Annotated in this window: 111 protein-coding genes and 1 tRNA gene (1 of these 112 running past the window's edge); 50 read left to right on the top strand and 62 right to left on the bottom strand. The window is 68.1% G+C overall.

The window, feature by feature from the left end:
- Window positions 1–114 precede the first annotated feature (114 nt).
- Window positions 115–963 carry a substrate-binding domain-containing protein gene (locus BM144_RS11150; RefSeq protein ID WP_092952169.1) on the bottom strand — a complete coding sequence of 283 codons (849 nt, stop codon included), beginning with the start codon at window positions 961–963 and terminating at the stop codon, window positions 115–117.
- A 46-nt stretch (window positions 964–1,009) separates the two neighbouring features.
- On the bottom strand, window positions 1,010–1,984 hold the full coding sequence (locus tag BM144_RS11145) for a Bug family tripartite tricarboxylate transporter substrate binding protein (RefSeq protein ID WP_092952167.1): 975 nt from the start codon (window positions 1,982–1,984) through the stop codon (window positions 1,010–1,012).
- 103 nt (window positions 1,985–2,087) lie between these two features.
- On the opposite strand from BM144_RS11145, the gene BM144_RS11140 reads away from it, so the two are divergent.
- On the top strand, window positions 2,088–2,996 hold the full coding sequence (locus BM144_RS11140; RefSeq protein ID WP_092952165.1) for a LysR family transcriptional regulator: 909 nt from the start codon (window positions 2,088–2,090) through the stop codon (window positions 2,994–2,996).
- Window positions 2,997–3,032: 36 nt separating this feature from the next.
- Here the strand turns inward: BM144_RS11140 and BM144_RS11135 are convergent, their stop codons facing one another.
- The 9 genes from BM144_RS11135 to BM144_RS11095 all read right to left on the bottom strand — a co-directional run bounded on the left by BM144_RS11135 (window position 3,033) and on the right by BM144_RS11095 (window position 17,194).
- Window positions 3,033–5,510, bottom strand: a complete 2,478-nt coding sequence (locus BM144_RS11135) for an adenosylcobalamin-dependent ribonucleoside-diphosphate reductase (protein ID WP_092952163.1) — start codon at window positions 5,508–5,510, stop codon at window positions 3,033–3,035.
- Window positions 5,511–5,571: 61 nt separating this feature from the next.
- Window positions 5,572–6,285, bottom strand: a complete 714-nt coding sequence (locus BM144_RS11130; RefSeq protein ID WP_092952161.1) for a carbonic anhydrase — start codon at window positions 6,283–6,285, stop codon at window positions 5,572–5,574.
- Between the two features lie 27 nt (window positions 6,286–6,312).
- Window positions 6,313–7,209, bottom strand: coding sequence for a peptidylprolyl isomerase (locus BM144_RS11125; RefSeq protein ID WP_092952159.1), 897 nt, complete (start codon window positions 7,207–7,209; stop codon window positions 6,313–6,315).
- 23 nt (window positions 7,210–7,232) lie between these two features.
- Window positions 7,233–8,015, bottom strand: coding sequence for a respiratory nitrate reductase subunit gamma (gene narI, locus BM144_RS11120; protein WP_092952157.1), 783 nt, complete (start codon window positions 8,013–8,015; stop codon window positions 7,233–7,235).
- Window positions 8,012–8,803: a nitrate reductase molybdenum cofactor assembly chaperone gene (narJ, locus tag BM144_RS11115; protein WP_092952155.1), complete on the bottom strand. Its 792-nt coding sequence runs from the start codon at window positions 8,801–8,803 to the stop codon at window positions 8,012–8,014. Before narJ ends, narI begins: the two co-directional genes overlap by 4 nt.
- A gap of 1 nt (window position 8,804) precedes the next feature.
- Window positions 8,805–10,328 carry a nitrate reductase subunit beta gene (gene narH / locus BM144_RS11110; protein WP_092952153.1) on the bottom strand — a complete coding sequence of 508 codons (1,524 nt, stop codon included), beginning with the start codon at window positions 10,326–10,328 and terminating at the stop codon, window positions 8,805–8,807.
- A gap of 61 nt (window positions 10,329–10,389) precedes the next feature.
- Window positions 10,390–14,217, bottom strand: a complete 3,828-nt coding sequence (locus BM144_RS11105) for a nitrate reductase subunit alpha (protein WP_092952151.1) — start codon at window positions 14,215–14,217, stop codon at window positions 10,390–10,392.
- A 188-nt stretch (window positions 14,218–14,405) separates the two neighbouring features.
- Window positions 14,406–15,848, bottom strand: a complete 1,443-nt coding sequence (locus BM144_RS11100; protein WP_092952149.1) for a NarK family nitrate/nitrite MFS transporter — start codon at window positions 15,846–15,848, stop codon at window positions 14,406–14,408.
- A 26-nt stretch (window positions 15,849–15,874) separates the two neighbouring features.
- Window positions 15,875–17,194: an MFS transporter gene (locus tag BM144_RS11095; protein WP_245783628.1), complete on the bottom strand. Its 1,320-nt coding sequence runs from the start codon at window positions 17,192–17,194 to the stop codon at window positions 15,875–15,877.
- 357 nt (window positions 17,195–17,551) lie between these two features.
- Between BM144_RS11095 and BM144_RS11090 the strand changes: the two genes are divergently transcribed.
- The 3 genes from BM144_RS11090 (at window position 17,552) to BM144_RS11080 (ending at window position 19,926) form a co-directional block, all read left to right on the top strand.
- Window positions 17,552–18,379, top strand: coding sequence for an ABC transporter substrate-binding protein (locus BM144_RS11090; protein ID WP_092952147.1), 828 nt, complete (start codon window positions 17,552–17,554; stop codon window positions 18,377–18,379).
- 99 nt (window positions 18,380–18,478) lie between these two features.
- A complete protein-coding gene (locus tag BM144_RS11085) occupies window positions 18,479–19,237 on the top strand; it encodes an amino acid ABC transporter permease (protein ID WP_092952145.1) in 759 nt (252 codons plus the stop codon).
- The gene (locus tag BM144_RS11080) at window positions 19,237–19,926 is read left to right on the top strand and encodes an amino acid ABC transporter permease (RefSeq protein WP_092952143.1); all 690 of its coding nucleotides are present in this window, start codon (window positions 19,237–19,239) and stop codon (window positions 19,924–19,926) included. Before BM144_RS11085 ends, BM144_RS11080 begins: the two co-directional genes overlap by 1 nt.
- A gap of 31 nt (window positions 19,927–19,957) precedes the next feature.
- On the opposite strand, the gene BM144_RS11075 is transcribed toward BM144_RS11080, so the two are convergent.
- Both BM144_RS11075 and BM144_RS11070 read right to left on the bottom strand, forming a co-directional pair.
- Window positions 19,958–20,725, bottom strand: coding sequence for a LuxR C-terminal-related transcriptional regulator (locus BM144_RS11075; protein ID WP_092952508.1), 768 nt, complete (start codon window positions 20,723–20,725; stop codon window positions 19,958–19,960).
- A 10-nt stretch (window positions 20,726–20,735) separates the two neighbouring features.
- Window positions 20,736–22,655 carry a HAMP domain-containing protein gene (locus BM144_RS11070; RefSeq protein WP_092952506.1) on the bottom strand — a complete coding sequence of 640 codons (1,920 nt, stop codon included), beginning with the start codon at window positions 22,653–22,655 and terminating at the stop codon, window positions 20,736–20,738.
- A 169-nt stretch (window positions 22,656–22,824) separates the two neighbouring features.
- On the opposite strand from BM144_RS11070, the gene BM144_RS11065 reads away from it, so the two are divergent.
- Window positions 22,825–23,661: a ChaN family lipoprotein gene (locus tag BM144_RS11065; RefSeq protein WP_092952141.1), complete on the top strand. Its 837-nt coding sequence runs from the start codon at window positions 22,825–22,827 to the stop codon at window positions 23,659–23,661.
- Window positions 23,662–23,738: 77 nt separating this feature from the next.
- Here BM144_RS11065 and BM144_RS11060 read toward each other — a convergent pair whose 3' ends face one another.
- Window positions 23,739–25,703 (bottom strand): putative bifunctional diguanylate cyclase/phosphodiesterase, encoded by a 1,965-nt coding sequence (locus tag BM144_RS11060; RefSeq protein ID WP_092952139.1) that lies wholly within the window; start codon window positions 25,701–25,703, stop codon window positions 23,739–23,741.
- Window positions 25,704–25,755: 52 nt separating this feature from the next.
- On the opposite strand from BM144_RS11060, the gene purU reads away from it, so the two are divergent.
- From purU to BM144_RS11030, 6 genes are all read left to right on the top strand, one after another.
- Entirely contained in the window at window positions 25,756–26,604 is an 849-nt protein-coding gene (purU, locus tag BM144_RS11055; RefSeq protein WP_092952137.1) for a formyltetrahydrofolate deformylase, read from the top strand.
- A gap of 24 nt (window positions 26,605–26,628) precedes the next feature.
- Entirely contained in the window at window positions 26,629–27,531 is a 903-nt protein-coding gene (locus BM144_RS11050) for a LysR substrate-binding domain-containing protein (protein ID WP_092952135.1), read from the top strand.
- A 189-nt stretch (window positions 27,532–27,720) separates the two neighbouring features.
- Window positions 27,721–28,215, top strand: coding sequence for a GAF domain-containing protein (locus tag BM144_RS11045; protein WP_092952133.1), 495 nt, complete (start codon window positions 27,721–27,723; stop codon window positions 28,213–28,215).
- On the top strand, window positions 28,212–28,664 hold the full coding sequence (locus BM144_RS11040) for a response regulator (protein WP_092952131.1): 453 nt from the start codon (window positions 28,212–28,214) through the stop codon (window positions 28,662–28,664). Before BM144_RS11045 ends, BM144_RS11040 begins: the two co-directional genes overlap by 4 nt.
- Window positions 28,661–30,655, top strand: a complete 1,995-nt coding sequence (locus tag BM144_RS11035) for a UvrD-helicase domain-containing protein (protein ID WP_092952504.1) — start codon at window positions 28,661–28,663, stop codon at window positions 30,653–30,655. Before BM144_RS11040 ends, BM144_RS11035 begins: the two co-directional genes overlap by 4 nt.
- Before the next feature lie 101 nt (window positions 30,656–30,756).
- Entirely contained in the window at window positions 30,757–32,277 is a 1,521-nt protein-coding gene (locus BM144_RS11030) for an FAD-linked oxidase C-terminal domain-containing protein (protein WP_245783627.1), read from the top strand.
- 63 nt (window positions 32,278–32,340) lie between these two features.
- Here the strand turns inward: BM144_RS11030 and BM144_RS11025 are convergent, their stop codons facing one another.
- On the bottom strand, window positions 32,341–33,480 hold the full coding sequence (locus tag BM144_RS11025; protein WP_092952129.1) for a hypothetical protein: 1,140 nt from the start codon (window positions 33,478–33,480) through the stop codon (window positions 32,341–32,343).
- Between the two features lie 306 nt (window positions 33,481–33,786).
- Here BM144_RS11025 and BM144_RS11020 point away from each other — a divergent pair, with 306 nt between their 5' ends.
- Both BM144_RS11020 and BM144_RS11015 read left to right on the top strand, forming a co-directional pair.
- Window positions 33,787–34,212, top strand: a complete 426-nt coding sequence (locus BM144_RS11020; RefSeq protein ID WP_092952127.1) for a DNA-binding protein — start codon at window positions 33,787–33,789, stop codon at window positions 34,210–34,212.
- A 104-nt stretch (window positions 34,213–34,316) separates the two neighbouring features.
- Window positions 34,317–34,742, top strand: coding sequence for a DNA-binding protein (locus tag BM144_RS11015; RefSeq protein ID WP_092952500.1), 426 nt, complete (start codon window positions 34,317–34,319; stop codon window positions 34,740–34,742).
- Window positions 34,743–34,810: 68 nt separating this feature from the next.
- Here the strand turns inward: BM144_RS11015 and BM144_RS11010 are convergent, their stop codons facing one another.
- Complete coding sequence (locus BM144_RS11010; RefSeq protein ID WP_092952125.1) at window positions 34,811–36,235, bottom strand: DUF445 domain-containing protein; 1,425 nt, start codon at window positions 36,233–36,235, stop codon at window positions 34,811–34,813.
- Between the two features lie 120 nt (window positions 36,236–36,355).
- Window positions 36,356–37,495: an aminotransferase class V-fold PLP-dependent enzyme gene (locus tag BM144_RS11005; protein ID WP_092952123.1), complete on the bottom strand. Its 1,140-nt coding sequence runs from the start codon at window positions 37,493–37,495 to the stop codon at window positions 36,356–36,358.
- Between the two features lie 297 nt (window positions 37,496–37,792).
- Between BM144_RS11005 and ltaE the strand changes: the two genes are divergently transcribed.
- Window positions 37,793–38,857, top strand: coding sequence for a low-specificity L-threonine aldolase (gene ltaE, locus BM144_RS11000; RefSeq protein WP_092952121.1), 1,065 nt, complete (start codon window positions 37,793–37,795; stop codon window positions 38,855–38,857).
- Here ltaE and BM144_RS10995 read toward each other — a convergent pair.
- A complete protein-coding gene (locus BM144_RS10995) occupies window positions 38,847–39,605 on the bottom strand; it encodes a YggS family pyridoxal phosphate-dependent enzyme (protein ID WP_092952119.1) in 759 nt (252 codons plus the stop codon). The two genes, ltaE and BM144_RS10995, sit on opposite strands and share 11 nt — an antisense overlap.
- Before the next feature lie 40 nt (window positions 39,606–39,645).
- Between BM144_RS10995 and BM144_RS10990 the strand changes: the two genes are divergently transcribed.
- From BM144_RS10990 to BM144_RS10975, 4 genes are all read left to right on the top strand, one after another.
- Complete coding sequence (locus tag BM144_RS10990; RefSeq protein WP_092952117.1) at window positions 39,646–40,689, top strand: type IV pilus twitching motility protein PilT; 1,044 nt, start codon at window positions 39,646–39,648, stop codon at window positions 40,687–40,689.
- Between the two features lie 86 nt (window positions 40,690–40,775).
- Entirely contained in the window at window positions 40,776–41,414 is a 639-nt protein-coding gene (locus BM144_RS10985) for a cyclic nucleotide-binding domain-containing protein (RefSeq protein ID WP_092952115.1), read from the top strand.
- A gap of 30 nt (window positions 41,415–41,444) precedes the next feature.
- A complete protein-coding gene (locus tag BM144_RS10980; RefSeq protein ID WP_092952113.1) occupies window positions 41,445–42,581 on the top strand; it encodes a PilT/PilU family type 4a pilus ATPase in 1,137 nt (378 codons plus the stop codon).
- A 78-nt stretch (window positions 42,582–42,659) separates the two neighbouring features.
- The gene (locus BM144_RS10975; RefSeq protein WP_092952111.1) at window positions 42,660–43,595 is read left to right on the top strand and encodes an NAD(P)-dependent oxidoreductase; all 936 of its coding nucleotides are present in this window, start codon (window positions 42,660–42,662) and stop codon (window positions 43,593–43,595) included.
- 64 nt (window positions 43,596–43,659) lie between these two features.
- Here BM144_RS10975 and BM144_RS10970 read toward each other — a convergent pair whose 3' ends face one another.
- The 3 genes from BM144_RS10970 to BM144_RS10960 all read right to left on the bottom strand — a co-directional run bounded on the left by BM144_RS10970 (window position 43,660) and on the right by BM144_RS10960 (window position 45,476).
- Window positions 43,660–44,331, bottom strand: coding sequence for a BON domain-containing protein (locus BM144_RS10970; protein WP_092952109.1), 672 nt, complete (start codon window positions 44,329–44,331; stop codon window positions 43,660–43,662).
- On the bottom strand, window positions 44,328–44,930 hold the full coding sequence (locus tag BM144_RS10965) for an SIS domain-containing protein (RefSeq protein ID WP_092952107.1): 603 nt from the start codon (window positions 44,928–44,930) through the stop codon (window positions 44,328–44,330). The genes BM144_RS10970 and BM144_RS10965 overlap by 4 nt, the downstream gene beginning before the upstream one ends.
- Before the next feature lie 141 nt (window positions 44,931–45,071).
- On the bottom strand, window positions 45,072–45,476 hold the full coding sequence (locus BM144_RS10960; protein ID WP_092952105.1) for a YraN family protein: 405 nt from the start codon (window positions 45,474–45,476) through the stop codon (window positions 45,072–45,074).
- On the opposite strand from BM144_RS10960, the gene rsmI reads away from it, so the two are divergent.
- Window positions 45,476–46,432: a 16S rRNA (cytidine(1402)-2'-O)-methyltransferase gene (rsmI, locus tag BM144_RS10955; protein WP_092952103.1), complete on the top strand. Its 957-nt coding sequence runs from the start codon at window positions 45,476–45,478 to the stop codon at window positions 46,430–46,432. The genes BM144_RS10960 and rsmI overlap by 1 nt on opposite strands.
- A gap of 79 nt (window positions 46,433–46,511) precedes the next feature.
- Here the strand turns inward: rsmI and BM144_RS10950 are convergent, their stop codons facing one another.
- The 26 genes from BM144_RS10950 to BM144_RS10825 all read right to left on the bottom strand — a co-directional run bounded on the left by BM144_RS10950 (window position 46,512) and on the right by BM144_RS10825 (window position 64,906).
- The gene (locus BM144_RS10950; protein WP_092952101.1) at window positions 46,512–47,762 is read right to left on the bottom strand and encodes an Hsp70 family protein; all 1,251 of its coding nucleotides are present in this window, start codon (window positions 47,760–47,762) and stop codon (window positions 46,512–46,514) included.
- Between the two features lie 134 nt (window positions 47,763–47,896).
- Window positions 47,897–47,973 (bottom strand) — tRNA-Met (locus BM144_RS10945).
- An 18-nt stretch (window positions 47,974–47,991) separates the two neighbouring features.
- Window positions 47,992–48,396 (bottom strand): 50S ribosomal protein L17, encoded by a 405-nt coding sequence (gene rplQ, locus BM144_RS10940; protein WP_092952099.1) that lies wholly within the window; start codon window positions 48,394–48,396, stop codon window positions 47,992–47,994.
- 105 nt (window positions 48,397–48,501) lie between these two features.
- On the bottom strand, window positions 48,502–49,494 hold the full coding sequence (locus tag BM144_RS10935; protein WP_092952097.1) for a DNA-directed RNA polymerase subunit alpha: 993 nt from the start codon (window positions 49,492–49,494) through the stop codon (window positions 48,502–48,504).
- Window positions 49,495–49,605: 111 nt separating this feature from the next.
- Window positions 49,606–50,229 (bottom strand): 30S ribosomal protein S4, encoded by a 624-nt coding sequence (gene rpsD / locus BM144_RS10930; RefSeq protein WP_092952095.1) that lies wholly within the window; start codon window positions 50,227–50,229, stop codon window positions 49,606–49,608.
- Window positions 50,230–50,329: 100 nt separating this feature from the next.
- Window positions 50,330–50,734 carry a 30S ribosomal protein S11 gene (rpsK, locus tag BM144_RS10925; RefSeq protein WP_092952093.1) on the bottom strand — a complete coding sequence of 135 codons (405 nt, stop codon included), beginning with the start codon at window positions 50,732–50,734 and terminating at the stop codon, window positions 50,330–50,332.
- Window positions 50,735–50,752: 18 nt separating this feature from the next.
- Window positions 50,753–51,118, bottom strand: a complete 366-nt coding sequence (gene rpsM, locus BM144_RS10920; RefSeq protein WP_092952091.1) for a 30S ribosomal protein S13 — start codon at window positions 51,116–51,118, stop codon at window positions 50,753–50,755.
- 21 nt (window positions 51,119–51,139) lie between these two features.
- Complete coding sequence (gene rpmJ / locus BM144_RS10915; protein WP_011793797.1) at window positions 51,140–51,253, bottom strand: 50S ribosomal protein L36; 114 nt, start codon at window positions 51,251–51,253, stop codon at window positions 51,140–51,142.
- 142 nt (window positions 51,254–51,395) lie between these two features.
- A complete protein-coding gene (gene secY / locus BM144_RS10910; protein WP_092952089.1) occupies window positions 51,396–52,715 on the bottom strand; it encodes a preprotein translocase subunit SecY in 1,320 nt (439 codons plus the stop codon).
- Window positions 52,716–52,741: 26 nt separating this feature from the next.
- The gene (rplO, locus tag BM144_RS10905) at window positions 52,742–53,173 is read right to left on the bottom strand and encodes a 50S ribosomal protein L15 (RefSeq protein ID WP_092952498.1); all 432 of its coding nucleotides are present in this window, start codon (window positions 53,171–53,173) and stop codon (window positions 52,742–52,744) included.
- A gap of 10 nt (window positions 53,174–53,183) precedes the next feature.
- Window positions 53,184–53,366, bottom strand: coding sequence for a 50S ribosomal protein L30 (rpmD, locus tag BM144_RS10900; protein WP_092952087.1), 183 nt, complete (start codon window positions 53,364–53,366; stop codon window positions 53,184–53,186).
- Between the two features lie 13 nt (window positions 53,367–53,379).
- A complete protein-coding gene (gene rpsE / locus BM144_RS10895; RefSeq protein ID WP_092952085.1) occupies window positions 53,380–53,901 on the bottom strand; it encodes a 30S ribosomal protein S5 in 522 nt (173 codons plus the stop codon).
- Between the two features lie 17 nt (window positions 53,902–53,918).
- The gene (gene rplR, locus BM144_RS10890; protein ID WP_092952083.1) at window positions 53,919–54,284 is read right to left on the bottom strand and encodes a 50S ribosomal protein L18; all 366 of its coding nucleotides are present in this window, start codon (window positions 54,282–54,284) and stop codon (window positions 53,919–53,921) included.
- A gap of 11 nt (window positions 54,285–54,295) precedes the next feature.
- The gene (gene rplF, locus BM144_RS10885; protein WP_092952081.1) at window positions 54,296–54,829 is read right to left on the bottom strand and encodes a 50S ribosomal protein L6; all 534 of its coding nucleotides are present in this window, start codon (window positions 54,827–54,829) and stop codon (window positions 54,296–54,298) included.
- 23 nt (window positions 54,830–54,852) lie between these two features.
- A complete protein-coding gene (gene rpsH, locus BM144_RS10880; RefSeq protein ID WP_092952079.1) occupies window positions 54,853–55,248 on the bottom strand; it encodes a 30S ribosomal protein S8 in 396 nt (131 codons plus the stop codon).
- 20 nt (window positions 55,249–55,268) lie between these two features.
- Window positions 55,269–55,574: a 30S ribosomal protein S14 gene (rpsN, locus tag BM144_RS10875; RefSeq protein WP_013593072.1), complete on the bottom strand. Its 306-nt coding sequence runs from the start codon at window positions 55,572–55,574 to the stop codon at window positions 55,269–55,271.
- An 8-nt stretch (window positions 55,575–55,582) separates the two neighbouring features.
- Complete coding sequence (rplE, locus tag BM144_RS10870; RefSeq protein WP_092952077.1) at window positions 55,583–56,122, bottom strand: 50S ribosomal protein L5; 540 nt, start codon at window positions 56,120–56,122, stop codon at window positions 55,583–55,585.
- Window positions 56,123–56,131: 9 nt separating this feature from the next.
- Window positions 56,132–56,452 (bottom strand): 50S ribosomal protein L24, encoded by a 321-nt coding sequence (gene rplX, locus BM144_RS10865; protein WP_092952075.1) that lies wholly within the window; start codon window positions 56,450–56,452, stop codon window positions 56,132–56,134.
- Window positions 56,453–56,461: 9 nt separating this feature from the next.
- Window positions 56,462–56,830: a 50S ribosomal protein L14 gene (rplN, locus tag BM144_RS10860; protein WP_092952073.1), complete on the bottom strand. Its 369-nt coding sequence runs from the start codon at window positions 56,828–56,830 to the stop codon at window positions 56,462–56,464.
- A 189-nt stretch (window positions 56,831–57,019) separates the two neighbouring features.
- Complete coding sequence (locus BM144_RS10855; RefSeq protein WP_092952071.1) at window positions 57,020–58,615, bottom strand: glycerol-3-phosphate dehydrogenase/oxidase; 1,596 nt, start codon at window positions 58,613–58,615, stop codon at window positions 57,020–57,022.
- Between the two features lie 146 nt (window positions 58,616–58,761).
- Window positions 58,762–60,495: an ABC transporter substrate-binding protein gene (locus BM144_RS10850; RefSeq protein WP_092952069.1), complete on the bottom strand. Its 1,734-nt coding sequence runs from the start codon at window positions 60,493–60,495 to the stop codon at window positions 58,762–58,764.
- Window positions 60,496–60,597: 102 nt separating this feature from the next.
- Window positions 60,598–60,906, bottom strand: coding sequence for a DUF2160 domain-containing protein (locus BM144_RS10845; protein WP_092952067.1), 309 nt, complete (start codon window positions 60,904–60,906; stop codon window positions 60,598–60,600).
- A gap of 144 nt (window positions 60,907–61,050) precedes the next feature.
- Window positions 61,051–61,863, bottom strand: a complete 813-nt coding sequence (locus tag BM144_RS10840) for a carbohydrate ABC transporter permease (RefSeq protein WP_092952065.1) — start codon at window positions 61,861–61,863, stop codon at window positions 61,051–61,053.
- Window positions 61,856–62,752, bottom strand: coding sequence for a carbohydrate ABC transporter permease (locus tag BM144_RS10835; protein ID WP_092952063.1), 897 nt, complete (start codon window positions 62,750–62,752; stop codon window positions 61,856–61,858). Before BM144_RS10835 ends, BM144_RS10840 begins: the two co-directional genes overlap by 8 nt.
- Complete coding sequence (locus BM144_RS10830) at window positions 62,749–63,825, bottom strand: ABC transporter ATP-binding protein (RefSeq protein WP_092952061.1); 1,077 nt, start codon at window positions 63,823–63,825, stop codon at window positions 62,749–62,751. The genes BM144_RS10835 and BM144_RS10830 overlap by 4 nt, the downstream gene beginning before the upstream one ends.
- 1 nt (window position 63,826) lies before the next feature.
- Window positions 63,827–64,906 carry an ABC transporter ATP-binding protein gene (locus BM144_RS10825; RefSeq protein ID WP_092952059.1) on the bottom strand — a complete coding sequence of 360 codons (1,080 nt, stop codon included), beginning with the start codon at window positions 64,904–64,906 and terminating at the stop codon, window positions 63,827–63,829.
- 201 nt (window positions 64,907–65,107) lie between these two features.
- Between BM144_RS10825 and BM144_RS10820 the strand changes: the two genes are divergently transcribed.
- The 5 genes from BM144_RS10820 (at window position 65,108) to BM144_RS10800 (ending at window position 72,443) form a co-directional block, all read left to right on the top strand.
- A complete protein-coding gene (locus BM144_RS10820) occupies window positions 65,108–65,872 on the top strand; it encodes a DeoR/GlpR family DNA-binding transcription regulator (protein WP_092952057.1) in 765 nt (254 codons plus the stop codon).
- A gap of 96 nt (window positions 65,873–65,968) precedes the next feature.
- A complete protein-coding gene (glpK, locus tag BM144_RS10815; protein ID WP_092952055.1) occupies window positions 65,969–67,492 on the top strand; it encodes a glycerol kinase GlpK in 1,524 nt (507 codons plus the stop codon).
- Between the two features lie 301 nt (window positions 67,493–67,793).
- The gene (locus tag BM144_RS10810) at window positions 67,794–70,592 is read left to right on the top strand and encodes a hypothetical protein (protein ID WP_092952053.1); all 2,799 of its coding nucleotides are present in this window, start codon (window positions 67,794–67,796) and stop codon (window positions 70,590–70,592) included.
- A 130-nt stretch (window positions 70,593–70,722) separates the two neighbouring features.
- Complete coding sequence (gene proC, locus BM144_RS10805) at window positions 70,723–71,586, top strand: pyrroline-5-carboxylate reductase (RefSeq protein ID WP_092952051.1); 864 nt, start codon at window positions 70,723–70,725, stop codon at window positions 71,584–71,586.
- A 218-nt stretch (window positions 71,587–71,804) separates the two neighbouring features.
- Window positions 71,805–72,443 (top strand): LysE family translocator, encoded by a 639-nt coding sequence (locus BM144_RS10800; RefSeq protein WP_092952049.1) that lies wholly within the window; start codon window positions 71,805–71,807, stop codon window positions 72,441–72,443.
- A 98-nt stretch (window positions 72,444–72,541) separates the two neighbouring features.
- Here the strand turns inward: BM144_RS10800 and ubiA are convergent, their stop codons facing one another.
- The 5 genes from ubiA to recG all read right to left on the bottom strand — a co-directional run bounded on the left by ubiA (window position 72,542) and on the right by recG (window position 79,360).
- The gene (gene ubiA, locus BM144_RS10795; RefSeq protein WP_092952047.1) at window positions 72,542–73,429 is read right to left on the bottom strand and encodes a 4-hydroxybenzoate octaprenyltransferase; all 888 of its coding nucleotides are present in this window, start codon (window positions 73,427–73,429) and stop codon (window positions 72,542–72,544) included.
- A gap of 99 nt (window positions 73,430–73,528) precedes the next feature.
- Window positions 73,529–74,068: a Dps family protein gene (locus BM144_RS10790; RefSeq protein WP_092952045.1), complete on the bottom strand. Its 540-nt coding sequence runs from the start codon at window positions 74,066–74,068 to the stop codon at window positions 73,529–73,531.
- A gap of 133 nt (window positions 74,069–74,201) precedes the next feature.
- Window positions 74,202–75,953 (bottom strand): dipeptidase, encoded by a 1,752-nt coding sequence (locus tag BM144_RS10785; RefSeq protein ID WP_092952043.1) that lies wholly within the window; start codon window positions 75,951–75,953, stop codon window positions 74,202–74,204.
- Between the two features lie 199 nt (window positions 75,954–76,152).
- The gene (locus BM144_RS10780) at window positions 76,153–77,118 is read right to left on the bottom strand and encodes a LysR substrate-binding domain-containing protein (protein WP_092952041.1); all 966 of its coding nucleotides are present in this window, start codon (window positions 77,116–77,118) and stop codon (window positions 76,153–76,155) included.
- A gap of 139 nt (window positions 77,119–77,257) precedes the next feature.
- Window positions 77,258–79,360 (bottom strand): ATP-dependent DNA helicase RecG, encoded by a 2,103-nt coding sequence (gene recG / locus BM144_RS10775; protein ID WP_092952039.1) that lies wholly within the window; start codon window positions 79,358–79,360, stop codon window positions 77,258–77,260.
- 193 nt (window positions 79,361–79,553) lie between these two features.
- Here recG and BM144_RS10770 point away from each other — a divergent pair, with 193 nt between their 5' ends.
- The 8 genes from BM144_RS10770 (at window position 79,554) to BM144_RS10735 (ending at window position 86,717) form a co-directional block, all read left to right on the top strand.
- A complete protein-coding gene (locus tag BM144_RS10770; protein ID WP_092952037.1) occupies window positions 79,554–80,840 on the top strand; it encodes a cyclic di-GMP phosphodiesterase in 1,287 nt (428 codons plus the stop codon).
- Window positions 80,837–81,823 (top strand): AraC family transcriptional regulator, encoded by a 987-nt coding sequence (locus BM144_RS10765; RefSeq protein ID WP_245783626.1) that lies wholly within the window; start codon window positions 80,837–80,839, stop codon window positions 81,821–81,823. Before BM144_RS10770 ends, BM144_RS10765 begins: the two co-directional genes overlap by 4 nt.
- A 97-nt stretch (window positions 81,824–81,920) precedes the next feature.
- On the top strand, window positions 81,921–82,706 hold the full coding sequence (locus BM144_RS10760) for a fumarylacetoacetate hydrolase family protein (RefSeq protein WP_092952035.1): 786 nt from the start codon (window positions 81,921–81,923) through the stop codon (window positions 82,704–82,706).
- A 198-nt stretch (window positions 82,707–82,904) separates the two neighbouring features.
- Complete coding sequence (locus tag BM144_RS10755) at window positions 82,905–83,801, top strand: DUF6402 family protein (RefSeq protein ID WP_092952033.1); 897 nt, start codon at window positions 82,905–82,907, stop codon at window positions 83,799–83,801.
- 11 nt (window positions 83,802–83,812) lie between these two features.
- On the top strand, window positions 83,813–84,163 hold the full coding sequence (locus BM144_RS10750; protein ID WP_092952031.1) for a hypothetical protein: 351 nt from the start codon (window positions 83,813–83,815) through the stop codon (window positions 84,161–84,163).
- A gap of 5 nt (window positions 84,164–84,168) precedes the next feature.
- On the top strand, window positions 84,169–84,492 hold the full coding sequence (locus BM144_RS23120; RefSeq protein WP_175525994.1) for a hypothetical protein: 324 nt from the start codon (window positions 84,169–84,171) through the stop codon (window positions 84,490–84,492).
- 166 nt (window positions 84,493–84,658) lie between these two features.
- A complete protein-coding gene (gene queA, locus BM144_RS10740; RefSeq protein ID WP_092952027.1) occupies window positions 84,659–85,774 on the top strand; it encodes a tRNA preQ1(34) S-adenosylmethionine ribosyltransferase-isomerase QueA in 1,116 nt (371 codons plus the stop codon).
- 10 nt (window positions 85,775–85,784) lie between these two features.
- A complete protein-coding gene (locus BM144_RS10735) occupies window positions 85,785–86,717 on the top strand; it encodes a DMT family transporter (RefSeq protein ID WP_092952025.1) in 933 nt (310 codons plus the stop codon).
- Between the two features lie 73 nt (window positions 86,718–86,790).
- Here the strand turns inward: BM144_RS10735 and BM144_RS10730 are convergent, their stop codons facing one another.
- The 8 genes from BM144_RS10730 to BM144_RS10700 all read right to left on the bottom strand — a co-directional run bounded on the left by BM144_RS10730 (window position 86,791) and on the right by BM144_RS10700 (window position 94,964).
- Window positions 86,791–88,407, bottom strand: a complete 1,617-nt coding sequence (locus BM144_RS10730; protein ID WP_092952023.1) for a gamma-glutamyltransferase family protein — start codon at window positions 88,405–88,407, stop codon at window positions 86,791–86,793.
- A 91-nt stretch (window positions 88,408–88,498) separates the two neighbouring features.
- Window positions 88,499–90,670 (bottom strand): T3SS effector XopP-like protein, encoded by a 2,172-nt coding sequence (locus BM144_RS10725; protein ID WP_092952021.1) that lies wholly within the window; start codon window positions 90,668–90,670, stop codon window positions 88,499–88,501.
- A gap of 182 nt (window positions 90,671–90,852) precedes the next feature.
- Complete coding sequence (locus BM144_RS10720) at window positions 90,853–91,581, bottom strand: uracil-DNA glycosylase (protein ID WP_092952019.1); 729 nt, start codon at window positions 91,579–91,581, stop codon at window positions 90,853–90,855.
- Window positions 91,582–91,649: 68 nt separating this feature from the next.
- Window positions 91,650–92,450 (bottom strand): indole-3-glycerol phosphate synthase TrpC, encoded by an 801-nt coding sequence (gene trpC, locus BM144_RS10715; protein ID WP_092952017.1) that lies wholly within the window; start codon window positions 92,448–92,450, stop codon window positions 91,650–91,652.
- Window positions 92,443–92,592: a hypothetical protein gene (locus tag BM144_RS23115; RefSeq protein WP_175525993.1), complete on the bottom strand. Its 150-nt coding sequence runs from the start codon at window positions 92,590–92,592 to the stop codon at window positions 92,443–92,445. The genes trpC and BM144_RS23115 overlap by 8 nt, the downstream gene beginning before the upstream one ends.
- A gap of 11 nt (window positions 92,593–92,603) precedes the next feature.
- A complete protein-coding gene (gene trpD, locus BM144_RS10710; protein ID WP_092952015.1) occupies window positions 92,604–93,653 on the bottom strand; it encodes an anthranilate phosphoribosyltransferase in 1,050 nt (349 codons plus the stop codon).
- 27 nt (window positions 93,654–93,680) lie between these two features.
- Window positions 93,681–94,352: a LysE family translocator gene (locus BM144_RS10705; protein WP_092952013.1), complete on the bottom strand. Its 672-nt coding sequence runs from the start codon at window positions 94,350–94,352 to the stop codon at window positions 93,681–93,683.
- 42 nt (window positions 94,353–94,394) lie between these two features.
- The gene (locus BM144_RS10700; RefSeq protein ID WP_092952011.1) at window positions 94,395–94,964 is read right to left on the bottom strand and encodes an anthranilate synthase component II; all 570 of its coding nucleotides are present in this window, start codon (window positions 94,962–94,964) and stop codon (window positions 94,395–94,397) included.
- A gap of 488 nt (window positions 94,965–95,452) precedes the next feature.
- On the opposite strand from BM144_RS10700, the gene BM144_RS10695 reads away from it, so the two are divergent.
- From BM144_RS10695 to BM144_RS10680, 4 genes are all read left to right on the top strand, one after another.
- A complete protein-coding gene (locus BM144_RS10695; protein ID WP_092952009.1) occupies window positions 95,453–97,201 on the top strand; it encodes a hypothetical protein in 1,749 nt (582 codons plus the stop codon).
- An 85-nt stretch (window positions 97,202–97,286) separates the two neighbouring features.
- Complete coding sequence (locus BM144_RS10690; protein ID WP_092952007.1) at window positions 97,287–97,673, top strand: HrpB1 family type III secretion system apparatus protein; 387 nt, start codon at window positions 97,287–97,289, stop codon at window positions 97,671–97,673.
- A gap of 31 nt (window positions 97,674–97,704) precedes the next feature.
- A complete protein-coding gene (locus BM144_RS10685; protein WP_092952005.1) occupies window positions 97,705–98,193 on the top strand; it encodes an N-acetyltransferase in 489 nt (162 codons plus the stop codon).
- Window positions 98,175–98,990 carry a hypothetical protein gene (locus BM144_RS10680; RefSeq protein ID WP_139225692.1) on the top strand — a complete coding sequence of 272 codons (816 nt, stop codon included), beginning with the start codon at window positions 98,175–98,177 and terminating at the stop codon, window positions 98,988–98,990. Before BM144_RS10685 ends, BM144_RS10680 begins: the two co-directional genes overlap by 19 nt.
- Window positions 98,991–99,162: 172 nt before the next feature.
- Here BM144_RS10680 and BM144_RS10675 read toward each other — a convergent pair whose 3' ends face one another.
- Entirely contained in the window at window positions 99,163–99,936 is a 774-nt protein-coding gene (locus BM144_RS10675; RefSeq protein ID WP_092952001.1) for a lytic transglycosylase domain-containing protein, read from the bottom strand.
- Window positions 99,936–101,435: a class I SAM-dependent methyltransferase gene (locus BM144_RS10670; RefSeq protein WP_092951999.1), complete on the bottom strand. Its 1,500-nt coding sequence runs from the start codon at window positions 101,433–101,435 to the stop codon at window positions 99,936–99,938. Before BM144_RS10670 ends, BM144_RS10675 begins: the two co-directional genes overlap by 1 nt.
- A gap of 292 nt (window positions 101,436–101,727) precedes the next feature.
- Here BM144_RS10670 and sctC point away from each other — a divergent pair, with 292 nt between their 5' ends.
- The 14 genes from sctC to sctN form a co-directional block, all read left to right on the top strand.
- The gene (gene sctC / locus BM144_RS10665) at window positions 101,728–103,773 is read left to right on the top strand and encodes a type III secretion system outer membrane ring subunit SctC (RefSeq protein WP_092951997.1); all 2,046 of its coding nucleotides are present in this window, start codon (window positions 101,728–101,730) and stop codon (window positions 103,771–103,773) included.
- Window positions 103,770–104,768 (top strand): HrpD5 family protein, encoded by a 999-nt coding sequence (gene hrpD5 / locus BM144_RS10660; RefSeq protein WP_092951995.1) that lies wholly within the window; start codon window positions 103,770–103,772, stop codon window positions 104,766–104,768. The genes sctC and hrpD5 overlap by 4 nt, the downstream gene beginning before the upstream one ends.
- A 21-nt stretch (window positions 104,769–104,789) precedes the next feature.
- Window positions 104,790–105,053 (top strand): hypothetical protein, encoded by a 264-nt coding sequence (locus BM144_RS10655; protein WP_092951993.1) that lies wholly within the window; start codon window positions 104,790–104,792, stop codon window positions 105,051–105,053.
- A 16-nt stretch (window positions 105,054–105,069) separates the two neighbouring features.
- A complete protein-coding gene (locus BM144_RS10650) occupies window positions 105,070–105,507 on the top strand; it encodes a hypothetical protein (protein WP_092951991.1) in 438 nt (145 codons plus the stop codon).
- A gap of 114 nt (window positions 105,508–105,621) precedes the next feature.
- Complete coding sequence (locus BM144_RS10645) at window positions 105,622–105,828, top strand: hypothetical protein (protein WP_092951989.1); 207 nt, start codon at window positions 105,622–105,624, stop codon at window positions 105,826–105,828.
- A 92-nt stretch (window positions 105,829–105,920) separates the two neighbouring features.
- Window positions 105,921–106,127, top strand: a complete 207-nt coding sequence (locus BM144_RS10640; RefSeq protein ID WP_092951987.1) for a hypothetical protein — start codon at window positions 105,921–105,923, stop codon at window positions 106,125–106,127.
- A 92-nt stretch (window positions 106,128–106,219) separates the two neighbouring features.
- Window positions 106,220–106,426 carry a hypothetical protein gene (locus BM144_RS10635; RefSeq protein WP_092951985.1) on the top strand — a complete coding sequence of 69 codons (207 nt, stop codon included), beginning with the start codon at window positions 106,220–106,222 and terminating at the stop codon, window positions 106,424–106,426.
- A gap of 47 nt (window positions 106,427–106,473) precedes the next feature.
- Entirely contained in the window at window positions 106,474–106,653 is a 180-nt protein-coding gene (locus BM144_RS10630) for a hypothetical protein (protein ID WP_092951983.1), read from the top strand.
- Window positions 106,650–107,168 (top strand): HrpB1 family type III secretion system apparatus protein, encoded by a 519-nt coding sequence (locus tag BM144_RS10625; protein ID WP_092951981.1) that lies wholly within the window; start codon window positions 106,650–106,652, stop codon window positions 107,166–107,168. Before BM144_RS10630 ends, BM144_RS10625 begins: the two co-directional genes overlap by 4 nt.
- A gap of 41 nt (window positions 107,169–107,209) precedes the next feature.
- Window positions 107,210–107,599: a type III secretion protein gene (locus BM144_RS10620; RefSeq protein ID WP_092951979.1), complete on the top strand. Its 390-nt coding sequence runs from the start codon at window positions 107,210–107,212 to the stop codon at window positions 107,597–107,599.
- A 10-nt stretch (window positions 107,600–107,609) separates the two neighbouring features.
- Window positions 107,610–108,449: a type III secretion system inner membrane ring lipoprotein SctJ gene (gene sctJ, locus BM144_RS10615; protein WP_092951977.1), complete on the top strand. Its 840-nt coding sequence runs from the start codon at window positions 107,610–107,612 to the stop codon at window positions 108,447–108,449.
- Window positions 108,446–109,096, top strand: coding sequence for a type III secretion protein HrpB4 (locus BM144_RS10610; RefSeq protein ID WP_092951975.1), 651 nt, complete (start codon window positions 108,446–108,448; stop codon window positions 109,094–109,096). The genes sctJ and BM144_RS10610 overlap by 4 nt, the downstream gene beginning before the upstream one ends.
- Window positions 109,090–109,995, top strand: a complete 906-nt coding sequence (gene sctL / locus BM144_RS10605) for a type III secretion system stator protein SctL (RefSeq protein ID WP_092951973.1) — start codon at window positions 109,090–109,092, stop codon at window positions 109,993–109,995. Before BM144_RS10610 ends, sctL begins: the two co-directional genes overlap by 7 nt.
- Window positions 109,988–110,774: the 5' portion of a type III secretion system ATPase SctN gene (gene sctN / locus BM144_RS10600; protein ID WP_092951971.1), read on the top strand. Its footprint extends 533 nt past the window's final position; only the first 787 of its 1,320 coding nucleotides appear in the window; its start codon is at window positions 109,988–109,990; the stop codon falls past the right edge of the window. The genes sctL and sctN overlap by 8 nt, the downstream gene beginning before the upstream one ends.

The following is a 110,774-nucleotide window of genomic DNA, read 5'->3' as shown; positions in this document are numbered from 1 at the left end:
GTTCGCGCGCCATGCGAAGCAACTGCTGCCGCCTCCATGGAGCGCATCCCAAGGTGACGGCGCGGCCCCGGGCTGCGCAACTCCGCAGCGCAAGCCCCCCCGGCCGCAGCCGCCTCAGCGCGCGGCGGCAGGCTCCATGCCGGTGCTGCGCACGATGGACGCCGCCGCCGGCGCCGCCAGGAAGCGGATCAGGTGGCGCGCCGCCTCGGGCTCCTGCGCGCCCACGGCCACGCCGGCCGAGAAGAACACGCGCTGCTGCACTTCGTCGGGCAACGGGCCCACGAACACCAGTTCCTTGAAGGGCAGCAGTTCGCTGACCTGCTGGAAGCCGATCTCGGCATCGCCACGCAGCACCACGGCACCCACGCGCTCGCTGAGGATCCTGGTGGCCTTGCCCTTCATCTGCTCCGCCACACCCAGCCGCTGGAACAGCTCGCCCGAGAGGTAGGTGCCGCTGGCACTGGCGGAATAGGCGATGGACTTCGCGTTCAGCAGCGTCTGCCGCAGGGCGTCCACGCTGCTGATGTCGGGCACGGGCGTGCCCTTGCGCACGCTCATGCCGATCATCGACCGGGCCAGGTCCACGCGGCTGCCCGCCTCGACCTTGCCCTGGGCGGTCAGCGCATCGAGGCCCGTGTCGGCCAGGATGACCACGTCGAAACGCTCGCCCCGGGCCATGCGGCTGGGGATGGAGTCGGATGCATTGCCCATCGACGCGCCGCGCGCGGTGACCACCTTGTGCCCCGTGGCCTGCTCGTACAGCGGCACCAGCTGGTCGTAGGCGGCGGAGAACCCTCCGGAGGTGATGACGCGGATTTCCGCCGCCTGGGCAGTGGATTGCGCGGGGCCGCCCCAGGCCAGGGCCAGTCCGAGGGCGGTGCCCAGCAGGGTTCCGAGGAAGCGGCGGCGCAGGGCCGGAGCGGCGGTGGGTGCGGCGGCGCAAGCCGGTGCGGAAGGCTGCATTCGATGTCTCCTGGTGCTTTTCGTGGTGTGCTGCAGCACGGGCGCATCAGTCCGCGGTGATCTTGCGCTCGCGGATGATGCGGCCCCATTTCTCGTACTCGGCCGCGATGAACCTGCCCAGTTCCTCGCGGGTGCCGGGCGTGGCGGTCTGGCCGTGCTTGAGCAGGTTGTCCCGCACTTCCGGCGTGTTGAGCACCTTGACGAGTTCGGTGTTCCAGCGGTCCAGCAGCGGCTTGGGCGTCTTGGCCGATGCCACGAAGGCATACCAATTGGTGGCATTGAAGCCCGGGTAGGTCTCGGCCACCGTGGGCACGTTGGGCAGGTACGACGGCCGCGCCAGACCGGTGGTGGCCAGCGGCACGAGCTTGCCCGCTTCGATGTGCGGCAGGGCCGTCGGCGGAGCCGCGTAGAAGGACGCCAGGCGCCCGCCCAGTACGTCCTGCAGCGCCGGTGCGCCGCCCTTGTAGGGCACGTGCACCGTGTCGATCTTGGCCACGTCGTTGAGCAGTTCGCCCGCAAGATGGGCGGCCGATCCGGGGCCCGTGGATGCGAAGTCCAGCTTGCCGGGTTCGCGCTTGGCCTTGGCCACGAATTCACCCAGCGTCTTGATGCCGGTGCTGGCGGGCACCACGAGCACATTGGGGAAGCTCACGCCCATCGTGATGGGCGCCAGGTCCTTGAGCGGGTCGTAGCCGACCTTCATGAAGTGGGGCGAGATGCTCAGGGGCCCGATGGAGCCGAACAGCAGCACCGATCCGTCGGCCGGGCCGTTGGCCACCTGCGCATGGGCCAGGTTGCCGCCCGCTCCGGGCTTGTTGTCCACCACGACGCTTTGCCCGATGTTCTCGCCCAGCTTCTTGGCGATGATGCGGGCAGCGATGTCTGCCGAGCCCCCCGCGGCGAAGCCAACCACCATCGTCACGGGCTTCTTGGGGGGAAAGTCCTGGGCCTGCGCGGCGGTGGAGGCCAGGGAAAGGCTGGCCAGGACGGCGGCAGCCACGATCAGGGGGCGTCTTTGCATGTTGTCTCCGGAAGCGGCCGAAACTGGGGTCGGCTCTGCAGAAAGTCGCATCCTAGGCAGGCCGTAATAATCTGTGAATTGCAATTTCCGGCGAGACTCTTGCGTGCAGCGCATCAAATTCGACATGGGAGAGCTGCTGGCGTTCGTGGCCACGGCCGAAAAGTCCAGCTTCCGGCTGGCGGCGGAAGCCCTGTGCCTGTCGGCGCCGGCCCTGAGCCGGCGCGTGGAGCGCCTGGAAGCCGCGCTGGGAGCCCGGCTGCTGGACCGCACGACACGGCGCGTGGAACTGACAGCCGTGGGCCAGGAGTTCCTGACCGAGGCGCGCGCCGCCCTGGCGGGCCTGGATGAGGCCGCCCAGCGAGTGGGCGACCAGGCCCGGCTGCGCCGCGGGCGCGTGACCGTCGCGTGCATCCCATCGGTGGCCAACCACCTGCTGCCCCGCGTCCTGCGCGCGTTTGCCGTGGCGCAGCCCGAGGTGCAGGTGCACGTGATCGACGAAAACGCCCGCCAGGTGCTGGACGCGGTCCTGCGGGGCGACGCGGATTTCGGGCTCAGCTTCACCGGCAGCCAGGAACCGGCCCTCCGATTCGAGACACTGACGCGCGAACGCTACGTGCTGGCCATGCCCCGCAGCCACCGCTGGGCGGACCGCAAGGAAATCGCCTGGGCGGAACTGGCGGGGCAGCGCCTGGTGTCGGTGTCGCACCACAGCAGCAACCGCCTGCTGCTGGACCAGGTCATGGCGGAGCTGCCCGAACGCCCCCTGGCCTGGTACGAATGCAACCACGTGACCGGCGCGCTGGCGTTGGTGGAGGCGGGCCTGGGCATGGCGGTGATCCCGCAGTTGGCTCTGCCACAGGCCCATCCGCAGGTCTGCGGTGTGCCGCTCACGGCGCCTGCGCCGTGGCGCACCCTGGGCCTGCTGCAGCGTCGGGACCGCGTGCTGGGCCCCACGGCCGATGCGCTGCGGCAGCGCCTGATCCAGGCGCATGCCAACCCCGATGCGCCCTGAGCCTGCCCGGCAACCCGCAGGTTGCCGGCCCGGGCATCAACCGCAGCTGCCCAGGTGTCCGCATTGCGTGCAGTAATCGCAGCCATCCTTGCGGATCACGGCGTGCGCGCCGCATTCGGGGCATTTGCGGCCGGCCATCGCGGGCGGCAGGCCGGCTGCCACGGCGGGTGCATCCAGCGGAAGCTCCTGCTGGTGCATGGGCCCGGCCACTGCGGCGGCGCGCTGCGCCAGGATGTTCTGCACCGCATAGCCCAGCGCAGCCACCTCGGAGTCGTGCCACAGCGGCACGCGGGCGCCGTCGGCCCGCAGGTGCGTTCCCAGCCGCACGGGGCCGCGGTCCCACGCCACCTTGCGCATGTCGCTGAGCGCACGCTCCAGGAACCCGCCGCGGGCGGCGAGCGAAAGCAGCCGCATGCTGGAAGTGATCCACTGCTGCGATTCGCCACTCTGGCCCACCGGCATGAAGAATTCGATCGCGCGGTCCACCGTCCCGTGGCCATCCGCCTGCGGGACGGGCAGGAACGAGACGACGAGGTAGAGCGTCTTGTGGCCTTCCTGCGTCCAGTACTCGACCTTCTCGGCCACGGCCGACAGGGCGCCCTTGGGGCGGCTCTCGATGACCGTGCGCATGGGGTCCGCGGCGGGCGCTGCCGGCGCGGCGGCCGCACTGGCTGCTTCGGCGGGCGCAGGCGCCGGCACGGGCGCGGCGGCTTCCAGCACCGCGCCCAGGATCGCATTGGGCCGGTAGGTGGCCAGCCCCTTGAGCCGTGCCCGCCAGGCGTGCAGGTAGAGGTTCTTGAAATCCTCGTAGGGGTAGTCGGCCGGCACGTTCACGGTCTTGGAGATGGCCGTGTCGATGAACGGCTGCACGGTCTCCATCATCGCGATGTGCTCGCCGGCCGGCATTTGCAGCGCGCTCACGAAATAGTCGGGCAGCGCGTCCACATCGCCGCCCAGTGCGCGGTAGAGGCGCCATGCATGGTCTTCCACCGCGTACTGGCTCGTGCTGCCATCGGCCTCGCGCTTCCTGCGCGTGTAGGTCCATGAGAACGGCGGCTCGATGCCATTGGAAGCGTTGTCGGCGAAGGCCAGGCTCACGGTGCCCGTGGGCGCGATGGACAGCAGGTGGCTGTTGCGGATGCCATGCGAGCGGATCTCCGCCTGCAGGGCCGCGGGCAGGCGGCTGGCGAAAGTGCCCGGTGCCAGATAGCCGTCCGCATCGAACTTCGGGAAGGCCCCCTTCTCCTGCGCCAGAGCCACCGAGGCCGCGTAGGCCGCGTCGCGCATGCATTCGGCAATGCGCGCGGCGAATGCGCGGCCCGCATCGCTGTCGTAGCGCAGGCACAGCATGCTCAGCGTGTTGCCCAGCCCCGTGAAGCCCACGCCGATGCGCCGCTTGGCCGCCGACTCCGCCCGCTGCTGCGGCAGCGGCCAGAAGGTGACATCCAGCACGTTGTCGAGCGCGCGCACCTGCGTGGCAACGCTGGCCTCGAAAGCCTCGAAGTCGAACACCGGCGCACCGGCCAACCCGAACGGGTGGCGCACGAAGCGCGGCAGGATGATGGGGCCGAGGTCGCAGCAGCCGTAGGAGGGGAGCGGTTGCTCGCCGCAGGGGTTCGTGGCGGCAATGCTCTCGCAGTACGCCAGGTTGTTGTCGGTGTTGACGCGGTCGAGAAAGAGGATGCCCGGCTCGGCGAAGTCGTAGGCCGATCGCATGATGGTGTCCCACAGTTCGCGCGCGGGCAGCGTGCGGTAGACCCACTGGCCATCGGCACGCTGCCGGGCGCCCTCCTCGCGCAGGGCGGCGCCGGGGCGTGCGGGGTGGACGAGGTCCCAGGGGGCATCGTCCAGCACGGCCTGCACGAAGGCGTCCGGCACGCCGACGGAGACATTGAAGTTGTTCCAGCGGCCCGGCGTGCGCTTGGCGGTGATGAAGTCCAGCACGTCCGGGTGGTCGATGCGCAGCACACCCATCTGTGCGCCCCGGCGCGCGCCCGCGCTCTCCACCGTGGCGCAGGACTGGTCGAACACGTTGATGTAGCTGCACGGGCCCGAGGCCATCGAGGCCGTGCCCTTCACCTCCGCGCCCCGCGGCCGGATGCGCGAGAAGTCGTAGCCCACCCCGCCGCCGCGGCGCATGGTTTCCGCGGCCTCGCGCAGGGCCTCGTAGATGCCCGGGTAGCCCCCTTCGTCGAATCCCTGGATGCAGTCGCCCACCGGCTGCACGAAGCAGTTGATGAGCGTGGCCTGGATGTCGGTGCCTGCGGCGCTCATGATGCGGCCCGCGCCGATGGCGCCCGCACGCAGGTTGTCGAGGAAGCGGGCCTCGATGCCCTCGCGCAGCTCCGGCGCCTCCACCGAGGCCAGGGCGCGCGCCACGCGGCGGTAGAGCGTCTCGGCGTCGGTCTCGCCGGGCTTGAGGTATTTCTCGCGCAGCACGTCGAGGCTGATCGGCTGCTCGGGCAGGGACGGCGCCGCACCGGGCGCAAGGGAGGCAATCGGGTCGCGTTGCATGGGTTTCCAGGCTTCCTGAGGAGGGCGCGCACAAGCGCCGGAGCACGGCGAAACCGCCTTTTTACTCCTCCGCCGGACCACCGCCCTGGGCTATGTCAACTCCGTCGCAAAGGACTTGGCCGTCGTGTTCGACGTAGGGCGCATAGGGCCCGGTTCCGCTGTGGTCTGCGCTGGAAGCGGCCACGAAACCGGCTTGCTCCAGGTCGAAGACATGCACTTCGCCCTCTTCGATCACGTAGTGCCAGCCATGCAGGCTCAATGCGCCGGCCTGCACGCGCCGCCGCACCATCGGGTAGTCCATGAGCCGTTCGAGCTGCAGCACCACGGCGCGCTGCTCGGTGCGGCGCATCGCTTCGGGCGTGGGCTGCACCGGCAGCACGGCCTCCCGGCCGAGTTCGAGCCAGCGCTGCAGGTTGAGGGCCTCGGCAGGCACCTCGCCATAGAGCGCCTTGACGGCGCCGCAGTGGCTATGCCCGCAGACGACGATGCGGCGCACCTCCAGGCCCAGCACCGCGTATTCGATGGCCGCGGCCGTGCCGTGGTGGCCGCGCGAGCCGTCGTAGGGCGGCACGAAGGCACCCACGTTGCGCACGAGGAACAACTCCCCCGGCCCCGCGCCGGTGAGCAGGTGCGGTACGAGGCGCGAGTCGGAGCAGCCGATGAAGAGCGTGGTCGGCCGCTGCCCCTGCGCCACCAGGTCCTGGAACCGCTGGCGGTAGCGCGGGAACGCATCGTCGTGAAAACGCCGCAGGCGCTGCAGCAGCTCGTCGGGCATGGCAGTGAAGGCCGTTCCGGAATAACGCTATTGCACGAGCGGCGTGGACGCGCCGTCCAGCGCGACACCTTCCAGCACGGCGTCGCCTGCGAGCACCTGGAGGTACTGCCGCAGCGCATTCACCCAGGCCTGCTGGCGCAGTGCCGACGCGACCGCTGCGCGCACTTCGCCGAAACCGCGCTGGCGGCCGGCATCGCGCGACACCACTTCGACCACATGCAGCCCGAACCGGCTGTGCACGAGGCGCGGCAGCACGCCGACCTCCTGCGCGCCGAAGACCTCGCGGGCGAACTCGGGCGCGCAGTCCTCGCGGCCCAGCCAGCCCAGGTCGCCACCCTCCACGCCGGTGGGGCAGTTGGACGACTCCCGGGCAGCCCGCGCGAACGACTCGCCGCCATCATGCGCGCAGCGCAGTCGCAGCAATGTCTCCTCGGCGCGCCCGCGCAGGCGCTGCACATCCACGCCAGGGGTTACCGCATAGAGCACATGGCGCAGGTGCACACGCTCGCCGTCGCGGTAGCGCCCGGTGTGCGCGCCATAGTGGCGGCGGCATGCCTCGTCGGACGGCTCGGGCACGGCCAGCGCCTGCTCCAGCAGTGATTCGATCGCCTGCGTCGCGGCTTCGGACGTGGTGCCGTCGTCGGCAGGCAGGTCATCGGCCGGCAGCAGGCCGGCGCGCTGCGCTGCCTGGCGGAGCAGCTCGGTGCAGGCGCGCTGGCGCAGGACATCGGCGTCAGGTACATCGGTGGGGCGGTTGAGTGCGATGCCGTTGACCGATGCGACCGGCCCTTCGACCGCAGGCGCCGGACAACCCGACCCGGCGCCGAAGTTGGGCTCCAGGCCGGACTCGAACCCGGAATCCAGGCTGGCGCCGGAGCCGCAGCATCCGCTGGACTGCGGGGAATCTTGGCAGGTACAGGACATGGGAACCTCCGGGATCGTTGCGTTCAGCGCGTGGCGCGCGGGTTGTCGATGGCACGGGCCACGTCGGGCGACGGCACGGCACTGGGCTGGCCCGGCAAGTTCTGGCCTGCCGGCACGTTCAGGCGCCGGGCCCGCACGATCTGCGGCGACCGGAACAGGTAGGCCACGGCGCCGAAGCCGCTCCACACATGCACCAGTCTGCTGAACGGAAAGAGCAGGAAGATCGTCATGCCGAACACGATGTGAAAGAGGAACGGCCACGGCAGCCCCGCCAGGGCGGAAGCATCCACAGGCCGCAGCGTGACGATGCGCTGCGCCCAGTCGGCCAGGATCAGCATCACGCTGCCGTCCGTGTGGTGCAGCGAGTACGGCAGCGTGACGAGCCCGACGACCAGTTGCACCCACAGCACCACGAGCACCGCGATATCGGTCGCATGGCTCGTGTGGCGGATGCGCGGATCGAACAGCCGGCGCCACAGCAGCATGGTGAGGCCGGCGAAGCACATCGCGCCTGCCACGCCACCGGCCGAAACGGCCAGCATCTGCTTGGTGGAGGCGCTCATGAAGACCCCGTACACGCTGTGCGGCGTGAACAGCCCCACCATGTGGCCGAAGAAAAGGAACAGCACGCCGAAGTGGAACAGGTTGCTGCCCCAGCGCAGCAGGCCAGAGCGCAGCATCTGCGAGGAATCGCTCTTCCACGAATACTGGTTCTGGTCGAAGCGGACCAGGCTCCCCACCACGAAGACGGTGAAGCAGACATAGGGGTACACCTGGAAGAGGAAGTCGTGCAGGGCGGCGCTCATGGTTTCGCTCCTTGGGATGCGCCTGCGGCATGGGCCGGTCCGGCGCGGACGATGCGAATGGGCTGGGGTTGGCCCGCCCGGGCCTGGCCGAGGTTCGAGCAGCCGTCGAATGCGGCGGGCTCGGTCCAGCTTTCGTCGATGCCGGGCTCGGCGGGATTTGCTGCGTGCGGCGCGGGTGCATCGGGGACGGGGCGCCCGGCAAGCTCCAGCAGCGCCGCGAACACGGCGGCGTAGGCCTGCGTATAAGGCGCTGCCTGCGCACTGCCGCGCTGGACCAGCGCGGCGTGGATGGCGGCCAGCAGATGCGCGATCTCGCGGAGGAAAGAGCGGGCTTCGCGCGGCGGCTGGGTGGAGACGAACTCCAGCACCGCCGGCAGATAGTCGGGCAACTCGTCCTCACGCAGCAGCAGCCCGGCGCGCGCATAGGTCTCGCCCAGGTCGATCATGGCCGGTCCGCGGTCGCGGGAGTCGCCATGCACGTGCTCGAAGAGGTGCAGCGAGGTGGCACGGCCACGGTCGAACAGCTCCACATAGGCGGTTTCTGCATCCAGCGGGTCGCCTTGCGAGAGCAGGTCCAGCAGGCGGCCGATCTGCGCGCGGCGCGGCGCGGCCAGCACGGCGTCGGCCGCGAGCAGCTGGGGCAGCTCCGCAAGGTGGCTGCGCAGCGCGCTGCCGGGGTAATCCAGCAGGGCGGCGAGTATGCGCAGCGTGGCGCTGCCCGGGTGGCGCCCGCGCACAGCGGCGGGGGCGGTCGGCCCGGTGCGAGAGTCGGTGGTGGTGGTACCCATGTCAGACCCCCGCCTTGATCGGAATGGTGCGCTTCTTCTCGGCACCGAACAGGCTCACGTCGCTCACGCCATCCGAACATCCGTTGCCGAAACTGAAGCCGCAGCCGCCGCGCACGTTGAAGGCGTTTTCGGCGTATTCGCGGTGCGTGGTGGGAATGACGAAGCGGTCTTCATAGTTGGCGATGGCCATGGTCTGGTACATGTCTTCCACCTCGGCCTGCGTGAGGCCGACCTGGGCGAGCACGTCGAGGTCGATGCGGTGCTCCACGTGCCTGGCGCGCTGGAAGGCGCGCATGGCCAGCATGCGTTCGAGCGCGCGCACCACGGGCGCCGTGTCACCGGCGGTGAGCAGGTTGGCGAGGTACTGCACCGGGATGCGCAGTTGCCCCACGTCGGGAATCAGCCCGTTGGCGCCCACATGCCCGGCGTTGGCGGCGGCGCTGATGGGCGACAGCGGCGGCACGTACCAGACCATCGGCAGCGTGCGGTACTCGGGGTGCAGCGGCAGGGCCACCTTCCAGTCCACGGCCATCTTGTAGACCGGGCTGCGGCGGGCGGCTTCCATCCAGGCATCGGGGATGCCGTCGATGCGTGCCTGCGCGATCACCTCGGGGTCGTTCGGGTCCAGGAAGATGTCGAGCTGTGCGCGGTAGAGATCGCGGTCGCGCTCGACGCTGGCGGCCTCGGCGATGCGGTCCGCGTCGTACAGCAGCACGCCCAGGTAGCGGATGCGGCCCACGCAGGTCTCGGAGCACACCGTCGGCTGCCCCGATTCGATGCGCGGGTAGCAGAAGATGCACTTCTCGGCCTTGCCGCTCTTCCAGTTGTAGTAGATCTTCTTGTAGGGGCAGCCCGAGACGCACATGCGCCAGCCGCGGCACTTGTCCTGGTCGATGAGGACGATGCCGTCTTCCTCGCGCTTGTAGATCGATCCCGAAGGACACGAGGCCACGCACGCCGGGTTGAGGCAGTGCTCGCACAGGCGCGGCAAATACATCATGAAGGTGTTCTCGAACTGCGCGTACATGTCCTTCTGGATGTCGTCGAAGTTCTTGTCCTTGCTGCGCTTGGAGAACTCGCCGCCCAGGATTTCCTCCCAGTTCGGCCCCCAGACGATCTTGTCCATCTGCTGCCCGGTGATGAGGCTGCGCGGGCGCGCCGTGGGCGCGGCCTTCATCTCGGGCGCGGACTGCAGGTGCGCATAGTCGTAGGTGAAGGGTTCGTAGTAGTCGTCGATCTCCGGCAGGTGGGGGTTGGCGAAGATCTTCATCAGCAGCTTCCACTTCGCGCCCTGGCGCGGAGCGATGGAGCCATCGGCGCGGCGCACCCAGCCACCGTTCCAGCGGTCCTGGTTCTCCCAATCCTTGGGGTAGCCGATGCCGGGCTTGGACTCGACGTTGTTGAACCAGGCGTACTCCATGCCGGGACGGCTGGTCCACACGTTCTTGCAGGTGACGGAACAGGTATGGCAGCCGATGCACTTGTCCAGGTTGAGCACCATGCCGATCTGTGCGCGGACTTTCATGCGGCCTCCTTGCCGCCGGCTCCGTGGCCGGCCGTGGTCTTCTTCATCGTGGGGGTGGGGGTCATGCGGTTTCTCCCTGGTCCAGCGTGGGGCGGACGAGCTGGTCCGCGACGGGGGTGTCGAGCCAGTCCACGCGGTTCATCTTGCGCAGCACGATGAACTCGTCGCGGTTGGTGCCGATCGTTCCGTAGTAGTTGAAGCCGTAGCTCAGCTGCGCATAGCCGCCGATCATGTGGGTGGGCTTGAGCACAACGCGGGTCACCGAGTTGTGGATGCCGCCACGCGTGCCGGTCACTTCCGAACCCGGGGTGTTCACGATCTTTTCCTGCGCGTGGTACATCATCACCATGCCGGGCTTCACGCGCTGGCTCACCACCGCGCGGGCGGTGAGCGCGCCGTTGGCGTTGAAGAGTTCGATCCAGTCGTTGTCCTCGATCTGCGCGCGCTTCGCATCGTCCTCGCTGATCCACACGCAGGGCCCGCCACGGCTCAGCGTGAGCATGAGCAGGTTGTCGGTGTACGTGGAGTGGATGCCCCACTTCTGGTGCGGCGTGATGAAGTTCAGTGCGATTTCCGGGTTGCCATTGGGCTTGCGGCCTTGCACCTCGGCAGTGGCCTTCAGGTCCACCGGGGGGCGGTAGCTGCTGAAGCCCTCGCCGAACGCGAGCATCCACGGGTGGTCGATGTAGAAGTGCTGGCGGCCCGTCAGGGTGCGCCATGGGATCAGCTCATGCACGTTCGTGTAGCCGGCGTTGTAGCTGACCTTCTCGCTCTCCAGCCCGCTCCAGGTGGGCGAGCTGATGATCTTGCGCGGCTGCGCCTGCACGTCGCGGAAGCGGATCTTCTCGTCCTCGCGGTGCAGTGCCAGATGGGTATGGTCACGGCCCGTCTGCCGGCCCAGCGCGTCCCAGGCCTTCACGGCCACGTGGCCATTGGTCTCGGGCGCGAGCTGCAGGATCACCTCGCAGGCGTCGATGTCGGATTCGACGCGCGGCATGCCCTGCGTCGGCCCGGGCGCGGCCACGGCACCATTGAGTTCGCGCAGCTGTTGCACCTCGTCCTTCGTATCCCAGCCGATGCCCTTGCCGCCGTTGCCCACCTTCTCCATCAGGGGCCCCAGCGCGGTGAAGCGGCGATACAGGTTGGGGTAGTCGCGCTCCACCACACCCATCTGCGGACCGGTCTTGCCGGGCACGAGATCGCATTCGCCGCGTGTCCAGTCGGCAACGCCGAAGGGCTGGGCCAGTTCGCCGGGCGTGTCGTGCGCGATCGGCGTGAGCACCAGATCGCGCTCCACGCCCAGGTGGCCCGGCGCCAGCGCGCTGAAGGTGCGGGCAAAGCCCTTGTAGATATCCCAGTCGCTGCGCGACTGCCAGGCCGGGTCCACCGCCGTGGAGAGCGGATGGATGAAGGGATGCATGTCGCTGGTGTTGAGATCGTTCTTCTCGTACCAGGTGGCCGTCGGCAGAACGATGTCCGAATAGAGGCAGGTCGTGCTCATGCGGAAGTCGAGCGTGACCAGCAGGTCCAGCTTGCCCTCGGGCGCCTGCGCATGCCACGCCACCTCACTGGGCTTGGCATCGCCTGCGCCCAGGTCCTTGCCCTGCACGCCGTTGCGCGTGCCCAGCAAGTGCTTGAGGAAGTATTCATGCCCCTTGCCCGACGATCCCAGGATGTTCGACCGCCACACGAACATGTTGCGCGGCCAGTTGTCGGGGTGGTCCGGGTCGGTGCAGCTCATCTTGAGCTGGCCGCTCTTCAGGGCCTGCACGGCGTAGGCTTTCGGATCCATGCCCGCGGCCTCGGCATCGCGCACCACCTGCAGCGGGTTGGTCTTCAGTTGCGGCGCCGAAGGCAGCCAGCCCATGCGTTCGGCACGCACGTTGTAGTCGATCATGCTGCCGCCGAACTGCGCGCGGTCGGCCAGGGGCGACAGCACCTCCTCCACGCCGAGCTTCTCGTAGCGCCACTGGTCGGTGTGCGCATAGAAAAAGCTGGTGGAGTTCTGCTGGCGCGGCGGGCGAATCCAGTCCAGCGCGAAGGCCAGGGCCGTCCAGCCCGTCTGAGGGCGCAGCTTTTCCTGGCCCACGTAGTGCGCCCAGCCACCACCGCTCTGGCCGATGCAGCCGCACATCATGAGCATGTTGATGATGCCCCGGTAGTTCATGTCGCAGTGGTACCAGTGGTTCATCGCCGCACCGATGATGACCATCGAGCGCCCGCGGGTCTGGTGCGCGTTCTCGGCGAACTGGCGCGCCACCGCGATCACCTGCGCGCGCGGCGTGCCGGTGATCTTCTCTTGCCACGCGGGCGTGTAGGGGGTGTCGTCGTCGTAGCTGGCGGCCGCGTTCTCGCCGGGCAATCCGCGCGCAACGCCGTAATGCGCCACCTGCAGGTCGAACACGGTGGCCACCAGCAGCTCACGCGCCGTGCCATCGGCATCCACGGTGGACAGCCGCCGCACGGGCACGGTGCGCGCGATCACATCGGACTGCACGTTGGAAGGGAAATGCGCACTGGCAATGCCGCCGAAGTAAGGAAAACCGACCTGCGCCGTCTCCCAGCCCTGCGCCTCCTGCGGGCCGGCCTCCATCAGCGACAGCCGCAGCCGCACGGGGGCGCCGGTGCGCGCGTCCTTGTCTTCCAGGTTCCATTGGCCCTGGTCTGCACGCCCGTCCGGCCCCCAGCGGAACCCGATGGCGCCCTGGGGACACACCGCGCCGCCGTGCTCATCGAACGCGACCGTCTTCCAGTCGGGGTGGTTGTCCTGCCCCAGCCGGTCCGCGAAATCGCTGGCGCGCACATAGCGGTCGGGCACCCGCACCACGCTGCCGTCTGCAAGCGTGTGCTCGCGCAAGGTCACGAGCATGGGCATGTCGGTGTAGCGGCGCACGTATTCGTCGAAGTAGGCGCTGCGCTCGCCCTGCTCGGGGAAGTAGAACTCCCGCAGGATCACGTGGCCCATGGCCATGGCCACGGCCGCGTCGGTGCCCTGCTTGGGGTTCATCCAGATGTCGGCCAGCTTGGCGACCTCGGAATAATCGGGCGTGACGGCCACCGTCTTCGTGCCCTTGTAGCGCACCTCGGTGAAGAAGTGGGCGTCCGGCGTGCGCGTCTGCGGAACGTTGGAGCCCCAGGCGATGATGTAGCCGGCGTTGTACCAGTCGGCCGATTCGGGCACGTCGGTCTGCTCGCCCCAGACCTGCGGGCTGGAGGGCGGCAGGTCGCAGTACCAGTCGTAGAAGCTCATGCACACGCCGCCGATCAGGCTCAGATAGCGCGATCCGGCCGCGTAGCTCACCATCGACATCGCGGGAATGGGCGAGAAGCCGATGATGCGGTCGGGCCCGTGGCGCTGGATGGTATGGATGTTGGACGCCGCCACGATCTCGTTGACCTCGTCCCAGGTCGAGCGCGCGAAGCCGCCCAGGCCGCGCATGCGCTGGTAGCTCTGGCGCGTGGCCTCGTTGCCGACGATGGAGGCCCAGGCCTCCACGGGCGCGAGCGTGGCGCGTGCCTCGCGCCAGGCCTGCAGCAGCCGTGCGCGCACCATGGGGTATTTCACGCGGTTGGCGCTGTAGAGGTACCAGCTGTAGCTTGCGCCCCGCGCGCAGCCCCGCGGCTCGTGGTTGGGCATGTCCCAGCGCGTCCGCGGGTAGTCGGTCTGTTGGGTTTCCCAGGTGACGATCCCGCCCTTGACGTAGATCTTCCACGAGCAGGAGCCCGTGCAGTTCACGCCGTGGGTGGAGCGCACGGTCTTGTCGTGCGCCCAGCGGTTGCGGTAGGCGTCTTCCCAGGTGCGGTCTTCGCCGTTGACCTGGCCATGGCCATCGGCGAACGATTCGCGCGGCTGGCTGAAGTACGTGAGGCGGTCGAGAAAGTGACTCATCGTGGTTCCTTGAAATGCATTTGCGTTATCCGGTGATCCATCGCACCGGCCGTCTCCACAGCGGGTAAAACCGGCGCGGCCAAAGCCAGGGCACCCGTGGAACTGGCTTGCCAGGCCACCGGGTGCGTCCCCCTCCCGCAGGAGAGGGGGAAGGCGCCAAAGGCGGCTCAGGGGGTGCGTTCCTTGCTCTAGCAGGGCATTTCTGCATGGCGGCGCGCGTAGTACCACCAGGTGATGCCGATACACAGCGCGTAGAACGCGGCGAATGTCCAGAGCGCCAGCTCCGGTCCGCCCGTCGCGGCGATCGAGCTGCCGTAGCTCTTGGGGATGAAGAAGCCGCCGTAGGCGCCCAGCGCGCCCGCGAAGCCCAGGGCTGCGGCGCCTTCGGTGTTGCCCTCGCGGGTGGCCTGGGCGCGGGCCTCGGCACTGCCCGTGCGCACTTCGGCGAGGCGCAGGTTCAGGAAGATCACGGGGATCATCCGGAACGTGGATCCATTGCCGATGCCGGTGGTGAGGAACAGCACCATGAACATCGCGAAGAAACCCGCGAAGCTGCCCTCCGCCGGCCCGAAGGCGAGCGCGTAGTCGCCCGTTCCCTTGGGCAAAAAGGCCAGCACGCCCCCGACGGCCAGGGCCATCACGGCGAAGTTCCAGAGCGTCACCCGGGCCCCGCCCAGCTTGTCGGAGAGCCATCCGCCCACGGGCCGGATCAGCGCGCCCACCAACGGGCCCAGCCATGCGTAGGCGAGCGGGTTCACGTCGGGGAACTGGCTCTTGATGAGCAGAGGAAAGCCCGCGGAAAAACCGATGAACGAGCCGAAGGTGCCCAGGTACAGCACGCACATGATCCAGTTGTGCTTGCGGCGGAAGATCGCGGCCTGCGCCGCGAACGAAGCGCGCGCGTCCGCGATGTCGTTCATGCCGAACCAGGCGGCCAGTGACGCGAGCGCGATCCAGGGCACCCAGACGAAGGCCGCGTTCTGCGCCCACACCTGCTGCGCCTGACCGTTCTTTACCATGGTCTGCGCATCGCCGCCCAGCACGCCGAACACGCCGGCCGTGATCACGAGCGGGCTCAGGAACTGCACCACCGAGACCCCCAGGTTGCCCAGCCCCGCGTTCACGCCCAGCGCCGACCCCTTGCGCTCCTTCGGAAAGAAGAAGCTGATGTTGGCCATGCTGGAGCTGAAATTGCCGCCACCCAGGCCGCACAGCAGCGCGAGCGCCAGCATGGTGGGATAGCCGGTGGTGTTGTCCTGCACGGCATGGCCGATGCCCAGTGCCGGCACCAGCAGCGAGGCGGTGGAGATGGCGGTCCAGCGGCGCCCGCCGAACACCGGCACCATGAACGAGTAGAAGATGCGCAGCGTGGCACCCGACAGCGCGGGCGCGGCGGCCAGCCAGAAAAGCTGGTTGGTCGAATAGCGGAAGCCCAGCGCGGGCAGGCTCACGGCAACCACGCTCCACACCTGCCAGATGGCGAAGGCGAGGAACAGCGCGGGCACCGAGATCCAGAGGTTGAGGCGCGCGACGGCCTCGCCCTCGCGTTCCCAGAAGGCTTTGTCCTCGGGGGTCCAGAGCGTGAGCAGCCGGCCCTGCCGGGCGGTGTGTCCAGAAGAAGTCGCAGGCATGGAAATCCTCTCTTCGTGTTGCGCGTTCACCGAGCCACCGCTTCGCCGCGCGCGTCCATCACGTCGGTGCGCCGCACTTCGGTGAAATACATCCAGACCAGCGACACCCAGACCACGCCGTACATCAGCATGAAGGCGCTCGACCGCACGCCCGTCCAATCCATGAGAACGCCGAAAAGAATGGGCAGGACGAAGCCGCCCAGCCCGCCGGCCAGGCCCACGATGCCGCTGATCGCGCCGATGTTGGCGGGGTAGTCGTCGCTGATGTACTTGAAGACGCTGGCCTTGCCGAAGGCCATCGCGATGCCCAGCACGAACATGAGCCCGGTGAACGCATACACGTTCAGGCCGATGTGGAAGCTGCGCGGCCCGTCCACGGCGAGCACCGTGAAATCGGTCTGCGGATACGACAGCAGGAAGAGGCACACCCAGCAGACCCACAGCACCCACCAGGTCACGCTGTGCGCGCCGTACTTGTCGCTGAGCGCGCCGCCGATCGCGCGCAGCACGCCGCCGGGCAGCGAGAAGCACGCGGCCAGCAGCGCGGCCACGCGGATGTCCAGGCCGTATTCGCCCACGTAGTACTGCACCATCCAGAGCGACAGCGCCACGTAGCCGCCGAACACGATGCTGTAGTACTGGCAGTACTTCAGCACGCGCGGATCCTTCAAGGCCTGCAACTGGTCGATGAAGGTCACATGGCTGGGAACCCGGTGCGACGGGTCGCTGTGGCTGAAGAGCCAGAAGAGCGCCAGCGTGCCGAGCATGATGGCCGCGTACGCGTGCGGCACCGCCGCCCATCCGAAGGCGACGAGGATCGCCGGCGCCACGAACTTGTTCACGGCGGCACCGGAGTTTCCCGCCCCGTAGATTCCCATGGCCGTGCCTTGGCGCGCCTTGGGGAACCAGCGCGCCACATAGGGCGTGCCCACCGAGAACGAGCCACCCGCCAACCCCACGAAAAGGCCGATGGTGAGGAAATGCCAGTATTGCGTGGCATAGCCCATCATCCAGATGGCCGGCACGGTGGCGGCCATCAGGCAGGCCATCACGATGCGGCCGCCGTAGCGGTCGGTCCAGATGCCGAGCGGCACGCGCACCAGCGAGCCGGTCAGCACCGGCATGGCCGTGAGCAGCCCGAACTGCGTGGCGTTCAGGTTCAGCATCTTCTTGATCGGGATGCCGATGACGCCGAACATCATCCACACCATGAAGCACACGGTGAACGCCAGCGTGCTCACGGCGAGCACCGCCCAGGCCTGGTGCGCTGGCCGGGCTGCGGATTCGGAGACGGGAAGGGGGCTGCTGCCGCCCTGGGCATGGGCTGTGGCGCGTGCGTGGGCCATGGCGTTCGTCCTTGGGAAAGCCCCGCAGTGGGTCCGCAGGGCATGGACGCATGGTCCCGCGAACGGCATGGGCTGCACATCCTCCGCTGGAGGGGGCGGGCCGCTGCGGAAGGAGGATGCGCTGCCGCCACCGCATCCTCCGAAAGAACTATGCACAAGGCACGCACCTGCCATGCCCCATGCCTCCTGCGCTAGCACAGGGGTGGCCGCGCGGCCGTGCATACCGATATCCGGATTCCTCCAATGTCGCCCGCGGCGCGCTTCCTATCATCGGCAGCCAGGGCTTCGGCGCCGCCACGGCGGAACGCTGCAGGCCCTCAGACACCACAGAACCTGTACTCCGGGAGGACCCATCCAATGATCCGAATCCAGCTCCAGAAACTCCCTCGCAACGCCGTGCTGCTCGCAGCCCTGGCCGCCGTATCCACCCTGTCCTGGGCCGACCGCCTGGGCGACATCAAGAAGGCCGGCGTGGTGCGCGTGGCCGCCTTCGACGCCAACCCACCGTTCGGCCAGGTCGATCCCAAGACCCGCAAGATCGTCGGGCTGGACGTGGACGTGGCGGCGGAACTCGCCAAGGCGCTCGGCGTGAAGCTGGAGATCGTTCCGACCAACCCGGCCAACCGCATCCCGCTACTCACCTCCGGCAAGGTGGACCTGGTGCTGGCCAACTTCACCATCACCGAAGAGCGCGCCAAGGTCGTGAACTTCAGCACGCCCTATTTCGCCTCTGGCACCCAGTTCATCGCCAAGAAGGGCACGCTCAAGTCGCCCGACCAGTTGAATGCGCTGCGCATCGGCGTGGACAAGGGCACCACCAACGAGATCCAGTTGCGCCAGAAGTACCCGCAGGCCACGCTGGTGGCCTACGACGACACGCCTTTCGCATTCGCGGCGCTGCGCAACGGCAACGTGCAGGCCATCTCGCAGGACGGACCCAAGCTCATCGGCCTGCTGTCCACCGTGCCAGACCGCGACAAGTACGAGATCCCGCCCTTCGCGATCTCGCAGGACTACATCGGCGTGGGCATACCCAAGGGCGAAACCGCGCTCACCGATACCGTGAACACAGCGCTGCGCGCCATCGAAGCCGACGGCCGTGCGCAGAAGATCCACGATGCTTGGTTCGGCCCCAGCACGGCCACGCCGCTGCAGCGCATCTTCAAGATCGGCGATCCTTCCTGAAGGCTGGCGCGCCATGGGGCGCGCACCGCTGGCATCCAACGCTTCTTCCAGCCGCCACGGCCGCGCCCTACCGGACCCGGCCGTCGCGGCCCATGGCCGATGACCGACCTTTCCTTCTCGGCGCTGCAGGAACTGCTGCTCGCGCCACGCTACCTGGGCTGGCTGCTCGACGGCTGGCTGATGACGCTGTGGTCCTCGCTGCTGGTGATCGCCGCCTCCACCGTGCTCGGTGCGGCACTCGCGGCAGCACGCGAGAGCGGCCGCGCGTCACTCGTGCGCGTCACGGGAATCTACCTCTCCCTGGTGCGCAACACACCGCTGCTCGTGCAGTTGCTGTTCTGGTACTTCGGACTGCCGTCGCTGCTGCCCGAGGGCGTGCTCGCGTGGCTGAACGGCGCGCATGCGCTGACTCTGTTCGGTACGGTGGTGGCGCGATGGCCTTCGTTCGAGTTCCTCGCGGCCTTGGCCGGGCTGGTGCTGTATTCGGCCGCCTATGTGGGCGAGGACATCCGCTCGGGCCTGCGCGGCGTGCCGAGCGGCCAGCGCGCTGCCGCCCTCGCACTGGGCTTTACGCCGGGCCAGGCCTTGCGCCACGTGGTGCTGCCGCAGGCCCTGCGGATCGCCGCGCCGCCGCTCATCGGCCAGGCCATGAACATCCTCAAGAACACCTCGCTGGGCATGGCCATCGGCCTGATGGAGCTGTCGTACCGCGCCCGCCAGGTGGAAGCCGAGACCTGGAAGACCTTCCAGGTCTACGGCATCGCCACCCTGCTCTACATCCTCGCCATTGCGCTGCTGGGGGCCGCCGGCCGCCTCGCGGAGCGGCGGGCCTCGGGCACCCGGCACAGGGCGGCATGATGGACTTCTCGTTTCTGCACAACGACCTCGGCTACCTGCTCTGGGGCACGTTTCCCGAGGGGCCGCCCGGCGGCGCACTGCTCACGCTGCTGCTCAGCGCCGGTTCGGGCATCGCCTCGGCCGCGCTCGGCCTGGGCCTGGGCATCCTGCTGGTGCTGCTGCGTGGCCCGGCACTCCACCTGCTGGTGGCGGTGCTGGGTTTCCTGCGTGCCATTCCGGTGCTGATGCTGATCTTCTGGACCTACTTCCTGCTGCCGTTGTGGCTGGGCATCGACGTGCCGGGCGTGCTGTCGGTGATGGCCGCACTGGCACTGGTGAGCGGCGCCTACCTGGCCCACGGCGTGGCGGCAGGCATCCGCGGCGTGGGCAACGGGCAGTGGACGGCAGGGCTGGCGATGGGCTTCACCCGCTGGGGAGCGCTGCGCTACGTGGTGCTGCCGCAGGCGCTGCGCATGATGCTGCCGTCCTTCATCAACCAGTGGGTCACGCTCATCAAGGACAGCTCGCTCGCCTACATCGTCGGCGTGAACGAGCTTTCGTTCCTCGCCACGCAGGTCAATGCTCGGGTAATGATCGCCCCGGCGGAGATCTTCTGCTTCGTCGCCCTGCTCTACTGGCTGCTGTGCAGCGCGCTCGACCTGGGTGCGCGTGCCGCGGCCGCGCGCGGTGCGGCGCCGGCCATGCGCTGACCGCCGGCCCAGCCGCTTTGCCAGACAGGGCTCACGCCACGCGCTGTCGGTCCGACGCGTACACGGCCGCCTGTACGCGCGAACTGAGGCCCAGCTTGCGCAGGATGTGTTGCACGTGGATCTTGACCGTCGTCTCCGCAATGTCGAGCGCGCGCGCGATCTCCTTGTTGCTCGCGCCGCGTGCGATTTCCCGCAGCACGTCCTCCTCGCGCGGAGAAAGCGGGCTCGCAGGCTCGGCAGCTTCGGGCTGGTGGGTGGCGTCCGGCGGCGGCGCGCCCGGTGCCTCGGTTACCGCATCGGATGGCGGACCGCCTTGCGCCTGGAAGGCCGCCACGAGCTTGCCCATCAGTTCGGCGCTCACCACGGGCTCGCCACGGGCCGCCCGGGCGATTGCATCGGCCAGCAGATCGCCTTCGATGGTCTTGAGAAGGTAGCCCTGCGCACCCTGACGCAGGGCCTGCGCGAGGTCTTCTCCGTCTTCGCTCACCGTGAGCATGAGCACCCGCGCCTGCGGCATCGCCTCGCGCAGCCCGCGGATCGCGTCGATGCCACGCACTCCCGGCAGGTGGTGGTCCAGCAGAACCACCTGGGGAGCGAGCGGCGGCGCCAGCCGCAGCGCCTCGCCCGCATCGCCGGCCTCGCCCACCACGCGCAAGGCCGGGTACTGGGCCAGCAAGGCGATCAGGCCGCGGCGGAAGAGCGTGTGGTCGTCCACCACGAAAACGCGCAGCGGTTCGGCCGCGGCGCAGCGCAGCGCATCGGAAGGCGACGCGGTCACAGGCGTGTCGGAGAGCGGCATGGCGGCCGGATCAGCAAGCGAGCGGCGCGAACGCCGGGACCGGACGCGCCGCTCGCGCGGCAGGCGCCGGCCCGGCATCGGCGGGGCTGGCGGGATGGGTCGGCAGTTCGATGCAGACCTGCGTGCCGCGGCCGGCGGTGGCACCGATGCGCACCTGCGCGCCGACGCGATCGGCCCGCTCGCGCATGATGCCCAGGCCCACGTGCAGCGAATCCGGCGGCACGGCGGCCGGGTCGAACCCGCAGCCGTCGTCCTCCACCTCGAAGCGCCAGTGCGGATGGCGCTGCACGCGCACGTCGACGCGGCGCGCGCCCGAGTGCTTGCGCACGTTCGAGAGCGCCTCCTGCACCATGTGCAGCACCTGGATCTGCACATCCGGGGCCAGCGGCAGCCCGTGCCCTGCCATGGAGAGCGTGTGCGCGATGCCGGTCTGGTGGCCGAACTTGGAGAGCGTGGCACGCAGCGCGGCCTCGATGTCCTCCTCGCTGGTGCGCGTGCGGAAATGCACGAGCAATTCACGCACGTCGGCATAGCAGCCGCGCACGCCCACATCCAGTTCCCCCATGCTGCGGTCGCGGGCGCCGGTATCGCCACGGCCGACCGCGTCCCGCAGCAGTTGCGTCTGGATCTTGAGAAAGGCCAGCGACTGCGCGATCGAGTCGTGCAGCTCACGTGCGATGAAGGACCGCTCCTGCGCCACGGCGGCCTCGCGTTCGAGCGCGGTGGCGCGCAGCCCTTCCATCGCCGTGGCCAGATGGCTCGCCATGGCCTCCAGCATTTCGCGCATGCCGGGCTCCACCTCCGTGGCCGCCCGGAAGAAGAGGTTGACCTCGCCCAGCACGCGTTGCTGGGTGCGCACGGGCACCAGCACCAGCGTCTGGTAGCCCGCGTCGCCGCAGTGCGGCATGCCGGGCCGCGCGCTGGGCAGGATGGGGATGACGCGCAGCCGGGCGGAGGACTCGGGCTGCCCGCAGTGGCACGCCCCGGTGGGCAGGCAATGCTCGCCCTGCGCCATCGACTCGGGCAGGCCGTGGCCCGCCAGCAGCATGTAGCGCTCGTTGGCCTCGTCGGACCAGCGCACGGCGGCGGCATCGGCGTGCGCGATCTCCCGCACGCGCTCCACGAACCCCCGGGCCAATGCGTCGAGGCTGCCGGCCTCGGAGACCTGGGCGCTCACCGCGTAGAGCGACGCAAGGCGCGCGTTGCGCTCCTCCAGCCGGCAGGTCTTCTCCGCCACCTTGCGCTCCAGGTCCTGGTGCGAGGATTGCAGCGCATTCGCCATCAGGTTGAAGCCGGTGGCCACCTGCCCGAATTCGTCCTGCGACTCCACGGGCAGGCGCGTGCGCAGATCGCCCTGCCCCATGCGCGCGAGTGCCTGCTGCAGACGCGCCAGCGGAGCGAGCACCAGCCAGTGGCTCACGGCCATGAAGGCCACGGCCGCGGCAATGGCCACGGCCACCATCGCGAGCTGGAAGAGGTGCAGCGCCGCGGTCCACCGCGCCATCTGCTGCTCGATCGCATCCACGAAGCCATCCACCTGCTGCACGAAGGCATCGGCCTGCGGCACCGTGGGCGCACCCGGGCCATCGCGCAGGGCATGCCACGCTCCACGGATGCCGTCGAAACGCGCCAGCGTGTCCGGGTTCCAGGGCACGAAGAGAGGCCTCCCGGGATCGCCCTGCCGCAACAGGGCCAGGCTGGCATCGAACCGTTCCGACAGAGGCGCCACGGCTTGCGGCGACTCCAGTTGCCCTGCGAGCGCCATGCGCATCATGGTCATGCGCAGGCGGCCCGCTTCGTTGACGGCTGCGGCACCGCCTTCGAGCCGCCAGGTGATCCAGAGCGTCAGCGCAATGGACAGCAGGGCCACGGCCAGGAAGCCGCCGCCGATGGCCAGCAGGCGGGTGGTCAGCGTGAGGGGTCTGCGCATGGCCGCAGTGTAGGAACGGCCCGGCGCACCGGGCTTGATGCACGTCAAGCCGCGCGGCATGCAGCGGATAACCCGGCGCCTGTCCCTGGTTTGCGCGCAGCCGGGTCCGGCGGGCCCGTAGCATCACCCGCCCCGAGCCACGCTTTCGCACGACCGAAAGGCCTGCCGCATGACCACCCTTCCCACCGCCCTGCCGACCGCCGCACGCGCCGCCGTGCTCGCACTGGCCCTGCTGGCCGCCGCCTGCAGCCACTCCCCGCGCACGCCTGCGGACAACGCACCATGGGACGGCCTGACGCCCGCCGAGGTGCTGCTGATCGGCGAACAGCACGATGCACCCGACCACCAGCGCCTGCAGCGCGAGGCAGCCGCCGCGCTGGCCAGCCATGGCCGCCTCGCGGCCCTGGTGATGGAGATGGCCGAGGCCGGGCGCAGCACCTCCCGCCTGCCGCGCGGCGCGTCCGAAGCCGATGTGCGCGAAGCGCTCGCCTGGAACGATGCGGCATGGCCCTGGGCAAGCTATGGCCCCGTGGCCATGGAGGCCGTGCGTGCGGGCGTTCCCGTGCTGGGCGGCAACCTGCCCCGGGCGCAGATGCGCGAAGCCATGCGCGACACCGCGTGGGATGCCCGCGTGCCGCCGGCGGTGCTCCGCCGGCAGATCGCAGCCATGGAGGAAGGCCACTGCGGTCTGCTGCCCGCGTCGCAGTGGCCCGGCATGGCGCGCATCCAGATCGCGCGCGATGCCAGCCTGGCGCAAACGGCGGCCGGTGCGCGCCGCCCTGGCCAGACCGTGCTGCTCGTGGCAGGAGCCGGCCATGTGCGGCGCGACCTCGGCATTCCGCTGCATTGGGAGCACGACCTGCGCGCCAAGGTCGTCATCGCGCAGGCGCGCCAGGAGGGCCCACCCCTGCCGGCCGCTGCCGCGGACCGCATCGTGCAGACGCCTGCCGTCCCGCCGAAGGACCACTGCGCAGGCCTGCGGCAGCACTCCGGAACCGCCCGGTGAGGGATACGGCGGTGGCATGGGTCCGCTCCGGATGCGGCGCGGGCCATGCCGCAGGGCAGCGTGGCAGATCTCCCGCGCTACGGCGCGCCTGAGGGCCCGCCGCCCGCCTGGCGTGCCAGGAGCGCAGCGAAGTCCTCCGCCGGCACGGGCCGGCAGCACAGATAGCCCTGGAAGCGGTCGCAGCCCCGCGCGTGCAGAAACCCCAGCTGCTCCGGCGTTTCGACGCCTTCGGCCAGCACGGCCAGGCCCAGGCTATGCCCCATGGCGATGATGGCGGCGCAGATGGCCATGTCGTCCACGCTCTGCGGCAGATCGCGGATGAAGCCCTTGTCGATCTTGAGCACGTCGATCGGAAAGCGCTTGAGGTGCGCCAGCGACGAGTAGCCCGTTCCGAAATCATCGATGGCCAGCCGCAGTCCCAGGCTCCGCAGCCGCAGCAGCACCTGTCGGGCCTCCTCCGGCCGCTCGGCAAGCGCGCCTTCGGTGATTTCCACTTCCAGCAGCGTCGATGGGAAACCCGAGTCCGCGAGCGCGAGCGCCGCGCAGCCCGCCAGGTCGGTGAGGTGGAACTGCCGCGGCGAGATGTTCACGGCCATCGTCACCTCGGGCAGGCCGGCATCGCGCCAGCGCTGGGCTTGCCGGCAGGCCTCGTGCATCACCCACTCGCCCAGCGGGGCGATCACGCCCGTGCGCTCGGCCACGGGAATGAAGCGATCGGGCGCGATGAAGCCTTCCACGGGATCGTTCCAGCGCACGAGCGCCTCCGCGCCGATGATGCGCCCGGAAGCGATGTCGACCTGCGGCTGGTAGTGCAGTTGCAACTGGCCCTGCGCAAGCGCGGTGCGCAGCCGCGCTTCGAGCGCCAGCCGCTCGCGCGCGGCCTGCGTGAGGCTTTCGTCGAAGAAGTGCCAGGCGCCGTGCCCGTGCTCGCGCGCGCCGTACACCGCCGCGTGCGCGCCCTGCAGCAGCGCATCAGCGCTGTCGCCATGGTCGGGAAACAAACAGATGCCCACGCTGGCCGAGGCCACCACCTCGAAGCCGTCGGGCGACCGCCAGGGCTCGGCCAGCGCGGCCAACAGGCTGCGGGCGGTGGCGACCGCCCCTGACGCGCCATCCACGCGGCGGGCGATCACGCCGATCTCGTCGCCCGCCAGCCGCCCGGCCAGATCACCGGCGCGCAGCGCGCCCTGCACGCGCGCGGCGATGTGGCGCAGCACCTCGTCGCCCACGGCATGGCCGTAGCTGTCGTTCACGTCCTTGAAACGGTCGAGGTTGACCAGCAGTACCGCCAGCGGCTCGCCCTGGGCCCGCGCGTCGGTCATGGCCTCGTCGAGCTGCTGTGCGAAGAAGGTGCGGTTGGGCAGGCCCGTGAGCGGGTCGGTGTGCGCCATCACCTCCAGCCGCCGGCGCTGCTCGTGCTCCTGGGAGATGTCGGTGAAAAGGCACACGTAGTGCGTGACCTCGCCCTGCGCATTGCGCACGCTGGAGAGCGACATGCGCTCAGGAAACACCTCGCCGTTCTTGCGGCGGTTCCAGATCTCGCCCTGCCAGTGGCCCGTGCGGCCCAGCTCGCGCCACATGGCTTCGTAGAAGGCGCGCCCGTGCCGGCCCGACTTGAAAAGCCGCGGCGTGCGACCCAGCATTTCCGACTCGCTATAGCCCATCAGCCGCGTGAACGCCGCGTTCACCGACAGGATGCGGCTCTCGGCGTCGGTCACCACCATGCCCTCGGCCGCGTTGTCCACCACGGTGGCGGCCAGGCGCTGGCGCTCGTCGGCCTGCCGGGCACCGCGCGCCAGGACGGCGATCTCCCGGCCGCGCGCGCGCCAGCGGCGCAAGGCCCACACGCCGCAGGCCGCGGGCGCCAGCACGAAGGCCGCTTCCAGCACGGTGCGCCAGAAGCTGCCGGGCGGCAGCAGCGCCTGTGCGCCCGCCACCCACGCAAGACCGGCCGCCGCATAGATGAGCAGCGCGGCGGGCAATCGCCAGCCAGCCGATTCCCCGGGGGCACTGCGGGGTCCGGCCCCCTCCTCCTCGTCCATCAAATTCCTTGCTCCGCGTTGCTGCGGGCCGTGCTGCGACAATCGCCCCGCTATGACCCAAGCCTATATTCTCACCCTGTCCTGCCCCGACAAGCTCGGGCTGGTGCATGCGGTTTCCGGTTTCCTGCTCGAGCACGGCGGCAATATCGAAGAGGCCGCCCAGTACAACGACCACGCCACGGGCCTGTTCTTCATGCGCGTGCGCTTCGCCTGCGACACCCATGACCAGGCCGGGCTGCGCGCGCGGCTCACGGCCTTCGCCGAGCCGCACCGCATGCACTGGAGCCTGCATGCCGCGAGCGAGCCCATGAAGACCGTCATCATGGTCAGCCGCGAGGGCCACTGCCTGAACGACCTGCTGTTCCGCTGGAAGTCGGGCCTGCTGCCGGTGCACATCTGCGCCATCGTCAGCAACCACCGCGATTTCTACCAGTTGGCCGCCAGCTACAACGTGCCCTTCCACCACATCCCGGTCACGAAGGACAACAAGCCCCAGGCCGAGGCACGCCAGTACGAGATCATCGAGCAGGAAGGCGCCGAGCTGGTGGTGCTCGCCCGCTACATGCAGGTGCTCTCCGACGACCTGTGCCGCAAGCTCGAAGGCCGCGCCATCAACATCCACCACAGCTTCCTGCCCAGCTTCAAGGGCGCCAAGCCCTACTACCAGGCGCATGACCGCGGCGTGAAGCTGATCGGCGCCACGGCCCACTACGTGACGGCCGACCTGGACGAAGGCCCGATCATCGAGCAGGACGTGGCCCGCGCCGACCACACCGACACGGTGGAAGACCTCACCGCCCGAGGGCGGGACACCGAAAGCCAGGTGCTCGCGCGCGCGGTGAAGTGGCACACCGAGCACCGCGTGCTGCTGAACGGCCACAAGACCGTGATCTTCCGCTGACCAGGCCGCCCCCGCGCCTCGCCCATGAGCGCCCGCGACCCCGGCCCCGCGCCCCTGGGCGCGCGCCGCATCCCACCCATCCAGTGCCTCGTCACCTTCGAGGCGCTGGCGCGCCTGCGCAGCGTGACCCAGACGGCCGACGAGCTGTGCGTCACGCCCAGCGCCGTGAGCCACCGCGTGCGGCAGCTCGAGCAGATCCTGGGCGCGCGGCTCTTCGGGCGGGCCGACTTCTCGCTCACCACCGAGGGCAGCGCCTACCTCGCCCATGTGCGCGAGGGCCTGGGCGCGCTGCAGCGCTTTCCGGGCGCAGCGGCCGCGCCGGGCAAGCGCCGGCTCAAGCTCGCCGTCACGCCCACCTTCGCACGCGCGATCCTCATCCCGCGCCTGCGGCAATTCACCGAGGCGTATCCCGAGATCGACCTTGCCCTGCAGGTCTCCATCCCGCTGCTCGACGTAGTGGCGGAGGATGCCGACCTGGTGGTGCGCTTCGGGCCCGGACACTACGCCGACATGGAGCACGTCGAGCTGGCGCGCGATGTCGTCACGCCGCTGGCCTCGCCCGCCTTCCTGCGCGAACACGGCCCCTTCGAGCGGCCCGCCGACCTGGAGGGCACCCCTTTGCTGCGCAGCCCGCTGGAGCCCTGGCGCAGCTGGTTCTCGGCTGCGGCGCTCGACTGGCAGGAGCCCTCGGAGGGTTCGCAGTTCAACGACATCGGCCTCATGTGCGACGCCGCGTCCGCCGGCATGGGCGTGGCGCTGGTGCGCCTCAAGCTCGGCGCCCCCTGGCTGGAGAACGGCACCCTGGTACGCCTGTTTCCGCTCGACGCGCCCAGCCCCCACGCGCACTACCTCTGCTGGCGCACCGGCACCATGGACCGCTGGGAATGCGCCGCTTTTGCCGAATGGCTGCGCCGGGCCATGGGCTGAGCGGACAAGCACCAAAAGTGCCCCATGCCGCCGTATCCATTCAATAGTTAGCTATTATTTTTGTAGCAACCCGGTGAATTGGGGCCGTACCCTTCCAGCACGTTCGGGGCTTGCCGGGATGGCGCCCGCCGCGCAGGCCACCGACAATGCCGGGATGCGGGCACTGCCGTCCGCCACCGGACCCATGCCATGACAGCCCCCCTTCCCGACAACGAGGCCGAGCGCCTGCGGGCCCTGCACGACCTCATGCTCCTGGACACCTCGCCCGAGGAGCGCTTCGACCGCGTGGTGCGGTTCGCGGCCGAACAGCTGGACGCCCCCATCGCGCTCGTCAGCCTGGTGGACGAGCACCGCCAGTGGTTCAAGTCGCGCCTGGGCCTGGAGCCGTCCGAGACCGCGCGCGACGTTTCCTTCTGCGCGCATGCCATCCTGCAACCCGACCTGCTCGTCGTCGAGGATGCCCGCCGGGACCCTCGCTTCGCCGACAACCCGTTCGTGACCGGCGACGCGCACATCCGGTTCTATGCGGGTGCGCCGCTGAGCGCTCCCGGCGGCGAGCGCATCGGCACGCTGTGCGTGCTGGACACCGAGCCGCGCACCTTGGGCGGTACGGAAATGGCAGTGCTCAAGGCGCTGCGCGAACTCGTCAATGAAGCCATCGCGGGCAAGGAGGACGACGCATGAGCCCCGGCCGCGCCGCCTCTCCGCTGCCCATCCTCCTGGTGGAACCCCAGTTCGTGCTGCGCCGCACCATCGTGGCGGTGGCCCGCGAACTGGCGCAGGTCGAATTCCATGAGACCACGAGCGCCGAGCGCGCGCTGCCGGTACTCGGCGTGCGGCCGTTCTCCGGGCTAGTGCTCGACTGTGATGACCATGCCGTGGCGGCGGATCTGCTGGGCCGCCTGCGGGACGGCGCCTTCGCCAGCCCGCCGCGCATTCCCGTGGTGGCCATCACCTCGCTGCACGACCCCGACCGCGACGCGTGGCGCCAGTCGATGGGCGTGATCGGCACCCTGCACAAGCCGTTCAAGATCGGCGCACTGCTCGAACGGGTGCAGGCCATGCTCGGCTCGCCGCAGGCATGGGCGGGCACGGACGGCAGCGCGCGCTCGGCCTTGCCGCCCCACCCATGAACGTGCAGCACGACACCCGCTGGCGCAAGCACTACCCGACGCTCGAACAGAACCGCGCTCTCAACGCGACCGCGAACACGGTGCTGGTCAGCGCCCTCGCGGGGACGGGAAAGACCACCACGCTGGCCATCAAGGCCGCGGACCTGATCCGCCACCGGGGCGCCGGCCGCATCCTGATGCTCGCGTATTCGGAGTCCGGGCTCGCCGCGATAGAGCAGCGCCTCGGCAACATCGCCCCGGCGCTTCCGCGGCAGGTTCAGATCATGACGGTGGAGCAGCTGTGCGCCCAACTGCTCTCGGAGCAGGGCGACGCGCTGGTGCGCATCACCGAGCCCCTGCAGCGCCAACTGCTGGTGCGGCAGGCCTGCAGCGCGCTCGAGCACGACCCGCGCCGCGGCGACGCTCCCGGGCTCGGCGATGCCCTCTCCTTCGGGCTGGACGTGCAGGCCTTCCTGGATTTCGAGGCCCGGGCCAAGCAGCAGATGCTGCTGCGCGACCGGGAGCAGTCCGGCCTGGGTGCCGGGGAGTACTGCCGCGAGCACGAGCTGGACCCTGGGCTCTACCAGTTGCTGGTGCGCTACGAACGGCTGCGGCGCGGCTTGAACGGCGAGCCGCTGTTCTACGCCCCGGGGGACTGCACCTACGAGATCGCGACGCAGCTCGATGCCCTCGATTTCGAGGAGGTCTTCGCGCCGCTGGAGGGCCGCTTCGACGCGGTCCTGTTCGATGAATTGCAGGACCTGGACAACGCCGCCATGCTCGTGCTGCGCCACCTCGTGCGCGGCGGCAACGGCCTGTTCATGGGCGCGGGCGACTTCAACCAGCACATCCGGCCAGGGGCCTTCTCGGTGTTCGGCGACAACCTCTCCCGCATCCGGCAGGAACTGCCCGCGGACACGCAGGTGGAAGAGATCCGCACCACCTACCGCTTCGGCGATGCCATCTGCCGCGGGCTCAACCCCCTGTTCGGGGTCGAGTTCGCGCCGTTCTATCGCGACAAGGCCGCGTGGTTCGAGCGCCGGGCCTACACCGACGACGGCGACTGCGCGCAGCAGTTGCTGGCGATCCACGGCCTCGTGCGCCGCCAGCCCCCGCGGGAGCCCGGCGGTCCCCCGCCGTGCCTGCACGTGATCGTGCGCTCGCCGGAGGATTCGATCCTGCTCGAATGGATGGCCATCCAGGAGGGCGTGCACTACGCCTGCAAGGGCATGAAGCACTTCTACCAGCGCCGCGAGGTCGCGCTGCTGCTCACCCTCATGTGGGCCATGCAGGGCTGCCATGACGGCATCCGGCTCACGCAGGGCATCGTGAGCAACGCCATCGAAGGGCTGCTGCGGTACGTGCGGCGCGCCAGCGAGCCCGATCCGGATGTGCTGGCCAACGGCTTCTTCGACATGGATGCGCTGGAGCAGGACTCTCCGGTGGAAGTGAACACCCGGGCCGTGGCGGTGGACCTCGTCGGCCAGAAGGCGCTGGTGCGCCATTTCCTGGTCCGCGCAAGCTTCGACAAGGACGCTCCCGTGGCCTCCGCCCCCTGCGAGCAGCTGCTGGAGCTGCCCCCCGAGGCCTGCGCGGATGCCGGGCAGCTCTGCAGGCACCCGCTGGTGCGCCAGTTCTTCGCCCAGGCCCCCATCAGCCCGGAGGAGCTGCGCGCCTGCCAGGGCAGCCTGCGGGCGCTGGCCCGCATCTGCGCGGGGCTGTCCGTCGATGAGTTCCTGGGCCGGCTCGCCCCCCTGGTGAACGCCAGCATCGACCAGCACCGGAGGCAGGAGGCACCCAGCCTGCAACTGCTCACGGTGGAGCGCTGCAAGGGGCACGAATACGAGTACGTGGCCGTCCCCTTCGTGGAACGGGGGCGCTTTCCGCGCAGCGCCGCCGGGGCGGACGCCCAGCGCGAGCGCAACATGCTCTACGTGGCCATGACGCGCAGCAGCCGGCGCCTGTGGCTCCTGGAAAGCCGCGACCGCCCCGTCAGCCCCGGCCCGGTCTGACCCACGCCACCGGCCATGCCGGAGGCCCCGCCCCGGCATTTCACGGCACCGTGCAAGAAAACTCACGCACCGCCGCGCAGCCTTCCCCTACAGTGGCGGGCATGAGCGCAGCCCTTCCTTCTGCACCCGCCTCCCCCGCTTCGCTGGCCGGCACCCCGGAACCCGCCGCCCTGCAGGCGGCGATCGTCCAGGCGCTCGGCGCCCACCTGCCGGCCCATGCGCTGCTCTGGCACGCGGAGGACACCACGCCCTATGAGTGCGACGGCCTCACGGCCTACCGCCAGCGCCCGCTGGTGGTGGCCCTGCCCGAGACCGAGGCGCAGGTGCAGGCCGTGCTGCGCACCTGCCATGCGCTGGGCGTGCCGGTGGTGGCGCGCGGCGCGGGCACGGGCCTCTCGGGCGGGGCCATGCCGCATGCGCGCGGCGTGACGCTCTCGCTGGCCCGGTTCAACCGCATCCTCGGCGTGGACCCCGTGGCGCGCACCGCGCGCGTGCAGTGCGGCGTGCGCAACCTGGCCATCAGCGAGGCCGCCGCGCCGCACGGGCTCTACTACGCACCCGACCCCAGCAGCCAGATCGCCTGCACCATCGGCGGCAACGTCGCCGAGAACTCGGGCGGGGTGCACTGCCTGAAATACGGCCTCACCGTGCACAACGTGCTGCGCGTGCGCGGATTCACCGCCGAAGGCGACCCCGTCACCTTCGGCAGCGAGGCGCTCGACAGTCCGGGCTACGACCTGCTGGCCGCCGTGATCGGCAGCGAAGGCATGCTGGCCATCGCACTGGAAGTCACCGTGCGGCTGATCCCCAAGCCGCAGCTCGCGCGCTGCATCATGGCCAGTTTCGACGACGTGCGCCGCGCGGGCGACGCCGTGGCCGCGGTGATCGCGGCCGGCATCATCCCGGCAGGCCTCGAAATGATGGACCGCCCGATGACGGCCGCCGTCGAGGATTTCGTGCATGCGGGCTACGACCTCACGGCCGAGGCCATCCTGCTGTGCGAATCCGACGGCACGCCCGAGGAAGTCGAGGAAGAGATCGGCCGCATGAGCGAAGTGCTGCGCGCCTCGGGCGCCACCGCGATCACGGTCAGCCAGGACGAGGCCGAGCGCCTGCGCTTCTGGAGCGGCCGCAAGAACGCTTTCCCCGCGTCGGGCCGCATGAGTCCCGACTACATGTGCATGGACTCCACCATCCCGCGCAAGCGCCTGGCCGATATCCTGCTGGCCATCCAGGCGATGGAGAAGCAATACGGCCTGCGGTGCGCCAACGTCTTCCACGCGGGCGACGGCAACCTCCACCCGCTGATCCTCTTCGATGCGAACGACCCCGACCAGCTGCACCGCTGCGAACTCTTCGGGGCCGACATCCTGGAGACCAGCGTGGCCATGGGCGGCACCGTGACCGGCGAGCACGGCGTGGGCGTGGAGAAGCTCAACTCCATGTGCACGCAATTCACCACCGAGGAAAACGAACAGATGTTCGGGCTCAAGGCCGCGTTCGATCCTGCCGGCCTGCTCAATCCGGGCAAGGTGGTCCCGACCCTGAACCGCTGCGCCGAATACGGAAAGATGCTCGTGCGCGGCGGCAGCATCGCCCATCCGGACCTGCCCCGATTCTGAGCGCTGGCGCCGCACGGTCTGCTGCTGCCGGCCGCCGGCTTGTCGCACACGGGCAGGCAGGACTCAACCCTGCGCGAGCAGCAGCCTCCGCATGCTGGCGACCGTCTCGCCACTCTGCCGCGTCAACCGCCCCGAGTCGTCCAGCACACGCACGGTCGCCGTCCGGTAGAAGGCTCCGCCCCAGGAGGCGAACCGCGCCAACGCTTCGCGCTCGCGCGGGAACATCTCCGTCGCCCTGGGGGCAGGTGCCGCCGCGGGCATCGCGTCCACGCCGGCCGGCGGGGCGGCCGGAGCGGCGCGGGCTTCCACCATGCAGAGCGCCAGCCCGGCATGGTGCGCGGCCGGCCCCAACCGCATGTCGAGCCGGCCCAGCAGCCAGGTGACTTCCTGCACGCGCAGGTCCAGCGCATCCAGCGCGGCCACGGCACATTCCACCTGCTCGGCCGCGTCCTGCAGCGATGCGGAGTGCGTCCGGGCAATGGCGAGCGCTTCGTCCACGCGGCCTTCCGCGCTGGCACGCAGTGCGCGCAGCACCGCCGGATCGATCGCGCCGTCGAGCACGGGAGAAGCCCACTGCGCGCCGGCGCCGGCGATGGCACCGCTGCCCAGCCAGGCGACGGTCGGGTTCTCCGCCGCCATCCCCAGGCTGGCGACACCATGGCCCACCGCCCAGGCCGCCACCGCGCTGGCCGACAGGCCCCTCCAACCATAGGCGAGCAACTCTGCCGCGCGGGACACCGTCGCCACCAGGTCTTCCAGCCGCGGCGCCCCCTGCTCCAGCGTGCCGCCCAAACCTGCGCCGCGCGTGGGGGAAAGGCTGCGCGGCAGTCGACGCGCCAACGCGAGCACCGGCTGGAGGCCCCGGGCCTGGGCCTCCAGCCGCGCCATGCCGAGCGCAGCCAGCCGGTCCGATACGTCCCTGCGGCGCTCCTCCAATGCCAGTGCCAGTTCACGGAAGGGCCACTCGGCCGAAGCGATCCAGCGGTCCGCAGGGCTGTCCGGGTCGTTCGCGCACCACGCGAGCCGCAACCGTGCGATGGCCGCCTCGACCATGTCCTCGCCCACGCCCAGCTCCCGCGGCGGGGGCAACGGGCCATAGGCTGCCTCGTTCGGCGCAGCGTCCGGGCCTGCCGGCCCGCACGGCGCCGTGCGCGCCATGCCGGCGCTGTCCGCGATCTGTTCGACTTCTTCGACGTAATGCATTCCTGCCCTCCTGCTGCTGCATGGCCCGCGGTGCCGCATCCGAGGTGCCGCCCGCCCGGAGCGCGGAAACTCGCAGCATCCCGGGTGACAACGGCCCAGCCTGCACCCACCATGGGCGCTCTGCGCAACCTGAACCTCTTCCACCTGCCCACGCGGAGCCGTGGCGCCATTCCGGCACCTTCCTGAACCGACCCATGTCCTGCCGCGGGACCTCTTCCCAGTGGCAACGTAACCATGAATCACGCATTTTTGGTGACTATATATCCGAATCACGCCACTTCTCTGCCAGCTGCCTAGCGTGACTGCATGCAGGATGCAAAGCAAAATTTTGCCGAGAAGTTACGAAACGCTATGGAGAAGGCCGGCTATGAAGCCCGGCCCTCGGTTCTGGAGCGGGAATTCAACACCCGGCACTGGGGCAAACCCATGAGCCTGCATGGCGTGCGGCGGTGGCTGCGCGGCGAAACCCTGCCCGATCCGCGCAAACTGGCCACCCTGTCGCAATGGCTGCAAGTGCCGCTGCAGGACTTCATCGGGGCGGTGGAACCCAAGGTTTCACCGCGTGCCGCCGAGTCTCCGGGGGTTTGGCACTCTGGCATGGGGTATGACGACCGCAAGCTTTTCGATATCTATCTGCGGTTGCCCGTCCCCCAGCGGCGGACCGTGCGTGACGTGATTCTGGCCATCGCGCGGGCGCATGCCGCAGACGAGGAACGGCGCCAAAATGGCTGAACCCGGGACTGAACGCGCAGTCCACTGAACCAGGGATCACGCCCATCACGTAACTCGTTTTGCGAGTCACACCACTCGGCCGGCCGATGCCTAGCGTGCCCGGCATGCAGGATGAAGCAAAACAAAAATTCGCCCGGAAGTTGCGGGAGGCAATGGAAAAGGCAGGCTACGAAGCCAAGCCCTCGGTGTTGGAACGCGAGTTCAACACACGCCATTGGGGCAAGCCCATGACGCTGCACGGTGTGCGTCGCTGGCTGCTCGGGGAAACCATGCCAGGGCCGCGCAAGCTCACCACGCTGGCGCAGTGGCTGCGGGTGCCGATGGAAGACTTCGTGGACGCGGGCAACGGCGCCGTCCTTCGCGCCACGGGCGAACCCACACACCGCTGGCATGCCGGGCTGGGCTACGACGACCGCGAGCTGTTCGACATCTACCTCAAGCTGCCGGTGCCGCAACGCCGGCTGGCGCGGGACGTGATCCTGGCCATCGCCCGGGCCCATGAAGCCGGCGAGCACCCCCGCAAGGATTGACAGCCCAGCGTCCCCCGCGCTGCCGCCACGCGGTCTGGGCAGGTGTCGGCAGTGCGCAGGAGAGCGCTTCAGCCCCCCGCCCAGTTCTGTACGCCCTGGGCCAGTTCCTGGGCGTGCGACAGGGCGAAGAGCACGAGCCCGATCAGGCCGCCGACGACGGTGCCGTTGATGCGGATGTATTGGAGGTCGCTGCCGATGTGCAGTTCGACCAGCCGCGCCATTTCCTTGGCATCCCAGCGGTCCACCGTGTTGCGGATGTGCTCGGCCACGAATTGCGAGAGGTCGGGGGCCACCTGCGTGGCCCACAGCTGCAGCCGAACGTTCAGGCGCACGCGCAGCGCCGGGTCGCCCGCCAGCGCCATCCCGAGCCACTGGCCCATGGCTGCCACCTTGCGGGACACCTCGGAATCCTCGTTGGCCAGATCATCCTGCAGCCGTTCGCGCAGGTTCGTCCAGAGATCCTGTACGTAGCGCCCCAGGGTTTCGTCGTTCTGCAGGTATTCGCGCAATTCCAGGCCGCGCCGCTCCCATTCGGGATCGGTCTGGAGACGCACGATGAGGCGCTGGACGGCTGCGTCGAGCGCCGTTCGCAACTGGTGATCGGGGTCGCTCGCCACCTCGGCCAGCAGGCTGTCGATGGCCTGGGCAATGGCGCCCGCCCCCTTGCCGCTGAGCCAGTCGGTGGGGAGCACTTTCTCCTTGAGGGGATGTTCGCGCTTGATCCACTGCACGATGGCCTCAGCGATGAAAGTGCGCGTCTCGGGCGAGCGGAGCAGCACCGTCACGCGGGAGAGCACATCGTCCAGCAGCACCTGATGGCGGCCGCCGTGCGTGAGCGTTTCCAACGCTGCGGCCATCGTGCGGGAGAGATCGAGCTGGCCCACGAGCGCACGCGCAGCCTGGTTCATGAAGCGCTGGATCCGCGCGTCTTCCACCGTGTCGAGCGCCGCCAGCGCCAGGCGCGCCACCTGCCGGCCCAGCAACTGGGCGTTGCCGGACGAGGTGAGCCACTGTGCCAGCATATCGGCGGGATCGTGGCGCTGGATCAGCGTGACCAGGGAAGGCGCGTCGAGGAACTTGTCGCGCACGAATGCGGCCAGGTTGCCGCCGATGCGGTCCTTGTTGCGGGCGATGATGTTGGTGTGCCGCTGCACCCAGGGCAGCGGAATGCGCCGGAACAGCGCCGACACCGCGAACCAGTCGGCCAGCGCGCCCACCATGGCGGCCTCGGCCATGGCCCGGATGCATTCCACCAGCAGGCTGGGGGGAAACGCATAGGTCGCCGCGAAAACCGCCGTCACGGCCAACAGCAGGCCGGAGGCCAGCCACTTCGAGTGTGCCAGCGCGAGCGCGCGCTCGGTGGCTGCCGGGGAAGCGGCAAAGCCCTCGTCCGCAGGCAGGCCCGCCATGAAGGTCCCGGCGGCACCCAACGCCCCGGAACCCGGGCGGGGGCCGGCCTCGCCAGCGCTGCTGTTGCGACTGCTGCTGTCCATCCCCCCGAGAATAGCCCGGCAAGCGGTTCACGGGGCGTAAGAGACTGTTGCCCGCACGGGCATGGCGGGTAACCGCTGGTCCGGTATCCGTGTCCGGCGCGCCGGGCGCCCAGGTGCTCGCTATCCCTGGCGCGGAGCCACGCGGTCCAGCGCCGCCGCGAGATGGCCTACGGTGCGGTCCACGTTCTGCCACTTGTCCAGCCCGAAGAGGCCGATGCGGAAGGTCTGGAAATCCGGCCCTTCGCCGCACTGCAGCGGCACTCCTGCGGCCGTCTGCAAACCCGCTTCGAGAAACTTCCGGCCGTTCTGCAGACCGGGGTCGGAGGTGTAGCTCACGACCACGCCCGGGGCTTTCCAGCCGTCGGCAGCCACGCTCGGGAAGCCTCGGGACTCCAGCAGCGCGCGCACTTTGCTGCCCAACTCCACCTGCCCCGCGCGGACCTGCTCGAACCCCTGTTCACGCGTCTCCACCATGACGTCACGCAGCCGCACCAGCGCGTCGGTCGGCATGGTCGTGTGGTAGGCATGCTGGCCCTTCTCGTAGCCCTCGGCGATCTGCATCCACTTTTTGAGGTCGCAGGAAAAGCTGGAGCTCTGGGTGCCCTCGATGGCCTGGCGCGCCCGCTCGCCGAGCATCACCATGGCGCAGCATGGGGAGCCGCTCCAGCCCTTCTGCGGCGCCGAGATCAGCACATCCACGCCCGTGGCCTGCATGTCGACCCAGATCGCACCCGAAGCGACGCAATCGAGCACGAACAGCGCGCCGACGGCATGCGCCGCCTCGGCCACGGTGCGGAGGTAGGCATCGGACAGGAGGATGCCGCTTGCCGTCTCGACATGCGGGGCGAAGACCACCTTGGGGCGCTCCGCCAGGATGGCTGCCGCCACCTCTTGCGCCGGGCACGGCGCCCAGGGCGCCTGCGCGCCTTCACCCTGCCGGCGCGCCTGGCAGACCACCGCTCCGCCTCCGAGGCCGCCCGCATCGAATATCTGGCTCCAGCGGTAGCTGAACCAGCCGTTGCGCACGATCAGCACCTTCTCGCGGTTGGCGAACTGGCGGGCCACAGCCTCCATCCCGAAGGTGCCGCTGCCGGGAACCAGCACCGCGGTGTGGGCTCCGTACACCGTCTTGAGCGTGGCAAGAATGTCCTGCATCACTCCGGTGAAGCGCCGGGACATGTGGTTGAGAGCACGGTCGGTGTACACCACCGAGAACTCCAGCAAACCATCGGGATCGACATCAGGCAACAGACCGGGCATGGCAGGGCAACTCCTTGAAAAACGTTCTGGACGATCTTCCACGCGGGAAAAAGCTTTGGCGGCTGCATATCCGGAAACCGCCGCGCACGCAAGGCGTTGCAGCTTACACCGCAGCACGGCACCGGCCAGTGCACGGAAAAGCGACGACAGGCGCACGGCCAGGCCCAGCCGCGGCTACCATCGACAGCCAACGCTGCCCGTGCCCGCATCTGCACCTGACTGCTCCGCATCCGCTGTTACCGCTTCCTGCGCCTCCCGACATTTCCACGTACCCGATATCTCCTGGAGCCCGCCCCGATGCATGACTTTCGCAGCGATACCGTTACCCAGCCCACACTCCTGATGCGCGAGGCCATGCAGGCCGCGCCGCTCGGCGACGATGTTTTCGGCGACGATCCCTCCGTCAACGCGCTGCAGGAGCACGCGGCCGAAATGCTCGGGTTCGATGCCGCGCTGTTCGCGCCCAGCGGCACGCAGGCCAATCTGATCGCCCTCATGGGCCATTGCCAGCGCGGCGACGAGGCCATCGTCGGACAGACGTGGCACACCTACCGCTGGGAAGGCGGCGGCATGGCAGCCCTGGGCTCCATCCAGCCGCAGCCCATCGAGAACCGCAGCGATGGCACGCTTTGCCTGCGGGACATTGCCGCCGCCATCAAGCCCGACGACCCGCACTTCGCGCGCACCCGCCTCGTGGTGCTGGAGAACACGGCCGGCGGCCAGGTGCTCCCCAACCCCTACATCGCCGATGTGGCGCAACTCGCGCGCAGCCGGCACCTTGCCATGCACCTCGATGGCGCGCGCCTCTTCAATGCCGCCGCAGCCAATGCCACAGCCCACGGCACCGACGTGTACGACGAAGCACGCGCCATCTGCTCGCATTTCGACTCTGCCTCGGTCTGCCTGAGCAAGGGCCTGGGTGCACCGGTGGGCTCGCTGCTGCTCGGTTCGCACGACTTCATCGCGCATGCACGCCGGACCCGCAAGATGCTGGGCGGCTCCATGCGCCAGGTGGGCATGCTGGCCGCCGCGGGGCACTACGCGCTGGACCACCATGTCCGCCGCATGGCGGAAGACCATGCCCTGCTGCGCACGCTGGCCGAAGGCCTCGCGGAAGTGGGCCGCAGCCATCCTGTGCTGCGCAGGCGCCTCAGCGTGGCCTCCGCGCATACCAACATCCTCTTCACCGACGTGCATTCCGACATCGCACCGGCCCTGATGGCCTGGCTGGCCCAGCACGGCGTCTGCGTGACGCGCAGCCTGTGCGGAGGCCAGATCCGGCTGCGCTGGGTCACCCACATCGACGTCGGACCCGACGATGTGGCCCATACGCTCGCGTGCGTGGAACGGTTCAGCGGCTAGGCAAGCCTTCCTGCGCTGCCGCTGGCGGGGCCGCGTAGGTGCGGCCCCCAAAGATGCCGCTGCCCACGCGAACCAGGGTGCTGCCCGCGTGGATGGCGGCCTCCAGGTCGCCGGTCATCCCGAGCGAAAGCGTATCGAAAGCATCCAGACCTTCGAAGCCGGCGGCACGCAGCCGATCGAACAGGCTCCGCGCCTGGGCATGCACCGCGTATTGGGCAGCGAAGTCGGGCGCGGGATCGGGTATGCCCATCAGGCCACGCAGCCGCAGCCGTGGCAGGCGCGCCACAGCCCGCGCCAGCTCCAGCGCCTGCGCAGGTGTGGCGCCCGCCTTCGTCGGCCCGCCGTCCACATTCACCTGGATGCACACCTGCAGCGGCGGCAGGTGCGGCGGCCTTTGCTGCGACAGGCGCTCGGCGGTCTTGAGACGGTCCACGGTGTGGATCCAGTCGAAGTGCTCGGCAACCAGGCGCGTCTTGTTGCTCTGCACGGGGCCGATGCAGTGCCATTCGAGCGGCCCGGTGGCGGCCGCACCCACTTCCTGCAGCGTGGCGATCTTCTGCACACCCTCCTGCAGGTAGTTTTCGCCGAATGCGCGCTGCCCTGCCTGCACGGCTTCCCGCACGGCGTCCGCGTTGAAGGTCTTGGAAACGGCAAGGAGCCGCACGCTGGAAGGGTCGCGGCCGCATGCCGCGCAGGCCCGGGCGATGCGGGCCAAAACCCCTTGGATGTTGTTACCAATGGTCGTCATAATGTTCGCTCTCAAGCGTACCAAACGACCAAGGGCTCCCGTGGATATCACCCAACTGCTCGCCTTCAGCGTGAAGAACAAGGCCTCCGACCTGCACCTGTCCGCAGGCCTTCCGCCGATGATCCGGGTCCACGGCGATGTGCGGCGCATCAACGTCGATGCGCTCGACCACAAGACGGTGCATGCCATGGCGTACGACATCATGAGCGACGCCCAGCGCAAGGTGTACGAAGAATTCCTCGAAGTGGACTTTTCCTTCGAGATCGAAGGACTCGCACGTTTCCGGGTCAATGCGTTCAACCAGAACCGCGGTGCGGCCGCCGTGTTCCGGACCATCCCGAGCAAGATCCTCACGCTGGAACAGCTGAACGCCCCCAAGATCTTCGGCGACCTCGCACTCAAGCCGCGCGGGCTCGTGCTCGTGACCGGCCCCACGGGTTCGGGCAAGTCGACCACGCTGGCGGCCATGGTCAACCACCTCAACGAAACCGAATACGGACACATCCTGACCGTGGAGGATCCGATCGAATTCGTGCACGAGTCCAAGAAGTGCCTGATCAACCAGCGGGAGGTCGGGCCGATGACGCTGTCGTTCGCCGCCGCGCTGAAGTCGGCCCTGCGTGAAGACCCGGACGCGATCCTCGTGGGCGAAATGCGCGACCTGGAAACCATCCGCCTCGCGATGACTGCGGCGGAGACGGGCCACCTTGTGTTCGGCACGCTGCACACCTCCAGCGCGGCCAAGACCATCGACCGGATCATCGACGTCTTCCCCGCGGAAGAAAAGGAGATGGTGCGCGCGATGCTGTCCGAATCGCTGCAGGCCGTGATCTCTCAAACCCTGTGCAAGACCAAGGACGGCCAGGGCCGCGTGGCGGCCCATGAAATCATGCTGGGCACCAGCGCCATCCGCAACCTGATCCGGGAAGCCAAGGTGGCGCAGATGTACTCCACCATCCAGACGAGCAACAGCGTCGGCATGCAGACGCTGGACCAGAACCTCACCGACCTCGTGCGGCGCAACATCATCAGCCCGGCCGAAGCCCGCGGCAAAGCCAAGATCCCCGAAAACTTCCCGGGCTGACACCACGGCACCGCGCTGCACCACCTGCCCTTGTTCGATATTCAGCGCGGCCTGCGACCGACCCGCCGCGCGCACCGGAGCACCCCATGAAAGGCATCCTCGGCCTCCTCAAGGCCAAGACCCGCAACACCAAGCCCGGCGCCGAAAGCGGCAGCGACTCGGTGTTCTTCACCACGGCCTTCGCCGGCCAGGGCGTTGACACCTCCATGCTCGTTCCCTGGGAAGCACGCGCCGTGGAAATCACCGCGGCACGCCTGCCGGTGAGCCGGGGCGGCAAGCTGCTGCAGGCGCTCTGGTCCAAGGACCGCTACATGGCGCACCTGGATGCGAGCGCGGTCGAACGCATGGAGCGCTTCTTCCAGTTCGCGGCGGTTCCGGCCAGCCGCGACGTCATCCGCCAGGACGAGTACGGCAACTTCATGGTCGTACTGCTCACCGGCACCATCGCCGTGGACCGCATCCAGCCCTGGGGCGAGCACCTCCGCCTGGCCGAGACACGGCCGGGGGACATCCTGGGAGAAATGTCGCTGCTCGACAGCGGCATCCGCTTCTCGGCCTGCACCACGCTCACGGACTGCGAGATCGCCGTGCTGAGCGCCGAAGCCCTGGACGACATGATGGCGAAGGATCCCCAACTGGCAGCGAGCCTCGTCGCGCTGCTGGCCCGCAAACTCTCGCAGCGCCTGCGCGTGGTGAGTGCGCGGCTGAGTGACAATCAACGGTAGACGGCCCCAGCGGACCGACCGGAGTAGCGCATGGAACGCGATCAGGCCAGCAAATTCATCAACGACCTGCTGAAGCTCATGGTGAGCCGCGGCGGCAGCGACCTGTTCATCACGGCGGAGTTCCCGCCGGCCATCAAGGTGGACGGCAAGGTCACCAAAGTCTCCCCCCAACCGCTCACGCCTGCGCACACGCTCACCCTGGCGCGCGCCATCATGAGCGACAAGCAGGTGGCGGATTTCGAGCGCACCAAGGAGTGCAATTTCGCGATCTCCCCTGCCGCCATCGGGCGCTTCCGCGTGAATGCGTTCATCCAGCAGGGGCGCGTCGGCATGGTGCTGCGGACCATCCCTCTCACGCTGCCCACCATCGACGGCCTGGGCGTTCCGCAGGTGCTCAAGGAGGTCTCGATGTCCAAGCGGGGGCTGTGCATCCTCGTGGGCGCGACCGGCTCGGGCAAGTCGACCACGCTTGCCGCCATGGTGGACTGGCGCAACGAGAACTCCTTCGGCCACATCATCACGGTGGAGGATCCGATCGAGTTCGTGCACCCGCACAAGAACTGCGTGATCACGCAACGCGAGGTGGGGCTGGACACCGACAGCTGGGAGGCTGCCCTCAAGAACACGCTGCGCCAGGCCCCCGACGTGATCCTCATGGGCGAGATCCGCGACCGCGAAACCATGGAACATGCCGTGGCCTTCTCGGAGACCGGCCACCTGTGCCTGGCCACGCTGCACGCCAACAGCGCCAACCAGGCGCTGGACCGCATCATCAACTTCTTTCCGGAAGAGCGCCGCGCCCAGCTGCTCATGGACCTGTCGCTCAACCTGCGTGCCATGGTCTCGCAGCGGCTCATTCCGAAGCAGGACAGCAAAGGCCGTGCCGCAGCGGTGGAGATCATGCTCAACACCCCCCTCATCGCCGATCTGATCTTCAAGGGCGAAGTGGCCGAGATCAAGGAGATCATGAAGAAGAGCCGCAACCTGGGCATGCAGACCTTCGACCAGTCGCTCTTCGACCTGTTCGAGGCCAACGTCATCAGCTACGAAGACGCCCTGCGCAATGCGGATTCGCTCAACGACCTCCGGCTGCAGATCAAGCTCGGCAGCCAACGCGCGAAGAGCAGCGACCTGGCCTCGGGTACCGAGCACTTCGCTATCGTCTGACGCCCTTTCGCCTTGCCACCCGCCGCGACCCGGCGGGTTTTCTTTTTTCCCAGCGTTTCACCGGACACAGGAGACCCCATGCCATCCAGCACCAATCCACGCAGCTACGACGCCACCCCATCGCGCAAGGTCGCCTTCCTGGGTCTGGGTGTCATGGGCTACCCCATGGCCGGCCATTTGGCACTCGCCGGCCACCAGGTCACCGTCTACAACCGGACCGCTACGAAATCCATAGCATGGTGTGAAGAATTCACGGCGGCATCAGGCATAAAACATGCCCCGACTCCGCGCGACGCGGCCCAGGGCGCAGAGATCGTGTTCTGCTGTGTCGGCAATGACGACGATCTGCGCTCCGTGGTGCTGGGCGCGGATGGCGCCTTTGCCGGAATGCAGCAGGGCGCCGTCTTCGTCGACCACACCACCGCGTCCGCCGAAGTCGCACGTGAACTTGCTCAGGCTGCGCGCACGCTCGGCCTGCGCTTCATCGACGCCCCGGTGTCGGGCGGGCAGGCGGGGGCGCAGAACGGGCAGCTCACCGTCATGTGCGGCGGCGAAACAGAGGCCTTCGACGGCGTGCGGCCTGTGGCAATGGCGTTTTCGCGCGCGTTCACGCGTGTCGGCGACAGCGGCGCCGGCCAACTCGCCAAGATGGTCAATCAGATCTGCATTGCCGGCGTGGTGCAGGGGCTGTCGGAAGCCATCGCCTTTGGTCAGCATGCGGGGTTGGACATGCCGCTGGTGCTCGACGTCATCGGCAAGGGAGCGGCGCAGAGCTGGCAAATGGACAACCGCGGCAAGACCATGGTGGAAGGCCGCTTCGACTTCGGCTTTGCCGTGGACTGGATGCGCAAGGACCTGGGCCTCGTGCTGGATGAGGCCCACCGCAACGGCGCGCGGCTCCCGCTGACCGCACTGGTGGATCAGTTCTATGCCGACGTGCAGCAGGCCGGCGGCAAGCGCTGGGACACCTCGAGCCTCATCACCCGCCTGGCACCCAAAAAACAAGGCAGCTGAACCCCAAGGCCCCAGGTGCCTCCTCGGGTGCCGGGGCCCCGCCGGGGTCCGGCGCCTGCGCGGCTCAGCGGGGCTGGGTCGTTGCCGGATCGGATGTGACGGGGGCAGGACGCGAAGGTTGCCGTGCAAAACCCCGCTCCAGTTCTTCCTGCGAAATGATCTCGAACACACGCACCACCTTGCGCACATCGTTCACGCCACGCGCGATGTCGGTGGCGCGATCGGCTTCACGCTGGGTGACACGGCCCAGCAGATAGACCGTGTTGCGCTCCGTCACCACCTTGAAAGCCGTTGCGAACAGGTCCTTGGCATCCACGAGGCTCGCACGCACCTTGCCGGTGATGAGCGTGTCATTGGAGCGCTGCGTGAATGTGGTGGCCGACATCACCGCCAGATCATTCACCACCGAACGCACGTTCTCGACGGCCAGCACCGCCTGCTCCACGCGCTCCTTGTCCTGCTGCGAAGGCACCTCGCCGGTCAACAGGACTTGCCGGTTGTAACTCGTGATGTTGACGTGGACGCGGTCTCCGAACGAATCGCGCAGCCGATTGCCTGCGCGCAATTCGATGCCTTCGTCTTCCACCTGCGTTCCTGTGGTGCGGCGATCGGCGGCCATCAGCGTACCCATCGCGGCCCCGCCCAGCACCAGCGGGGCGCACGCGGAAAGCATGGTTCCGAGCGCCACGGCGGCCAGTAAGGCCCCCCCTGTGCGAGTCATCTTCTGAAGAGTCATAGCGGTATCTCCTGTTCACCAAGTAATTGGGCGTCCACCCCATCGCACAGGCAGTGAAGCACCAGCGCATGCACCTCTCGGACCCGGGCTGCGCGATCGTGCGGCACGCTGATCAACACGTCGGTTTCACGCAGCAGTCCGGCCAACGCGCCGCCGGCACGGCCGGTCAAGGCGATCACGGTCATGTCCCGCTCGTGGGCGGCCTGCGCGGCATCGATCAGGACGGCATCGGTGCCTGCACTGCCGTCCGTCACGGCCAGCAGCACGTCGCCCGCTTGCCCCAGCGCACGCACCTGCCGGGCGAGCACCTGCGCATCGCCTCCCGGGATGCCGGGAGAGGCCCAAAGGGCATCGGGCTCCAAGGCCACCGCGGCCAGTTCGGGCCGATCGCGCTCGAACCCTGCCACGCAGAGTGCAGCAAACTGGCGCGCCTGCGCCGACGCTGCGCCGCTACCGCAGGCCAGCACCTTGGCGCCACTGGTAACGCACGCCAGGATGGCCTGAACGGCCAAGCCGATGGGTTGGCTGAGAAGTTGCGCGGCCTGGTACTTGAGATCCGCGCTGTCGATGAAATGCTGTTGGATGCGTTGCTCGAGCATGGACCGCCGATGATACCCGCCGGGTGTTATCGCTTTTGTAGCAAAGGGTTGGCCTGCGGCGCAGGTGCGCAAGGAAATGGACAGGTCGGATGGCGGCTCGGGTCTTTGGCACTTTTGCGCTGCGCGTAGCGCTCTTGTCTGCTACTCAGCGTCGAATGCCGCTTTCAACCATTGGGCCCCATTGTCATCAATGAGCACGGCGTCGAACCTGCAGGGAGGCGGCGAAGGCCAGCGCATCAGATAGTGCCGTGCTGCAAATACGATGCGCCGCTGCTTGGTGGAGCCGATACTGGCGGCCGCCCCGCCGAAGGTGCCGCTGGCGCGCCGTCGCACTTCGACGAACACCAGCGTTCCGTCCCGGTCGCGCAGTATCAGATCGATCTCGCCGCCGCCGCGGCCCGGCGTTCGATAATTGCGGGCCAACAGCTTCAGCCCGGCAGCCTGCAGATGCGCCAAGGCGAGATCTTCTGCCACCATGCCCACGGCGCGGGTCGTTGTTTGTGTCGCCGCGCCGGTACTGGCCGGCCTTTTCCCAAGGATTCCCATTGAGCGCCTCTTTCGCAACCGCCTTGTCCGCTGCACGCGATGCAGCCGCAGCGCAGCATTATCCGCAGGGTGCGTTGTACGTGGTGGCAACGCCGATCGGCAATCTGGCCGACATCACGCTGCGCGCACTGCATGTTCTGCAGCTGGCGGATGCGGTCGCCTGCGAAGATACACGGCATACCCAGGCCCTCCTTCGGGCTTACGGCATCGACAAATCTGCGCAGCAATGGATGGCAGTGCATCAGCACAACGAAGCAGAAGCCGCACACAACGTGGTTCAGCGACTGCAACGCGGTGATCGTGTGGCCTATGTGAGTGACGCGGGCACCCCAGGGGTCAGCGATCCCGGCGCCCGCCTTGTCTCGGCAGTGCAGGCGGCCGGCTTGCGCGCATTGCCACTGCCAGGCGCCAGCAGTGTGACGGCCGCCATCAGCGTGGCAGGCGCACTGGGCAGAAGCGCTGGCGCCAGCGCGCCATTGGCCGGCGGCTTTGTTTTCGCCGGCTTTCTTCCAACCCGCACCACCGAGCGCAACGCTGCAGTGCAAGCTTTGACAGCGGAGCCGAGATGTACCGTATTGCTGGAAGCCCCCCATCGCATCGAGGATCTCGCAGCCGCATTGGGCGTACTTTCAGACCGGCAGGTCACGCTTGCCAGAGAGATCAGCAAACAGTTCGAAGAAATCGCCACCATGCCGGCGCATGCCTTGGCTGACTGGCTGGGAGGCGGTGCTTCGCGCTCCCGAGGGGAGTTTGTGATCGTCGTTCACCCGGCCCCTCAACTGGCTGAAGAGAATGCTTCCCTGACGGAAACAGAACTGCGCACCCTGCGATTGCTCACTGCAGAAGTGCCCTTGAAAACGGCTGTGCGCTTGGCTGCCGAACTGACCGGTGCCGCACGCAATGCACTCTATGAAGCAGCGCTCGCCCTGAAGAATGAACCGAAGTCCGGCGGCTGATCAGACGAATCCAGCACCGTGGCAATGCGGCAGCAGGTCTGCGAACAACAGCTTGGTGTGCGCCACCACCCGTGATCGATCAGGGCCGGATCGTATAAGCGAGACCTGCGGCAACCCCGCCGAACAGATCCCCTTCAAGCTGGGGAATGCCGGGGAACTCGCTGGCCAGCACTTCGCGCAACGGTCTCAAAGCGGACGATCCACCCGTCAAATACAAAGCATCCACGCCCCTCGAACCCAGGTCGGCTTCGAGGAGGCAACCACGCGCACATCGCACAATGTCTTGCAGAGGCGCCTGCAGATCCTCTGCCAGCGCTTCAGGGCTGACACTTGTCTGAAGATCTTTTTCGAGCCAGTCCAACGCCAACAGCGCCTGCACACTGCGGCTCGAAACCTCGATCTTTGCCTGCTCCACGCTTTCCGCCAGACGGTGGCCCCATCGCTCCGTAAGAACAGTCATCAGGCGATCATGCAAGCCTGGGTCGCGATAGTTGGACCTCAGCTCGCGGGCTTCAGCCAATGACTTCGGCGTGTACAGCCATTGGATCATGTGCCATGTGGAAAGATCAAAGAACACGCGGCTTGGCACCTCACGCCCCGATGGCCCATGGTGTCTCAACCCCAGCAAAGGCATGACATGGGCTCGGCTCAAACGCTGATCGAAATCGGTTCCGCCCAGATGGATACCCGCTGTGGCCAGAATGTCAGCGCTACGGTCGGCGTTCTTGGCACGCTCCGGCCCCAACCGGACCACCGTGAAATCAGAGGTCCCGCCGCCGATATCGACCACGAGTACCCGGGTTTCACGATCCACGCGTTGCTCGTAATCCAGCGCCGCGGCGATTGGCTCCAACTGAAACGCTATGTCCTGGAAACCAGCATCTTCTGCGGCCTTGCGCAAGGCATCTTCGGCCATGGCGTCGCGCTGAGGATTCCCGTCGACGAAATGGACGGGTCGCCCCAGCACCACTCTGGCGGGTTCGCTCCCCACTACTGCACGAGCTCGATCGGACAGCAGCTTGAAAAACAAGGCAATCACTTCCTGGTAACTCATCAGAGTTCCATGAACCGCTGTTTTCTCTTCGAGCAAAGCGCTTCCCAGCAAGCTTTTCAGCGATCGCATCAGCCGTCCTTCCGTGCCTGACAGGTAATGCGCGATCGCCTCGCGTCCTGCATGCGTGCGTCCTTCTTCGGCATTGAAGAACAGGGCTGTCGGCAACGTGGGAAACGCCCCCTCCACGGGAATCATCTGAGCTTTGCCTCCAAGCTGTCTGACAGCCATTGCGGAATTGGAGGTACCGAAATCGATGCCGAGTGTCAGAAGACTCATGGAGAGGTGAGCGTTACGGGAAAAAGAGAAAGAGCAGCAAGTTCAGCGTTTGCAAACACGCCAACGCCATTACCGAGCAAAAACAAAAACGCCCACTAAAAAGTGGGCGTTTTAAAGTGCATCAACACTTGTGTTGGTTGCGCGAGAAGGATTTGAACCTCCGACCTTTGGGTTATGAGCCCAACGAGCTACCAGACTGCTCCATCGCGCGGCAAGAATAAATTATAACTTACTTTGCAGCTGCTGCAGAAGAATCCACTGCATTTTCTGCAACTTCCGAACGATCCACGAATTCAACGAAAGCCATGGGTGCATTGTCGCCCACGCGGAAGCCCATCTTCAAAATACGCGTGTAACCACCAGGACGGGTCTTGAACAGAGGACCCAGCACGTTGAAAAGCTTGGTGACGCTGTCACGATCACGCAGGCGGTTGAACGCCAGACGACGATTTGCAAGCGAGTCTTCCTTTGCCAAGGTGATCATGGGTTCGATCACGCGACGCAGTTCCTTTGCCTTGGGAACCGTGGTCTTGATGGCCTCGTGCTGGATCAACGAGTTCATCATGTTTTGCAGCATCGCGAGACGGTGCGAGCTGGTGCGATTGAGTTTACGAAGGCCGTGACGGTGGCGCATGGTGCTTTCCTTTTGATAATTTGATCGGGCAGCCGTATCAGGTACTACCCGAAGCACTGGCCCTTAAAAGGGCCACTTATGGATCGCAGGTTCGAAAACCGACGATTAACGCTTGTCCAAGCCAGCAGGCGGCCAATTCTCAAGCTTCATGCCCAAGGTCAGACCGCGAGAGGCAAGGACTTCCTTGATCTCGTTGAGCGACTTACGCCCCAAATTCGGGGTCTTCAGCAGCTCGTTTTCAGTGCGCTGAATCAGGTCGCCAATGTAGTAAATATTCTCTGCCTTGAGGCAGTTCGCGGACCGGACGGTGAGTTCCAGCTCATCCACCGGGCGCAGGAGAATCGGGTCAAACGTTGCACTGCCGCGTGGACCAGCCGGCGCATCGAATGCGGCAAGTTCGCCACCTTCGAGCTGTGCGAAAACAGCCAGTTGTTCAACCAAGATCTTGGCCGACGCGCGCACTGCATCTTCAGCAGTGATTGCACCATTGGTCTCGATCTCGACAACGAGCTTGTCCAGATCCGTACGCTGCTCGACGCGAGCGCTCTCCACGGTGTAGCTCACACGCTTCACAGGAGAGAAAGAGGCATCCAGAACGATGCGCCCAATCGATTTCGTCGATTCATCCGCATAACGGCGAAGATTGCCAGGCACATAACCACGGCCCTTCTCCACCTTGATCTGCATGTCCAGCTTGCCGCCTTGCGACAGATGGGCAATCACATGATCCGGATTGACGATCTCGACATCATGGGGCGTCTGGATGTCACGGGCAGTGACGACTCCTTCACCATCCTTACGCAGACTCAGGGTAACCTCGTCGCGATTGTGAAGCTTGAACACAACGCCTTTGAGATTCAGAAGAATGTTCACAACATCCTCTTGAACACCATCGATGGACGAGTACTCATGGAGCACTCCAGCGATCGTGACTTCCGTTGCTGCGTAACCCACCATGGACGACAGCAGTACACGCCGGATAGCATTGCCAAGCGTATGCCCATAGCCACGCTCGAAGGGCTCCAGCGCTACTTTTGCGCGATTGTGGCCCAGCTGCTCGACGTTGATCGTCTTGGGTTTCAGCAAATTGGTTTGCATTCAGACTTCCTCTCAATACCCCCAGCTCGTTACACCGGTAAGGCTGGTGAAGCACCTATACCGCGATGCCTCGCGGTATAGGAAACAATTGCTATTGGTGAACGATCAGATTTAGCGCGAGTACAACTCAACGATCAGGGATTCGTTGATGTCCGCACCAAATTCATCGCGATCAGGAACCTTCTTGAAGGTGCCTTCTGCCTTGTCGGCATTGACTTCCACCCAAGCGGGCATACCGACTTGCTGGGCCAGTTGAAGGGCCTCTGCGATACGGGCTTGCTTCTTGGACTTCTCACGCACTGCAACGATGTCACCAGGCTTCACCAGGTAGGAAGCGATGTTGACAGACTGACCGTTGACGGTGATGGCCTTGTGAGACACCAACTGACGAGCTTCCGCGCGAGTCGAACCGAAACCCATGCGATACACCACGTTATCCAGGCGAGACTCGAGCAGGGACAGCAGATTCGCGCCCGTGTTGCCCTTGCGGCCATCGGCGGTTTCGAAGTAACGGCGGAATTGCTTTTCAAGCACACCGTACATGCGCTTGACCTTTTGCTTTTCACGCAACTGCAGACCATAGTCAGAAGTACGTGCGCCCGACGTACGACCATGCTGACCCGGCTTGGAGTCAAATTTGGCCTTGTCCGCAATCGAACGGCGAGCGCTCTTCAGGAACAGGTCCGTACCTTCACGGCGGGAGAGTTTGGCCTTGGGGCCGAGATAACGTGCCACTTGAGCTTCCTTGAAATGTCATCTACCGCGCCACACAGCGCGGGAGCCACCCACCATGCTTGATGCATGCAGTTGGGTGGCGGTGGGCTTACGAAAAAACTTAGATGCGACGACGCTTTTGAGGGCGGCAGCCGTTGTGTGGCACTGGTGTCACATCAGAAATCGAGGTGATCCGAATGCCAAGGGCGCCCAAAGCGCGAACGGAAGATTCACGACCTGGACCAGGACCCTTGATTTCAACGTCAAGGTTCTTGATGCCTTGCTCAATCGCTGCACGGCCAGCCACTTCAGAAGCAACCTGCGCGGCAAAAGGCGTGGACTTGCGCGAACCCTTGAAGCCCTGGCCACCAGAAGATGCCCAGGAAAGTGCATTTCCCTGGCGATCGGTGATGGTGATGATCGTGTTGTTGAACGAAGCGTGCACGTGCGCAATGCCGTCGGAGACGTTCTTGCGTACCTTCTTGCGAACACGCTGCGCTGCGTTATTGACGGGAGACTTTGCCATGTTGATCTTTCAATCTGCTTATTTTTTGAGCGCTGCAGCACCCTTGCGCGGACCCTTCCGAGTGCGTGCATTGGTGCGGGTGCGCTGACCGCGCATCGGCAGACCGCGACGATGGCGGAATCCCCGATAGCAGCCGATGTCCATCAAACGCTTGATGTTCATCGTGGTTTCGCGGCGCAGATCCCCTTCAATGGTGAACTGAGCGATCTGGTCGCGGATTTTCTCGAGATCGCCATCCGTCAGATCCTTGATCTTCTTGGAGTAAGCGATGCCACAGCCTTCGCAGATCTTGCGAGCGCGGGTGCGACCGATGCCATAGATAGCCGTCAGGCCAATTTCAGCATGCTGATGCGGCGGAATGTTGATGCCAGCGATACGTGCCATTTGCGTCCTCTAAACTTTCAATCAACCTTGGCGCTGCTTATGGCGCATGTCGGTGCAGATGACCCGCACGACACCCTTGCGGCGGATGATCTTGCAGTTGCGGCAGATTTTTTTGACCGAAGCCGAAACTCTCATTTCACTCTCCTAAAACTGTTCCATTCGTTCCGGCCACGCGGAACACACTTACGTGCCCGCGATGGTTCGAAGGGCATCGTTAACCGTCACATCTGGAGGCGAACCCGCGACTATAGCGCATCCGCATCCAACCCACCAGACCTCAGGTGCCCGGCGTTGCTTTGAAGTTGGCCTTTTTCAACAACGACTCGTACTGCTGGGACATCATGTAGTTCTGCACCTGGGCCATAAAGTCCATGGTCACAACGACAATGATCAACAGTGACGTACCGCCGAAATAGAAGGGCACGTTGTATTTCAGGATCAGGAATTCGGGCAACAAGCAGACGAAGGTGATGTACACCGCGCCAGCCAACGTCAGCCGCACCAAGATCTTGTCGATATAACGGGCAGTTTGCTCACCTGGACGAATCCCGGGAATGAACGCACCGCTTTTCTTCAAGTTATCTGCAGTTTCACGGCTGTTGAAGACCAACGCCGTATAAAAGAAGCAGAAGAACACGATCGCAGCAGCATAGAACATCACATAGATGGGTTGACCAGGTGTCAACGCTCCAGAGATGTCACGCAACCACCGCATCGGCTCGCCAGCACTGAACCAATTCACCACGGTTGCAGGCAACAGGATGATTGACGAAGCAAAAATGGGAGGGATCACTCCAGCCATGTTCAGTTTCAGTGGCAGATGTGACGACTGTCCGCCATACACCTTGTTACCCACTTGGCGGCGCGCGTAATTCACGAGAATTTTGCGTTGGCCGCGTTCTACGAACACGACGAAGTAGGTCACCAATGCAACCACGATCACGATGAAGATGGCGGCCAATATGCTCATCGCACCCGTGCGGACAAGCTCAAGCAAACCACCGATCGAACTCGGCAAGCCAGCGGCGATACCCGAGAAGATCAAAATGGAAATGCCGTTACCCAAACCGCGTTCAGTGATCTGCTCACCCAACCACATCAGAAACATGGTGCCGGCCGTGAGGCTGATGACAGCAGTCAGGCGGAAACCGAAGCCAGGGCTCAAGACCAGTCCCGCAGAGCTCTCCAGTGCTACGGCAATGCCAAGAGATTGGAAAATAGCCAATCCAAGCGTTCCGTAACGCGTGTATTGGGTAATCTTCCGCCGTCCAGCCTCACCTTCCTTCTTCAACTGCTCGAACGTGGGGATCACGTAGGTCATCAGCTGCATGATGATCGATGCCGATATGTAAGGCATGATCCCCAATGCGAACACCGTGAACCGGGAAAGCGCCCCCCCGGAGAACATATTGAACAGGTTGAGAATTCCGCCCTGCTGACCACTGAACAGCTGCTGCAACTGGGCAGGATCAATGCCTGGCACCGGAATGTGTGCTCCGATGCGATAGACGATCAAAGCCAGCAGCAGAAAAACCAGGCGGCGACGAAGATCGCCGAATTTTCCGGTTTTCGCAATTGACGCTGCACTAGTAGCCACTGATGCGTTCCTTCTTCAGTCTGCAATCAGGCCAAGCTGCCGCCGGCTGCTTCGATCGCTGCTTTCGCACCAGCCGTCGCACCGACACCGTTCAACTTCACGGCTTTGGTGATCTCGCCACTCTTGATGACCTTGACCACCTTGACCATTTCGCCCACCAGACCGGCACGCTTCAGAGCGAGGACATCGACGTCTGCAAGATCGAGCTGTTGCAACGCACTCAGCGTCACTTCAGCGTTGAACTTGAGCAAATGCGACTTGAAACCACGCTTGGGCAGGCGACGTTGCAGAGGCATTTGACCGCCTTCGAAACCCACCTTGTGATAACCGCCCGAACGAGACTTTTGACCTTTGTGACCCCGGCCAGCGGTCTTTCCGAGACCGGAACCGATACCACGGCCGACCCGGCGCTTGGCATGCTTTGCGCCTTCCGCGGGCTTGATGCTATTGAGTTCCATCATCAACCTCTCAGAGGACCTTGACCAGATAACTGATCTTGTTAATCATGCCGCGAACTTCAGGCGAGTCCTTCAGTTCACTGACACTGTTGAGCTTGCGCAGACCCAGACCACGCACGGTGGCGCGGTGGGATTCTTTGGTGCCAATGGGGCTGCGCACCAGTTGCACCTTGATGGTTTGTTGCGTTGTCATTGCACGACTCCGATCAGGCGGTGAAGAGTTCTTCGACCGTCTTGCCACGCTTGGCAGCCACTTCGCTGGGCGTGGTGGAATTGGTCAATGCGTCGAACGTTGCACGGACCATGTTGTAAGGGTTCGACGAGCCATGGCTCTTGGCCACGATGTCGGTGATACCCATCACTTCGAACACGGCACGCATTGGGCCGCCAGCAATGATGCCGGTACCCTTGGGAGCGGGAGCCATCATCACGACTGCTGCACCATGGTGTCCAGTGACACCGTGATGAATGGTTCCGCTCTTCAGGGAAACCTTCACCATGTTGCGACGCGCTTCTTCCATGGCCTTCTGCACAGCAGCAGGGACTTCCTTGGATTTGCCCTTGCCCATGCCCACACGGCCATCGCCATCACCGACCACCGTCAGTGCGGCAAAGCCGAGAATACGGCCACCCTTCACGACTTTGGTCACGCGGTTGACCGCGATCATTTTTTCGCGCAGACCGTCGTCACGACCTTCGTCTTGCACTTTGGGTTGAAATTTCGCCATTTTTAATTCCGTTCCGCTTAGAACTGCAGGCCGGCTTCACGCGCGGCTTCTGCCAAGGCCTTCACACGGCCGTGATATGCGAATCCAGCGCGATCGAATGCGACTTTCTCGACGCCGGCAGCCTTGGCCTTCTCGGCAATACGCTTGCCGATCAGCTGGGCTGCATTGGCATTGCCGCCCTTCCCGGAGCCGCCCAATTCCTTGCGGACTTCGGCTTCTGCGGTAGATGCACTGGCAATCACGCGGCTGCCGTCGTCGGAAATGACGCTGGCGTAGATGTGGAGGTTCGTACGGTTCACCGTCAAACGAACCACGCCTTGCTGCGCAATGCGAATGCGCGTCTGACGCGAACGACGAAGACGCTGCTCTTTCTTGGTCAACATGTTGCAGCTCCTTACTTCTTCTTGGTCTCTTTGATCGTGACTTTTTCGTCCGCATAGCGAATGCCCTTGCCCTTGTAGGGCTCAGGAGGACGAACAGCACGGATTTCAGCAGCCAGCTGGCCGACACGCTGACGATCGGCACCCTTGATCACGATTTCCGTCGGAGACGGCGTGGCCACGGTGATGCCAGCAGGCATGTCGAAGTTCACAGGATGGGAGTAGCCGACGTTCAGATTCAGCTTGGCGCCCGAGGCCTGGGCCTTGTACCCCACACCGATCAGGTTCAGCTTCTTCTCGAAACCCTTGCTCACGCCCAGCACCATGTTGTTCACGAGCTGGCGGATGGTGCCGCTCATGGCATTGGCTTCACGCGAATCGTTGACAGGCTCGAAGCTGAGCTTGCCGTCTTTGTTGGTGATCTTGACCAGGCGGTTCTGGGCAACGAACAGCGTGCCGCCCGTACCTTTCACGCTGATTTGGTCTTCAGTGATGGACACATCCACCCCATTGGGGATGGCCACCGGCATTTTTCCTACGCGGGACATTTCAGTTTCTCCTCAATGCCACGTTAAGCGACGTAGCAAAGCACTTCGCCGCCGACACCGGTAGCGCGCGCCTTGCGATCCGTCATCACGCCCTTCGGGGTGGTAACGATTGCCACACCCAGACCGTTCATGACGTTCGGAATGGAGTCACGGCCCTTGTAGACACGCAGCCCAGGGCGACTCACGCGCTCGATGCGCTCGATCACCGGACGGCCTGCGTAGTACTTCAGGGAAATTTCGAGTTCGGACTTGTTGCCGTCGGCCTTCACTTGGAAGCCGTCGATATAACCCTCGTCCTTCAGCACCTGCACAATGGCGATCTTCACTTTGGAAGACGGCACGGACACAGTGGCCTTGGACACCATTTGCGCGTTGCGAATGCGGGTCAGCAAGTCAGCGATGGGATCACTCATGCTCATGTTGTATCTCTCCTGCCTGCTTACCAGCTGGCCTTGGTGACACCCGGGATGTCACCAGCAAACGCCAGTTCACGGATCTTGGCGCGGGCCAGACCGAATTGACGGAATGTTCCGCGGGGACGACCAGTGATTTCGCAGCGATTGCGCTGGCGCGTCGGGTTGGCATTGCGGGGAAGCTTCTGCAGACCGAGGCGGGCCGCTTCGCGCTCCTCGTCACTGCGCTTCGCATCACCGGCAATGGCCTTCAGCTCCGCATATTTAGCGGCGTACTTGGCTGCCAGTTTTTCGCGCTTCAGTTCGCGCTGGATCAAAGCTACTTTAGCCATACGCTGCCTCAGTTCTTGAAGGGGAAACGGAAGCCAGCGAGAAGCGCCTTGGCTTCTTCGTCGGACTTGGCCGTCGTGGTGATGCTGATATTCAGGCCGCGCAGTGCATCCACCTTGTCGTATTCGATTTCGGGGAAGATGATCTGTTCTTTGACGCCGATGTTGTAGTTGCCCCGACCGTCGAAAGCACGGCCAGAGATACCACGGAAGTCGCGTACACGCGGCAGAGCGACCGTCACGAAACGGTCCAGAAATTCATACATCTGGACGCCACGCAGCGTGACCATGCAGCCGATGGCCTGGCCTTCGCGGATCTTGAAGCCCGCAATGGCTTTCTTCGCCTTGGTGACCACAGGCTTCTGGCCGGCAATCTTGGTCAGGTCGGCAACAGCGTTGTCCATGACCTTCTTGTCGGAAACCGCTTCACTCACGCCCATGTTCAGGGTGATCTTCGTGAGGCGCGGAACTTCCATGGGCGAGCTGTAGCCGAACTGCTTGGTGAGTTCGGGAACGATTTTTTCGCGGTAGTGTTGTTGCAGTCGTGCCATGTTGACTCCTTAGGCCGCCTTGATTTCAGCGCCGCTGGACTTGAACACGCGAACGCGCGAACCATCCGCCTGCACCTTGACGCCCACCCGATCGGCCTTGCCGGTGGCGACATTGAAGATGGCCACATTGGACTGGTGAATCGGCATTGCCTTTTCCACGATGCCGCCGGTCGTACCCTTCATGGGGTTAGGCTTCACGTGCTTCTTGACCAAATTGATGCCGTCGATGACCAGGAAAGAGTCATCCTTGCGCAGCGACACCGTGCCGCGCTTGCCTTTGTCGCGCCCGGTAAGCACGATCACTTCGTCGCCCTTGCGAATCTTGTTCATGGCGCGTCCTCAGAGAACTTCAGGAGCCAGGGACACGATCTTCATGAAGCGCTCCGTACGCAGTTCACGCGTCACGGGGCCGAAGATGCGGGTGCCGATGGGCTCCAGCTTTGCATTGAGCAACACTGCTGCGTTGCCATCGAATTTGACGAGCGAGCCATCACCGCGGCGGATGCCCTTGGCGGTACGAACCACCACTGCGCTGTAGACCTCGCCCTTCTTGACGCGGCCGCGCGGAGCAGCTTCCTTGATGCTCACCTTGATGATGTCGCCCACGCTGGCATAGCGACGCTTGGAACCACCCAGCACCTTGATGCACAGGACGGACTTCGCGCCGGTATTGTCGGCAACGTCTAACCGAGTTTCTGTCTGGATCATTTCAATATTCCCAACTTGCACCAGAAGATCAACGGCCCTGAAAACCTCTCAGGGCCGCGCATCAGCCAGTCAGTCTTGGGCCCGTCGTCCGCAGTGCAAACCATTTGCACCGCTTCCCGCTGGGCAGAAATCCGCGTAGAGAAACGCGAAGCCCTCGATTCTTTCAAAAAAGAGCGAGGGAGTCAATACTTATTGAGGTATGGAGAGGTATTGCGCCGCCAAAGCCTCGAAGTTGGTGAGCTGCGGGTCGATCCCCAGCTCTTCCTGCAGGATCCCGGCGACCGCTGGAGCCAGGCTGCGGGCCAGCCTGGCGTCCAGAAACAGCAGTCGGCTGCGGCGGGCCAGCATGTCTTCCACCGTACGGGCATATTCGTGGCGTGCCGCAAAGCGGACCATCGCCTCCGACAGTCCCGGAGCCAGCCACCGCTGCGCTCCGGGCAGAGCGTCCAGCAGTTCCGACTCGCTGCCGTAGGAATGCGGCCCCTGGGCCTCGTCCATCCCATGCGGTACAGGACCGCTCGGAGCCCCCACGACGGCCAGGCGCTGCGTCACACCCGCGGGGCGCTCCGCCAGCAGACCGGTGGAGAAGCATTTTTGCAACACATCTTCCGCCATGGCCCGATAAGTGGTCCATTTGCCACCCGTCACGGTCACCAGGCCGCTGGCGCTGGCCAGCACGGTGTGCTCACGGCTGATGCTTTTGGTGTTGCCGCCTTCGTCATCCGGGGGGCGTACCAGGGGACGAAGGCCCACCCAGATGCTGCGCACGTCGGCAACCGCCGGCGCGCGCGTCAGGTAGCGGGCCGACTCTTTCAGGATGAATGCCGCCTCTTCCTTGAACGGCAAAGGCTCGCGCTCCAGATCCCGCCGAGGGCTGTCGGTGGTGCCCAGGATGATCTTGCCCAGCCACGGCACGGCAAAGAGAACCCGGCCATCGGCCGTCTTGGGCACCATCAAGGCGTGATCGGAAGGCAGGAACTCGCGGTCCACCACCATGTGGACGCCCTGGCTGGGTGCGACGATGGGCCGGGCCGGGCGGCCGAGCGCCTCGGCATCCTGTTGCCGCAAGCCATCGACCCACACGCCGGTGGCGTTGACGACGCAGCGCGCACGGACGGTGTAACGCGCACCCGTCTCTGCGTCCTCGCAGGTGAAACCAGCCACCTTGCCCTGGTCGTGGATGAGCTCACGGGCGGGGCAGTAGTTGACCAGCAACGCCCCCCGGAGCGCGGCCGTGCGAGCCAGGGCCAGCGCCAGCCGGGCGTCGTCGAACTGTCCGTCCCAGTATTTGACACCTCCCTTGAGGCCTTCGCGGCGCACCGTAGGAAGCAAGCGGAGCGTGCCGTCACGCCCGAGGAATTCGGTGGCCCCCAGCCCGGCCTTGCCCGCCAGCAGGTCATAGGCCTTCAGGCCCAGGCCGTAGAACGGCGTTTCCCAGTGGTGGTAGGACGGCATGACGAAGGGCAGCGGCTGGGCCAGGTGGGGCGCATTGCCGAGCAGCGTGGTCCGTTCGTGCAAGGCTTCGCGCACGAGCGATATGTTGCCCTGGGCCAGATAGCGGACTCCGCCGTGCACCAGCTTGGTGGCACGCGAGGACGTTCCTTTGGCGAAGTCGTGCGACTCCACCAGCACGACGCTGAAACCGCGGGCGGCGGCATCGAGGGCCACGCCCAGCCCCGTCGCACCGCCGCCGATGACTGCCAGGTCGTAGTGCCGGGGCTCGGCAAGCCGCACCAGGAGTTGGGCACGCACGGTAGGCAGGGGCACTTGGGGGGAAGTGGTCATGGGTGTGAATTGTCCATCCAACGGAGGAATACCCTAGGGTTTACCCCAGGATCTCCCTACAAAAGCAGGTTTCCCGCTCCATCCCTTTTGAACAGGGCCGGGCGGGAAACCGTCGGGGTCAGCAGCGGCCCGAGGGCCGCTGACGGTCAGCGCACCTTGCCATCCTTCCAGGCCTGCAGCAGGCGGTCATAGGCGATGGTTTCGCCCTTCGGCTTTTCGTTGGCCAGCTTCTTCCAGGGGGCGTGCTGGTCGCTCAGCCACTTGTTCGGATCGCCCTTGGGGTTGAGCTTGGGCGCGCAGCGGGCCATGCCGGCGCGCTCCAGGCGTGCCATCACCTGGTCCATTTCGTCGGCCAGCGTGTCCATGGCGCCCTGCGGCGTCTTCTCGCCCGTGACCGCCTGGGCCACGTTCTTCCACCACAGCTGTGCCAGCTTTGGATAGTCGGGCACGTTCGTGCCGGTGGGCGACCACGCCACGCGTGCGGGGCTGCGGTAGAACTCGACGAGCCCACCCAGCTTGGGGGCGAGGTCGGTCATGGCCTTGGACTGGATATCGCTTTCGCGGATCGGGGTCAGGCCCACGACGGTTTTCTTGAGCGACACGCTCTTAGCCGTGACGAACTGGGCGTACAGCCAGGCGGCCGCCGTCCGGTTGGCGTCATGTCCGCTGAAGAACGACCAGGAGCCCACGTCCTGGTAGCCGTTCTGCATGCCGGGCTTCCAGTAAGGACCGTTGGGGCCGGGAGCCATGCGCCACTTGGGGGTGCCATCGGCGTTGACCACGGGCAGGCCGGGTTTGATCATGTCTGCGGTGAACGCCGTGTACCAGAACACCTGTTGCGCGATCTGGCCCTGCGCCGGCACGGGACCGGACTCGGTGAAGGTCATGCCCAGGGCTTCCTTGGGCGCGTACTTCTTCATCCAGTCCACGTATTTCGTGAGGGCGTAGACGGCAGCGGGCGAGTTGGTGGCGCCGCCACGGGAGACCGATGCGCCTACCGGAGTGCACTTGTCGTCGGCGACGCGGATGCCCCATTCGTCGATCGGCAGGCCGTTCGGCGTGCCGATGTCGGCGGAACCGGCCATCGACAACCAGGCGTCGGTGAAGCGCCAGCCCAGCGAGGGGTCCTTCTTGCCGTAGTCCATGTGGCCGTAGATGGGCTTGCCGTCGATGGTCTTGACGTCGTTGGAGAAGAACTCCGCGATGTCCTCATACGCGCTCCAGTTGAGCGGCACGCCGAGTTCGTAGCCGTATTTGGCCTTGAACTTGTCCTTCAAGTCCTTGCGCTCGAACAGGTCGGCACGGAACCAGTACAGGTTGGCGAACTGCTGGTCCGGGAGCTGGTAGAGCTTTCCGTCGGGCGCCGTGGTGAACTTCGTGCCGATGAAGTCCTTCAGGTCCAGGCCCGGGTTCGTGAATTCCTTGCCCGCACCGGCCATGTAGTCGGTGAGGTTCATCATCTTGCCGTAGCGGTAGTGCGTGCCGATCAGGTCCGAATCGCTGATCCAGCCGTCGTAGATCGACTTGCCGGACTGCATCGAGGTCTGCAGCTTCTCGACGACGTCGCCTTCCTGGATGAGGTCGTGCTTGACCGTGATGCCGGTGATCTCGGCAAAGGCCTTGGCCAGGGTCTTGGACTCGTACTCGTGCGTGGTGAGTGTTTCGGAGACCACCGAGATTTCCTTCACACCCTTGGCCTGCAGCTTCTTGGCCGCCTCGATGAACCACTTCATCTCGGCCATCTGCTGGTCCTTGCCCAGCGTGGAGGGCTGGAACTCGGTGTCGACCCACTTCTTGGCCTCCGCCTCGCCGGCCCATGCCGCCTGGCCGATCATCAGGGCCGTGGCAGCGAACGCCAGGGCGGTCAAACGCATCTTCATGACTGTCTCCTCATTTGGTGGTGTCCCCTGCTGTCATTTGCAACCGGCCGCCGGCCCCGGGGATCGGGGGACCGCTCGGCCAACGAAACACAATCCGCCGCCTCAGCCCTTGCGCAGGACAAGCCCGAGCACGAGCATCGAAAGCACGAAGCTGATCCACACGGTCGGCTCCTGCTCCAGCTTCATCCACTCGGTGATGCGCCCGGACAGGCCGACGAAGGTGAGGTTGATGTAGGCCGCCGTCAGCAGCCCGATGAAGAGCCGGTCGCCGCGCGTGGTGGCGATGGGCAGGAAGCCCTTGCGCAGCGTGGTGGGGGACTTGATCTCCCACACGGTCATGCCCGCGAGCATGAGCACGATGCAGATGAAAAATACCGCCACCGGGGTGGTCCAGGCCATCCACTCAAACATGTTCGGAGCCTTTCAGCAGAATTTGAAGCGACACGGGTGCGCAGGCACGCACCCCTGGCAATCGGTGCGGCGTCGCCCCCCCCGGCCCAACATGCGCAGCACGGCGAGAGCGGGAGGCGGCCTCGAAGCCGCGCAGGGGGTGTCTCATACTCTCCCCATCGCGAAGCCTTTGGCGATGTAGTGGCGCACGAACCAGATCACGATGGCGCCGGGCACGATGGTCAGCACGCCCGCCGCGGCCAGCGTGGCCCAGTCCATGCCCGATGCGCTCACGGTGCGCGTCATGGTGGCCACGATGGGCTTGGCGTTCACGCTGGTGAGCGTGCGCGCCAGCAGCAGCTCGACCCAGCTGAACATGAAGCAGAAGAACGCCGCCACGCCCACGCCGGCCTTGATGAGCGGCAGGAAGATCGTGAGGAAGAACCGCGGAAAGCTGTAGCCGTCGATGTAGGCCGTCTCATCGATCTCGCGCGGAATGCCGCTCATGAAGCCTTCGAGGATCCAGACCGCTAGCGGCACGTTGAAGAGCAGGTGCGCGAGCGCCACCGCGATGTGCGTATCCATCAGCCCCACGGTGGTGTAGAGCTGGAAGAAGGGCAGCAGGAACACCGCGGGCGGCGTCATGCGGTTGGTCAGCAGCCAGAAGAAGATGTGCTTGTCGCCCAGGAACTGGTAGCGCGAGAAGGCATAGGCCGCCGGCAGCGCCACGGTGATCGAGATCACCGTGTTGATGGCCACGTAGATCAGGCTGTTGATGTAGCCCGAATACCAGGATTCGTCCGTGAAGATGGTCTTGTAGTTGTCCCAGGTGAAATGCTGCGGAACGAACGAGAAGGTGGACAGGATCTCCGCGTTCGTCTTGAAGCTCATGTTCACCATCCAGTAGATGGGCAGGAGCGCGAAGACCAGGTAGGCGATCAGGAACAGGTTGCGTTTGCGGAAGCGGTTCTCATGCATGGCCGTCCTCCGGGGCGGTGTCGGTGCCCACGCGCTGCATCCAGTTGTAGAGGATGAAGCACAGCAGCAGGATGATGAGGAAGTAGATCAGCGAGAAGGCGGCCGCCGGCCCGAGGTCGAACTGGCCCACGGCCTTCTGCGTGAGGTACTGGCTGAGGAAGGTGGTGGCATTGCCCGGCCCGCCGCCGGTGAGCACGAACGGCTCGGTGTAGATCATGAAGCTGTCCATGAAGCGCAACAGCACCGCGATCATCAGCACGCCGCGCATCTTGGGCAGCTGGATGTAGCGGAACACCGCCCACTTGCTCGCACCGTCGATGCGCGCGGCCTGGTAGTAGGCATCGGGGATCGACCGCAGCCCGGCGAAGCACAGCAGGGCGACCAGCGGCGTCCAGTGCCACACGTCCATCGCGAGCACCGTGAGCCAGGCGTGCGTGGCGTTGCCGGTGTAGCTGTAGTCGATGCCCGCGTACTGCAGCGCCGCGCCCAGCAGGCCGATGTCCGCGCGCCCGTAGATCTGCCAGATGGTGCCCACGACGTTCCACGGGATCAGCAGGGACAGCGCCACGGTGACCAGCACCGCGGAGGACTTCCACCCCTGCGCCGGCATGGAGAGCGCCAGGCAGATGCCCAGCGGGATTTCCACCGCCAGCACGGCCAGCGAGAAGCCGAGCTGCCGCAGCAGGGCGCCGTGCAGCTCTTCGTCGCGCATGACCTGGGCGAACCATTCGGTGCCCACGAAGACGCGCCGCTCGGGCGAGATGATGTCCTGCACCGAATAGTTCACCACCGTCATGAGCGGCAGGATGGCCGAGAAGGCCACGCAGAGGATCACGGGCAGGATGAGGAACCAGGCTTTCTGGTTCACGGGCTTGGTCGTGGCGCTCATGGCAGCAGCTCCTCGTTCCGATAGAAGCAGGTGTGGGGGCCCAGCACCTGGAGCCAGACGGTGCCGCCGGCGGGCGGGAGCGCCTCGGCCGGGGAGACACGGGCCTTGAGCACCTGATCGCCCAGGCGGGCGGTCAGCAGCTGGTAGGTGCCGATGTCCTGCACCTTCTCCACGCGGCACGGCAGGGCGCCGGCCGCACCGTTGCCCGACACCGCGAGGTATTCGGGCCGCACGCCCAGCTGCAAGGCACCGTCGGGCAGCGCCAGGCCCGGGGGCCTGGGCAGTGGCTGGCCGCCGATGCGCAGGCCGCCACCTTCTAACTGCGCGGGCAGGAAGTTCATGCCGGGCGATCCGATGAAGTGGCCCACGAACACGTGCTGCGGCCGCTCGAAGAGCGCGTCCGCCGTGCCCACCTGCACGGCGCGGCCGCGCGTCATCACCACCACCTCTTCGGCGAAGGTGAGGGCTTCCACCTGGTCATGGGTGACGTAGATGAGCGTGAGCTTCAGTTCGTGGTGGATCTGCTTGAGCTTGCGCCGCAGCTGCCACTTGAGGTGCGGATCGATCACGGTGAGCGGCTCGTCGAACAGCACGGCCGAGACATCCGAGCGCACGAGCCCCCGGCCCAGCGAGATCTTCTGCTTCTGGTCGGCCGACAGGCCCGCGGCGCGCATGTCGAGCTGGTGGCTCATCTCCAGCATCTCCGCGATCTGGCCCACGCGCTGCCGGATCTGGGCCTCGGGCACCTTGCGGTTCTTGAGCGGGAAGGCCAGGTTCTCGGCCACCGTCATGGTGTCGTAGATGACCGGGAACTGGAACACCTGCGCGATGTTGCGCTCCTGCGGGCTCGCGCGGGTGACGTCGCGGCCGTCGAAGAGCACGCGGCCCTGCGAGGGCACGAGCAGCCCCGAGATGATGTTGAGCAGCGTGGTCTTGCCGCAGCCCGAGGGGCCGAGCAGCGCATAGGCGCCGCCGTCGCGGAATTCCATCGACAGCGGCAGCAGCGCGTAATCGCTGTCCTGCTGCGGATTCGGCTTGTACGAATGCGCCAGTTCGAGCTGGATGCGGGCCATGTCAGCGCCCTCCCCGGCGCGCGGGTGCGCGCAGCAAGGCGCCGTCGGCGCCGAAGACATACACATCGCCGGGCTGCAGGTGCAGCGTGATCGCGGCGCCGAGCGCGAAATCATGGACGCCCGTGAACTGCGCGACCATTCCGCCCCAGGGCGTCTCGGCATGCACGAAGGTGTCGGAGCCGGCGATCTCCGCCAGCTCCACCGTGCCGGGCACGGCCACGTCGCCGGGCCGCGCGGCGAGCCGCAGCGCGCTGGCGCGCACTCCGACGGTGAGCCCGCCGGCCGCGCCGGCAGGCAGCGGTTGCGGCAGTGCCAGTACCTCGCGGCTGGCCACGCGAACGCCCTGCTCCACCGCCTCGGCAGGCAGCAGATTCATCGGAGGGTCGCTGAAGGCACGCGCCACGCGCAGCGAGCTGGGCGTGTGGAAGACCTCGGCCGTGGGGCCGTATTGCAGCAGCTCGCCCTCGTGCAGCACGGCGGTGTAGCCGCCCAGCAGCAGGGCCTCTCCGGGCTCGGTGGTGGCATACACCACCGTCGAATCGCCCGCGGCGAAGAGCTGCGTGAGTTCGTCGCGCAGTTCCTCGCGCAGCTTGTAGTCGAGGTTGACAAGGGGCTCGTCCAGCAGCATGAGCGGCGCGCCCTTGGCCAGCGCGCGCGCCAGGGCCACGCGCTGCTGCTGCCCGCCCGAGAGTTCGGCCGGGTGGCGGGCCAGGAACATGTCGATGTGCAGGCGCTCGGCCAGCGCGCGGACGCGCTCCTGCACGTTCTTCTCGCCGCGCAGCCGCAGCGGCGAGGCGATGTTGTCCGCCACCGTCATCGAGGGGTAGTTGATGAACTGCTGGTACACCATGGCCACGTTGCGCTCGCGCACGGGCATGCCCGTCACGTCCACGCCGTCCACGCGCACGCGCCCTTCGGTCGGGGCATCGAGCCCGGCCATGATGCGCATGAGGCTGGTCTTGCCGGCCTGGGTCGCGCCCAGGAGCACGGTCACGGCCCCGGGCTGGAGCGCCATGTCCATGCCGTGCAGCCAGGTCTGCGCACCCACCTTCTTGCCGATGCGCTCAAGGTCCAGCTGCATCCCACGCCCTTTCCTGTTGTATGGAGTCGCCACGCATGCCCGGTCGGGGCCAGCGTTTCGGTTGAGTTCATTTTTGTTCTTTTCTGTTCGCTTTGAATCAAGGTTTACCCTCGGATTGTTCCTTTTCGTTCGTTTTAAAGTGAGGCCTCTCGTCCTTGCGCCCCTCTCTTTTCCTTTCCTTCCATTGGCCCGTCGTCCCGCGTGAACACCAATCCCCGCCAGCTCCTGCTCCTCGAAGAAGTCCGCGCCCGCCGCTCCGCCACCGTCGAACACCTGGCCGAAACGCTGGGCGTGACCCTGCAGACCGTGCGCCGCGACATCCAGCGGCTGGCCGACAACGGATTGCTGCTGCGCTTCCACGGCGGCGTGCGCGTGCCCAGCTCCACCACCGAGAACCTCGCCCACACCCAGCGCGAGACGCTGCACGCCGACGGCAAGGCGCGCATCGCGCGCGCCGTGGCGCAGGCGGTGCCGCACAACTGCTCGCTGATCCTGAACATCGGCACCACCACCGAGGCGATCGCGCGCGCGCTGCTGCACCACCAGGGGCTGCGCGTGATCACCAACAACCTGAACGTGGCGGCGATCCTGGCCGGCAACCCGGACTGCGAGCTGATCGTGGCCGGCGGCGTGGTGCGTGCGCGCGACCGCGGCATCGTGGGCGAGGCGGCGGTGGATTTCATCCGCCAGTTCAAGGTGGACATCGCGCTCATCGGCATCTCCGGCATCGAGCCCGACGGCTCGCTGCGCGATTTCGACCTGCGCGAGGTGAAGGTGGCGCAGACCATCATTGCCCAGTCCCGCGAGGTCTGGCTCGCTGCCGACCACAGCAAGTTCGACCGCCCGGCCATGGTGCAGGTGGCGAAACTGGCCCAGATCGACCGCCTGTTCACCGATGCCGCCCCGCCCGAACCCTTCCCCGCGCTGCTGCGCGAGGCGGGCGTGGAACTCGATGTGGCAGAGTGACCGGCCCGCGGCCCGCACACCCCGCCCACGGACCCGCGCGCGCACCGCGGCCCCCACTTCTTCCTTCCAACGCACCGCTTTTTCTTTCGGACCGCCATGACCTACCTGCTCGCACTCGACCAAGGGACCTCCAGCTCGCGCAGCATCGTGTTCGATGAGCGCGGCCACATCGTCGCCCAGGCGCAGCAGGAGCTGCCGCAGATCTACCCGCAGCCCGGATGGGTCGAGCACGACCCGCTGGAGATCTGGCGCACGCAACTCGCCACGGCACGGCAGGCGCTCGCGCAGGCGGGCCTGCAGGCCGGCGACGTGCGCGCCCTGGGCATCACCAACCAGCGCGAGACCACCGTGCTCTGGAACCGGCGCACCGGCCAGCCCGTGCACCACGCCATCGTGTGGCAGGACCGCCGCGCCGAGCCCCTGTGCGCCGAACTGCGCGAGCAGGGCCACGAGGCCGCCATCCAGGCCAGGACGGGGCTGCGCATCGATGCCTACTTCTCGGCCACCAAGCTGCGCTGGCTGCTGGACAACGTGCCCCGCGCGCGCGAGGCGGCCGAGGCCGGCGACCTCGCCTTCGGCACAGTGGACAGCTGGCTCATCTGGCAGCTCACGGGCGGCAAGGTGCACGTGACCGACGTGACCAACGCCGCGCGCACCATGCTCTTCAACGTGCACACCAACGAGTGGGACGATGACCTGCTGGCGCTGCTGCGCGTGCCCCGCGCCCTGCTGCCGCGCGTGCAGCCCTCGGCCAGCGATTTCGGCGCGACCGATGCGGCGCTGCTGGGCGGCGCCATTCCCATCGGCGGCGTGGCGGGCGACCAGCAGAGCGCGCTGTTCGGCCAGGCCTGCTTCTCGGCGGGCATGGCCAAGAACACCTACGGCACGGGCTGCTTCATGCTCATGCACACGGGCGACGCGTTCCAGACCTCTGGCAACGGCCTCATCACCACCAGCGCGGCACAAGTGGGCTCCACGCTGTCCGGCCCGGGGGGGCCCGGCGCCCGGCCCCAGTACGCGATGGAAGGCAGCGTGTTCGTGGGCGGTGCCGTGGTGCAGTGGCTGCGCGACGGCCTGCGCGCCATCCCGTCGAGCAGCGAGGTGCAATCGCTCGCCGAGAGCGTGCCGGACTCGGGCGGCGTGATGATGGTGCCGGCCTTCACCGGGCTGGGCGCGCCCTACTGGAAGCCCGATGCGCGCGGCACCATCACCGGCCTCACGCGCGGCACCACGCTGGCCCACATCGCCCGCGCCGCGCTGGAGAGCATCGCCTACCAGAGCGCCGCGCTGCTGCAGGCCATGGGCCGCGACGCCGTGGCCGCCGGCGGGGCGCCCGTGAGCGAGCTGCGCGTGGACGGCGGCGCCTGCGTGAACGACCTGCTCATGCAGTTCCAGGCCGACCTGCTGGGCATCCCCGTGGTGCGGCCCGCGGTGATCGAGACCACGGCGCTCGGCGCGGCCTATCTGGCGGGGCTGTCCTGCGGGGTCTACGGCAGCACCGAGGCGCTGTCCTCGCTCTGGCGCGCAGACCGCCGCTTCCTGCCCACGCTGAGCCCGGCGCGCGCGCAGGAACGCATGGCCCGCTGGGAGCATGCGGTGCGCCAGGCCTCACTGGACTGACGCCGCCGCCCCTTCGGGGCACGGCATTACAGCGACATTTCCACGGCATCTCCACGGCCCGCGCGCGGCATCGGCGCGCCGCGCCGTGGCCGTTGCGGCCGCCGGTTCCGGCGGCTTTTCCGTTTCCCTGGCATCGCTTCGCGTGCGGGCGGACCGGGGCGGGCGCGGCTTCCGATGATCGCGAGCGGCAGCGTTCCACTGCCATGACTCCCGGCTCGACCCCCGAGACCGCTTCCTCCCCCCCTCCGGCAGGGGGGACGGGCCTGGAAATCCGTCTCCGCTGTCTGACGAGAGCAGACCCATGAGCACGATGGTCACTGGCTATTCCGCCTCAATCAGCATCCGTGTCGGCATCGCGCGGACCGGCACCACCGCCGGCAACGCCGCCGCACAGACCCGGCAGGCCTCCGCCGCGCTGGAGAAACACATGCAGCAACGCGGCATCGACGCGCTGACGCCCAACCTGCTGTCGCAGCTGGCACGCAACGCGTCGGGCGACACGCCGGACGGCGTGTCCGAAGCGGCCGCCTTCCTGCTGCGCAACCCCGACATCTACGCGCTGCTGGAGACGCACGACGTGGCCGGGCGCGACGGCATCACCGGTGCCTCCAACCTGGGCTTCGCCGCGCGCGGCGGCTATGACGCCCTATTGCAGGACGCGCTCCCGTCCACCGCCCAGGCCGCGGTGACCGAGCAGGAAGCCGCGGGCGCCATCGCCGCCTTCCGGCAGCAGCACCCTTCCGCGCAGATCGACGCCAACACGCTCTACCGGCTGGCCATGCGCCCGAACGGCGACACCTCGCCGGCGGCGTCGGCTGCGGCGCGGTTCCTGCTGCAGAACCCCGAGGCGCTCGACCGGATCGCCGCGAAGAACGCGGGCAGCGGCGCTGCCGATGCGCCGCCCCAGGGCCCGGCCCAGGGCGCCACGGCGCTGCCGGGCCAGGACCGCGTGGCGCCCGTGCAGGCCCGCCCGGGCCGGGGCTCCGGCGACACCGCCCAGACCCTGGACGCGCAGAGCGCGGCGCGCATCCTGGCCGACCACATGCTGCACGGGAAACCCAAGGCGCTGGCCGGCCTCTTCGGCACCCAGGCCATGACGGTCGATCGGCTCCACCGCCTCGCCGAGGGCGGCAAGGCCTCGCCCGAAGTGGCCGCCGCCGCCCGGTTCATGCTGCAGAACCCCGACATCTACCGTGCCATCGAAACCCACGACGTGCCCGGCGCCGATGGCAAGTCGGGCGTGGGCAACCTGCTGGCCGCCGCCCGCGGCGATATCCCCGGCGTGGGCGGCAAGGCCTCCGGCGCGGCGAACAGCGTGCTGCAACTGCTGCTGCAGCTGCTGCGGGCGCTGAACGGCACGGCCTCGGCGGCCGGCGCGGTGCACACGCCCGCGGCGCAGCCGCTGGACGCGCAGAGCGCCTCGCGCATCCTGGCCGACCACATGGTCTCGGAGGCCGGCGGCGCCCGCCACCTGTTCGGCAAGCGCTTCCTGCCCCAGACCGCTCCGATGACGGCCGAACGCCTCTACCAGCTGAGCCAGGGCCAGGGCCCCGTGGCCGATGCCGCGAAGTTCATGCTGCAGAACCCGGACATCTACCGCGCCATCGAAACCCACGACGTGCCTGGCGCCGACGGCAAGTCCGGCCTGGGCAACCTGCTGGCCGCCGCGCGCGGCGAAGTGCCCGGCGCCGGTGGCGGCGTGCAGGGCCGCCTCGGCGACCTGCTGCAGCAACTGCAGTTGCTCCTGCAACTGCTCCAGTCGTTCTCGCAGGCCGCCCAGCCGGCCTCGCAGAAGCAGCCGCTGGACGCGCAGAGCGCCGCGCGCACCCTGGCCGACCACATGGTGGCCGAGGGCGGCGGCGTGAAGAACCTCTTCGGCAAGCACTTCCTTCCCCGGACGCGGCCGATGACCATCGAGCGCCTGCAGCAGCTGAGCCAGGGCCAGGGCCCCGTGGCCGATGCCGCGAAGTTCATGCTGCAGAACCCCGACATCTACCGCGCCATCGAGACCCACGACGTGCGCGGCGCCGACGGCAAATCCGGCCTGGGCAACCTGCTGGCGGCCGCGCGCGGCGAGGTGCCGGGCGTGAGCGGGCAGGCCGGCCAGTTGCTGCAGCAGCTCCAGCAACTGCTGCAGGTGCTGCGCGCGCTGATGCCGCAGGTGCAGGGCACCGCCGGCACGCAGGCACCGCTGGACGGCCAGAGCGCCGCGCGCGTGCTGGCCGACCACCTGCTCGCGCAGGCCGGCCCGCCGCGCCGGCTGCTGGGCCGCCAGCTCATCGACGCCTCCAAGGTCGAGACGCTGACGCCCGACCGCCTCTACCAGCTGAGCCAGGGCCAGGGCCCCGTGGCCAATGCCGCGAAATTCATGCTGCAGAACCCCGACATCTACCGCGCCATCGACACCCACGACGTGCCCGGCGCCGACGGCGAATCCAGCATCGGCAACCTGCTGGCCGCGGCCAACGGCAAGGTGCCCGGCGTGCAGGGGGGCGCGGCCAGCCGGCTCGCCGGCACCAGCCGCTCGGTGCAGGACGTGCTCCAGCAGATCCTGCCGGTGCTGCCGGGCTCCAACGGCGCGCAGACCACGGCCATGGCCCGGGCCCTGGACGGACAGAGCGCCGCGCGCACCCTGGCCGACCACATGCTGAAGATCAGCGCGAGCGAACTCGCCCGCGTGTTCGAGCCCGGCGACATGTCGCCCGACCGCCTCTACAAGCTGGCCGAGAGCGGTACCGCGCCGCCCGAGGTCGAGGCCGCGGCGAAGTTCATGATGCAGAACCCGGACATCTACCGCGCCATCGAAACGCACGACGCGCCGGGCGCCGACGGCCGGTCCGCCGTGGGCAACCTGCTGGCCGCCGCGCGCGGCGAGGTGCCGGGCGTGAACGGCCCCGCCCTGGCGGCCGGCGGCACGCCGGGCACGAACGGCACCAGTGGCACCGGCGGCGCGACCACCGTGCAGGGCGGCAACCCGTTGGCCGCCATCCGCGAACTGCTGGGCCGGGCGCTGGAAGGCCTGCAGACGCGCGAGCAGCACCGCGTGGCGCAGATCGAGATCCAGATCAGCATCCGCACGCAAGTCACCGTGGTGGCGTGACCCCGGCGCTGCCCGGGCGCCGGCCTGCCGGCCCCGGGCGCGCTACCATGCGGACCACCCGGCCCGCTGCGGCATGTCCGCAGCGGGCCTTTTTCTTTCCGCGACCGCCTTCGCCCGCCCTCCGCACGCCATGACCCTCGACACCGCCTCCCCCGCATCCGCCCCGGCTTCCACCGCCGAGCACCACCCCGCCATCGCCTTCATCGGCGGCGGCAACATGGCCAGCGCCATCATCGGCGGCCTGCTCCGCCAGGGCACGCCGGCCTCGCAGATCGAAGTGGTGGAGCCCTGGGAAGAAGCGCGCGCCGCGCTGCGCGCCCACCACGGCATCGAGGCCCACCCCGAAGCCGGCACGGCGCTGGAGCGCGCGGGCGTGGTCGTCTGGGCGGTCAAGCCCCAGACCTTCAAGGAGGCCGCGCGGCAGGCGCGCCCCTACACGGCCAATGCGGTCCACCTGAGCGTGGCCGCCGGCATCCGCTCGGGCAGCATCGCCGCCTGGCTGGGTCTGGAATGCGTGGTGCGCGCCATGCCCAACACGCCGGCCCTGATCGCGCGCGGCATGACGGCGCTCTATGCACGGCCGCAGGTCAGTTCGGCCCAGCGCGCCGCCGTGCAGCACGTGCTCTCGTCCACGGGCGAGCTGCTCTGGGTGGAGGAAGAGTCCCAGCTCGACGCGGTGACGGCGCTCTCCGGCTCCGGCCCGGCCTACGTCTTCCTCTTCCTGGAGGCGATGGCCCGCGCGGGCGTGGAGATGGGCCTGGCCCCCGAGCAGGCGCACCAGCTCGCCGTGGGCACCTTCACCGGCGCCTCCGAACTCGCGCGCCGCTCCGACGAGTCGCCCGCCGTGCTGCGCCAGCGCGTGACCTCCAAGGGCGGCACCACCTTCGCCGCCGTGCAGTCGATGGAGCAGGCCGACGTGCCGGGCCACTTCATCCGCGCGATGAAGGCCGCCCAGGCACGGGCGCGCGAACTGGGGGACGAATTCGGCAAGTGAGCGCGCCGCTCCCTGCCCGCTGCGCTGCCGCGCCCGCGGCCAGGGACACCCACCCCGATTCGGGATGTTTTTGGCTCCATGCCGCCGTATCCATTGAATAGTTTGCTATTTAATTAATAGCAAGAGAAACATCGATTCCGTTCCCTGCCGGCACACCCCGCCGCGGCCACGCCGGCGAAAATAGGCGCCCACCGCCCCTGCGACCGAAAGCCCCCCGCATGACGCTCACCCACTGGCTCCTTTTCTGCGGCGTCTCGCTGCTCATGTGCTTCACCCCCGGCCCGGCCGTGCTGCTCGCGGTGTCGAACTCGGTCGATGTGGGCGCCAGGCGCACGGCGTTCAGTTCGGTGGGCAGCTCGGCGGGCATCTTCATCGTCTCCGGCCTGGCGATGATCGGCATGGGGGCCATCCTCAGCCTGTCGGCGCACGCATTCCTGGCGATGAAAGTGGTCGGCGCGATGTACCTGGTCTGGCTGGGCATCAAGCGCTGGCGCAGCCGGGACGCGCTGATCGGCGGCGATGCGGGCGCGGCCCCCGCCGCGCGGCGCGTGCGCAGCAACGGGCAATTGGTGGCGCAGGGGCTCGGCGTGTCGCTGACCAACCCCAAGTCCATCCTCTTCTTCTCGGCACTGTTCCCGCAGTTCATCGTGCCCGGCGAGCCGCTCTTCACCCAGTACCTGCTGCTGACCGGCACCTTCGCGGTCTGCGCGCTGATCTCGCATGCGTTCTACGTGGCGCTCATCTCCCTGGTGAAGGGCCACATCGCGGCCCACGCGAAGCTGTTCAACCGCCTCGTCGGCGGCACGTTCATCGCCCTGGGGCTGGGCCTGCTGAAGACGCGGCACAAGCTGGGCTGACGGCCGGGGCGACCCTGCCAGGCCAGGCATCAGGGTCTTTTTGCCCCCATGCCGCCGTATCCATTCAATAGTTTGCTATTAAAAATATAGCAAACGCATCACTGCAGCGCGAACCCCGCCACGATGCCCGCGAACAGCGTGAAGCCCATCCAGTGGTTCAGCGTGAACGCGCGGAAGCACCCTTCGCGCGTGCGGTGGCGGATCAGCCGCCACTGCCAGGCCACCTGCGCGAGCACCGCCGCCAGGGCCAGCGCCAGGGGCGCGCCGAGCCCGAACGGCGCGAGCGCCCAGGCCCACACGGCCACGAACACCGCGTAGAACGCCATCACCGCGGCCACGTCGTGGCGGCCCAGCGTGATGGCCGAGGTCTTCATGCCGATCTTCAGGTCGTCGTCGCGGTCGACCATGGCGTATTCGGTGTCGTAGGCCAGCACCCAGCACAGGTTGCCCAGCACCAGCCAGAGCGCGAGCCACGGCACGCGGCCGTCCACGGCCGCGAACGCCATCGGGATGCCCATGCTGAAGGCCACGCCCAGCACCGCCTGCGGCATGGAGACGAAGCGCTTGGCGAACGGGTAGGCGATGGTCACGGCCAGCGCGGGCAGCGACCAAGCGATGGTGGGGGCGTTGGTGGTGAGCACCAGGCCGAACGACACCAGCGCCAGCGCCGCGCCCAGGCCCAGCGCCTCGCGCACCGAGACGGCGCCGCTCGTCACCGGGCGACGCGCCGTGCGCTTGACGTGCCGGTCGAAATCGCGGTCGGCCACGTCGTTCACGCAGCAGCCCGCGCTGCGCATGAGCACCGTGCCCAGCGTGAACACGGCCAGCAGGTGCCAGCCCGGGAAGCCCCCCGCGGCCACCCACAGCGCCGACAGCGTGGGCCAGAGCAGCAGCAGCCAGCCGGCCGGCCGGCTCCAGCGGATCAGGTCGAGGTACAGCGACAGGCGCGACGGCGGGGAGGGAGGCGGCGGTGCGGTGCTCTGCATGGCGGGCGGCGAATGAAAAACACCCGCATCGGCGGGCAGGAGAGAAGGCGGGCGGGCCGCCGGGGCATGGGCCTGGGCCGGCCCCCGGCGCCGCGGGGATCAGTCTTCGAGCAGGGAGCGCAGCATCCAGGCGGTCTGCTCGTGCACGGTGAGGCGCTGCGTGAGCAGGTCGGCCGTGGGCTCGTCGCTGGCCTTGTCGGCCACGGGGAACAGCTCGCGCGCCGTGCGGGCCACGGCCTCATGGCCCTGGACCAGGATGCGCACCATCTCCAGCGCGGCGGGCGGCGTGCCGGGCGCGTCGGCCAGCGAGGTCAGGCGGCCGAACTCGGCATAGGAGCCGGGCGCGGGGTGGCCCAGCGAGCGGATGCGCTCGGCGATCGGATCGACGGCGTTCCACAGCTCGGTGTACTGGCCCATGAACATCGCGTGCAGCGAGTTGAACATCGGCCCGGTCACGTTCCAGTGGAAGTTGTGCGTGGTCAGGTAGAGGGTGTAGGTGTCGGCGAGCAGGCGCGACAGGCCCTGCGCGATGGCGGCACGGTCCTTGTCGTTGATGCCGATGTTGATGCGCGGCGCGGTGGCGCTGGCGGCCAGGGCGGCGGTCTTGGGGGAAGCGGATTTGCCGGAGGCTTTGGCCATGGGAAATACTCCTTCGGAAGGGGGGTGGGAACGGAAAGCGGGAAGAGACGGGGAAGAAAGACCGCGGCGGCGGCGGCGGGCCGCCTTGGCGGAACACTTTAGCGCAAGCGCATGGCCCCTGCGCCCGTCCGGCTCACTGCATCGAGGGCAGGTTGCCGATGCGCACCAGCATCTCGGTGAACATCTGCATGTCGGCGTCGAGGTCGGCCACTTCCTTGAATTCCCTGGCGTTGTGCGCCGTGTATTTCTTGCCGGGCATGGCGGGGCCGAAGTTGATCGCGTTGGGCATCAGCTTGGCCGTGGTGCTGCCCGCCGTGGAGACCGGCTGCGCAGGCAGGCCGGTGGTGGCGCCGAAGGTGTCGAGCAGGGTGCCGAGCCACGCGCCCCGGGGGTCGCGCGCCATCCAGTTGCCCTGCTGGTGGTCCACCTCGACGGCGATGCCGGCCTGCGCGCCCCAGACCTGGATCTTCGCGGTGGTCGCCTGCGCCAGCGCCTGGGGCGTGCTCCCCCGCGGCATGCGCACGTTCACGAGCACGTCCACCTTGCCGTCCTTCTCGCGCACGAGGTTGGGCGAGAGCGTGAGCGGGCCCATGAAGTCGTCGCTGTAGGCCAGCCCCATCGGGCGGCCCAGGTAGTCGAGGCCGTACAGGTCCACGAGGTAGCGCACGGCCTGGCCGTAGCCGTTGGCGGCCAGCGGCACGCCCGACTCGCTCAGGAAGAGCGCCAGCCGCGGCAGCGGGTTGACGCCTTCCTCCGGCCGCGAGCCGTGGGCCGAAGCGCCGGTCACCGTGACCGCCACCGTCCCGCCCTCGGGCTGGATGGCGATGCGGAACGGCCCGCCCTGCCCCGTGTATTTGGCGATGAAGCCCTCGCGCGCGGATTCGAGGCGGGCGGCCAGCGCCTGCGCGTCGGCGGCCTGCAGGCGTGCCGTCGCGGTCTGCGGCACGGCGTTGGTGGAGGCGGCGCCGGCCATCGCGGTGACCGTGGCCGCTTCGGCCGCGGCCGGCACGCCCGGCTGCAGCGCGAAGCTGGCGCGCAGCGCGCCGGAGCCCTTCTCGGCCACCACGGCGGGATACTTGGAGTCCAGCACGATGTTGTACTCGGGCAGCGCGGTCTTGGCGCGGTAGTACTTCATGGCGTCGCCACCGGTCTCCTCGGTGGTCTCGATCATGAGGCGGATGCCGCGCGCGAGCGGCAGGCCGCTCTCCTTCACGGTGCGCATGGCATACAGCACGGCGGCGATGGAGCCCTTGTCGTCGATGGAGCCGCGCCCGTAGAGGTTGCCGCCCACGCGCGTGAGCTTGAACGGATCGAGCCGCGTGCCGTCCTCCAGCACCCATTCGGCGGCCACCACGGGCACCACGTCGGCGTGCGTGAGGATGCCGAATTCCTCCGGGCCGGTGCCGGGCAGCCGGACCTCGAAGATGCGGTTGTCCACGTTGCGGTACTGCAGGCCAAAGTCGCGCGCCAGGCCTTCCACCAGCGCGCCGAACGCGATGATGGCCGGGTCTTCGTGCGGTGCGGTCTTCTCGGAACGAACGGTGGGGATGGCGACCATGCGCGCCGTGGTGTCGATGACGGCCTGCTGGTGGCGCAGCCGGTTGTACAGGCCCAGCAGCCGGGCCACCTGCACGAGGTCGGCCTGCGACATCGGCACCTTGCCGCCATAGGCGGCCACGGCCGACTGCAGCGCGGGATAGGCCTTCGCCGCGCGGCCCAGGAAGGCCGGGAAATCCTGCGGCGGCGCGGCCGATTCGGCCACCACGATGCGGTCCAGGTCGGGCTTCTTCAGGGGCCCCGCGAGCGGTGCGGGTTCGGGGGTGGGCACGCTGGCGCAGCCGGCCAGGCCCAGGGCGGCGGCAGCGGCCCAGAGGTGCTTCTTCATGGTGTTCGTCTCCTTGGAATCCCCGGCGATGCCCGCGGGCGCGCCGCAGTGTAGCGGGGGCGCGGGCCCGCCCGGCACCGCTGCACGGAACCCCGCGCACCACCGCGATCCGCGCGGGCGGCGGGTGCCCACCCCAAAAAAAGCGCCGCTCGGTGAGCGGCGCGCAGTGCGAAAGAGGGGAGCGGCCGGGGCCGCCCTGTCAGGACAGCCGCGTGACGCCCGGCAGCTCGCAGGCGTACACGGCGTTGCGCAGGGCCGCGATGGCCTCGTAGCGCGTGAAGCTGCGCCGCCACGCCAGCACCACCCGGCGCATCGGCGGCGGGCCGCCATCGGGCTCCTCGATGGGCAGGTAGCGGATGTGCGTGTCGTCGCTCTTGCGGCGCTTGGAGCCCGTGTGCAGCGCGTCGCGCGGCACCGAGAGGCGCGGCACCAGCGTCACGCCCATGCCGGCCGAGACCATGTGCTTGATGGTCTCCAGCGACGAGCCTTCGAAGGTGCGGCGGATGCCCTCGGCATTGCTCGCGTAGCGCGCGAACTCGGGGCACACCTCCAGCACGTGGTCGCGGAAGCAGTGGCCGGCGCCCAGCAGCAGCATGGTCTCGCTCTTGAGCTCGTTCGCGGAAATGCTCTTTTGCTGGGCCAGCGGGTGCGTGGCCGGCACGGCGGCCATGAAGGGCTCGTCGTAGAGCGGCGCCATCGCCAGGCCCGTGTCGGGGAAGGGCTCGGCCATGATGGCGCAGTCGATCTCGCCGGTGCGCAGCATCTCCAGCAGCTTCACGGTGAAGTTCTCCTGCAGCATGAGCGGCATCTGCGGGGTGCGCGCGATGGCGTGGCGCACCAGCTCGGGCAGCAGGTAGGGGCCGATGGTGTAGATCACGCCCAGCGTGAGCGCACCGGCCAGCGGGTCCTTGCCGCGCTTGGCGATCTCCTTGATGGCGGCGGCCTGCTCCAGCACGCTTTGCGCCTGGCGCACGATCTCCTCGCCCAGCGGCGTGACGGACACCTCGCCCGCGCTGCGCTCGAAGAGCTTGACCTCCAGCTCGTCTTCGAGCTTCTTGATGGCCACCGACAGCGTCGGTTGCGAGACGTAGCAGGCGTCCGCCGCGCGGCCGAAGTGCTTCTCCCGTGCAACGGCGACGATGTATTTGAGTTCTGTGAGAGTCATTGGCTGAAGGGCGGCAGAGCGGGGGAAGGTGCGATTGTGCGCCGGGATGCGGCGCCGCGGGGCAATGCACGCAGCCCCGTCCGCGGCGGGCCGCCAAGTCTGCCACGGTTGCGGGGCCGTGGCGGGCTGGCGGCGCGGATCACGCCTTCAGGTAATCGGCCTTGCCCCCGAGCCAGCGGCCCACGTGGCGCTGCGCCTGCACGGGGTGGGCGTCGAGCATGCGCGGAGCGGTCTCCCGAGCCCACTCCAGCAGCAGCGTGTCGGTGGCGAGGTCGGCGAAGCGCAGCATCGGCGCGCCGGACTGGCGCGCGCCCAGGAACTCGCCCGGGCCGCGGATCTCCAGGTCGCGCCGCGCGATCTCGAAGCCGTCGTTCGTCTCGGCCATGGCCCGGAGCCGGTCGCGCGCGGTCTCGCCCAGCCGGCCGCTGTCGCCGGTGGAATAGAGCAGCACGCAGGCCGAGGCCGCGGCCCCGCGGCCCACGCGCCCGCGCAGCTGGTGCAGCTGCGAGAGGCCGAAGCGCTCGGAATGCTCGATCACCATGAGCGACGCATTGGGCACGTCCACGCCCACTTCGATCACCGTGGTGGAGACCAGCACACCCATGGTGCCGGCCGTGAAGAGCGCCATCACGGCCTTCTTCTCGGCCGGCGGCATGCGCGAATGCAGCAGGCCCACCATGGTGCCGGGCAGCGCCTCGGAGAGATCCACGTGCGTGGCCGTGGCGTTGGAGAGGTCCAGCGCCTCGCTCTCCTCGATCAGCGGGCACACCCAGTAGACCTGCCGGCCGGCGGCCACCTGGGCGCCGATGCGTTCGATCACCTCGTCCTTGCGGCTGTCGGCGATGAGCTTGGTGACGATGGGCGTGCGGCCCGGCGGCAGCTCGTCGATGGTGGAGACGTCGAGGTCGGCGTAGTAGCTCATGGCGAGCGTGCGCGGGATCGGCGTGGCGCTCATCATGAGCAGGTGCGGCTCCATGCCCTGGTGGGCCAGCTTGCGGCGCAGGGCCAGGCGCTGCGCCACCCCGAAGCGGTGCTGCTCGTCGATCACGGCGAGCGCCAGGTTGCGAAAGCGCACCTGTTCCTGGATCACCGCGTGCGTGCCCACCACCAGCGCGGCCTCGCCGGTCTCGATGAGCGCCAGCATGGCCGCGCGCTCCTTTTTCTTCTGGCCGCCCACCAGCCACGCCACGCGCCGCCCGCTCGCGGCGAGCAGCGGCTCCAGCCAGCCGATCAGCTTGCGGAAATGCTGCTCCGCCAGGATCTCGGTGGGGGCCATGAGCGCGCACTGCCAGCCCGCGTCCATGCAGATCGTCGCCGACAGCGCCGCCACCACGGTCTTGCCCGAGCCCACGTCGCCCTGCAGCAGCCGGTGCATGGGCACGGGGCGCGCCAGGTCGGCCGCGATCTCGGCGCACACGCGCCGCTGCGCCGCCGTCAGGTCGAAGGGCAGTGCCGCCAGCAGGCGCTCGTGAAGGGCCAGGCCGGCGCCGGCCTCGGCCTGCGGCTGCAGCACGGGCGCGCGCAGCCGGTCGCGCTCGCGCTTGGCCTCCAGTTGCGAGAGCTGCTGCGCGAGCAGCTCCTCGGCCTTCAGCCGCTGCCAGGCCGGGTGGCTGTGGTCCTCCAGCGTGGCCAGGGCCACGTCGGGCGTGGGGTGATGCAGGAAGACGAGCGCGTCGCGCAGCGTCCACCACGGCGCATCGCCTCCCCCGGCGCCCAGGAAGCGCGGGATGGGCGGCTCCAGGCCGGACGGTACGGTCTCCGACAGGTCCACGCGCTGCAGCGCGCTCACCACGGCGCGGCGCAGGTAGGGCTGCGGCAGCCCCGCGGTGGTGGGGTACACGGGCGTCAGGGCCGCGGGCAGCTCGCCGCCGGCCAGGCGGAAGGCCGGGTGCAGCATCTGCCGCCCCCAGAAGCCGCCCTTGACCTCCCCGCGGATGCGCAGCCGCGCGCCCACCGCCAGGGTCTTCTGGTGCGACGGGTAGAAGCTGAAGAACCGCAGCTCGCAGGTGCCCGTGCCGTCGTCCACCGTCACCAGCAACTGGCGGCGCGGGCGCAACTGCACCTCGCTGGCCGTCACCGTGGCCTCGATCTGCGCGGTGTCGCCGTCGCGCACGTTGCGCAGCGGGGTGATGCGGGTCTCGTCCTCGTAGCGCAGCGGCAGGTGCAGCGCCAGATCGATGTCGCGCGACAGGCCCATCTTCTGCAGGGCTTTCTGGGCGGGACTGGGCGCGGGGGCGGGCATGGAGGGCGGGGACGGCGGCAGCGACAGGGAAGGCCCGGCAAGTGGCGCGGAGGGATTTTGCCGGACAGAAATGGCAGAAACCGCCATTCCTGCAAAAATGGAAACGGCGTCCCGTCTGGCTCCGCAGGGGGGCGCGAGAGGCTAACATGCCCGAAGCCCGACAGTTCCTCCCCGTACACGCCTTCAGTTTTCCATGCTCAAGCGAATCAGCGTCCAGCATCTCAGCCTGGGCATGTACCTGCACCAGTTCTGCGGCTCGTGGATGGACCACCCCTTCTGGCGCACCGGCTTCGTGCTCCAGGACCCCGCCGATCTGGCCCGCATCCACGGCACCGCCATCGAGGAGGTCTGGATCGACGTCTCCAAGGGGCGCGACGTGGACGCCGGCGTGCAGACCGTCTCCCCCGAGCAGGCCGAGGCCCGCCGCGAAACCGATTTCCAGAACCTGCAGGAAATGCCCGCGCTCAAGGTGGCCGCGGCCCCGCCCGCCCCCGCGGCGGCCCCCGCCCGGCGCAACACGGCCCCCACCAGCATGGCCGAGGAACTGGCGCATGCCGCCGCCCTCACCAACCATGCCCGCCAGACGATGACCTCGATGTTCACCGAGGCGCGCATGGGCCGGGTCGTCGATTCGAGCGAGGCGCGCAGCCTGGTGGAGGAAATCTCCGATTCGGTCACGCGCAACCCGTCCGCCCTCATCAGCCTCGCGCGGCTCAAGACCGCGGACGACTACACCTACATGCACTCGGTGGCCGTATGCGCGCTCATGGTGGCGCTGGGCCGGCAGGTCGGCCTCGAAGGCGATCGCCTGCGCGTGGCCGGCATGGCCGGGCTGATGCACGACATCGGCAAGGCGCGCATCCCGCTGTCGGTGCTCAACAAGCCCGGCAAGCTCACCGACGACGAGTTCGACGTGATCCGCAGCCATTCCGAGCACGGCCACCGCATGCTGCTGGCCTGCGGCGGCGTGGACGACGAGGTGCTCGACGCCTGCCTGCACCACCACGAGAAGATGGACGGCACGGGCTACCCGCACAAGCTCGCGGGCGAGGACATCGGGCTCATCGCGCGCATGACCGCCATCTGCGACGTGTACGACGCCATCACCTCCGACCGGCCCTACAAGCGCGGCTGGGATCCGGCCGAATCGCTGCGCCGCATGGCCGAATGGACGCATGGGCATTTCGACGCGCGGCTCTTCCAGGGCTTCGTCAAGAGCATCGGCATCTACCCCGTGGGCTCGCTGGTGCGGCTCGCCTCGGGGCGCATCGGCGTCGTGATGGAGCAGTCGGCCTCGCTCGTCTCGCCGCGCGTGAAGGTGTTCTTCTCCACCCGATCCGACCTGCGCATCCCGCCCGAAGTGATCGATCTCTCGCAGCCCGGCAGCGGCGACAAGATCGTCGCGCGCGAAGACCCCGACAAGTGGCGCTTCCCCGACCTCGTCGAGCTGTGGGCCAAGCCGGGAAGCGCCGGCCGATGAGCGGAGGGCCGGGGGCCGTGCGCACCTACGCGATGGTGGAGCGCTCCCGCCACCTCGACTTCGACATCCGCGACCAGAGCGGCCGCGCGCCGCTCACGCAGCCGCACAAGCATGAGTATTTCCAGATCCAGGCCAACCTCGCGGGCGCCACGCAGCACCACGTGGGCGGCACGGTGCGGCCCTTCGTGCCGGGCACGCTGAGCTTCGTGCTGCCGCACCGCATGCACCTCGTGCCGCACCCGCCGGGCACGCGGTGGCTGGTGGTCAACTTCAGCCAGCGCTTCCTGTGGCCGGCCCTGCAGGTGGACCCGCTCGACCTGGAAGACGTGCCCCTGGCGCTGGCGCCCGAGCTGGCGCCGTTCCAGTTCCAGGAGCACCTCGACTTCACCTTCGACGGCGACGACTGGCAGGCCGTGCTGGGCCTGCTGGCCATGCTCCAGCACGAGAACACCGCGCGGCGCCTGGCCTCGCTCGCCCGCATCCGCGGCGGCCTGCTCGACATCCTCGCGCGCACCTGCCAGCGCTGGGAAGGCGAGTTGCGCGGCCTGGCCGCCCACCAGGCCCAGCGCGGCAGCCGGCGCGCCGCCCTGGCCCGCGTACTGCGCTACCTGCGGGACGAACTCGCGGGCGAGCCCACGCTCGCGAGCGCGGCCGAGGCCGCCTGCCTCTCGCCCAACTACCTCGCCCACCTCATCAAGAAGGAAACCGGCCGCACCTTCACCGAACTGCTCACCGAGCGCCGCCTGGCCCTCGCGCAGGAACTGCTGCTGGCCACCGGCGAGCGCATCGGCGAGATCGCGCGGCGCTGCGGATTCGCCGACGAGGCCTACTTCGCGCGGCGCTTCCGCCAGTGGCACGGCCAGAGCCCGCGCGACTGGCGCGCCGGGCGGCTGCGCGAACTGCAGGGCCCGGGCGGCCCCGGCGGCGCGGGCCCGGACGCCGTGCCGGCCGCTCCGCGCGATCGCGTCCAAGTCTTGCGCTGAATCGTCCGCATGCGCCGCCGCCGCGGCGCCTAAAGTGGCTGGCACCGGCCCGCCAGAGGCCGCCCGCGCCCCGGGCGCACCGCACAGGAGACATTCCATGCAACGCAGAGACATCCTCATGAACACCACCGCCACCCTCGGCGGCGCCCTGGCCGCCGGTTGCGCCAGCGTCGCCGCCACGCCCGCCGCGCCTTCGCCCTTCACCCTCGCCGTGCCCACCGTGCCGATCGCGGGCGGCGGCGAGGTCTTCCCCGTGCACCGCATCTACTGCATCGGCCGCAACTACGCCGCCCACGCCCGCGAGATGGGCTCGGACCCCACGCGCGAGCCGCCGTTCTTCTTCCAGAAGCCGAACGACGCCATCCAGTTCGTGCCGCCCGCGCAGACCGTGGACCACCCCTACCCCGCCCTCACGCGCAACTACCACTACGAGGTGGAACTGGTCGCCGCCCTGCACAGCGGCGGACGCAACATCCCGGTGGCGCAGGCGCTGCAGCACGTCTTCGGCTACGCCGTGGGTCTGGACATGACGCGCCGCGACCTGCAGAGCGACATGAAGGACCAGAAGAAGCCCTGGGAGATCGGCAAGAGCTTCGACCTCTCGGCGCCCATCGGCCCCATCCACCGCGCCGCGCAGACCGGCCACTTCCCCCGCGGCGCCATCACCCTGTCGGTGAACGGCACCGTCAAGCAGAAGGCCGACCTCGACCAGATGATCTGGAGCGTGGCCGAACAGATCGCCAAGCTCTCCGAAGCCTTCGAGCTGAAGGCCGGCGACCTGATCTACAGCGGCACGCCCGAGAACGTGGGTGCCGTCGTGAAGGGGGATGTGATGGTGGCGCATGTGGACGGGCTGCCGGACCTGTCGCTGAAAGTGGTGTGAGTGCGAGGCAGGCCCACTGCGCAGCATGTGCAGCGGGCCCGGAGCCGGTACCCCGGCTCAGATGCTGCGAAGTGGGCATTTCCGGCGCGCCGCGAGATAAAGGCAGCGCATGCAGCGAAGAAAAAAAGACACTGCGGCTGCGGAAAAGCCGCCTCTAGACTTGCCGGCCTCGATGACTTTCGCGGTAAGCCCAGGTACATGAAAAGGACCATCAAGGTAGAGGAAGATCAACTTCGCAACGCACTTCTGGACAAGATCGCCAAACCTGGAAGTGGAGGAATTTCCCAGTTGCGCGACATCCCGAAAGTCATGAGAAGCCGACTTGGCTGGCCTGTCGCCGCGCAACTGATGGACCGATGGTTCAACAGTCCATTCTTCAGAATGCCTGTGCCGATGAAATTCAGCCAGGCGCCCTACCGGCTGAGTCAACTCCATCCCGCGCATATCGATGAACGCATCGTGACAATGCGGTGGGCACTGGGATTCTCCAGGGTGCGCCATTCGATGGCAGCCCTGCAGAACGGATGGGCCACGCCCGCCGGGCTCGATGAACTCAGGGCCAAGGTCAAAAGATCCGCTTCCATGTGCCACCGCAGGCCATGGAGATTCGGCGACCTGGGCCTTCCTGCAAAAATACTCGACGACACCTGCCAGACGAACATCGTCGGCGTCGGCAGGATCAGCGATCCAAAGGACGATTTCTACGGCGCCATCGGCAGGGCGTCATTGAAGGTTGCCGTGTCAGGCGTGGTGACACATCGTCCTGACGGAACCTCTTTCATCACGGTGGACGAACTGGGGTTCTACTTGCGTGACAGCTATGAATTCAACGATAACGGGTCATTCATCTCGCAGTTTCTCGGATTCTGGGGATTCAATGGAGTTGACACCATGCCCCAGTTGCGTGGCCAGATTCAGGTGGAAGACACCCAGTCGGACCTGACTGAGAAAGAACTCGCACTTCTCAAGTACAGAGTCCAAAACAGCGACTTCGACCGCTGGCGCCAGAAGCACGCAGCAGGCGGCGATTTCATGCTCGTCTCGGATGTCCATCGACATCGCCTGCCCAAGCCTTTGGCATTCCAGATCAGCTAGTGGGCTTGTGCATGCAGCAGCAGAGACGTTTACTTTTTGCCCTCTTTCTCATCGCAGCGCTACTTGCGTTGGCATGGCCTCTTCTCACGCCGAAGCTCCTGCGCAGCGAGTTCAGCCCAGGGCATTCTTATCGCGTGGACATCTACGTTGCCTCCCCTGTCCAGAGGTTCATCCATTCGGATCTCGAGTTGCCGGGTTTTGCTCGGCTCACCAAAACCAGCACTCGGAAAAAAATGGATGAAAGCGGGATCATGGACCTCGCGCAGGAAAGCGATGTGCGTTGGTACATCGACGCATCCAACGAAATAGCGGTGGGCACGAACACCCGATTCAAAGGCATCGCACCTGAGCCCAATCCTTAAGTGCAATGGGTCGCCACCAAAAAGACATCTCCACGTGCTCACGAGGTGTTGCCCTCCCTGGACTGCTCCTGCTCTGCGGCTGGCTCTGGATCGGCTTCGATCGGTATGTTGGCGACCATGAAGTGGGGGCCTTCTGGGAGCCGGTCCTCAAGGCGCAACCCACGTTCACGGTGTTGTTCCGCAATCCTGCGCAACGGGCCCTGGACCGGGAGCCCTACGACTCGCTGGATGCCGCCCGGCAGCAGGCTTTCCGGACGTATCGCAGCATCCGGTACGCCATGACCGATCCCCAGCAGTGCGAAAAAGCCATCGAAGACCGCCGGCTCTGACGGCATGGCCGAGGAAGCCGCCGAGCGGCAGCCCGTGCGTTGACCCCGGTGCGCCGCCTGAACGCTGAAGGCGGAAGGTTGAACCCATGGGAAAATCCCGCGCTTCCGGCCTCCGGCCTTCCCCCCTTTCTCTTGGAACGGGCCCGTCCGGCCCTCAAGCCCCTCCATGCCCGACAGCCAGCCGCACCGCACTTTCACCCTCAGCGACTTCGACTTCTCGCTGCCCCCCGATCTCATCGCACAGCATCCCGCGCCCGAGCGCAGCGCCTCGCGCCTGCTCGACGGCCGCGCCGGTGCGCCCGTGGACCGCATCTTCCGCGAGTTGCCCGGTCTGCTGCAGCCGGGCGACCTGCTGGTGTTCAACGACACGCGCGTGGTCAAGGCGCGGGTGTTCGGCGAGAAGGAGAGCGGCGGCAAGGTCGAGCTGCTGATCGAGCGGGTGCTGGTGGCGGACGGCGACGGCAAGGCCGCGGGCAACGAGGTCGTGGCCCACATGAAGGTGAGCAAGAAGCCCGCCGTGGGCGCCACGCTGCAGATGGCCGGCGGCCCCGCGCGCGGCGGTTTCGGTGCCACGCTGCTGGGCCGGTGGCCCGATGAGAACGGGCCGCTGTTCCGCTTCGCGCTCTCCAGCCCCGATGGCGCCGGTCCCCATGCGCTGATGGAGCGCCATGGACACATGCCGCTGCCTCCCTACATCGAGCGCCACCAGGACGGCGCGGACGACCCCGATGCCGCCGAGGATGCCGAGCGCTACCAGACGGTGTTCGCGCGGGCGCCCGGCGCGGTGGCCGCGCCCACGGCGGCGCTGCATTTCGACGATGCGGTGCTGGCGGCGCTGGCGGCGCACGGTGTGGAGCGCGCCAGCGTCACGCTGCACGTGGGCGCGGGCACCTTCCAGCCCGTGAAGACCGAGAGCCTGGCCGACCACCGCATGCACAGCGAGTGGTACGAGGTGCCGCTCGCCACGCTGGCCGCGCTGGAGCGCTGCCGCCAGCGCGGCGGCCGCGTGGTCGCCGTGGGCACGACCACGGTGCGCACGCTCGAATCCTGGGCGCGCAGCGGGCAGGCCACGGGCGATACCGACATCTTCATCACGCCGGGCTTCGCCTTCCAGGTGGTGGACCTGCTGGTCACCAATTTCCACCTGCCCAAGAGCACGCTGATGATGCTCATCAGCGCCTTCACGGGCTACGAACACGCGATGGCGCTCTACCGCCATGCGATCGGGCAGCGCTACCGGTTCTTCAGCTACGGCGACGCGATGCTGCTGGCGCGCCGCTAGGGGCCGCGCGATGGCACGGCCCGCGCACGCCCCCGCCACTGCCGCTGCTGGTGCGGCTTCCGGGCACGGCCGCACCGACCTGCGCCGGGCGCTGGGCGGCATCGCGCTCACGGTGGCGGCCTGCGCGTGCTTCGCGGTGCTGGACGCCACCAGCAAGCACGTGGCGCTGGCGGGCATGCCGCTCGTCATGGCGCTGTGGCTGCGCTATGTGTGCCAGGCCGTGCTCACCACGGCCTATGTGCTGCACCGCGAGGGCCGCGGTGCGCTGCGCACCACGCAGCCGCGCTTCCAGGCGCTGCGCGCGGTGCTGTTCGCGGCGACGAGCTTCTTCGGCTACCAGAGCCTGCGCTTCATGCCGCTCGCGGAGTTCACCGCCATCGTCGCGACCACGCCGCTGTGCGTCACGCTGGTGGCCGCGTTCTGGCTGCGCCAGCGCGTGAGCCCCGCGCGCTGGGTGCTGGTGGCGGCGGGCTTGGCCGGGGCGGTGCTCATCGTCCGGCCGGGGGGCGCGGTGTTCACCTGGGCGCTGCTGCTGCCGCTCGCGATGCTGGCCTGCGGCACGGGCTACCAGGTCATCAGCAGCACGATGGCCGGTCGCGAGAGCCCCGCCACCACGCAGCTCTACACCGGCTGGCTGGCCACCGCGCTGGTCTCGCTGGCCGTGCCCTTCGCCTGGGCCGCCGTGCCCGATCCGTGGCTCTGGGCGGGCACGTTCGTGATGGGCCTGGCCAGCGCGCTCGGGCACCTGATGCTGCTCAACGCCTATGCGCGCGCCACGCCGCCCACCATCGCGCCGTTCCTCTACAGCCAGATCGCCTTCGCGATGCTCGCGGGCTGGTGGGTGTACGGCCATGTGCCCGACGGGGTGTCGATGCTCGGCATGGCGGCGATCGCCGCGAGCGGGGTGGCGGGGGCCTGGCTCACCGTGCGCGAGGCGCGCTGAGCCACAGGCTGAAGCGTTTCACCCTCCATACCGCCGTATCCATTGAATAGTTTGCTATTGATTCAATAGCAAATCAGTAGGCGACCGCCTGCCCGTCCTTGCGCGGGTCGGATCCCGCGGCGTAACCGCCGCCGTCCAGCCGCAGCACGAGCTGGGCGCCGCCGAACGCGAACACGCCGTCGCCCGCCTCCACCTCCACGAGGTGGCCGCGCGCGCGCAGCGCCTCCACCACGGCCGGGTCGAACGAGGGCTCCACGGCCACGCCGCGGCCACCCGTCACGCGCCAGCGCGGCGCATCGGCGGCGGCCTGGGGGTTCTGGCCGTAGCGCAGCACGCGCAGGGCCATCTGCACGTGGCCCTGCGACTGCATCGGCCCGCCCATGACGCCGAAGGCCATGCGCGGCGCGCCATCGGCATCCATCGCGAAGGCCGGGATGATGGTGTGCGACGGGCGCTTGCGCGGTCCCACTTCGTTGGCGTGGCCGCCCTCGGCGGTGAAGCAGTGGCCGCGGTTCTGCAGGCTGATGCCCGTGCCCGGCACCACCACGCCCGAGCCGAAGCCCATGTAGTTGGACTGGATGAACGAGACCATCATCCCGCTCTCGTCCGCGGCCGCGAGGTACACGGTGCCGCCCGGGCGCGGCGTGCCGTGGCCGGGATCGCCCGCGCGGGCCGGGTCGATGAGCGCGGCCCGCTCCCGCAGGTAGGCACCGGCGAGCAGGTCGCGCGGGGCCACGCGCATGGCATCGGCATCGGCGTTGTGGCGGTAGAGGTCGGCCAGCGCGAGCTTCATGGCTTCGAGGCTGGCATGCACGGTGTCCACATGGTCCACCGGCTGCGTGCCGATGCCGTGCGCATCGAGCATGCCCAGCGCCATGAGCGCGGCGATGCCCTGGCCGTTGGGCGGGATCTCGTGGATCACCGTGTCGCCGAAGCGCTGGCTCACCGTGCCCACCCAGTCGGCCTGGTGCGCGGCGAGGTCTTCCTCGGTCATCGCGCCACCGTTCGCGCGGGCGTGCGCGGCCATCTGCTCGGCCAGCTCGCCGCGGTAGAACGCCTCGCCCTCGGTGGCGGCGATGCGCTCCAGCGTGCGCGCATGGGCTTCGCTGCGGAAGATCTCGCCCGGCTGCGGCGCGCGGCCGCCGGGCAGGAAGCACTCGGCGAAGCCCGGCTGGCTGCCCAGCTTGGCGGTGCCCAGCGCCCACTGCCGCGCGATGGTGGGCGAGACGGGAAAGCCCCGCCGCGCGCAGTCGATCGCCGGCTGCGCCAGTTGCGCGAAGGGCAGGCGCCCCAGGCGCCGCGACAGCGCCACCCAGCCCGAGACGGCGCCGGGCACGGTGACGGCGTTCCAACCCGTTTCGGGGATGCCGCCGCGCTCGGCGAAATACGCGGGCGTCCAGGCGGCCGGCGCGCGGCCCGAGGCGTTGAGGCCGTGCAGTTCCTTGCCGTCCCACACGATGGCGAAGGCATCGCTGCCGATGCCGCAGCCCGTGGGCTCGACCACGGTGAGCACCATCGCGGCGGCGATGGCGGCGTCCACCGCATTGCCGCCGGCCTGCAGCATCCGCAGCCCGGCCTGCGCCGCCAGCGGCTGCGAAGTGGACACGACGTTGCGGCCCATGACCGCGCTGCGGCAGGAAGCGTAGGGCAGGGTCCAGTCGGTGGTGCGGGCGTTGCGGGGCTCGGTCATGCGGTGTCTCCTTCAGGGGTGCGTGAAGATGGGACATGCATTCTTGCAGGCGCCGAAGGCCTGCCCGCGCGGCGCCCCCTGGCCGCAGGCGTCAGCCGCGCCCCATGCGCTCCTGCAGCAACTTCAGCGCCGCGGCGTCGAGGGGGCCGCGGTGCACGCTGTCCAGCGCATTGTTGAGCGCTTCCCAGGTGCGACCCTTTCCGCGCTGGTCCGCATTCTTCACGTGGACGGCATCCAGGTCGTCGAATGCGATGCTGCGGCAGGCCTCGGCCGTGACCGGCTCCTTGGTGTGCAGGTGCACGTAGAGCGGCGGCGCGGGTCGGCCGCTCGAGAGTTTGCCCGGGGTCAGCTCCACTTCGAAGACGGTGCCGCGGTGCGCGTCCGGGTCGCCCTGCGAAGCCAGCTTCCTGGGCGCTCCGATCTTCATGGCCTGGCCCTGCGCATCGGCCTTCATCAGGTATTCCACATGCTTGAGCCGGGGATGTGCAAAGGTCTTGACCCGGTCCAGTTCCAGGGCATCGATCTGCGCATGGAGTTGCTGCAGCGGCGCGATCCGCTCTTTCTCGAACCGCTGCACGAGGTCTCCGGCCGCCCCCTTGCCCTCCGCTTCCTGCGATGCCTGCAGTTGCCCTCCGAGGGACTCCCAGCGGTCGGTACGGCCGAACCAGCCGTCGAGGGCCCGGCGCATCTGGTTGCCCGTTTCGAGCGGATCGCTGCCTTCGTGGCGGTAGGCCTCCAGGGCCGATGTGTTCTTGTGCAGCGATGCGCCCATCGCGATCATGTCATCCAGGCTGCCCACGCGGGGTTTTTCCGGCGGGCGCTTGAATCCGCCCAGGCGCTCGCGCGCCAGTTGCAGCAGGGGGCCGTTCTGGGGGGCCTGCGCGGCGGCGGAAGAAGACCCGCTGCCACCCTCCTGCGCCCTGGGCTTGCGCAACCTGGCCTGTGCCTTGGCCTTTTGCCGCGGGGGGGCCGCAGAGGCCCGCGCCTCGGGAGAGGGCTCGGCCTTCTCGGGCAGGTCCGCGCTGTCGTCCGGGTTGAGCGGTGCGTCCTGCAGTTCGGTGGCCTGCTCCAGGTACGTCATCCCTTGTACATGCCGGACCGCGGACGGCGGCAGCTTGTAGGCCCCCAGAGCGTCCTCCATTTCACCGGCGACGCGCGCGACGGAATGCAGGATGTGCTGCGCCACGCGCACCGCCGTGCCGGGCGGCCCATCGGCATCGGAGGGGAACTGCGCGCCGGCCGCCTCGACGAACGCCCGCGCGGCACCCAGCAACGCGTCCAGTTGGCCCTGCAGTTGGGCCACCTTCTCCGGAGCCGCCGGCACGCGGGCGTCCATCAACAGATCCAGGACCCTCATGAGTTCCACGGGATCGGCGATGCGGGCTTTCAGCGCAGCCAGCGCGGCACCGGCGGGCGTGCCGGACAGGCTGGATTCCATGTCCAGCCGCTGGATGCAGAGCTCGATCCCGCCGAGATGCCTCTCGATGCGCTTCAACCGCATTCCCGTGAGGCCGACCACGGCACTCTGGATGGAGTAGATCATCGCCGGGTCGGATTTGATGTCCGGCATGTCGCCCAGGGCCTTGATCGATGACGCCGCGGCGGCCATCCAGGGTTCGAGCGTCTTCAGCGTGCCGTCCAGGCCTTCCAGGTGCGCATCGAGTTCCCGGTCGAATTCCGGCATGAGGTTCATCCCGATCTCCTGGTCCGCCTGCATGCGCCACATGAGCGCGCTGCCGGCGTCTTTCTCATCCAGCGCGCAGATCGCGCCGTCTGCCAGATCGCAGGCCAGCGCCGCCTGCTGCTTCAGCAGATACCGGAGGTTGAATTGACCCACTCCGCTCCTGAGCTGGAAGATGTTCATGTACTGGAAGGCGTCCAGCGCGCGCTGGGCCATGGCGAACGCGATGGGCAGCGCGCGGAGGTTGTCTTCCGGGGGGATCGCCGGGTTCTTCAGTGAGGCCTCGAACCGCTTGAAATACTCCATGGTCTTGTCCGCCACCGTGCCCGCGGCCGTATCGCTCATGCGCGGCGGCGAGGTGCGTGCCAGCGCGGGCAGGGACGCCCTGGGTTGCCGGCCCTGCGCGACCGTTCCGGCCGACGGTCCGGCCCCCGCCGCGCGCGGGGCGATATGCGCCGCGGCGCCGCCCTGGGACGCCGACGTGCCGGCGCGCCGGCCTGGACCGCCCGTGCCGGTGGTTTCGTGCGGGGTGGAGCCGCCGCGCTGGGCGCGGTGGCTCCGGTTCACATTGCCTGTTTCCATGGTGGGCCGCCTGACGATGAATCCACGGTGGCGGACCGCGCGGGCCTGCGCGGCCCATCCGCCGACAGGACTGCATCCTGCGCCCTCGCAGGCGGCCTCCCCGCCGCGCTGCGAAGCCATGCGCCGGTGCGCGAAGCAGCGGCCCGGGAGCAGGCAGCGCTGGCGCCGCGCCCGTCGGCCCGCTACCTGGCTGCCTGCTGCTCGCGGAACTCCCGCGCGCGGCCGAAGTGGCCGCAGCCGATGAAGGGCACGGGCGGGCGCAGCGCGGACAGCGGCGAGGGGTGGTTGGCCGTGAGCACGAGATGCCTGTCGGCATCGATGAGGGGGCGCTTGGACTGGGCGTGCGAGCCCCAGAGCATGAAGACGGCGGGCCGGCCGCCCTCGCCCACCTTGCGGATCACCGCGTCGGTGAGCTGCTCCCAGCCCTTGCCCGCATGGCTCGCGGGCTGGGCCTCTTCCACCGTGAGGCAGGTGTTGAGCAGCAGCACGCCGTTCTTCGCCCACTTGGCCAGACTGCCGCCCGGATCGGGCCAGGCGGGAAACGGGGTACCCAGGTCGCGCTGCAGTTCCTTGAAGATGTTGCGCAGCGATGGCGGCAGGGCCACGCCGGGCGCGACCGAGAACGCCAGGCCCTCGGCCTGGCCCCGCCCGTGGTAGGGGTCCTGCCCGAGGATCACCACGCGCACGTCTTCGGGCGGCGTGAGTTCGAGCGCGCGCAGCGGCCGCGGCGGGAAGACCACCGCACCCGCCTCCAGCCGCTGGCGCAGGAAGGTGCACAGCGCCTGGCCGCGCGCGCTGGCGAAGAAGTCGTCCACCAGCGGCTGCCAGCCCGGCGCCACGGGCCAGTCGGCCGGATCGGCGCTCTGCAACTGGGTGGGTGGGGCGGAGGGATCTTGCACAGCAGGGTTCATGGTCAAAGGGGCCTCATGCCGCCGTATTCATTACGATTTATGCTATTAAAACAATAGCAAATTCAGACTCAGGCAAACAGGCGGGCCAGTGCCGTGCCGGGGTCCTTGGCGCGCATGAAGGCTTCGCCCACCAGGAAGGCATGCACGTCGGCGTCGCGCAGGGTCTTCACGTCCTCGGGGGCGAGGATGCCCGATTCGGCCACCAGCAGGCGGTCGGACGGCACCGCGCCGCGCAGCGAGAGCGTGGTCTCCAGCGACACCTCGAAGGTGCGCAGGTTGCGGTTGTTGATGCCGATGAGCGGGGTCTTGAGCTTCAGCGCCCGGTCCAGCTCGGCACCGTCGTGCACCTCGACCAGCACGGCCATGTCGAGCCCGCGCGCGATCGCCTCGAAGTCGGCCATCTCGGCATCCGAGAGGCAGGCCGCGATCAGCAGGATGGCGTCGGCGCCCATCGCCCGCGATTCGTAGATCTGGTACGCATCGACCATGAAGTCCTTGCGCAGCACCGGCAGCGGGCAGCTCGCGCGGGCCTGCTTGAGGTAGTCGGGCTGGCCCTGGAAGAACTGCCGGTCGGTCAGCACCGAGAGGCAGGCCGCGCTGGTCTTGCCGTCGCCGTCGGCATAGCTCTGCGCGATGTCGGCCGGCACGAAGTCCTCGCGCAGCACTCCCTTGCTGGGGCTGGCCTTCTTGACCTCGGCGATCACGGCGGCCTGCCCGCGGGCGATCTTGGCGCGCAGCGCGCCCTCGAAGTCGCGGGTGAGCACGCGGCTCTCGGCGTCGGCGCGCATGGCGGCCAGCGGCATCTTCGTCTGCGCCGCCGCGATCTCTTCGCGCTTGACGGCCACGATCTTGTTCAGGATGTCACTCATGGTCTGGGGCTTTCGCTGGGGCGCCCGCTTCGGGGGCGCCCGTTTTCAGGATACGGAGGAAGACGCGGTGCATCACGATGCCCACGGCGATGAAAAGCAGGGACACCCCCAGGGCGATCCAGGTACCGCTGTCGCGCCACATGCGGCACCCGCTCAGGCGGCCACGGAGGCGGAGGCCGCCAGCGCGTGCGTGCGCGCCGCGAGCTGCTCCAGCTTGGCGAGCGCCGCGCCGGCATCGAGCGCGGCGCGCGCGCGGGCGATGCCGTCGGCCATGGAGCCCGCCACGTCCGCCGCGTAGAGCGCCACGCCGGCGTTCAGGCACACGATCTCACGCGCGGGGCCGGGCTCGCCGCGCAGCACGGACAGCAGCATCTCGCGCGACTGTTCCGGCGTCTCCACCTTGAGCGTGCGGTTGCTCGCCATGGCCAGGCCGAAGTCCTCGGGGTGGATTTCGTATTCGGTGATCTCGCCGTTCTTCAGCTCGCCCACCATGGTGGCCGCGCCCAGGCTCACTTCGTCCATGCCGTCGCGGCCATAGACCACGATCGCGTGCTCTGCGCCCAGGCGCTGCAGCGCGCGCACCTGGATGCCCACGAGGTCGGGGTGGAACACGCCCATGAGGATGTTCGGCGCGCCGGCCGGGTTGGTGAGCGGGCCCAGGATGTTGAAGAGCGTGCGCACGCCCAGTTCCTTGCGCACCGGCGCCACGTTCTTCATGGCCGGGTGGTGGTTGGGCGCGAACATGAAGCCGATGCCCACCTCCTGGATGCAGCGCGCGATGGCCTCGGGCGGCAGGTCGATGTGCACGCCGAGCGACTCCATCACGTCGGCGCTGCCGCTCTTGCTCGACACGCCGCGGCCGCCGTGCTTGGCCGTCTTGGCGCCGGCCGCCGCCGCCACGAACATCGCGCAGGTGGAGATGTTGAAGGTGTTGGCGCCGTCGCCGCCCGTGCCCACGATGTCCACGAGGTGCGTGGTGTCGGCCACGGCCACCTTGCGGGAGAACTCGCGCATCACCTGCGCGGCGGCCGTGATCTCGCCGATGGTTTCCTTCTTCACGCGCAGGCCGGTGGCGATGGCCGCGGTCATCACGGGCGACAGCTCGCCGCGCATGATCATGCGCATGAGGTGCAGCATCTCGTCGTGGAAGATCTCGCGGTGCTCGATGGTGCGCTGCAGCGCTTCCTGGGGAGTGATGGACATGCGGGAAAACCTTTCGGGAATCGGGAGTCAGGGGCCGGGCCGCTCGGACAGCGCGAGCTTGATGCCGAAGCCGACGAACATCGCGCCGGCGGCGCGGTCGAGCCAGTGCATGCGGCGCTGCACCAGGCCCACGCGCCGCGCCATCCAGGCCGCGGCCAGGGCCCAGCCGATGTTGACGGGGATGGCGTTGAGGTTGAACAGCGTGCCCAGCAGCACGAAGGCGAGCGCCTTGTGGTCGGTGCCCGGCGCGATGAACTGCGGCACGAAGGCCAGGAAGAAGATGGCCACCTTGGGGTTGAGCACATTGGTCCAGAACCCGCCCAGGAAGACCTGGCGCAGCGGCGTGGCCGGCGTGCCGCCGGCCTGCGCACCGGTGCCGGCGGCACTGGCCACGGCCGCCAGCCCCCCGCCCGGGCGCGCCCGCAGCATGCGCACGCCCATCCACAGCAGGTAGGCCGCGCCCACCCACTTCAGCACGGTGAACGCGGTGGCCGAGGTGGCCAGCAGCGCGCCCACGCCGAGCGCGGCGGCCGCGACGTGGACGAAGCACCCGGCCGTGATGCCCAGCCCCGCCACGATGCCGGCGCGTGCGCCCGAGCGCAGCGCGTGCGTGACGATATAGAACACATCGGGGCCGGGCGTGAGGTTCAGCAGCCAGCCGGCGGCGATGAACAGGAGGAGGTGCTGGAAATCGGGCATGGCGTGGCTACCGGAGAGGAAGGGCTGGGTCCGCGTCGTGCGTCATGCCTCGCGCCCGAGGAAGTTCTTCAGCATGGCGTGGCCATGCTCGGTGAGGATGCTCTCCGGGTGGAACTGCACGCCTTCGATGGGCAGCTCCCTGTGGCGCACGCCCATGATCTCGCCGTCGTCGGTCCAGGCCGTCACCTCCAGCACGTCGGGGCAGCTCTCGCGCTCGATGGACAGCGAGTGGTAGCGGTTGACCGTGAACTGCTCGGGCAGGCCGGCGAACACGCCCTGGCGCGTGGTGGTGATGGTGCTGGTCTTGCCGTGCATCAGCTCGCGGGCCCGCACGATGCGGCCGCCGAAGGCCGCGCCGATGGCCTGGTGGCCCAGGCACACGCCCAGGATGGGCAGCCTGCCGGCGAAGTGCCGGATGGCCGCGACGGACACGCCGGCCTCGGCGGGGGAACAGGGCCCGGGCGAGATCACGAGGTGCCGGGGCTGGCGGGCCTCGATCTCCTCCAGGGTGATCTCGTCGTTGCGGTGCACCTGCACGTCGGCGCCCAGCTCTCCGAAGTACTGGACGATGTTGTAGGTGAAGCTGTCGTAGTTGTCGATCATCAGCAGCATGGGGCTCTTCCTCTGGGGGCGGGGCGGGACCCGCGGGGGTCCGTCGGCCCCTGAATGGACGGTGCCGGCGCCCCCGGGTGCGCAGCGCGGCGCGGGGGCTCTCCGGACGGACGGGGTCATCGAGGGGATGCGCCCGTGGCGGGCGCGAGGGGGGAGTCAGTGCGCAGGCTTGCGCCAACGCCCGACCGGGAAGGCCGCCTGCCAGGGGTGGGGAGGGAACACGCGCGGACACAGCATGCGCGGCATTATGACCCGGCGCCGGGAGCGGATCGCAGCCCCCGGGTTCCACCCGCCGCCGGCCGCGCCGCGGCCCCCGGCCGGCTTGCTTCGCATCGCCACACACCCCATCGCACCGCGGGCCCGCCGCGCCCACCCCGCCCGCCACAGTGGGAACCTGCGTCGGTCCCCCGTCCCACGATCCCGCTCAATGGTGAAAGTGCCTGGGTGCGTCCGGTGCTTCTTCCACCTCAACCACAAGGAGTACACCCATGGGTGCCATCAAGAAAGCCTTCCAGGCGATAGGAAAGGGGATCGAAAAAGCCGTCAACAGCGTCGGCCAGATTGCCAAAGGACTCGCGACGCTGAACCTCAAGGCCGCCGCCGCGGGCCTCAAGGGCCTGGCCAGTGCCGGCATGGACATCGCCCGGGGGGCGATGAACCTCATGCCGGCGGCGATGGCGGCGAACACCTTACTGGACGGGGCGCTCGACAAGGCGCTCCGGAAAGTACAGAACGCCGCCCAGAAGGTCGCCGATTCGGTCGTCGACAGCGTGGAAGGCGGCCTCAGCAACATCAAGGACGGCGTGGTGAACACGGCCAAGGGCATCGCAAAAGGCAACCTCTCGAAAGCCCTCAAGGGCCTGACGCAGCTGGCCATGGGCGCGATGGAGACCGCGTCCAACTTCGGCCCCGGCGGCGTGGCCAAGAACATGGCGCGCATGGCCGTGGACGCCACCATCGACCTCGCCGCGCAGGAAGCCACGAAGGTGGCGGCCAAGGTGCTCGATCCGAACGGCACGTCCCGCCTGGGCGGCTTCGCCACCGACATGGTGGGCGCGGCGGTGACGGGCGGCCTGGGCAGCACGCGCGCAGGACGCTACGCGGGCCACGACACGGGCTCGGTCGGCTTCCGCCAGGGGGCGCAGGACGCCATGGGGTACACCGCGCGCGACGCGGCATCGAACTTCGCGCAGGAGCAGATCTCCTCGCTCACGTTCAAGCTGGAATCGACGGTCACCTCCGGCAGCGGCTCCAGCCTGCTGGGCGGCGCCGTCGGCGACGCGGCCCAGAGCGCCACCGACGCAGCCGTTCAGGAAGCCCTGGCGGGCCGCCGCCGCCATGCCGACGGCAGCCGCGCCTCGGCGAACGAGCAGCGCCGCGCGATCCAGGAGGCCGCTGGCGACGCGGCGATGCAGAGCGTGCAATTCACCGTGCAGAGCACGGTGTCGAGCGTCATCTACGACAAGGTGGGCGCACTGGGCGGCACGGGCACCGGCCCGGCCTCGCAGTTCGCCGATGCCGCCACGGACACGGTCGCCAGCGCCGCGGACGCGGCCATCGCGCAGGCCTTCGCGGGCCGCCGCCGCAATGCCGACGGCACCCGGCTCTCGGGCGCCGAGCAGCGCCAGGAGATCCTGCAGGCCACGAAGGACGCGGCGTCGCTCTCGGCACAGAGCGCCATCCACCAGGCGGTGGACCAGTTCGTGCAGCAGGTGGTCGCACGCACCATCCTCGACGCCATCCACTCCAGCCTGGAGCAGCTGTCGCCGCAATCGCTCAAGGGCCTGGCTGCGCTCTCGAACGCGCCTGGCGACGACGGCAGCCCGCTCCCGGGCGTGGGCAACAACCCCGCCCGCCAGCTGGCCGGTGCGCTCAAGCAGCAGATGGCCCTCTCGATCGAGCTGGCCGTCGGCCAGGCCACCACGCAGGCCACCAGCGCCATCACCGACCGCCTGGTGCAGGGCGTGCAGGGCCGCCTGGGCGGCGGCAACCCACTGCAGCCTGCGTCCCTGCGCTCGGAACTCGCGGCCATCACCCGCGAAGCGGCCACCCAGCCCATCCGCGAGGCCTCGGGCACCGTGTTCGATGCGGTGCAGGGCGCCATCCGGCAGACGGCGCTGCAGGCCGTCGAACAGGGCCTGCAAGACAAGTTCCCGCTGCCCCCGGGCGGCGGGGCCGCCGTGGCAGCGCAGGTACAGATCGAAGCGCGCTTCAGCCAGTACCAGATCCGCGCCTGACCGCGCGGGCCCAACGGCGGGGCCGGCGGCATCGCTGCCGGCGGCTCCGCCCCCAACCACCCCAACCTGAAAAGGCTCGATTGATATGGACGAATCCCAACTGCCCGATGATCCCGTCGCAGCCCTGGCCGTGCGCCTGGTGGACGCCATCCGCGACGATCGCCTCGACGAGGCCGAGGCGCTGCTCGAAGAGCTGAACACGCTCAGCCCGGAGACGGAGGAATACCTGATCTTCCCCGTGCTGATCGCCATCCAGCGCGGCTTCATCACCGAAGCCCTGCAATACCTCAACTCCCTCGGCGAGGACACGGCCCCGGAACTGAAGGCCCTGTGCCTCAACATCCTGGGCGACCCGACCTGGCACTACCACGCGCAGCAATGCCTGGAGAGCGACGACGCGCACGTGCGCAAGGCGATGCGCCAGCTGCTGCAGATCGAGCCCGAGGAAGAAGACCACCTGGCGGTGGCCTGAGCGGCACCGCCATGTTCCGGAGGAATTCCACATGCTGAGGCTGACCGACCGCGTGGACCTGGGCGTGTTCTACGACGCCGACGCCCTGCGCTATGGCGCCCGGGGCTATGCCGATGCCGTGACGCGCGAGCGGTTCGCGGGCTTCTATGCCGACTGCCCTTCGATCGGCTTCGAGGCCGATGGGCGGGCCATCGGCGGCATCCTGTTCGACGGCGAGGAGGCGCACATCGCCGTCCTGCCGGACTACCACGGCCGCTGGGCCATCCTGCTCAAACCCGCGCTGCAGTGGCTCTTCACCCTGCAGCCCGAGATCACCGTCGCCGTGGAGCGCGACAACGCCCGCTGCCTGCGCTTTCTCGACCGGCACGGCTGGCCGCGCACGGGCGAACGCGACGACGACATCCTCTACCGCCTGGCGCCCCAGGGAGGCTCGCGCAAGACCGCCTACCCCTTCCGCCGCCGCGCGCACATCCCCGTTTCCTCCCCCGAAAAGGTGCCGCCATGCACGCTTCCACACTGACCCCTCCCTCCCCGTCCCCTGCCGCTCCGGTGGCGTGGCGGTCCGGCGCGAGCCGGCTCGTCTCGCGCGCCGGGCTGCCGGGCGTGCAGCTGCAGCTGCTCTCGCTCGTGGACCCGCCGGTCCTGCTCGACGACGGGTTTCCGCAGACCTCCGGCCTGTGGGTGTCCTCGCACCTGCGGTTCACGGGCGGTGCGGCCTCGCTCACGCGGCTGCACCTCGCGCTGCAGGGCCTGCTGCTGCGCCTGGAGACGCTGGCGGGCCCCGGCTGTACGGCAATGAACCACACGCTGCGCATGCTGGTGGACAACCGGCTCACGCACGTCTACGCCAGCACCGCGGACTTCCAACGACTGATCGGCCAGTACGAACCCGCGCCATCGCGCGAGCCCCAGCTCGTGAGCATCGATGTCGCGCACGACTGGCTCGTGGTGGATGCGCAGCAGAGCTTCGAGAACGCCTCGCCGTCCGCGGCCCTGATCGCGGCGCTGGTGCGCCTGGCGGAAGTGCCCGGCGCGGCGCGCCGCCGGCTCGCGGTGCCCGGTGAAACCCTCGAATCCGCCCAGGGCGCGAACCGGTCGCTGATGCTGGAGACGGCCCGCGCGCTCGCGCAGCGCGGACTGGGCGACAGCGCCGCGGCCCTGTCGAACCCGGCCTCGGCGCTGGCATCGCAGCTCGGCCACGGGTCCCTGGTGCAGTGGCTGCTCACCGACCTGCCGATCCCCGTTCCGGATTCGGTGCCCTCGCTCGTCTGCGGCGTGGAGGTGTACGGAGAGGCGGCCCACGCCTGCCTGCAGTGATGCGATTCCCCCGGCCTCGGTCCCCGGACCGCAGGCAATTGACGGTGGCGGGCCAGGTGCCCGCCATCTTTTTTGCCGGTCGGGTTGAAAGGAAAAATGGCGCCGAAGGCGCCCGAGCGGACCACAACGCCTGCGCGGCAGGGCAGCGTTCCGGCGCCCGCAGGCGCAGGGATCAGCGTGCCGCGACGGGGGGATAGAGGTCGAGCACCTTGCGTACGTAGTCGCGGGTCTCGCGGTACGGGGGCACGCGGTAGCCATGGCGGATGACCGCGCCCTCGCCCGCGTTGTAGGCCGCCAGGACCAGGTCGGTGCGCCCGCCGAAGCGGTCGGCCAGGAACCGGAGATAGCGCACGCCCACGTCCACGTTCACGGCCGGGCTGAAGATCTCGTCCTCGGTGGCGGCGCCGAAACGGGCCGCCGTGGTGGGCATGAGCTGCATGAGGCCGATCGCGCCCTTGGGCGACCGGGCGCGGGGCGAATACGCCGATTCCACCTGGATCACCGCGCGCACCAGGTGCGGATCGATGGCGTGGCGCCGCGCGGCCGACTCGATGATGGGCGAGAGCGCCTCGGCTTTCATGCTGATGCCGGGCCCGCGCCCCGAGCCCCCCTCCTGCCAGCGCATGCCCTGTGCCACGGCGCCGCCCAGGGGGGCCTGGATCTCGCGCGGCGCAGGTGCGCGGATCACGCGCACTTCGGAACCCGCGGCGCTGGCCACGCTGCCGACGGGGGCCGGGTCTTGCGGGGGCGACCAGAGCGCCACGCGGCAGGCGCTGCCGATCGACGGGAAACGCTGCGCCAGATCGGCGCCCACCACCAGCACGGCGGCCCCGCCGGGCAACTGGCAGTCGAACGCGCCGGCCGCCAGGGCCGTGCCGGCGGACAGCCCGAGGTACAGCGCAGCGGCCCGCGAGGCCCGGCGCATGCGGTGCGGAGGCCGGACCATCACAGCACCTCCAGCCGGCGCAGCAGGGGCGCGCGCCGGTCGAGGTAGCGTTGCGCGCTGGCGGCCATGGCATCGAAATCCTGAACCTCCGGACCGCCCATGGCGTCCACCATCTCCCGGGCGATGGCCTGCGGGTCGCCGGCATGCCGCTGCGCGGCGCGGATCTGCCACAGCGCGGGAGCGGACCACTCCACGGCCAGCCCGGACGCACCGGAAACCAGATGCCGCGTGCCATCGCTGCCGCCACGCGCCAGCACCGCGGCATTGAACGCCTGGACCGGCGCGCGCGCGGCGGCGCGCAGCGCTGCCGGCAGCGCGGGCATTACCACGTCGCTGCTCGCGAGCAGCATCAGCGCTTCGTGCAACGCGGCGCTGTCCAGGCCGCCCAGGGCGGGGCGGGACAGCAGATCGCGTACGCGGGCCGGGGCGGCCGCGAGCGCATCCAGCACATCGTTCAATGCGCCTTCGCCCAGGCGCTGGGCCACCAGATCGCGGGCGGCGCACTGCGGCACGGCCTCGCGCTGCACGGCGAGGACCCATTCGCGCTCCAGGAGGCGGGCCGCCCGATCGGCCGGGGAGAGCGCCGCGGCGCCGCGCACGAACAGATCCCGCCGGAAGGAGCGGTCCAGGCCGTAGTCGCGCAGGGTTTCCCGCAGTACGGGGTCGGGGGTCGATGCCAGGAGATCGCGCAACCCCTCGGACAGGCAGGCCGAATCCACCTGCTCGGCCAGCACCGCCGGGGCGGCGAAGGCGAGGCCCAGGGGGGCGAATTCGCTCGCCACCTGGTGGAAGTAGAGCGGGTGCGAATCCGGCCCCACGTATTCGTGCAGGGCGTAGTGGGGGCCTTCGGCCTGCGCGTGCCGCAGCCGCTCCTGCACGGCCGGGTGGGATTGCAGGTAGCCCTGGCCGCAGGCGGAGAGGGCGTGGATGAAATCCAGCGCGCCCTGCAACTGCCCGGCCGCATCGGCATCGGGTGCGGCCACATGCGCGGCATGCAGATGGAACAACTCGCGCAGGGGCAGCAGCGGCGCCCAGCCGGGCAGCGCGTTGTAGCTCACGTACACCACGCCGCCGGGCTTCAGGCGGCGCTCGACGAACCGCACGATCGCCTGGCGCAGCGCGGGCGAAACCCATGAATACACCCCGTGCATCACGATGATGTCCATGGCGGGCAGGTCGCGGTCGAGCAGTTCCTCGAAGCCGTCTTCGAAAACGTCCACGTTGCCGAGCCCGGCATCGCGGGCCAGGTCGCGCGCATAGGCCACGTGGGCCGGGTTGAAGTCGTTTCCGAAGAAGCGCATGTGCGGAAAGCTGGCCGCATTGGCGAGCAGCGAAACCCCGAAGCCCATGCCCAGCTCGAAGTAGCACAGCGGCGCCTGCAGGTCCGGGGCGCGCAACCCGCGCGATTCGAGCGCGGTTGCGATCACGCCGGGCGACAGGGCCGCGTAGTAGCCATGGGTATAGACCAGCTCATTCGGCGCGGTGCGGGGGAGTGACATCGTTTTCCTTTCGGGACGGGGCTCCGGCCGCTCACCGCGGCCGAAAGGGGACAAACGCACCCCGGCGCGCAGGTGCGGCGGACGGGGATGCACACGCACCCGATTCCAACCGGCACCCCGGCGATGGCGCCACGGGCGGTCGAAGCGATGGCCCGAAAGGCGAAGCGACGCACGGCCCTGCAGGCCGAACAAGGCACCTTCGCAAGCGCTCGTACGGCTTCGCATCCCGGTGCGCGGCGAACGACCCCGGCTCCTAAGCTCCCCCCAACGACGACACAACCGGAGCGCGCCAGTGAAGCCCACCCACCCAGCCCCTCGACCACGGCACGCGATCGCCGGCTTGCCGGGCAACGTGCTGGCCGCCGCAGCGATCTCCCTGGGCCTCGCCTCCCTGCCCCTCAGCGGCACCGCCGCACAGGGGATGCCGCTCAAGCTGAGCGCCAGCCTCTCCACGCTGCCTTCCGCAGACGCGAGCGTGGCGGTCATCGTCCCGGCGGTGGACACGCCTTCGGCCGCGGCACAGGCGGCGCCGGCGGAAACCTCGCGCAAGCCGGGCACCAAGCGCATGTCCTACCACGCGATGGCCGCCTCCTCGTTCTCATCCGCAGGCGCCATGCCCGCGGCGGCGGGCAGCAATCCGCCGGCGGCCTGGATCCCACCGGTGGCTTCGCCCATCGCGGTGCCGCCCTCCATCGTCCCGAGGACACTCGAAACGCTGACGCCGGTGTCCCGCGCGGCGGAAGCGAACTGGGGCCGCGGCCGCTTCGTGTACCGCGCGGAGAGCAAGCGGCTCGCGGATGTCCTGCAGGACTTCGCCGCCAGCCAGGGCATTCCGGCCGTGGTGGCCGATGGCGTGGACGGCATCGTCAACGCCAACTTCGACGCCAAGCCGCGCGAGTTCCTGGACAGCGTGGCGCGCGCCTACAACATGCTCTGGTACCACGATGGATCGGCGCTGTACTTCTATCCGGGCCGCGCGATCCAGAGCCGCATGTTCCGCATCAAGGGGTTCAGCCGCGAGCAGCTCATGGGCATGCTGCAGTCGCTGGACGTGGGCGACAAGCGCTACCCCATCCGCTTCGACGCCGCGAGCAGCACCATCTATGTCTCCGGGCCCCCGCGCCACGTCGAACTGGTGAGCTCCGCCCTGGAAGCCCTGGATGCCGGGGTGACCGAAAGCGCCGAGCGCACGGTGCGCGTCTATCCCCTGCAGTTCGCATCGGCCAGCGACCGCGCGATGGGCGACTCCACGGTGCCCGGCGTGGCGGCGACGCTGCGCAAGCTCTACGGCAAGGACGACGGGGACGGCCTGGCCGCCTCCCGGGCCACCACCGCCGACACGATCGAGAAGATCCAGCAGCAGACGCGCAAGAAGATGAGCGCGTACGTGCCGGTTCCCTCGGCCAACCAGTTCCTGCCCCCGCTGCCCCGCGCCAACCCGGCCGAAGGGCAGCGCCCGCCGGAAGCGGTGTCCAGCCCCGGAGCCGGGGCCTCGCAGAAGCCCGAAGACGCGCCGCCCCGGTTCGAGGCCGACGAGGGCACGAACTCGGTGGTGGTCTACGGCCGCGCCGACCGCATGGACGAATACGAGGCCCTCATCCGCCGGCTCGACCAGCGGCCGCAGCTCGTCGAACTGGAGGCCACCATCATCGAGGTGAATTCCGACAGCGTGGACGCCCTGGGCGTGAACTGGTCGATGCGCGCCGGCACCAGCACGCTGAGCACCAACTTGCCGGGCCCCTCCACCCCCGCGGCGCTCGGCACCATCGTGCTCGACGCAGGCCGCCATCTGCTGGCCAACGTCAACGCCCTGCAGGCGCAGGGCAAGGCACGGATCCTGTCCAAGCCGTCAGTGCTGGGCGTCGCCAACCGGGCGGCGGTCATGCGTGAAAAGCGCGTGGCCACCGTGCGGGTCGCGGGCAACCTCGAAGCCAACCTGTTCCAGATCGAGGCCGGGACCCTGCTGCAGATGACACCGCAGGTCACCGCCATCGACGGCACCAACAACATCAAGCTGACGCTCTACATCGAAGACGGTGCGTTCGAGACGAACGTGGTGGACCAGATCCCCGTCGTCAAGAAAACCGAGATACGCACCGAGGCCCATGTGCGCGAGGGCGAGAGCCTGCTGATCGGCGGCATCACCGTCGAGACGGAGAACACGCAGGACAACGCCGTTCCGGGCCTCTCCAAGCTGCCTGTCGTGGGCGCCGCTTTCCGCAATACCGAGCGTCTCTCCCGCCGCACCGAGCGCCTGTTCCTCATCACGCCCCGTGTGCTCGCACAGAACGCTCCGAGCACCGTTTCTTCGATCTCTCAAGAGGTTCGCAAGCCATGAAGCAACTTCGTATCCTGACGGGCCGCCATGCCGGCGCGCAAATAGATTTGACTCCAACGCGCTACCACATCAGCGCGGACGACGCGGCAGATATCCAGTTGCTCGACTGGACCGCCGCCCCGGTGGTGATCGACGCTGGAGACGACGGCATGGTCCACATCGCTATGGCTTCCCAGGGCCCCGCCGCAGCGGCGGGCACGCTGGAAGATTTCGCCCCCCGGCGCTTCGGTGACGTGGTGCTGTGCGCCGGCCCCGCCGGAGCCCCCTGGCCCGCCGACGCCGACCTGATCGGCCGGCTGGCCCAACCCGCGGTCGCCGCCGTGCAAACGGTGACCGTCAAGGCCAAGGCAGTGTGGCCGCGTGTCACGTCCGCGGTGGTGGGCACGGCACTGATGACCGCCGCGCTCAGCGCCGCCGTGGCACCGCTGGGGCAGAACGAGGCAGAGCGCAAGGCGCTGACCTCGGTGCTCCCGCCGGAACCCCTCAAGATGCGCGTGGACCGCGCGCTGGCGGAGACCTCCGTGGCGGGCTACGAGGTGGTGCAACAGGGCGATGGCGTTCTGGTGCGCGGCCTGCTGCGCCAGCCCGCCGACGCCGACGCGCTGCGCCAGCGGCTGTCGTCCTTCCAGGGCGACCGCATCGTGCAGTCGTTCGCATCGGCCACCGAAGTCGCGCAGAGCATCGCCGATGCCCTGGGCCAGCCGGGCCTGCGCATCGCGCACCACGGCAATGGCCTCTTCACGCTCACCGGGGAGGTGGCGAACCTGACCGCCTTGCGCCAGAACGCCGCCCGCGTGGCCACCGACCTGGCACCGCTGGTGCGCGGCATCGATGTCGCCGCCACGGAACGCCCCCCCGCCGCCCATCCCGCAATGAGCGCGCTGATGGACGTCGACGGCCTGCAGTACATGCAGACGCGCGACGGCGTGAAGCACCTCTCCCTCGTTTCCGGACCGCGGCTCGCCTCGGCCGACCGGACGACCTCCATCCGCTAACCCTCCAAGACGTTTCAGACCATGACCGCATCCATCGAATCCACCATCTTCAGCGATCTGGAAAATCTCGAACAGGCCCTGAGCGAAGACCTCAGCGGGGACCGAGCGCGCGCCATGATCCGCTACTTCTCCGAAGTGTCGCGTGAAAGCGGCACGATGAAGATCCAGGCCCAGGTCGACGCCGAGCGCCAGCTCATCGGCCAACTGGTCGATGCCTTCAATGCCTCGCAGCGCGTGATCAAGAAGATCTGGGAAACGCTGCACGGCACGACGCTGGCCGTCTGAGCGCGAGGAGACCACCATGATCCACTCCGCGCCTTCCAAAGCCAACGCCGCCCTGGCGCCCTCCGTGCCCTACCCGGTGATCTACCGCAACCTGATGAGCGTCGCGCTGCTGGGCACCGTGTACCGCGTCGGCAGCGATGCAGACACCATCAGCCAGGCCGTCGAGGCCACGCTGGAGGATTCCAGCAGCTACCTGCTCTACCGCAACATCGTCCTGGCCATGGCCGGGCAGCGGGGACAGGAGCGCGACCAACTGCTGCACCACGTGGAGAACCACCCCGAAGACGGCGTGAGCAAGGTCGCCCTGGCCCTCACCCTGCTGTTCGAGGGCGACCCGGGGTGGCGCCACTGGATCGACAACGTCCTCGCGACCAGCATGGACCAGCCGGTCCGGCATGCGGCGCAGGGCATCCTGCATTTCCTGGGCAAGGCGCCCAGGCCCGTCCTGCACTGACGGGTACCAGGTAGCGGCGCAACGGCTCCGGCCGGCGCGCCAAACACTGAAGACCGCATGGTGCGGCCTTCTCAGACCGCGGGTGACCGCAACTTTCTATCAAAGGAGTCCCACATGTCCGTTAAAGATGCAGATGCAGCAACCAAGCGTTCCATCCAGCTGCAAGAGCAGAACATGAAGAACCAGGAGGAGCTGACCGATGCCAGCACCAAGAACATGGCCAAGCAGGCCCTGCTCAATTTCCAGAAGGAAATGGCGGAAATGAACGCCAAGACCTTGGGCGCCATGGGCAAGGGCCTGTCCGGCCTCTCGCCGTCCTGATGCGCATCGCGCCCTGCGCGGCTGCGGCCGTGCATGGGCCGGCGTGAAACCCGTTCCCGCAATCCATTTCTTAACTTCCCAAGGAGTCTCCAATGTCCACATCCGGCGCAGATGCAGCAACCAAGCGTTCCATCCAGCTGCAAGAGCAGAACATGAAGAACCAGGAGGAGCTGACCGAGGCCAGCACCAAGAACATGGCCAAGCAGGCCCTGCTCAACTTCCAGAAGGAAATGGCGGAAATGAACGCCAAGACCATCGCGGCCATGGGCAAGGGCCTGTCCGGCCTCGCACCCTCCTGATGCGCATCGCGCCATGTGCGGCTGCGGCCGTGCATGGGCTGGCGTGAAACCCGTTCCCCAAAACCACTCATTACATTCCCAAGGAGCTCCAAATGTCCGTTTCCGGCGCAGACCAAGCAACCAAGCGTTCCATCCAGCTGCAAGAGCAGAACATGAAGAACCAGGAGGAGCTGACCGAGGCCAGCACCAAGAACATGGCCAAGCAGGCCCTGCTCAACTTCCAGAAGGAAATGGCGGAAATGAACGCCAAGACCATCGCGGCCATGGGCAAGGGCCTGTCCGGCCTCGCACCCTCCTGATGGCCGTCAGGCACCGCACGAGAGACGTCCCATCCCCAGGAACAAGCATGCCGTACGCCGTTTTCCTGGCCATGGCCACGCTCTCGTGTGCCGCCTATGTCATTCAGGTGGATGCCGGCACCGCAGCGGCCGCGCAACCCGCGCCCAGCGAGCCGGCATCGCTCACCAGGGCCGACACCGTCGCCCCTCCCCTATTCCAACCATCCACCAGGGAGACCCATCCATGACCCCCCAGCTCTCACGGCGAGAAGTGGTGGCAGGCCTCATCCAGTTGGCAACGAAAGCCATCGAGCATCTGCACACCGACGATGCGGCCGACATCCTCCAAGGAGCACGCATCCTGCGCCCGCGCATGGTCGAACTGGATCTCGTGGAAGGATGGATCTGCATTCAGCGAGGCGAAGTCCACGAATGCCTCCGCCTCATGCGCAACGTGGAAAACAGCCCCACGCACTGGGGCATGGCCAAGGCCCTGATGGCCCAGTGCCAGTTCTTCCTGAAAGACCCCGCGTGGGAAGCCAGCGCCGATGAAGTCCTGGCGGGGTGCAAGGACCCGACCGCGCTCTACCTCATCCAGCGGCTGAACGCACGGCGCCCCGGCAGCACCGCCCTCGCCGCCGAAGAAACCGCACCGCCAGCGGCCGTGGCCGAGGTCCCGGCCCCGCAGCCCGAGCTGCAGCGGCGCAAGTTCCAGCCGGTCGACCCCCTGACCAACCCCTTCGTATTCCAGTTGCGCGCCTGAGCCCGGCGCGCAGCTTCTCCCCCAGCCCACAGGACATCGCCATGAACGCCCTCCAACTGCCCGTCTTTCCGACCCCGGCCATCGAAACCGGCGCGTCTTCGGCCTCCCCCATGAGCGCACTGGCGGAGAAGTTCGCTCGCATGATGGAAGGCTCGCAAGGCACGCAGCAGGCACCGCTGTCCGAAATGTCTCCGGACTCCACCGTCGGCAATGCCCTGCTCCACCAGGACGAGTCGATGCGCAAGACCCTGCAGGACATGCATGCGCTCGCCCATGCGCAGAAGGACGGGTCGCTGAACGACATCGACCTCACGTCCCGCCAGGTCGAACTGATGTACCGGGTGTCCGGCATGCAGTTCCAGTTCCATGCGATGGTCTACCTCGCGCAGAGCAGCAAGAGCGGCATCCAGACGCTCATGCGCAACCAATGACGGGCATGCCATGACTTCCGCCCTGATCCCCCTCCCATCCTTGCGCGCCACGCTGCCTCTGCACCGCTGGCTGGCAGCTTTGCTCGTGCTGCTGGCCCTCACGGGCTGCAAGTCCGACCTCTACACGAAGCAGACCGAGAGCGACGCCAACGACATGGTGGCGGCCCTGCTCGAGAGCGGCATCGACGCCGGCAAGGCGACGTCCGACGCCGGCAAGACCTGGAACGTGCAGGTCGACAAGGACAACGTCGTGAGGTCGCTGGCCGTGCTGCGCTCCTACGGCCTGCCGCGCGAGCGCCACGTCACGCTGGGTGAAATGTTCAAGAAGGAAGGCCTGATCTCCACGCCGACGGAAGAGCGCGTGCGCTTCATCTACGGCGTAGCGCAGCAGTTGGAGGCCACGCTCTCGCAGATCGACGGCGTGGTCACCGCGCGCGTGCACATCGTGCTGCCCAACAACGACCCGCTCGCGTCGACCGTGAAGCCTGCGAGCGCATCGGTCTTCATCAAGTACCGGGAAAGCGCCAACCTGGCCGGCCTGACCGCCGGCATCAAGAACATGGTGGCCCGCAGCGTGGAAGGTCTGGCCTACGAGAACGTGACGGTCACGCTGGTTCCCGGGATGCCCATCGCTCCGGCACCTCCACCAGAGGCTTCGCGCGCAGGCCTGTGGGCCGCGCTGGCTGCGGCCTTGCTGCTGGCCCTGGGCGGCGCAGGGGGCTGGATTGCATGGAAGCGCCCGGATTGGCTGCCGGCCGCGCTGCGGCGCAAGGACGCCACCGCAGGCGCAACCCCGCCCACCGCGGCATTGCCCGCCACGGCGGCCGTGCCGGAAGGGCTGGCCGGATGAGCCGCGCGCACACACTCGCGCAGCTGGCCCGCGAACTCCAGGCCCGCATCGACGCCCTGCCGGCCCACATCGACCCCAGCTGGCGCGTGCCTGCCGGCCTGGCGGGCGCGGGCACGGGCGCGGGCACGACGACGGATGCCGCAGACCTGCCGCTCCAGGTACGCGGGGCCTTCTCGCACGCCTGGTACGCACAGCACTGCGGTCCCCTGCCTGCGCTGGAACACCTGGAAGGCGGCGGTGCGCGGCTGGCCTTGCTGGACCGCAACGCGCTCCTGGCCCAGCTCTGCGCGCTGGCACTGCTGGGCCGCCCGGGCGTATTGCGGTGTTGCGTACAGCGCAGCGCCCGCACGGCTCTGCAGCAGACGCTGGGCCCTGCCTATGCCCCCCTGCGGGCCCGCGACGGCGGCCCCGCGGTGCCCGCCGAGGTGGCCAGCTGGCCTCCGATCGCATGGTCATGGGTGGGCTACCGGGAACTGGTCCGCGCAGGCGCCTGGCCGCACCGCGGACTGCGCCGCATGGTGAGGCTCGCGCTGCCCGCCTCGCGCGCCAGCGCCCCTGCATCGCGGCAGGTGCCTCGGGCAACGGCGGCCGCCCATGAGCGCCTGAAGACACTCGAAACGCTGTTCTCCAGGGGGATCGCATGCTGATCTGGTCATCACCCCGGGGCGCCAGCCTGCAGGCGGCTGCAGGCATTCTGCGCGCCCATGAATTCGACACCGCCACCGAAGCCGTGGCCGTGCTGGAAAGCGCGCGCACGGAGTGCGAGGGGCTCTTCGCACGGGCCCAGCTCGAAGCCGCCGATCTGCTCGAAGCCGCGCGCACCGAGGCGGAGGCAATCCAGGCACGGGCCACCAACGCAGCGCACGATCTGCTGGAACAGGCGCGCGAAGAGGCGGTTGCACTGGCCGAACGCGCCCATGCGGAGGCTTCGCAAGAGGCAGCGAGTGCGTGGCACGCGCGGTTCGCCGAACTCCAGGCCTCGCACGGGGAAGCCATGGCAGGCATGGAACGCCGGCTTGCGCTGGTGGTGGCCACCGCGGTGGAGCGGATGGTCCATGCCGAACCGCGCGAGGCGCTGCTGCGCCGCGCGCTCTCGACCATGCGCGACACGCTCCGCGATGCCGGCACAGCCAGGCTGCGCGTCCATCCGGCAGATCTGGCAGCGGCCCGCTCCGCCCTCACGGTGCTCGACGGCGACACCGAAGCACCCCGCGTGCAGGTGGAGGCCGACCCCGGCCTGGCCCCCGGCAGCAGCGTGTTCGATGCCGACATCGGCCGCCTCGACACCAGCCTGGCGGTACAGCTGGCGGGCCTGCGCGGCGCGCTCGAACGTGCGGTCCGCCACGCGCTCGACGCCCCGCCGTCGGACGAGGACGATGGCGAGGACGACGGCCTGTATGGCGAGGAACATGGGTCCGCGGCAGATGCCGCGCCGGAGAACCACGATGGCCAGGGCGACGGCACGGACGCAGAGGTGACCGTGGCCTATGCCAGGCGCCTCGGTGGCGAAGACGCGGCAACTTCCACGGAACACGACGATGACTGAACTCTCCCGGATCGCGAAGTGGATGGAGCGCGAAGTCGCCTCCGCACCACTCGTTCGCCGCAGCGGCAAGGTGGTGGAGGTGATCGGTACGCTGATGCGCGTGACCGGCCTGGATGCCAAGCTGGGCGAACTCTGCCATGTGCTCGACGAGCATGGCGACCTGCTGCAGGCCGCGGAAGTCGTGGGCTTCGCCAACGGCCAGAGCATCCTTTCTCCGTTCGGCTCCATCCTGGGGGTGCGCGGCGGATCGGCTGTCGTGGGGTTGGGTGAGGTGCTTTCCGTGCCTGTCGGGCCGCGCCTGCTGGGCCGCGTGATCGACAGCCTGGGTCAGCCCATCGACGGCAAGGGCCCCCTGAACTGCACGGAGACACGGCCCGTTTTCGCCCTCCCGCCCACGCCCATGGAGCGCGAGATGATCGAACACCCCCTGCCCACCGGTGTGAAGGCCATCGATGGACTGCTCACCCTCGGCGAAGGGCAACGCATGGGCATCTTCGCGCCGGCCGGCGTCGGCAAGAGTACCTTGATGGGCATGCTGGCGCGCGGCACGCAGTGCGACATCAGCGTGATCGCGCTCATCGGCGAACGCGGCCGAGAAGTGCGGGAGTTCGTGGAGTTCATCCTCGGTGAGGAGGGCATGGCCCGGTCGGTGGTCGTGTGTGCCACATCGGACCGGTCGTCCAGCGAGCGCGCCAAGGCCGCCCACGTAGCCACTGCCGTGGCCGAGTACTACCGCGACCAGGGCCTGAAAGTGCTTTTGATGATGGATTCGCTCACCC

The sequence above is a fragment of the Paracidovorax konjaci genome (genome assembly GCF_900112675.1).
GTDB lineage: Bacteria > Pseudomonadota > Gammaproteobacteria > Burkholderiales > Burkholderiaceae_C > Paracidovorax > Paracidovorax konjaci.
The sequence above is the reverse complement of the archived record's forward strand: the minus strand, read 5'-3'. Positions and strand labels throughout refer to the sequence as shown.

Bases quoted from the DNA above. Each gene is read 5' to 3' on its own strand.
- BM144_RS10840 (WP_092952065.1), bottom strand. From the start codon at position 61,863: ATGCATGAGAACCGCTTCCGCAAACGCAACCTGTTCCTGATCGCCTAC.
- BM144_RS11070 (WP_092952506.1), bottom strand. From the start codon at position 22,655: ATGCGCAGACCCCTCACGCTGACCACCCGCCTGCTGGCCATCGGCGGC.
- BM144_RS11135 (WP_092952163.1), bottom strand. From the start codon at position 5,510: ATGCAACGCGACCCGATTGCCTCCCTTGCGCCCGGTGCGGCGCCGTCC.
- BM144_RS10610 (WP_092951975.1), top strand. From the start codon at position 108,446: ATGAGCCGCGCGCACACACTCGCGCAGCTGGCCCGCGAACTCCAGGCC.
- glpK (WP_092952055.1), top strand. From the start codon at position 65,969: ATGACCTACCTGCTCGCACTCGACCAAGGGACCTCCAGCTCGCGCAGC.
- BM144_RS10755 (WP_092952033.1), top strand. From the start codon at position 82,905: ATGAAAAGGACCATCAAGGTAGAGGAAGATCAACTTCGCAACGCACTT.
- BM144_RS11075 (WP_092952508.1), bottom strand. From the start codon at position 20,725: ATGCCGCTCTCCGACACGCCTGTGACCGCGTCGCCTTCCGATGCGCTG.
- BM144_RS11045 (WP_092952133.1), top strand. From the start codon at position 27,721: ATGACAGCCCCCCTTCCCGACAACGAGGCCGAGCGCCTGCGGGCCCTG.
- BM144_RS11095 (WP_245783628.1), bottom strand. From the start codon at position 17,194: ATGGCCCACGCACGCGCCACAGCCCATGCCCAGGGCGGCAGCAGCCCC.
- BM144_RS11100 (WP_092952149.1), bottom strand. From the start codon at position 15,848: ATGCCTGCGACTTCTTCTGGACACACCGCCCGGCAGGGCCGGCTGCTC.
- BM144_RS10970 (WP_092952109.1), bottom strand. From the start codon at position 44,331: ATGACTCTTCAGAAGATGACTCGCACAGGGGGGGCCTTACTGGCCGCC.
- BM144_RS10760 (WP_092952035.1), top strand. From the start codon at position 81,921: ATGCAACGCAGAGACATCCTCATGAACACCACCGCCACCCTCGGCGGC.
- BM144_RS10790 (WP_092952045.1), bottom strand. From the start codon at position 74,068: ATGGCCAAAGCCTCCGGCAAATCCGCTTCCCCCAAGACCGCCGCCCTG.
- proC (WP_092952051.1), top strand. From the start codon at position 70,723: ATGACCCTCGACACCGCCTCCCCCGCATCCGCCCCGGCTTCCACCGCC.
- ltaE (WP_092952121.1), top strand. From the start codon at position 37,793: ATGCATGACTTTCGCAGCGATACCGTTACCCAGCCCACACTCCTGATG.
- BM144_RS10810 (WP_092952053.1), top strand. From the start codon at position 67,794: ATGAGCACGATGGTCACTGGCTATTCCGCCTCAATCAGCATCCGTGTC.
- BM144_RS10625 (WP_092951981.1), top strand. From the start codon at position 106,650: ATGACCCCCCAGCTCTCACGGCGAGAAGTGGTGGCAGGCCTCATCCAG.
- rplX (WP_092952075.1), bottom strand. From the start codon at position 56,452: ATGAACAAGATTCGCAAGGGCGACGAAGTGATCGTGCTTACCGGGCGC.
- BM144_RS11080 (WP_092952143.1), top strand. From the start codon at position 19,237: ATGGACTTCTCGTTTCTGCACAACGACCTCGGCTACCTGCTCTGGGGC.
- BM144_RS10835 (WP_092952063.1), bottom strand. From the start codon at position 62,752: ATGAGCGCCACGACCAAGCCCGTGAACCAGAAAGCCTGGTTCCTCATC.
- BM144_RS10675 (WP_092952001.1), bottom strand. From the start codon at position 99,936: ATGGTCCGGCCTCCGCACCGCATGCGCCGGGCCTCGCGGGCCGCTGCG.
- narH (WP_092952153.1), bottom strand. From the start codon at position 10,328: ATGAAAGTCCGCGCACAGATCGGCATGGTGCTCAACCTGGACAAGTGC.
- BM144_RS11090 (WP_092952147.1), top strand. From the start codon at position 17,552: ATGATCCGAATCCAGCTCCAGAAACTCCCTCGCAACGCCGTGCTGCTC.
- BM144_RS10765 (WP_245783626.1), top strand. From the start codon at position 80,837: ATGAGCGGAGGGCCGGGGGCCGTGCGCACCTACGCGATGGTGGAGCGC.
- sctL (WP_092951973.1), top strand. From the start codon at position 109,090: ATGCTGATCTGGTCATCACCCCGGGGCGCCAGCCTGCAGGCGGCTGCA.
- narI (WP_092952157.1), bottom strand. From the start codon at position 8,015: ATGAGCGCCGCCCTGCACGACTTCCTCTTCCAGGTGTACCCCTATGTC.
- BM144_RS11145 (WP_092952167.1), bottom strand. From the start codon at position 1,984: ATGCAAAGACGCCCCCTGATCGTGGCTGCCGCCGTCCTGGCCAGCCTT.
- BM144_RS10845 (WP_092952067.1), bottom strand. From the start codon at position 60,906: ATGTTTGAGTGGATGGCCTGGACCACCCCGGTGGCGGTATTTTTCATC.
- rplF (WP_092952081.1), bottom strand. From the start codon at position 54,829: ATGTCCCGCGTAGGAAAAATGCCGGTGGCCATCCCCAATGGGGTGGAT.
- BM144_RS10700 (WP_092952011.1), bottom strand. From the start codon at position 94,964: ATGCTGCTGATGATCGACAACTACGACAGCTTCACCTACAACATCGTC.
- BM144_RS10630 (WP_092951983.1), top strand. From the start codon at position 106,474: ATGCCGTACGCCGTTTTCCTGGCCATGGCCACGCTCTCGTGTGCCGCC.
- BM144_RS11020 (WP_092952127.1), top strand. From the start codon at position 33,787: ATGCAGGATGCAAAGCAAAATTTTGCCGAGAAGTTACGAAACGCTATG.
- rplN (WP_092952073.1), bottom strand. From the start codon at position 56,830: ATGATCCAGACAGAAACTCGGTTAGACGTTGCCGACAATACCGGCGCG.
- BM144_RS10935 (WP_092952097.1), bottom strand. From the start codon at position 49,494: ATGCAAACCAATTTGCTGAAACCCAAGACGATCAACGTCGAGCAGCTG.
- BM144_RS10620 (WP_092951979.1), top strand. From the start codon at position 107,210: ATGAACGCCCTCCAACTGCCCGTCTTTCCGACCCCGGCCATCGAAACC.
- BM144_RS10685 (WP_092952005.1), top strand. From the start codon at position 97,705: ATGCTGAGGCTGACCGACCGCGTGGACCTGGGCGTGTTCTACGACGCC.
- BM144_RS10830 (WP_092952061.1), bottom strand. From the start codon at position 63,825: ATGGCCCGCATCCAGCTCGAACTGGCGCATTCGTACAAGCCGAATCCG.
- BM144_RS10645 (WP_092951989.1), top strand. From the start codon at position 105,622: ATGTCCGTTAAAGATGCAGATGCAGCAACCAAGCGTTCCATCCAGCTG.
- BM144_RS11105 (WP_092952151.1), bottom strand. From the start codon at position 14,217: ATGAGTCACTTTCTCGACCGCCTCACGTACTTCAGCCAGCCGCGCGAA.
- BM144_RS11150 (WP_092952169.1), bottom strand. From the start codon at position 963: ATGCAGCCTTCCGCACCGGCTTGCGCCGCCGCACCCACCGCCGCTCCG.
- BM144_RS10850 (WP_092952069.1), bottom strand. From the start codon at position 60,495: ATGAAGATGCGTTTGACCGCCCTGGCGTTCGCTGCCACGGCCCTGATG.
- rpsM (WP_092952091.1), bottom strand. From the start codon at position 51,118: ATGGCACGTATCGCTGGCATCAACATTCCGCCGCATCAGCATGCTGAA.
- rpsH (WP_092952079.1), bottom strand. From the start codon at position 55,248: ATGAGCATGAGTGATCCCATCGCTGACTTGCTGACCCGCATTCGCAAC.
- BM144_RS11085 (WP_092952145.1), top strand. From the start codon at position 18,479: ATGACCGACCTTTCCTTCTCGGCGCTGCAGGAACTGCTGCTCGCGCCA.
- BM144_RS10670 (WP_092951999.1), bottom strand. From the start codon at position 101,435: ATGTCACTCCCCCGCACCGCGCCGAATGAGCTGGTCTATACCCATGGC.
- BM144_RS10855 (WP_092952071.1), bottom strand. From the start codon at position 58,615: ATGACCACTTCCCCCCAAGTGCCCCTGCCTACCGTGCGTGCCCAACTC.
- BM144_RS11025 (WP_092952129.1), bottom strand. From the start codon at position 33,480: ATGCATTACGTCGAAGAAGTCGAACAGATCGCGGACAGCGCCGGCATG.
- rplO (WP_092952498.1), bottom strand. From the start codon at position 53,173: ATGGAACTCAATAGCATCAAGCCCGCGGAAGGCGCAAAGCATGCCAAG.
- rpmJ (WP_011793797.1), bottom strand. From the start codon at position 51,253: ATGAGAGTTTCGGCTTCGGTCAAAAAAATCTGCCGCAACTGCAAGATC.
- BM144_RS11035 (WP_092952504.1), top strand. From the start codon at position 28,661: ATGAACGTGCAGCACGACACCCGCTGGCGCAAGCACTACCCGACGCTC.
- BM144_RS10770 (WP_092952037.1), top strand. From the start codon at position 79,554: ATGCTCAAGCGAATCAGCGTCCAGCATCTCAGCCTGGGCATGTACCTG.
- trpD (WP_092952015.1), bottom strand. From the start codon at position 93,653: ATGTCCATCACTCCCCAGGAAGCGCTGCAGCGCACCATCGAGCACCGC.
- narJ (WP_092952155.1), bottom strand. From the start codon at position 8,803: ATGGGTACCACCACCACCGACTCTCGCACCGGGCCGACCGCCCCCGCC.
- BM144_RS10655 (WP_092951993.1), top strand. From the start codon at position 104,790: ATGACCGCATCCATCGAATCCACCATCTTCAGCGATCTGGAAAATCTC.
- hrpD5 (WP_092951995.1), top strand. From the start codon at position 103,770: ATGAAGCAACTTCGTATCCTGACGGGCCGCCATGCCGGCGCGCAAATA.
- BM144_RS10950 (WP_092952101.1), bottom strand. From the start codon at position 47,762: ATGAGTCTTCTGACACTCGGCATCGATTTCGGTACCTCCAATTCCGCA.
- BM144_RS10995 (WP_092952119.1), bottom strand. From the start codon at position 39,605: ATGACGACCATTGGTAACAACATCCAAGGGGTTTTGGCCCGCATCGCC.
- BM144_RS11125 (WP_092952159.1), bottom strand. From the start codon at position 7,209: ATGTCCTGTACCTGCCAAGATTCCCCGCAGTCCAGCGGATGCTGCGGC.
- rplE (WP_092952077.1), bottom strand. From the start codon at position 56,122: ATGGCACGACTGCAACAACACTACCGCGAAAAAATCGTTCCCGAACTC.
- BM144_RS10975 (WP_092952111.1), top strand. From the start codon at position 42,660: ATGCCATCCAGCACCAATCCACGCAGCTACGACGCCACCCCATCGCGC.
- BM144_RS10960 (WP_092952105.1), bottom strand. From the start codon at position 45,476: ATGGGAATCCTTGGGAAAAGGCCGGCCAGTACCGGCGCGGCGACACAA.
- BM144_RS10800 (WP_092952049.1), top strand. From the start codon at position 71,805: ATGACGCTCACCCACTGGCTCCTTTTCTGCGGCGTCTCGCTGCTCATG.
- BM144_RS10780 (WP_092952041.1), bottom strand. From the start codon at position 77,118: ATGACTCTCACAGAACTCAAATACATCGTCGCCGTTGCACGGGAGAAG.
- BM144_RS11065 (WP_092952141.1), top strand. From the start codon at position 22,825: ATGACCACCCTTCCCACCGCCCTGCCGACCGCCGCACGCGCCGCCGTG.
- BM144_RS10640 (WP_092951987.1), top strand. From the start codon at position 105,921: ATGTCCACATCCGGCGCAGATGCAGCAACCAAGCGTTCCATCCAGCTG.
- BM144_RS23120 (WP_175525994.1), top strand. From the start codon at position 84,169: ATGGGTCGCCACCAAAAAGACATCTCCACGTGCTCACGAGGTGTTGCC.
- BM144_RS10650 (WP_092951991.1), top strand. From the start codon at position 105,070: ATGATCCACTCCGCGCCTTCCAAAGCCAACGCCGCCCTGGCGCCCTCC.
- BM144_RS11050 (WP_092952135.1), top strand. From the start codon at position 26,629: ATGAGCGCCCGCGACCCCGGCCCCGCGCCCCTGGGCGCGCGCCGCATC.
- rplQ (WP_092952099.1), bottom strand. From the start codon at position 48,396: ATGCGCCACCGTCACGGCCTTCGTAAACTCAATCGCACCAGCTCGCAC.
- BM144_RS11005 (WP_092952123.1), bottom strand. From the start codon at position 37,495: ATGCCCGGTCTGTTGCCTGATGTCGATCCCGATGGTTTGCTGGAGTTC.
- rplR (WP_092952083.1), bottom strand. From the start codon at position 54,284: ATGTTGACCAAGAAAGAGCAGCGTCTTCGTCGTTCGCGTCAGACGCGC.
- BM144_RS10720 (WP_092952019.1), bottom strand. From the start codon at position 91,581: ATGAACCCTGCTGTGCAAGATCCCTCCGCCCCACCCACCCAGTTGCAG.
- purU (WP_092952137.1), top strand. From the start codon at position 25,756: ATGACCCAAGCCTATATTCTCACCCTGTCCTGCCCCGACAAGCTCGGG.
- recG (WP_092952039.1), bottom strand. From the start codon at position 79,360: ATGCCCGCCCCCGCGCCCAGTCCCGCCCAGAAAGCCCTGCAGAAGATG.
- BM144_RS10965 (WP_092952107.1), bottom strand. From the start codon at position 44,930: ATGCTCGAGCAACGCATCCAACAGCATTTCATCGACAGCGCGGATCTC.
- BM144_RS10735 (WP_092952025.1), top strand. From the start codon at position 85,785: ATGGCACGGCCCGCGCACGCCCCCGCCACTGCCGCTGCTGGTGCGGCT.
- sctJ (WP_092951977.1), top strand. From the start codon at position 107,610: ATGACTTCCGCCCTGATCCCCCTCCCATCCTTGCGCGCCACGCTGCCT.
- BM144_RS10825 (WP_092952059.1), bottom strand. From the start codon at position 64,906: ATGCAGCTGGACCTTGAGCGCATCGGCAAGAAGGTGGGTGCGCAGACC.
- BM144_RS11040 (WP_092952131.1), top strand. From the start codon at position 28,212: ATGAGCCCCGGCCGCGCCGCCTCTCCGCTGCCCATCCTCCTGGTGGAA.
- BM144_RS10635 (WP_092951985.1), top strand. From the start codon at position 106,220: ATGTCCGTTTCCGGCGCAGACCAAGCAACCAAGCGTTCCATCCAGCTG.
- BM144_RS10980 (WP_092952113.1), top strand. From the start codon at position 41,445: ATGGAACGCGATCAGGCCAGCAAATTCATCAACGACCTGCTGAAGCTC.
- BM144_RS11030 (WP_245783627.1), top strand. From the start codon at position 30,757: ATGAGCGCAGCCCTTCCTTCTGCACCCGCCTCCCCCGCTTCGCTGGCC.
- BM144_RS23115 (WP_175525993.1), bottom strand. From the start codon at position 92,592: ATGTGGCGCGACAGCGGTACCTGGATCGCCCTGGGGGTGTCCCTGCTT.
- BM144_RS11010 (WP_092952125.1), bottom strand. From the start codon at position 36,235: ATGGACAGCAGCAGTCGCAACAGCAGCGCTGGCGAGGCCGGCCCCCGC.
- BM144_RS11015 (WP_092952500.1), top strand. From the start codon at position 34,317: ATGCAGGATGAAGCAAAACAAAAATTCGCCCGGAAGTTGCGGGAGGCA.
- BM144_RS10690 (WP_092952007.1), top strand. From the start codon at position 97,287: ATGGACGAATCCCAACTGCCCGATGATCCCGTCGCAGCCCTGGCCGTG.
- BM144_RS10705 (WP_092952013.1), bottom strand. From the start codon at position 94,352: ATGCCCGATTTCCAGCACCTCCTCCTGTTCATCGCCGCCGGCTGGCTG.
- BM144_RS10725 (WP_092952021.1), bottom strand. From the start codon at position 90,670: ATGGAAACAGGCAATGTGAACCGGAGCCACCGCGCCCAGCGCGGCGGC.
- BM144_RS10985 (WP_092952115.1), top strand. From the start codon at position 40,776: ATGAAAGGCATCCTCGGCCTCCTCAAGGCCAAGACCCGCAACACCAAG.
- queA (WP_092952027.1), top strand. From the start codon at position 84,659: ATGCCCGACAGCCAGCCGCACCGCACTTTCACCCTCAGCGACTTCGAC.
- ubiA (WP_092952047.1), bottom strand. From the start codon at position 73,429: ATGCAGAGCACCGCACCGCCGCCTCCCTCCCCGCCGTCGCGCCTGTCG.
- BM144_RS10680 (WP_139225692.1), top strand. From the start codon at position 98,175: ATGCACGCTTCCACACTGACCCCTCCCTCCCCGTCCCCTGCCGCTCCG.
- BM144_RS10695 (WP_092952009.1), top strand. From the start codon at position 95,453: ATGGGTGCCATCAAGAAAGCCTTCCAGGCGATAGGAAAGGGGATCGAA.
- rpmD (WP_092952087.1), bottom strand. From the start codon at position 53,366: ATGACAACGCAACAAACCATCAAGGTGCAACTGGTGCGCAGCCCCATT.
- BM144_RS11130 (WP_092952161.1), bottom strand. From the start codon at position 6,285: ATGCCCGACGAGCTGCTGCAGCGCCTGCGGCGTTTTCACGACGATGCG.
- BM144_RS10750 (WP_092952031.1), top strand. From the start codon at position 83,813: ATGCAGCAGCAGAGACGTTTACTTTTTGCCCTCTTTCTCATCGCAGCG.
- BM144_RS11060 (WP_092952139.1), bottom strand. From the start codon at position 25,703: ATGGACGAGGAGGAGGGGGCCGGACCCCGCAGTGCCCCCGGGGAATCG.
- trpC (WP_092952017.1), bottom strand. From the start codon at position 92,450: ATGAGTGACATCCTGAACAAGATCGTGGCCGTCAAGCGCGAAGAGATC.
- rpsK (WP_092952093.1), bottom strand. From the start codon at position 50,734: ATGGCAAAGTCTCCCGTCAATAACGCAGCGCAGCGTGTTCGCAAGAAG.
- BM144_RS10785 (WP_092952043.1), bottom strand. From the start codon at position 75,953: ATGAAGAAGCACCTCTGGGCCGCTGCCGCCGCCCTGGGCCTGGCCGGC.
- BM144_RS10730 (WP_092952023.1), bottom strand. From the start codon at position 88,407: ATGACCGAGCCCCGCAACGCCCGCACCACCGACTGGACCCTGCCCTAC.
- rpsE (WP_092952085.1), bottom strand. From the start codon at position 53,901: ATGGCGAAATTTCAACCCAAAGTGCAAGACGAAGGTCGTGACGACGGT.
- rpsN (WP_013593072.1), bottom strand. From the start codon at position 55,574: ATGGCTAAAGTAGCTTTGATCCAGCGCGAACTGAAGCGCGAAAAACTG.